Here is a 112,828-nt window from a genome sequence, read left to right as displayed (position 1 = left end):
AGCGACGAAAGGTCAAAATCAATCTCGCGCTCGACCCTCGCCCCAGAGGGGATGACGCCAGAGGTCGGAACCCCGCGCACGACAGACGCGGCTTCACCCTCGACAGCGGCACCACCGGCCAGAACGGTGCCTTGGGCGACCGCATAGATCTGACCGTCCGCTGCATTCAAGGGCGTCATGATCAGGGTGCCTCCTAAAAGACTGTTGGAATCCCCGATGGCTGAAACCGTCACGTCAATCTGGCCACCGACCCTGGCAAATGGCGGCAAGCTGGCGGTTACCAACACGGCGGCCACGTTCTTGGGTCGAAAATCCTCACCGTTCACGTTCACCCCCAAACGTTCGAGGATATTGGACATGATTTCCTCGGTAAATGGGGAATTGCGCAGCCCATCCCCGGTTCCGTTCAGGCCAACCACAAGGCCATAGCCGACAAGGTCATTTCCCCGAACACCATCAAAGTCCACGAGGTCTTTCAACCGGATCGCGCCAGCCGAGGCCAGACCAGGCAGCAGCATCAAAATGAAAACCAGAACTCTCATCTCAGGAAGTTCACCAGTGACAGGTTCGCGTTGCGAACGGTTACGGAATACAGGCTTTCCAATTGAAACTGGACTGTCTGTAGTTGCGCCGCGGTTTGATAAGGGTCCGCGGCAATCAGTTCGTTTCGACTGAATTCAAGGCTTGTCATTGCTGCGCTGTTGCGTGTCGCCGCCTGATCAATTCGGGCTTCTGCAGCACCGACCAGAGCGCGCAGGTTTACTGTTTCATTTTGCGTGTTGGCCAGATCGACACCCAACTGCTTGAACAGCGCGGTTCGTTGATCGCGGGGTAGGTTCAATGCGTTATCCGAGACCAGAGCAGCGACAGCGATGTCCCTGATCGCGGCCTTCAGCGCCGGGTCGGTCGCAGTTACCGGTACGTTGACGCTTTCATTCTCAGAAATTTGCATCGGAGAAAGCGTTGCAGCCGAACCTTGGTAAATAACCGCATCAAAACCCGTGGGGTCATTGAACCAGTCTTCCGCCGCCTGCCGAATATCTGTTGCCGTGACCAACCCGGTCAACTCGGCCTCAAGCGCTGTCAGAAGGGTATCTGCGGCCGGCAAGGGTGAGACATCCGTTGCTGTGCCTGAAAACAGACTGCGCCCCCCGGCACGGGTGTTCAGTGCTGACATGATCGTGTCCAGCTCATTCCTTGCCTGAACCGAGGCGTTTTCGTGGGTAACCGCTTGATTGGACGTGCCAAAAGACAAAAGTGCGGCGGTTATCTCTCCGACGGAATCGTCAATCGTCGTCAGGCTTAGCTGCATGGCATCGGTGAACAAGCTGGCCTCGGCAGTTGAGACTTTGAACGCCTCAAGCCGTGACAGACTGCGATCGAGATCAAGCAAATGAGAATAGTCCCCGTCCAGACGGCCACTGACGTCCTGCACTTTGCCCGTGGACATTTCGTAGGACAGAGTTTCGATCTGGGTTTTGATTTCGGTTGCGCGGCTTTTCAGAGTGAGGCCCCGCGCCAAATCACCTATAGATGTCAAAGTCATGATCACAACCTCAGCAAAGTTTCCATCAACTCATCCACGACCGAGATAAGCCGTGCGTTCGCTGAATAGATCTGTTCAATCTGGATCAGACGCTGAAGCTCCTGATCCGTGTCCACGCCTTGTTCTGCTTCGATCTTGGTCATCTCAAGCTGGGCGCTATTGGCGAAAGCCAGACGTTGACTGGCCGTGTGCGCATTCGCACCGGTTCTGGATAGAAGCGCTTCGGTCAGGTCGGATGCGCGCATGTCCCCGGTCCCGAAAGGGGACGCGGCTACCGGTCGCGCTTGCGAAAGAGCGGCCCCGAACGCCTGCAATTGCGTGGCGTTTCCGGGGTCTCCGGGGGTTATCGCCCCTAGGCCTGCGCGCAATTTCCAGCTTTGACCGCCGTTGTCAGGATCCACAACAGCATTCAGGTTAACCCGCGAGGCCAGACCGGCGGGTGCAGTTGGATCAAAACGATTGCCTTCATCAGTGAACAACCCCGGATCGGTGGCCAGCGCCGTAGGGTCCAGACCCGGTGTTTCAAACCGCTCGATCAGATCGCGCGCGACCGTGTCCAGATTACCCTGGGCCTCAACAGCAAGCTCATCGCGGATTTCGAACTCAGCAGCGAGAGCACCCCCTTTGATCTGCGCGTTGTCACCGCTGGTGCGAACCGGGTTTCCGTTCATCTGCAGGCCCGACAACAAGCCGTTTGCCACAGTCATATGGGGCTTGGTCTCGCCAGTTGTTGTGAACGTAAACTCGGCTGCTGTACCTTCAAGCAAGATCAACCCTCCATCCGAGTAGATGGACACCTGATCATTGGCTCGAGGCACAACATTAACTGGAATAACCTCGTTGACTTGATCGATCAGAACCTGCCTTTGGTCCAGCAAGGCCCCAATCTCACCACCGGCGTATTTGACGGCGGGAATCTTGGCATTCAATGCCTCAATGTCGGTCAACGTCTGGTTCAGCCTGTCGACAAATCGACCAATTGACCGATCCGCGTCCGACCGCAGATCACGCAGCCCTTCCGAGGCAGCATTCAGACTGTTTGCGAGATCGCGACCCGTGCGGGCAACCTGATCCAGACGCTCTGACGAGTCGGGCAGACTGGACGCGGTAATCAAGGCGCCGTCGAAATCGGCCAGTCGGGCTGCAAGGGATGTGGCGTCATCCGGGGTGCCGACAAGTCCCTCCAACCTGCTGTGAAAACCTGAAACGGTCGATTGACGTGCCAGATCGGCATCTGCGGTGCGGCGGTTGGCTGTCAGCACAGGATCCTGGTTTCGAACCACGCCGACGGTTCTAACGCCATGGCCAGAAATCGTGTTCGTCGTCAGTTCCAGACTTCTGCGTGCATAGCCGGGCGTTAGCGCGTTGGCGATGTTCTCGGACACTACCGAGGCGCCGCGGCTGGCGGCCGTAAGACCGCCAATGGCATTGTTCAGGGCCGTCGACATGTTCATGGCACGGGTCCTTTCGCTGGGTTAACGCCGAAATCAGCGTTTGATATTGGTGGTTTCCTGCAGCATCTCATCGACCGTCTGGATGACTTTCGCGCTTGAAGAGTAAGCCCGCTGCGTTTGGATCATCGAGGTCAGTTCGGTCGCGACATCGGTGGTGGATTCCTCGCGCGCGAAAGAAACCAGATCACCCGTCGGACCTTCACCCGCATTCCACAAAAAGAACGTGCCGCTTTCGCGCGACGGTGCATAGGTTTGGCTGTCCAATGCCGTCAAGCCGTTGGGATTTGGAACATCTGCCAACGGAATCTGGAACATACGGCGGCTGACGCCAGTGTCATAAAACGCGTAGACATAGCCGTTCTCGTCGACCTGAACACTGGTCATCGTTCCCACAGCTGACCCATCCCGAGTGATCGAAACCGGCGCAAATGTATCCGACAACTGTGTGATACCATCTGCGTCGCCGATCTGGCCGATATTAACCTCCATCGGGCCGCCCGCCACGTTCACCACAACGCTGCCGGTGGCAGGGTCATAAGCACCGCCAGAAACTGCCGTGACGCTGGCAAGGGTGCCGCCTGCTGTCCGGCTGTCGGTAAAGGTCAAAGTATATTCCCCGATCACCGCGCCGCCCGAAGCCGAATCGCGCATGATCATGGTCCATTCATTGCTGGACCCTGTTGCGGGAACGGTGGGCACCAGTTCGATATCGATGCTTTCCGATTTGCCCAGATTGTCAAAATATTCGACGGACAGAGGTTGGCTGTCCCCAGATGCCCCTGCATCTGTTGCGGTAGCAGGCAAGTTCATACGCAGGTTCATCTGCGTGGTTGGCGCACCGGACAATTGATTGACACTAAGTTGAATGGGCTCCAGCGCGGCGGGCGTGTCACGTGGTACTGCCGGGATGGACCCGTCAGGATTTGCCCGCCAGCCTAGCAAAACCAAACCGGATTCGGTGACCAGATACCCCTCTTCATTGGTGCGAAACGAACCGGTTGTGGTCAACAACATCTCGTTCGAACCACCCGCGATCTGGGAACTGGGACGCACCGGTAGCATCCCACGCCCGCGTACTGCCAGATCGGTCGAGTTGTTCGTCGTTACCAGCGAGCCGCGCTGGTCGATCAGTCGCTGGCTGGTGGTGCGCACACCGCCCGCCGAATAGCTGCCGCCTTGGCCAGACGTGACCATGGAATGAAAATCAGTTTCAACCCGCTTGTACCCAAATGTGGACGAGTTGGCGATGTTGTCGGAAATCGTTGCCAACCGATTTGCATTGGCCTTCAATGCAGCCACGCCAGCATTCAATGAAGATGAAATAGTCATGGGCACGCCCTTCTGTTGCGTCAATCCTTGATGCAACAGCTAACGCGCTGGGCCTTAACAGCGCGCTAACAGGTAAAATGCGTCCTATCCTTTTCCTATCAGGAATTGCGCAGGAAGATGATCTCGATCCTGTTATTGCGCGCCGCCATCGGGTTCTCATCATGTATTTCGCGATCTGCGTGACCGGTGACCCGATCCAGTCGAACTGGTTGAACTCCCTTATCCTGAAGCATCTGACGCACTTTCTGCGCCCGAGATGTCGATACTGTCCAAACCGGATTACTGGCCACCACGACCGGAGACGAACCAACGTGACCCTCAACCGCGATATCGTTGGTCACAAGGTCCGAAGAACGGGCAACCAATAGCGCCAGAGCACGCATGATAGCAGTCGGTGTGTCGCTGCCCGATTCGAAAAGAGGTTGATCCTCAGTGTCGAACAGTTCGACCACCAACCCTTCATCGGTCACTCGCGTGACAATGTGTTTCAGCACCTTGTCCGAGACCATGCTCTCTCCGGTTCGTCCCATAAGGCGCGCTTCAAGGGTCGAGAACTCCTCGGTGCTTTGCTTGCCCCCTTCATTGGCGACGCCGATCGACCCCCGTGCCTGACGGGCGGCGGTGGGGCTGCGCTGACTGGCACCCGAACCATCCATGACCATGGTCAATTCCGAAAACATGTTGTTGCCGCCAAAGGCTCCGTCGCCTCCGCCCGAAACCGGATTCACCGGAATCGTTGGCGAGAAATAATCCGCCAGCCCTTTGCGTTGTTTTTCCGTCGTTGCATTTAGCAGCCACATCAACATGAAGAACGCCATCATGGCCGTGACAAAGTCGGCATATGCCACTTTCCACGCGCCACCGTGGTGGCCATCGCCGCCTGACACACGTTTCTTCTTGATGATGATTGGCGCCGCATTGGATTGCGCACCCATCTCCACCACCTTTTCTATCACCCGACTACAGGGGTAGCCGGGCAGGTCTTAAAGTGGGCTTAACACTTAAAACTGTTCGGATTTCACTGTCGCGCCAGCGTGGACCCGGCCCGTCGCAGGATCAGTTGCAGGTGGTTGAAGCTGTTCTTGATTCCATCCGGTTCGGGTTTGGCAAAGAAAGCATCCAGTTCCTCATGTACCCGCACGGCCTGATCCAGCAGCGGGTCCGCGCCCTCGGAATACAGCCCCGCCTTGATCATCACCTCGGATTGCTCATAGCTGCCGACCAGTTTGCGGGCCTCGGCGATCATTCTGTTTTCATCTTGGGTCGCCGCACCCGGCAAGCTGCGCGAGACCGAGCGGCTGAGATCAATGGCCGGGAAGCGCCCGCGCTCGGCAATTTCGCGACTCAGGACAATGTGGCCGTCCAGAACGCCGCGCAGGATGTCGGCCACGGGCTCGTCCATGTCCGATCCTGCTACGAGAACGCTGAACACGGCGGTGATATCGCCCTGATCCGCTGTGCCCGGTCCGGCCCGTTCACACAGACCGGCGATCAGAGGCGTGACGGACGGAGGGAAACCGCGCAGCGACGGGGATTCGCCCATGGCGACAGCGATTTCGCGGTGCGCCTCGGCAAAACGCGTCACCGAGTCGGCAAGGAACAGGACGTTCAGCCCCTGATCACGCAGATATTCGGCCACCGACATCGCCGACCAGGCACAACGCCTGCGCGCCAGAGCCGACTGATCTGAGGTCGCCGCCACCACAACCGACCGCTTCATCCCCTCGGCCCCCAGCGCATGTTCGACGAATTCATTCACCTCGCGCCCACGTTCACCAACCAGTGCAACCACCACCGCATCCGCCTGCATCGACTTGGCCAGCGTGGCCAGCAGCGTCGATTTGCCCACGCCCGAGCCCGCGAACAACCCGATGCGCTGCCCCTGCACAACTGGCAACATGGTGTTGAGCATGGCCAGCCCCGTCTCCATCCGCGCGCCCAGCGGTTTGCGGGCCACGGCGGGGGGCGGGGCCTGCATGATGTCGCGTTCCTGCGTACCAGAGAGCAGAGGTTTGCCGTCCAGCGGTTTCCCAAACGGATCGACCACCCGCCCCAGCCAATGCATCCCCGGCGCAAAATCAGGCGTCTGTTCTAGAATCACCTGGTCTCCCAGACAAACGCCATCAGGTGCCGCCGTGGGCATCATATGAATCAAATCCGATTCGACATGCAGCACCTCTCCGGCCAGGTCAGGGCCGCTACGCCGCCGCAAGGTCAGATGATCCCCGATGCGGGCCTGCCCCTCCAACCCCTCTATTTCTATGACGCCGTGGCCCACACTGGACACGCGCCCCATATGGCGCACGACAGAAAGACGGTCGAATTCACATTTCAGCAAGCTTGGGTCGAGATCAGGCATCGTGGGTTCTCCAACGGGTTTCTGAAAACGGTTTCTAAAGGAATCGGGGTTAAGCCTTGATTGAAATTGATCGAGGGAGAAGCCCCGATGTTCTATGACCTGAACGTCTTTAAGACAGCGCACGCAATGGCAACCCATGCAGGGCAACGGCAGGCGGTTATTGCGCGCAACATGGCCAATGCGGATACGCCGGGCTACCAGCCTCGCGATCTTGAGGCCTTTCAAAAAGCATTTGAAATGACCGGGCGCGAGGCTGCGATGACCGCAACGCGCGCCGGGCATTTGAACGGTAACAACGCGTCGCAGCCCTGGGCCGAATATGACGTCGCGCCCTCGGGCGATCCCAATGGCAACGGTGTCTCTGTCGAGGAAGAGATGTTCAAGGCGGTCGAGGTCAAGCGCCAGCATGACCGCGCGCTGACCATCTATAAATCTTCGATGAATATCCTGCGCACCAGCCTTGGCCGGTCATAAGGAGGCAGTGAGATGAGCGATTTTTCCCATTCCCTTGCCGCCTCGACCAGCGCCCTGCGCGCGCAATCGGCGCGTCTGCGACATGTGTCCGAGAACATCTCGAACGCCGATACGCCCGGCTATCGCCGCAAGACTGTACCGTTCGAAACCGTGCAGAAAGACGGGCGTGAGGTGGTGCAGGCCGGGCGGGTCAAGCTGGACCGCCGCGACGGGTCACGTGTTTACGACCCCGGTCATCCGATGGCGGATGAGACCGGCCATTATCGCGGATCAAATGTCGATCTGATGATCGAGATCGCCGACGCCCGCGAGGCGCAGCGCAGTTACGAAGCCAATCTCAAGATGTTCGACCAGACACGTCAGATGTCGTCGAGCCTGATGGAACTCCTCAGAAAATAAAGGACACCAGAATGGATATCCGAGCCCTCAATGCCGCCCAGAACTATGCCGGCGCACGCCCCGCAACGCAGGCCGATCCCGATCACGCCGGAATGGCCCAAGGGTTGCGCAGCACGTTTCAGGATTTTGCCGCGACGCTGAAACAGTCCGAGGCCATCTCGCAGACCGCGATGACCGGTCAGGCAGACCCACACGCGCTGGTGCAGGCGCTGGCGCAGACCGAACTGGCGGTCGAGACCGCCGTGGTCGTGCGCAATAAAGTGGTCGAGGCCTATCAGGAAATCCTGCGGATGCCGGTCTGACGCGATGCTCAACGAAGGTCTGTTCTATGACATCGTGCGTCAGGCGCTGTGGGTCGCGGTGATCACCTCGGTCCCGATCCTGGCGGTGGCGCTGGTTTCGGGCCTGATCGTGGGCCTGTTTCAGGCGCTGACCTCGGTGCAGGAAATGACGCTGACCTTCGTGCCCAAGCTGATCGCCATCGTCATCGTGTTCTGGATTTCCATGGGCTTCATGACCCAGACGCTGGTGACGTTTTTCACCACAACCCTTGTCCCGCTGATCGCCGGAGGTCGCTGATGGATACCGCCTATACCACCTTGTCCCGCCAGTCGGGGCTGATGAATGAAATGCGCCTGGTGGCGAACAACATCGCCAATGCCAACACCACCGGATACCGCGCGCAGGGGTTGGTGTTTTCCGAATTCGTGCGCGACATACCCGGCAATCCGTCCCTGTCGATGGCGCGGGCCGAGGTGCGCAATACGTCTCTGCAACAAGGGGTTCTGACTGAGACCGGGGGCGATTTTGATTTCGCCATCGAAGGCGATGGGTTCTTCATGGTCGAAACTCCGGACGGCAATCGCTTGACCCGCGCCGGGGCCTTCTCGCCCAGCGCCGAGGGAGATTTGGTCACGATGGATGGCCACCGTGTGCTGGATAGTAATGGCGCGCCGGTTTTTGTACCCCCCGACGCGGCCTCGATCGACGTGGGCAGTGACGGCACCCTCAGTATTGAGGGGCAATTGCTGGGGCAGCTTGGTGTCTACCGGGTCGATGACCCAAAGACCCTTGTGCGCGAAGGCAGCACACAGTTCCGTAGCGACGGCGACGTAGTGCCAGTCGAAGAGCCGGTGATCGTTCATCGCTTTCTCGAAGGGTCCAACGTCAAAGCGATCGAACAAGTGACACGGCTGGTCGAAATCCAGCGCGCCTATGAGCTGGGCCAGAGCTTTCTTGAAACCGAAGACGAACGGGTGCGGGGCGCGCTCAAAGCGCTGATGCGCTGACATTAGAACGGAGGATCTGACATGCGAGCATTGAAAATCGCAGCGACGGGCATGACCGCGCAGCAGATGCGGGTCGAGACGATCTCGAACAACCTCGCGAATATGAACACCACGGGCTACAACGCGCGGCGGGCTGAATTTGCCGATCTGCACTATCAGCAGATGGCGCGCGCCGGGTCTGTGAACGCTAATGACGGCACAGTTCTGCCTACGGGCATTCAACTTGGCCTTGGCGTGCGGCCTGCTGCCGTCACCATACAATTGGCGCAGGGTGCTTTGTCCGCCACCGGTAGCGATCTTGATGTGGCTGTGGAAGGGCGCGGCTATCTAGAAGTCACGTTGCCCAATGGCCAATCGGCATTTACCCGCGATGGCAGTTTGAAGCGATCAGCCGAGGGGCTGATCGTCACCTCGGACGGGTTCGCTGTTGCTCCCGAAATCACCATTCCAGACGATGCTAGATCAATCTCGATTAACGCATCGGGCGAGGTCTATGCCTATTTCGACGACGCGCCCGAAGGTCAGCTGTTGGGTGAATTCACATTGGCCAGCTTTTCGAACGCCAAAGGTCTGGAAGCGATCGGCAGCAATCTGTTCAAAGAGACCGAGGCTTCGGGCGCGCCCGTAGTCGGCACTCCGGGTGAGGACGGGTTAGGCACGTTGCGGCAAGGTTACCTTGAGGACAGTTCGGTCGACGCCGTGCGTGAGGTCACCGAACTGATCGAGGCCCAGCGGGGTTATGAAATGAACGCCAAAGTCATCTCTGCTGTAGATCAGATGATGGGCGCGACGACACAGGTGCGCTGATGCGGACATTTCTTTTGATCCTTGCCCTGGCAGGGCCCTCTGCGGCGCTTGCCGATATAGTCGTACCAACCCGCACAATTCGCGCGAAAGAGATCATCGCGCCCACCGACCTTGTCACCAAGGAACAGGACGTTCCCGGCGCGGTTGCGACCCCGGATATTCTGGTGGGACAGGAAGCGAGGGTGGCGCTTTATCCCGGTCGCCCCATTCGCGCGGGTGACTTCGGCCCACCCGCACTCGTGGACCGCAATGACCTGGTGGTTCTAGTTTTTGAACGCCAGCCTCTGTCAATCACTGCCGAAGGACGCGCGCTGGGGCGTGGGGCTGTTGGCGACCGGATCCGAGTGATGAATCTGTCGTCCCGAACCACCGTGACCGGTTTCATCCGGCGCGACGGTCAAATCGAGGTAAAATGATGTCAGGACTTGCCAAAACACTTCTTTTGGGCGCGCTCGCTCTGTCGGCCTGTGGCCGCGTGGATCATCTGGGCAAACCGCCCAGTTTTACTCCGAAGGAGGATTCTCCGGAACATGTCGCGATGCTCTGGCCGGGTTTGCCACTGCATACTCAACCGCAGCGGCCTGTTGACCAATCATCGCTTTGGACCGGGGGGCAGAAATCGCTTTTGGGGGATCAGCGCGCCATCAAAAAAGGCGATATCTTAACTGTTGTCATCGAACTTGACGAAAAAGCCGAAATTTCGAACGACACGAACCGGTCCCGGTCCGGGTCTGAAAACCTTGAGATACCGGGTCTGTTTGGCCTGCCGCAGCGGGCGCTGGAACAACTGCCCGAAGGGGCGTCTCTGGATGAAGCGGTTTCAATCGACTCGGCGTCGTCCAGTCGTGGGAAGGGCTCGGTTAAGCGCAAGGAAAAGCTGACATTGCGAGTCGCCGCGACTGTTATCGATGCGCTTCCCAATGGTGTGCTGGCCATTTCCGGTTCACAAGAATTGCGAGTGAATTTCGAACTGCGAGAGCTGCTGGTCACAGGCTATGTGCGCCCGCAGGATATCTCGCGACAGAATGAAATTACCTATGATAAAATCGCCTCGGCGCGCGTGTCTTATGGGGGCCGTGGCCAGATTACCGATGTCCAGCAGCCCCGCTACGGGCAGCAGGTCCTTGATACACTTTTGCCGTTCTGAGGTCGCGCTTTGATTAAGAAACTTCTTCCCGTTATTTTTCTGTTGGTTGGTCTCGGTGGCGGTATCGGCGCAGGCGTCGTTCTGTCACCGTCGGACGAGGTAAAGCCAAGCGACGCGAAAAAAGCGGACAAAGCCGACAAGACTGAAGCAAAAGAAAAAAAGAAAGACGCCAAGTCCAAATCGGCTGACAAGAAAGACAAGTCAGGCGGGATGGAGTATCTGAAGCTTACCAAACAATTTGTAATTCCGGTTGTCGAGGCCGAACGGATCTCGGGCATGGTTACGATGTCACTGAGCCTTGAAGCGGATGGCGGGATTTCCGATAGTTTTTATGCGATTGAGCCCAAGCTGAGGGATCGTTTCCTGCAGGTCTTGTTCGATCACGCCAACATGGGTGGATTTGATGGCAACTTCACCACCTCTGATAATCTTGATGTATTGCGCAAGGCTTTGCTTGAGGTGGCGCAGAAGGATCTTGGGAAAAGCGTTCAGAACGTTCTGATAACGAGCGTCAATCGACAAGACATCTGAAACCGGACTAGTATGTCTGCTTCTTGCCGAGCGCCAAACGGCGTTCGGTTTTTTGCATCTCGGAAAGTCTTTCTACGGCTTGTTGCCGCCCGAATGCCAACCGCAAGGCATCCATCGAGGCAAGCTTTTGCGCCGTGACGCGAGCAAGTTCCATGTTCAGTTGGCGCCGCGTCCGGGACTCCCATCCACTCCACAAGACGTCAGTACCGGTCACTTGGTATCCTTTGGTTTGTCCCGCGTCGACGCGCGATTTCTGGACCTGACCGTCCAGCCGTGACAGCTGTTGCTTGATCCGCGCTTCCTCTTCGAGGACAGGTTTCAGGTTTTGGTATTCCTTCTGAAAAGCGGCCTCGGTCGCCGCGCTGATATCCGCATATTTCGTTGATTTCATCTGATCTGTTCCTTCGCGCGTTTGCGCATCGTTTCGGCAAAGCGAATGGCAGCGGCGACCGGGCGGTAGAAATCTTCCGGGATTTCCTGGCCGATCTCGACGGTGGCGTGCAATGCCCTTGCGGTTGGTGGATCAGAATGGATGGGGACGCCTGCCGTCCCGGCAGCCGACCGGATCGAGGCCGCAACCTCATCCACACCTTTGGCCACACAAACGGGGGCAGATCCTGATTTGCGGGACCACTTCAACGCTACGGCAAAGTGGGTTGGGTTCACGATCACCACATCTGCCTTCGGAACGTCAGCCATCATCTGGTTTGTGGCAATGTCCTGAGCTCTCTGCCGCCGTTGTTGTTTAACATGGGGATCGCCTTCGGCATCTTTGGTTTCGTCCTGGATTTCCTTGCGCGACATGCGGTTCTTCCGGATGTGCTCGGCATATTGCCAGAAATAGTCCACTGCTCCGATCACGAGGGCGATCACTACGACGATGAAAAGGAATCGAAGCAGCAGGTTCATCATTAACAGTAAGGATGATTGCACCGGAGCAGCGCTTGCCGACAGGATATCGTCCAGGTTTGCACGCAAAAACAAGGCAAGGCAGGTTCCATAAATTGTCAGTTTTACAAAGCTCTTGGCGAATTCGAACAGGCCTCCACGCCCGAACTTGTTCTTTGCGTTGGACAGCACCGAAACGCGCGACAGTTTGGGTTTAAGTTTGGTCGGTGCGAAGATCAGCGCGCGCTGGGCGATCAGGCTGAGTAAAACGGCCGCAGCAGGTAACGCAAACAGAACGGAAACTGCGGCGAGGGTGGTCTTGAGCATCCCACCGACAGGGTTGACGGAAGGGCCTTGGACCAACAGACCTGAAAGGTCGTCTGCTTGATCAATCAGAACGACAAAGACGGTCCCAAGCTGTTGCACACCGTATTGGCCCGCAGCCAACATTGCCAAAAGAAATCCGGAATATGCGGCAACGACGGACAGGTCATTGGATTTTGCAACCTCGCCTTTTTCGCGTGCCTTCTGCAGCTTTTGCGGGGTTGGCTCAAAGGACTTGTCGCTTTCGTCGTCACCAGCGCTCATCTGGTGGCCCCCACCGGGTTGGCAATGAATGCGAACAGGGCGTCCGACCACACAGACAGGATCAAGGGTGTTCCGGCAAAAAGAAGAAACAGGCCCGCAAATGTGATCGCAGGCGCACCGACGAAAGCGACCATGAGTTGGGGCATGGCGCGGTTGATGACGCCAAGCGCGAGGTTATAGATCAGTGAGGCAATCACAAATGGCATTGCCAGGCTAAAGGCCAGCGCAAAACTCTGGGCGATGTTGCGAACGCCCCAGTGCGAGAGATCCGATGCCGCAGGCGCGGTGCCCATTGGAAACAGCATGTAGCTGTGGATCAGAAACTCGGCTACACGGATATGCAGGCCAAGCAATACCGCAAGGGTCAACCCGGCAAGCGTCAGCATGTATCCCATGGCTGGAACAGGATCGGCTGCGGCTCCTCCAAGAATTTGGGAAAGGGAAGTGGCCTGCGCTGCAATAGATCCCGCAGTTTGCAGGGCCAGCACGAAAAGACGCAGCCCCAACCCCAGAACCATCCCGACCAGAATTTCCGTTCCGATAAGTCGGACAAGAGGCAACAAGCCTGTTCCACCTTCAGGGGACGGCGCGGCTGGACTGACCACCAGTGTAAAAGCAACCGCGATGGCAAGTTTTACGCGGGTTGGGATGCTTCGCTCTCCAAATGCCGGCAGCAAAGAGACCAGTGCCGATACCCTAAGAAACACGGCAAAAAGGTGCCAAAACCCGTCCCCCAACTGGGGCAATAGCTCGGGCGGGAGGGCGATCACGCGGGAACCGTTCCAACAAGGGCCGGTCGCGCTTCCAGACCGATTTCTTCAAAAGAAAGGACCGGGTTGGATATGCCGCGGGCGTGCATGATCGTGCGCAATAGCCTGCGTCGCCGGGTCGAGGTCACAACCGCGGGGAACAGCCCGTGATCGGCGGATTGCGCGACGCTGTCCACGACACCATCGGCCAGTTTGTTGAACAGGTTTGGCGGCAAAGCTACGTCCAGACCGGCATTGGGTGCGTCGATCTGGTAGGTGACGAATGTGTCCTCCCATTCTGGCGCCAGCTGAATCAGGGGGATCGATCCATCCTCGCGCTTCATTTCGGCGACCAGTTGAAAGCCCAGCCGTTGCCGAACCAGTTCGCAGATACCTTCGGGCTGTGTCGTGGTCAGGCGCGCCTCGGCCACACTTTCCAAAATCAGGGCCATGTTGCGGATCGAGACCCGCTCGTCCAGCAACAGCCGCAACACCGCGTGCAGCGTGTCGATGGGCACTTTATCCGGTATCAACTCATCCAATAGTTTGCGGTTGGCCTCGGCCCGAACAGGATCACTTAGCTTGGTCATTTCAGACAGCAGGCGGCGCAGGGATTTCAGCGTCAGCAGGCGCGAGAAATTCTGTTTGATGATCTCAAGCAAATGAGTCGCCAGAATCTCGGGTGGAGAGACGATGGTGGCACCACTCATTGCAGCGGCTTCTTGATCTTTGGGCAAGATCCAGCGGGCGGGTGCACCATAAACCGGCTCGGTCACGTCATTGCCGTCGGGCAACAGGTCATGTCCGTCTTGTACCAGTGCCAAAACCAGATCGGGGTTCAGAACCCCGCGTGCCTGTTCGACGCCTTGAACCTTCACCACATAGGTCCCCATGGGCAGATCCGCCCGGTCAGTCAGGCGAATGTCCGGAAGGATCAGCCCGAAGGTCGAGGCGACATAGGTCCTCATATTGGCGATCCGTGCATCAAGACCGGTACCGGGGTTCAGAACCATGCTGACAAGGTCGGGCGCGAATTCCAGATGCACATCGTCCAGGTCGAGAATGTCCCCAATGGCCTGTGAAACGGGTGCGTCTGTATCCGGTGTCGGAGCCATCGCCGCATCGTCAGCTGCTTTTTGCTTTCGGTAGACGTTGTACGCGGTGTACCCCAAAACCCCGGCACCGATGATGAAGGGCAGGAACGGCAACCCCGGCACCAGCGCAAACAGAACCATCAGAACTGCAACGGTGCCAAGCGCCGCCGGGTGGCGGCCAAGCTGCGAGAACAACGCGCTGTCGGTTGCGCCCTGCGTTCCGCCGCGCGCCAGCAGCAGCGCGGACGCGATCGAGATGATCACGGCCGGAATCTGCGTAACCAGACCATCGCCTACGGTGAGAATCGCATAGGTTTCAAACGCCGAAGAAACCGGCATCCCATGGACGATCACCCCCATGATCAGTCCCATCACAAGGTTCAACAACGTGATCAGCAGACCCGCAACCGCGTCTCCTTTGACGAATTTCGATGCACCATCAAGGGAGCCGAAAAAGGTAGTCTCTTGCTGTTCCCGTTCGCGCCGTTCTTTGGCCTGTTGATGGTCGATGGCACCGGCGGACATGTCGCTGTCGATGGCCAGTTGCTTGCCTGGCATCCCATCCAGCGCAAAGCGCGCGCCGACTTCGGCCATGCGGGCGGCGCCCTTGGTGATGACCATGAAATTCACGATCAGCAGCACGCCGAATACCACGAGACCCAGAAAGATGCTGCCGCCCATGACGAAGTTGGCAAACCCCTCAATCACGTCGCCCGCGGCGTTGGGGCCGGTATGGCCCTGACCGATGATCAGCTTGGTCGAGGACACGTTCAGCGATAGCCGCAACATAAGTGAGGCCAGCAGGATCGTCGGGAAGGATGAGAAATCCAGCGGCCGCTCGACAAACAGGGTCAGCGTAAAAATCAAAATGGCCAACGCGAATGAGGCCGCCAACCCAACGTCCAGTACCCAGGCTGGCATCGGCAGGATCATCATTACGATGACCGTCATCAGAGCCACTGCCAGCATAACGGTCGGGGAAAACAGGGAACGGGCGTCGATCTTGGGCACGCGAGGCTCCTAGTTGAAGGAAATGAAGGCAGAGGCAGATCCGGTCGACGGCATCAGCGACCCAAGCGCGCCAGCGGGCGCTTGATCGGCCCGCAGCGGGATCAGCGGAGACGCCGATCCGGTAAACGGATCGCGTGACGCGATGGCGCGTGTTTCGCTGTGGTCCAACTGCGCCAAGACACGCTGGAACCTATCAGAATAGGTCTGTGCCAAATGGGGTGTGCGCGAGTGGTATGCCCCCGCGGCCGCGGTCCACGAGCCGAGCTCAGCATAAAGATCTTTTAGGAACCGTGCGGCGTAAGTGGCGTTTTCATCGGGGTCAAACATTGCGTCGATGGACCGGAATGCCTTGCCATGCCAGCGGTAGTTGATCTGGAAGCATCCGATGTCAAAGCTGCGTTTTCCTGCCTTGAAGATATTGAAGACATAAGACTTTGCCTCAAACTCGGATTTGAACCAAAAGCCCTTTCCTTCGACATTGATGGCCCACGGCCAAGGCGAAAGCTGCCCGTCAATGGCGCGGCCGGTTTCAACGCGTGTTATGGCGTGCAACACCTCAAGCGGGACGCCTTCGGACGTAGCCGCGCGCTGGGCGGCCCGATCGCATATGTCTGCAGTGCGGAGGTTGGGCATGGCGAGCGCCTGTTGGCCCACGCAAAGCGCAAGCGCCAAAAGTCCTGGTATTGTTCGATGGGGCATTCTGCCGGTCCGGGATTCTGATCAATCCGGGTCAGGTTAGCTGCGGCAGGGTTTACAGAGGGTTAGCGCCCAATCATTTCCGGTCGATCCTGCGGCCAAAAACAACGCTGGTATTGGTGCGCAGAACACCGGGGATCTTAGCCAATTCGTCAACCAGAATATCCAGGTCCTCGATTCTGGGGGCTTCGGCGGACAGAAGCAGGTCAAACTCGCCATTGATTGACAGACACCGCTTGACCTCGGGGTAAGCCTCAAGCCGTTTGATGATGCGGGTCGTCTCTTTCTGTTGGACTTCCAGCATCACCACGACCTGAACACGCGGGGCGTCTTCGGCCTTGTTGAGCACAACGGAATAACCTGCGATGACTCCGCTTTCCTCCATCCGCCTGATCCGCTCATGCACGGTTGTGCGAGCCAACCCAAGTTTGGCTGCGATCTTGGTGGTTGATTCCCGCGCGTTGTGTTGCAGGGCAGCGATGATACGACGGTCCAGTTGATCCATAACGCCAAGGTGTAAGGCAGAGTGGGGCACAGCCTCAAGGCTTGGGCGCATCTTTACCTGCGGTCCCCTCGGGTGATTTTTCAGGCCACAGCACACTGACAATGACAAGACCAGCAAACGCAGCAATGGTCATCCAAGTCAGTGTCACTGCCGTGCCTTTCATTGTCATCAGCCAACCGGCCAATGGATAAAGCATCAGCCAGCATAGATGTGACAGTGTAAACTGCGCGGCAAAAACGGCCGGGCGGTCTTCTGGTTTCGCGGATCGGGACAGTAAGCGCCCGGACGGTGTCAGGGTGGACGAATACCCAAACCCAACGCAGGCCCAGATTAGGGCGAGTGCAGGGAGTGTCATCGGGAAATAGGCAAACAGATAAGCAGCCATGGCCATGAAAATTGTGCCTGTGGTGGCCCCGAACAGCATAACCGAGCGGTCCCGAAACCTGTTCAGCAAAGAGGGCAGAGTGATGGCTGCCAGCATTGATCCCCCTCCGAATCCGGCCAAGGCCAGTGCGACTGCGCTTTCCGGTAACCCCATATCGGTGCGCACGATGACGACTGTGTTCACGATGACCATCGCGCTGAGGGCGGCAGCGGTCCACGTCAGGGCCAGCAGCGCCCGCAGACGCGGAGTGTTCAGGTAGATACGAATGCCACGGGTTGTGCGGTCGTAGATCCCGCGGGGCTGTGTCGGCATGGGCGAAGGTACGGCGACCGAAACGACCAGCAGAGAAGAAGCGACAAAGCCCAAGGCGGTGCCCCAGAACAGGTTGTCGAAGCTGACGATAGTCAGCAAAGCTGCAGCCAAGGATGGGCTCAGGACACTTTCCGTATCATAGGCCAGCCGGGACAGCGAAAGGGCCTTGGTATAATCCTGTTCGTCGGTCAACACGTCGGGGATGGTGGCCTGAAAGGCCGGAGTGAAACCGGCAGACGCCGATTGCAGGATGAAGATCAGCACATAGACCTGCCAGACTTCGGTTACGAAGGGCAGGAACACCGCGACGGCTGCGCGCACGATATCCAGCACAACAAGCATTTTGCGCCGATCGACGCGCTCGGCAAAGGCCGCAGCCAGTGGTGCTACGGTGACATAGGCTACCATTTTGATTGTCAAAACAGTTCCAAGCACCAATGCTGCAGCGTCTTGTGCGAGGTCATAGGCCAGCAAACCCAAGGCAATTGTTGCCAACCCGGTTCCGGTCAAGGCCGCGACCTGTGCGGCCAGCAAGTGGCGGTAGGTTCGGTTGCGCAGCACGCTCAGCATTTGCGATACCTCGGGGTTTCCTAAGCGCGATATCAACGACACGGGGGTGGCCGCCATTTTCCAGCACTGGAACGCGAGGTCAAGAAACCCGCGCATATAGGCCGCGTTCCACGGATGGCGTTGAGTTTACGGAGCAAACCGCCTATCTCGGAGGCGAAATCGCACAAAAGGACAAGCTCGTTGGCCAACCATCTCTATAAAAACGACCTGCCGGACGGGTTGGACCTTGGCCCTGTCGTGGCCATCGACTGCGAAACCATGGGTCTGAACCCACATCGGGATCGCCTGTGCGTGATCCAGATGTCGGGTGGCGACGGAAACAGCCACATCGTGCAAGTGGAAAAGGGTCAGACCAAAGCCCCGAACCTGTGTGCGATGCTTGAAAATCCCAATGTGTTGAAACTGTTCCACTTTGGCCGTTTTGACATCGCGGCGATGTACCATGCCTTTGGTGCCCTGGCCGCGCCTGTCTATTGCACCAAGATCGCCAGTCGTCTGGTGCGCACCTATACCGACCGTCACGGATTGAAAAACCTGTGTCAGGAGCTGATCGGCGTCGACATCTCGAAACAGCAACAGATGAGCGATTGGGGCGCGGAGACCCTTACCGACGCACAGTTGGAATATGCTGCCTCGGATGTTTTGTACCTGCACCGCCTGCGCGAGGCGCTGGACGGGCGGCTGGCCCGCGAAGGCCGAACGGAAATGGCTCAGGCCTGTTTTGACTTCTTGCCGATGCGTGCGAAGCTTGACCTCGCCGGTTGGCCCGAAACGGATATTTTTGCGCACTCATGACCGATACCGAAGCTTTCCTGAGAACCGCCCGACAGGTTGTCACCGACGAGGCCCGCGCGCTTGACGTGCTGGCCGATAGCCTGAACGAAGATTTCGCCGAGGCCGTGCAGCTGATCCTGCAGGCGACAGGCCGTATCATCATCAGTGGCATCGGCAAATCCGGGCATATCGGCCATAAGATTGCGGCGACATTGGCGAGCACCGGAACACCCGCCTATTTTGTTCACCCGGCCGAGGCGAGTCATGGCGATCTGGGAATGGTGTCCAAAGGGGACGTTGTTCTTGCGATCTCGAATTCGGGCGAAGCGCCTGAACTGGCAAACCTTCTGGCTTTCACGCGCCGCTTTGGCATTCCGCTGATCGGCTTGTCCAGCAAACCCGAAAGCACGCTGATGAAACAAGCGGACGTGCATTTGCTGATCCCGTCGATGGGCGAGGCGTGCGGGTTTGGAATGGTGCCTTCCATCTCGACCACGCTGACGCTGGCGATGGGGGATGCGCTGGCGATTGCGCTGATGAAGTATCGAGATTTCAAGCCCGAGGACTTTCGCGCATTTCATCCCGGCGGCAAACTGGGTGCACGGCTTAGCACGGTGCGAGATTTGATGCACACGGGCAGTGCTTTACCGTTGTTGGCGTCAGACGTCGCGATGAGCGACGCGCTGATCGAAATTAGCCAAAAAGGCTTTGGCGTCGCTGGCGTGACAACGGCGGACGGGCAACTTGCCGGGATCATCACCGACGGGGACCTTCGTCGCCACATGGACGGTTTGCTGACCAAAACCGCAGCTCAGGTGATGACGGAAGACCCGACCACCATTGGCCCCGATGCGTTGGCCGAAGAGGCAGTGGCCATCATGAATGATCGTAAGATTACGTCCTTGTTCGTTGTCGAACCAGATGCGGACGGACAGGCGCTGGGCCTGCTGCATATCCACGACTGCCTGCGCGTTGGATTGGGTTAAGAGGGCGCGACCGTGGACAGCCATTCACGCATGGTGCAATTCCTCAAGGTGCTGCTGCCGTTGGTGGCCATCGTTATGCTGTCCACCGTGTTCCTGTTGTCCCGCAGCATCGAAACTGACGTCAAAGTTCCCTTCACTCAACGCGACATAGAAGAACGTCTGGCGGATCAGATCGTGACCCGGCCCAATTATCGCGGAACTACGCGCAAGGGTGAAGAAGTTCAGATCGAAGCAATCCAGGCCACACAAGGTACTGAAAACTCGGTCCCTACAGCATCCGAGTTCCGTGGGCGACTGGGGCTGTCTAACGGGGGTATCATCACTCTGGATTCGAACTCGGGCATGATCCGTCCTGACAAGAACACTGCGACCTTCATCGGGGATGTGGTGATCACGACCACTGACGGAATCGAAGTGACCACGAATTTGCTGAACACCGCGCTGGACGAAATTCGTGGTGATACGCCGGGTCAGGTCAATGGGACCGGGGTTATCGGAAATTTTTCAGCAGGTCGCATGACCTTTGGGACCGAAAAAAAGGACGGCCCGGTCCATATTATTTTTACAGACGGCGTGAAACTGATATACGAGCCAAAAAGAGCAGAAAGATAGCCTGTGTTCGAGTTTCGATTTGCCATTGCTGGTATTGCACTACTGAGTAGCGTGCTTTCTGTGTCCGCACAGCAGACGCAGGTGGCGTTTGGCGTGCAAAAAGCTGACCCCAGCCTGCCAGTCGAAGTCACGTCTGAATCGTTGAACGTGAATCAGGAAGATGGCTCGGCCGAGTTCATTGGCAATGTAATTGTCATTCAGGGTGAAATGCGCCTGACGGCCGAGCGCGTGCTTGTCATCTACAACGCGGATCGGTCTGGCATTGAGCGTATGGAAGCGACCGAGGATGTGGTTCTGGTCAGCCCGCCAGATGCAGCTGAAGGGGATTGGGCCGAATATACCATCGATTCGGGTGTGATCGTCATGCGCGGCAACGTTCTGCTTACGCAGGGGCCAAGTACGATCAGCGGGGATCAGATGAACGCCAACCTGACGACAGGGACGGCGACCATGACGGGCAACGTTAAAACCATTCTGCAGCAGGGTGCCAACTGATGGCTGGACCGAACCTGAAACTGGCTCAGGGCAGTTCGGGGCTCAGGATCGAAAAACTGCGGAAGTCTTATCGGAAAAAGACCGTCATCCGAGACGTGTCAATGACGTTGGATCGATCCGAAGTAGTTGCGTTGCTGGGGCCAAACGGGTCTGGCAAGACCACCACTTTCTATTCTGTTGCAGGGTTGGTTTTTCCCGAAGCTGGTCGCGTAACCATCGATGGACAGGTGGTGACGACCCTGCCAATGTATCGCCGGGCGCGGCTTGGGATCGGATATCTGCCGCAAGAGATGTCGATTTTTCGCGGGATGAGCGTTGAAGACAATATCTCGGCTGTTCTGGATATCACGGTGGGTCACGCCCATCGCCGCAAAGAACGCCTCGAAGAGCTGCTGTCCGATTTCTCGATCGAGCATCTGCGCCGTGCGCCCGCGTTGGCCTTGTCAGGTGGCGAACGCCGACGGGTCGAGATTGCGCGTTGTCTGGCTGCCGATCCAAAGTACCTGTTGCTCGACGAACCTTTTGCCGGGGTCGACCCGATCAGTGTGGGTGACATCCGTCATCTGGTCGCAGATTTGAAGAAGCGCGGGATTGGGGTTCTGATCACAGATCACAACGTGCGTGAAACGCTCGAGATCGTGGACCGCGCCTATATTTTGCATGATGGTCAGGTGCTTATGTCCGGAACACCGGACGAAGTCGTTGAAAACGAAAACGTGCGGCGCGTCTATCTGGGTGAAAACTTCCGTATTTCATAGGTTTGCGCGGTATTGCGCCGAATGCATGGCGGAAATCTCGTATATACACGCCTGTTTTGATTGACTCTTCCGTCGTCTCTTGCCTCAATTGGGTCATGGCATTTTTTCGGTTCCAGTCTGGATCACGATGCCCCTTCTTGGAAGGGATCAAGTTCCGGCTACCGCGGGACATGCCGATATCCCCCACCCGATAAAAAGAAGCGCGCTGTGATACGCAGCGTCAGAATGGGTGTGAATTGTGAAGGAGATCACATGCGTTACCAAATCAGCGGAAAACAGATCGACATCGGTGAAGCACTTCAGACCCATGTGCAGACCGAACTTGGCGAGGTTGTGGGCAAATACGCCCAGCGACCGACCGACGCCAATGTCGTCTTTTCCCGTTCTGCGCATGAATATGTGTGCGAGACCACCGTACATCTTTCGACCGGTCTGACGGCGCAGGCCAAAGCCCATGCAACCGAGATTTACGCGGCATTCGAGGGGTGCTGTGACAAGATGGAAACACAATTGCGCCGCTATAAACGCCGCCTCAAGGATCACCACAAGGATCGGGTCGAGCCGGTTGAACTCTTCGGAGCTTCCTCTTATATCCTCGCCTCTGACGAATCTGAGTCGGCGGATGAGCCTGAAACTCTGCAGCCGATGATCGTGGCTGAGATGGAAACCAAGATCCCATCGCTGAGTGTTGGTGAAGCCGTTATGCAGATGGAATTGGCTGGTGCTCCGGTGCTGGTGTTCCGGAATGAGAACAAGGATGGATTGAATGTCGTGTATCGTCGCGAAGACGGTAACATTGGCTGGATCGATCCATAACAGGCAAGACTAGAAAGGCGTGCCCCTGCATTGGCGGGGGCTTGCCATTGGAGCAAAATCATGGAGCTTTCGAGCATTCTGAAGCCCGAAGCAGTACGTGTATTGTCAGCCGCTTCCAGCAAGAAGCGGCTGTTTCAGGAAATTGGCGATGTTGCTGCGGCAACCCTGGGCCTGGACGTGCAAACTGTCGTTGATGGTCTGCTCGAACGTGAAAGCCTTGGGCCCACGGGTGTGGGCCATGGCGTTGCGCTTCCCCATGCGCGTCTGACTGAAATTGAACAGGTCGCCGGCGCGTTTGTCATGCTGGAAAAGCCCATCGATTTTGGCTCGGTTGATCGTCAGCCAGTCGATATCGCCTTCGCGCTTTTTGCACCGGAAGAAGCGGGTGTAGACCATCTGAAAGCGCTCGCGCTGGTGTCTCGTACCCTGCGTGACACGGCGGTTTGTGCCAAGCTGCGGGCCAACCCTGACCCGGTCAAGCTCTATGCGATCCTGACCGAGGCGCAATCGATGCAAGCGGCCTGATCCTGCGCTTGAAGCGTACTAACGAAAAAGCCCCCGATGATCGGGGGCTTTGTTTTTCCAGGCTACGGTGTTGGTCAGCCGCCGGTTCCCATTTCCAACGTCCACCAGATTTTTCCACCCGATTCTTGATGCCAAGCAAATCCCATCTGCGTGGCTTGAGGGTCCAGTATCACTGATCGTGGACCGGGTTCCTGCATCCAGGCGGCCAATGTTTCGGTTTCGGTTTCGAAGGTTTCCGAAATAGCTTCGCCCAGGAATGTGCCGAAATACCCAACGCGCGCGGCCCGATCTATTGGGGATGATCCATCGGACCCAAAATGCCATGGCCGGTTTTGGCGTGCCATATCCTTGGAATGTGTGGCAGCCGCAGCATTGAGCTGTGAATTCAGTTGCACAGGCTGCAGACCCGAAGCTTGCCGCAGTGCGTTAACCGAATCAAGCATGCGGAACTGCAGCTTTTCGGGATTGCCGCGAATCTTGTAAACGGTGGGCAGCGGACGGCCATCCGCACCAATCGTCGTGGTTGAGCTTGGGGTGCAAGCCGCCACAGCAGCAAAACATAAGAACAGAAGTGTAATAATACGCGTCATGGTCGACCTGATTTTTGTGTCGTCTTACGCAATAGCGCGACCAACGGGCTTGGGCAAACCTGCAATGGCTGATTCCCGCGTGATTTTGCCGGTTTGATTTGCGATTGACGTATTCAGGCAATAAAATGAGTCAAATTCCTTTTCTGGTTTAGCAAAGGACCGTCACAAATGGTCAAGAAACTCATTCCTTCCTCGCGCCGCGGATTTCTGGTCGGAGCGTCCGCCTTTTTGTCTACTCCGGCGATTGCTCAGTACATTCCGGGCGATCCTCTGCGTCCGGCGCCCGAACCCGAGCCGCAGGTGCGGCGAAACATTTCGGGGTTCCGTGCTTTGGAGTGGCAGCCCTATTTTGACAACACGCGCAATGGCGCAATCCTGGTCGATACCGTTTCACGGGCGCTGCATTATTGGTCAGACGACCAAAGCGTGTATAAGCTTTACCCATCATCGGTTCCGCTGACCGAAGAACTCACGCGTCGCGGTCGCACAAGCGTCATTCGCAAGGTCGAAGGACCCAGCTGGGCACCGACGCCTTCGATGAAGAAGCGAAACCCCGAATGGCCGGACTATATCCCGCCGGGGCCAGATAACCCGTTGGGAACGCACGCTTTGTATCTAAGCTGGAAGTACTACCGAATCCACGGAACCCACGATACGCGCAAAATAGGGCGTCGGTCCTCCAACGGATGCATCGGTCTTTTCAACGAAGATATCGCCGAACTGTTTTCGATGGCGAAGGTTGGCACTCAAGTGTTGCTAATTTGACGACAAATCCGCGCATGAAGTCGCTTGCGAAGCAACTTCCATTTGCATTCCAGTTGGATAGCTGGTTAGAAAAAAACACGAGGTAAGTCTTGGGTGTGCGGTTTCGCTATCTGAAACCGTGCTTATTCTGGAGGTTAATATGAAGAAACTCGTTCTCGCCGCTGCACTGACTGCTGCTGCTTCGACCGCTTATGCTGGCAACCTGGAAGAGCCGGTTGTTGAAGCACCTGTTGTTGTCGAAGAAACTCAGGGTTCGTCGCAGGGCATCATCCTGCCGCTGATCCTGCTGGTTGTTGTTGCAGCAGCTGTTGCAGCAGGCTAATTCGATACGAATTATCCAAAAAAAAGGCGGTGGAGCAATCCACCGCCTTTTTTTTGTCTGTTAACTGGTCCTGACAGAGCTGGTCAGTCCAGCCAGCCTTTCAAATTGTCCTCGATTACTTTTCCCAAAGCAGCAATGTGCGAATCGTCGTCGTTGAGGCAGGGAATATAGGTAAAGCTCTCGCCGCCGGCCTCTTCAAAGCTTTCCTTGATCTCTTCGTTGATCTCTTCCAGCGTCTCGATGCAATCGGCCGAAAACGCAGGCGCAATCACCGCGATATTCTTTTTCCCCTGACGCGCCAGTTCAGCCACGTGCTCGACCGTGTAGGGTTTCAGCCATTCCTCAGGTCCGAATCGGGACTGGAAGGTTGAGACAAGCTGATCATCCGCCCAACCCAGCCGTTCTTTCAGCAGGCGAGAGGTTTTTGCACATTGGCAGTGATAGGGATCGCCCTGCTGCAGATAGCGGTCCGGCATTCCGTGATAGGAGCAGACCAGAATGTCGGGCTTGGTCTCCATCGCGGCGTAGGCCTGTTCCACCGACCCGGCCAAAGCGTCGATATAGGCGGGCTCATCAAAATAAGCCGGAACCGTGCGGCTGGCGGGTTGCCAGGCTTCCTCCATCAGGGCGCGGAAGAATTGGTCATTGGCGGTCGCGGTCGTGGCGCCTGCATATTGCGGGTAGAGCGGGAAGAACAGAATGCGGTCACAGCCCGCGGCCACCATCTCGCGCACTTTGGATTTGGTCGAGGGGTTGCCGTAGCGCATACAGAAATCGACCATCACCTGATCGCCATAGCGCGCCTGCATCGCATCGCGCATCTTGGCGGTTTGATCCTTGGTGATCGTCATCAGCGGACTTTCGCCCTTGTCGTGGTTCCAGATCGACTTGTACGCTTCGCCCGAGCTGAAGGGCCGTTTGGTCAGGATTATCCCCTGCAGGATCGGCTGCCATTTCCATTTCGGATAGTCGATGACGCGCTGATCCGACAGGAACTCGTTCAGGTAACGGCGCATGGGCCAATAGGTATAGTCGTCCGGCGTGCCCAGATTGGCCAGCAGAATGCCGACGCGGCCCATTTTCACCTTCGGGTGGTCGGCAGGGGCATGGGCGGGGCGAGTGGCGTCAAACATGAGGGGCTTCCTGAATTTCTTTGTACCGGGCTGAGATAAACGGATTTGTCCGGTCGTCAATCGGTCAGTTTGCCCTCTTTTGTTCCCAGCGCTTCGGCAAGGCGGGTTTGGGCCGATCCCGGGCGCAGGGGCTTTTGCTGACTGTCATCAGGGGACCAGCCGGTCAGGCAAATCAATTCATAGGTGGCGTTCAGTCGCCCTTCGGGCGTTGCAAAGTGATCGGCGTATATCTTCTGGGCGCGGTCAAAGACCTGCCGCCGAGTGGGGCGTTTGATGCGGTCGGTCAGGCTGTTGGTCTCACCCATGGCACGCAAGTCTTGCATCAGGTGCCGCAGGTCGCGGTATTCCGCCGTCAGCCGCGCCGTATCTGCCACCGGCAAGGCTAGCCCGGCCCGTTGCAGCAAGCCGCCCAGATCACGCAGTTCGCCCATCGGTGCGATGCGTGGGCTGAGCCCGCCAGAGATTTCGATCTCGGCCTGACCCAATGCTGCGCGCAGTTCGTGCAGGGTTTCTCCGCCCAGACAGACCACTAGCAACAGACCGTCAGGCTGCAGGGCCCGGTGGCATTGAATGAGTTGGCCGACAGGGTCGTTGGCCCAGTGCAGCGCCAACGCGTGGATCACCAGATCATGCGCGCCAGGGGTCAGGTTCAGCACCTCATCATCCGCCACGATCTGCGCTTTTGGCATCACATCCCGCCAGATATGGGCGAAGGGCGTCACCACAGCCGGAGCCATAAAGGTTTTGTTAACCATGCTGAGTCGATCCTGAACCTCGTCCACGGCGGCGCGGTGCAAGAACAGCGCCTCGTCCCGCGCGCGGGCGCGATGCAGGGTCAGGGCCTTGCGGTCGAACAGAGAGGGTGCGTTGGAAGCAGGCAGTTTCATAGGGCGCAAGTATCGCATCTGGCCGCGGATTCAAACCGCTCTTCAGATGATCTATCCGCCTCGTTGCATGGGGTGTGGAGAGCTGACCGAGTCCGATTTCGGCCTCTGCGGCCCCTGCTGGCGCGACACGCCGTTTATCGGCGGGGTCGTGTGCGAAAGCTGCGGAATGCCTCTGCCCGGTGAGGCGGATGGCCACCGGATTGAATGCGACGACTGTATGAAAACGCCCCGGCCATGGCAGGATGGACGCTCGGCGCTGTTGTATGATGGTAAGGCACGGGGGCTGATCCTTGCTTTGAAACATGGCGACCGGCCGGAATTGGCACGTCCGGCGGCGCGGTGGATGGCGCAGGCGGGTCGAGATTTGTTCCGCGATGATATGTTGCTGGCCCCGGTACCTCTGCATTGGTCCCGATTGTTGAAACGGCGCTATAACCAGTCGGCCCTGCTGGCGCAGCAACTGGGGCGGCACACGGGGGTTGAGGTCTGCCCCGACCTACTGATCCGACGCATCAAAACCCCGGTTCTGGATGGAAAAACCGCCGCGCAGCGGGCCGAGACGCTGGAAAACGCTATTGCGCCGCATCCCAGACGCTTAAACCGGATGCACGGGCGGGATGTGCTGTTGGTGGATGACGTGATGACCTCGGGCGCGACGCTGGCGGCTTGCGCGCGTGTCTGCCTTGCCTCTGGTGCAAATCATATTTTCGTGTTGACCCTAGCGCGCGTTGCCAAGGATACCTAATTCGCGCAGGATTACGCGAAACCCGAAGGGACGACTTATGAAACCGGTTGAGATTTACACATCGCCTCTGTGCGGCTTCTGCCATGCCGCCAAACGCCTGCTGAAACAGAAAGGCGTCGAGTTCAAAGAGGTCGACGTTCTGATGCACCCCAAGCGCAAGCCCGAGATGATCAAACGTGCGGGCGGCAAACGCACCGTGCCGCAAATCTTCATCGGCACCCAGCACGTAGGCGGCTGCGATGACCTGTACGAGCTGGACCGTCAGGGCAAGCTGGACCGTCTTCTGGCGGCATGAAGACTGCGCTGCTGCAGATAACCTCGTCGGATGATCCGTCTGATAATCTGAAAATGGTGCGTGCCCTGATGGCTAAGGCGGCCGCGCAGGGCGCGCAGTTCATTCTGACGCCCGAGGTGACGAATTGCGTGTCCAATTCCACCACGCGCCAGCGCGAGGTTCTGCAGCACGAGGAAGATGACCAGACGCTGGCGGGCCTGCGCGATCAGGCCGCCGAGCTGGGCGTTTGGCTGCTGATCGGTTCGCTTGGGATCAAGACGCATGACGCCGATGGGCGTTTTGCCAACCGATCCTACATGATCGACCCGCAGGGGCAGATTGTGGCGCGCTATGACAAGATCCATATGTTCGACGTGCAGGTTTCCGAATCCGAGACCTTCCGCGAATCGAAAAACTACCGTCCCGGCGACCGGGCGGTGATTGCTGACACCGATTTCGGCAAGGTCGGCTTGACCATCTGCTATGACATCCGCTTTCCGCATCTGTTTGCCGCCTTGGCGCAGGGCGGGGCGCGGATTCTGAGCGTTCCGGCGGCGTTTTCGCCGGTTACGGGCAAGGCGCATTGGGAATCGCTGCTGCGCGCACGGGCGATTGAAAATGGCGCTTGGGTACTGGCCCCGGCGCAAACCGGCGAACACCCAAAAACGCGCGGAAAAACGCGCTACACCCACGGTCACAGCATGGTTGTGGCCCCGTGGGGAGAGGTCATCATCGACGCAGGCACCGATCCGGGCATTCACATTTTCGATTTGGATGATAGTTCTGTGACAGAGGCGCGCCGCCGCGTGCCCTCATTGACGCACCTGCGGGCTTTTGACGGCCCCTGATCCAGAGCCGGACCCAATGACGGACGACACCAATGCCCTTGCGGTCACGCTGTTCAGCGAGATCCTGACCGCCGACCAATTGTTGCGCAACCGGCTGAGCCGGGTGCTGCCCAAGGGCATGGAAATCTCGCATTTCTCGGTGCTGAACCATCTGGTGTTTGTCGGCGATGAGCGCACACCGGCGCAACTGGCCAGTACCTTCCACGTGACGCGGGGGGCGATGACCAACACTTTGGCCAAGCTGGAATGGGCTGGCTACATCCACATCCGCCCCGACTGGGACGACGCCCGCCGCAAAATGGTCGCCATCAGCCCCGCCGGTCGCCGCGCCCGCGATCAGGCGATTTCCTCGATTGCCCCGCTGATCAACCGCGTGGTCGGAGAGCTAGGGCTGGAACGCGTCCGCAGCACGCTGCCCGTGCTACGGGATTTGCGGTTGCAGTTGGAGGGGGAGTAGGGGCAGAAACTTCAGATTGGAGTAGCTAAGCTACTTGTCTGCCACTCAGCAATTTCATTGAAGACAAATAGAAAGCGAGCAAGTGAAAAACTTCATAATAGTCGCTCTAAGTTGCGTCGTTGCTGCATTGGTTTTCGGCTTTGAGCCTGTGCAACGAGCGATAAACGAGGCTACAAACCGGGGTAGCTTGAAGGGAGTTGAAACATGTATGTCCTATTCGGAAAGCGAACTGCTTTCCTCGGAGGCTATAAAAGCAACTTGTGTAAGTGCATTTCAGAAGCGCCTTTTTCGGGGTGAATACGCGACAGGGCTGGCAGGGCCGAACATAACAAAAGGAACGGTCGCTTGGGGCGGAGTGTTAGAGAACAAAACGCCTGATCACGTTACGACGTGGGTTCAGATTTCCGTTAGTATATTTGACGGCGAGGGCGTGGAAAAAGAGCATTCAGCAGAAACTTCAATTTGGATAGACCCGTTAGGGGAGGCTGAATTTGAAGTAGAACTGCCTGACCTTGAACCCGCTCAATTTGAGAGCATCGAATTTTGTGAACGTGACAATTCCGAGCCATCTGAGTGCATGGCTTGGGGTGTGATTGATGTGATGGGGCTTTCGATTTGAGATGGTATAGTGATGGGTTGAAAACCCATCTTACCCCGCCTTCACACTCGCCGTCACATAATTAACGCTCAAATCCCGGTCCGAGATCGACCAGCTCCACAGGATCGGATTGAACACAAACCCCTTGCGGTCCACCGGCTCCAGCCCGGCTTGGCGCAGCAGGTCGAACAGCTCGTCCGGAGTGATGAACTTGTTCCACTCATGCGTGCCGCGCGGCAGCCAGCGCATCACGACCTCGGCCCCGAAGATGGCCATCGCATAGGATTTCGGGTTGCGGTTGATGGTTGAACACACCTGCAACCCGCCGGGTTTCAGCAATTGCTGTGTGGCGGTGAGATAGCCCAGCGGGTCGGCCACATGCTCGACCACCTCCATATTCAGGACCACGTCGAATTGCTCGCCCGCGGCGGCCATGTCCTCGGCGGTGGTGTGGCGATAGTCGATGTCCAGACCCGATTGCTCGGCATGGATGCGGGCGACGGGCAGGTTGCCTTCGGCGGCATCTGCGCCAACCACTGTGGCCCCCAATCGCGCCATCGGTTCGCTCAGCAGTCCGCCGCCACAGCCGATGTCCAGCAAGCGCAGGCCCTCGAAAGGTTTCGTAGCCGTCAGATCGCGGTCAAATTCACCGGCAATCTGCTGTGTGATATAGTCCAGACGGCACGGATTGAGCATGTGCAGAGGTTTGAATTTCCCATGGGGATCCCACCATTCTGCGGCCATCGCCTCGAATTTTGCGATCTCGGACGGGTCCACCGTGTTCGGATGCGCTTGCATTCCTATCTCCGTGTGCTCTTTTACGTTTAAAGACTATATAGGGCCCTAATGGATAAGTACCCGGACCAAAAGCGCGCAGTTCAATATCTGTACCCGCCGATCGACCCGTTCGATCAGCGGATGGTCGATGTGGGCGATGGGCACCGTATTTATATGGAGCAATGCGGCAATCCTGACGGGCTGCCGGTTGTGATCCTGCATGGAGGCCCCGGTGGCGGGTGCAGCCCGGCGATGCGGCGCTATTTTGATCCGCGTGTGTTCCGGGTGATTCTGTTCGATCAGCGCGGATGCGGGCGATCGCGGCCGCATGCCTCGGTGGTGGATAATACGACGTGGGATCTGGTGGATGACATCGAGCGTCTGCGGACGTTGCTGGATATTGACGACTGGACGGTGTTTGGCGGCAGCTGGGGGGCGACCCTGGCGCTGGTCTATGCGCAGGCACATCCGGACCGGGTGAACCGGCTGGTGCTGCGCGGCGTGTTTCTGGCCACGCAGGCCGAACTGGATTGGTTCTATGGCGGCGGTGCGGGCAAGTTCTGGCCCGAGCAATGGGCGAAATTCACCGCTCTGCTAACCGAGGATGAGCTGTCGGATACCATAGGTGCTTATCACAAACGTCTGTTCTCGGGCGATCGGGCGACAGAAATCCTGTATGCGCGGGCGTGGTCCAGCTGGGAAAACGCGCTGGCGTCGATCCATTCGCACGGGTCCACGGGCGAAAGCCCCGGAGAATACGCGCGCGCCTTTGCGCGGCTTGAGAATCACTATTTCATCCATGGCGCATTCCTTGAGAAAGACGGGCAGATTCTGGATCAGATGGACCGGATCGCCCATATCCCCGGCCATATCGTGCAGGGGCGCTATGACATGATCTGCCCGCCGCAGGCCGCGTGGTCCCTTGCCGAACGCTGGCCAAATGCCGAGTTGAAGATGGTGCGCCAGGCAGGCCATGCCCTGTCCGAGCCCGGCATCAGCGCCGAGCTGGTGCGGATCATGGACCGTGTAGCGGAGGGCATCGCATGACCCGGATGGACCGTCGTGCCTTATTTGCCTCGGGTGCTGCGGCGGCTTTGCTGGCGGCCACGGGGGCCTCGCTGGCGGATACACCCAAGACGGGCGGAACGCTGCGTCTGGCCGTGCCGCGCGATGACAGTCTGGAACAGGTGGCGCGTGGCGCTGTCTTTGACACCCTGACCGAGATCGCGCCCGATGGCACCCTGCGCGGTGAATTGGCGACCGGGTGGCACACGGATGCGGATGCGCGGGTCTGGAGCTTTGATCTGCGCGATGATGTGACCTTTCATGACGGCGCGGTGCTGGACGTGGCGGATGTGGTGTCGGTGCTGCAACAGGTCGGACGGGCCGAGGCTCTGACGGCGCATGCGGTGCGGTTGGAACTGGCCGAGGCCAATCCCGGCCTGCCTTTCCTGCTGGCCGATACGCGGTTCGTCATTGCACGCGATGGGCAGGGCGTGACGCCCTTGCACACCGCCAATGGCACCGGATGCTACCGGGTGGAACGGGCCGAGGATGATCGGCATTTTCTAGGCCGCAAGGTGGCGGGCCATTACAAGGACGGGCAGGCCGGATGGGCCGACGCGCTTGAGATCATCGTGATCCCTGACGCCAAAGTTCGGGCCGAGGCGTTGCGTGACGGATATGTGGACGTGGCGGCGCTGCCCGACAGCGATGGCCTGAAGGATCAGCGCGGTCTGCGCTATCACCCCAGTCAGGACGACATGGCGCTGGCGGTGGCCGGACAGGTGGGTATGCCACGCCAGATCGGCGGGCGTGCGCTGGACGACGGACGCATCGCTGAACGGTGGTGGCTGGCCTGACCTGATCACGTTTTACGCCGGGGGTTGCAGACTCGGCAACTCCTGCGTATATGCAGTTGCAACAGCGGCGCGTTGGACTTCTGGTCCAAGGCTCCACCGGAAAATACGACGGGCCGCGCGCCCGTTTTTTTGTGCCCGATTGAAGGGTAGAGACCAGATGACAAACGACCTGATAGCCAAAGCAGCCATCGACCGGCGACTGGCCGAGATCATCACCCCCGTGATCGAGGATCTGGGGTATGAACTTGTGCGTATACGCCTGATGAGCGGCAAACAGACCACGCTGCAGATCATGGCCGACAAGCCCGATGGCGGCATCGAAGTGGATGATTGCGCCGAAATCTCGAACGCCGTCAGTGCCACGCTGGATGTCGAGGATCCGATTTTGGACGCCTATACGCTTGAGGTGTCGAGCCCCGGTATTGACCGCCCGCTGACCCGTCTCAAGGACTTTGAGATGTTCGAAGGCTATGAGGCCAAGATCGAAACCTCTGAGCTGATCGACGGCCGCCGCCGGTTCAAGGGTGAGTTGGCTGGGATTGAAGGGGATGAGGTTCTGATCAACATCCCCGAAGGGTCCGAAACCATCACCATCGGTCTGCAATTCGACTGGCTGAGCGATGCCAAGCTGGTCCTGACCGATGATCTGATCAAGGAAATGCTGCGCCAGCGCAAAGACGCTGGATCCTTAAACGAAAACGCATTCGACGAGATTGAGACCGAAGGGTCCGAAGAGGAGACGAACTGATGGCAATCACCTCAGCCAACCAGCTGGAGCTGCTGCAGACCGCCGAGGCCGTGGCCCGCGAAAAGATGATCGACCCCGGTCTGGTTGTCGAAGCGATGGAAGAATCGCTCGCCCGTGCCGCCAAGAGCCGCTACGGCGCCGAGATGGACATCCGTGTCAGCATCGACCGCAAGACAGGTAAGGCGACCTTTACCCGCGTCCGCACCGTTGTTGAGGATGAAGAGCTGGAAAACTATCAGGCCGAGTTCACTGTCGAACAAGCCAAGCAATATATGGAAAACCCCGAGGTCGGTGACGTCTTCGTCGAAGAAGTTCCCCCGGTCGAAATGGGCCGGATCGCGGCGCAATCGGCCAAGCAGGTGATCTTGCAGAAGGTCCGCGAAGCCGAGCGTGATCGTCAGTACGAAGAATTCAAGGATCGCGCAGGCACCATTATCAACGGTGCGGTCAAGCGCGAGGAATTCGGCAATGTCATCGTCGATCTGGGCGGTGCCGAGGCTGTTCTGCGCCGCAACGACAAGATCGGTCGCGAAAGCTATCGCCCCAACGACCGCGTGCGCGCCTACATCAAAGAGGTTCGCCGCGAGGTTCGTGGTCACCAGATCTTCCTGTCGCGCACCGCGCCGGAATTCATGGCCGAGCTGTTCAAGATGGAAGTGCCGGAAATCTATGACGGCATCATCGAGGTTAAGGCCGTGGCCCGTGACCCCGGCTCGCGCGCCAAGATCGCCGTGATTTCGTATGACGGCTCGATCGACCCTGTGGGTGCCTGCGTTGGTATGCGCGGCAGCCGCGTGCAGGCGGTTGTGAACGAGTTACAGGGCGAAAAGATCGACATCATCCCCTGGAACGAAGATCAGCCGACCTTCCTTGTGAACGCGCTGCAACCTGCCGAGGTCTCCAAGGTGGTTCTGGACGAAGAAGCCGGCAAGATCGAAGTGGTTGTGCCTGAGGAGCAGCTCTCGCTGGCAATCGGCCGCCGCGGTCAGAACGTGCGCCTGGCCAGCCAGCTGACCAATCTGGACATCGACATCATGACCGAGGCCGAAGAATCGGCGCGTCGTCAGAAAGAATTCGAAGCCCGCACCCAGCTGTTCATGGAGACGCTGGATCTGGACGAATTCTTCGCGCAATTGCTGGTTTCCGAAGGTTTCACCAACCTTGAAGAGGTCGCCTATGTCGAGCTGGACGAACTGCTGGTCATCGACGGCGTTGACGAAGGCACCGCGCAGGAATTGCAGACCCGGGCCCGTGAATTCCTGGAGGCACAGGCCAAGGCGGCTCTGGACGCAGCCCGTGCGCTGGGCGTCGAGGACAGCCTTATTGAATTCGAAGGCCTCACACCCCAGATGGTAGAGGCGCTGGCCAAGGATGACGTGAAGACTCTGGAAGACTTCGCCACCTGCGCCGACTGGGAACTGGCCGGTGGCTGGACCACGGTCGACGGCGAGCGCATCAAGGATGATGGTGTTCTGGAACCTTTCGGCGTGACGCTGGAAGAGGCACAGGACTTGGTCATGACGGCACGCATCATGCTGGGCTGGGTTGATCCCGCCGAGTTGGAGCAGGCGGACGAGGATGCCGAAGTCGAAGAGGAGGCCGAGGCCTGATCTCAGGGCCTCGGGGTGGCGTGAATGGGTCGCGGTGGCGTCCATAAGGATCGGTCGGACGGACCCGAACGCAAGTGCATCGCCACGGGTGAGGTTCAGCCCAAATACGGGCTGATCCGCTTTGTGATGGGGCCGGACGGTCAGGTCTTTCCCGATGTTGCGGCGAAATTGCCGGGGCGCGGGGTCTATGTGGCGGCGGATCGTGCCGCGCTGGACAAGGCCGTTGGCAAAAAGCTGTTCTCGCGCGGGTTCAAGACGCAGGCGACTGCGCAAACGGACCTGGCGGATGAGGTTGAAAAGCAAGTCGCGCGGCGGGTGATCGAGTTGATCAGCCTGGCGCGCAAGTCCGGTGACGCGGTCGCCGGGTATGAAAAGGTCAAGACGTGGCTGGACCGGGAAGAGGCTCAGGTACTGATTCAGGCCAGCGATGGATCGGGGCGCGGCAAGTCGAAACTCAGCACGCCGCACTTCGGAAAATACATCGGATGGCTGACTGCGGATGAATTAGGGGCGGCATTTGGGCGCCAAACCGTGATTCATGCGGCGCTGGCCTCTGGCGGACTCGCCAAACGTGTTGTAGAGGAAGCGCAGCGCCTGCGTGGCTTGCGCGAAACGGATGACGGCGGCAAGGGCCGCGCGGAAGGGTAAGAAGCTTTATGAGCGATAGTGACGGCAAAAAGACATTGGGTCTTCGTGGCGGGGCACGCCCCGGAAATGTGAAACAGAGTTTCAGCCACGGACGCACCAAGAATGTCGTGGTGGAAACCAAACGCAAGCGCGTGGTGGTCCCCAAGCCGGGTGCCGGAAAGCCGGGTGGCGGAGCAACGCCCTCGGGTGATCCGTCGCGCCGTCCTGCCGGGATTTCTGACGCGGAAATGGCACGCCGGATGAAGGCGCTGCAGGCCGCAAAGGCGCGCGAGGCCGAAGAGGCCGCCGCCCGTGAGGCCGCTGAAAAGGCGCGTGAAGAAGAACGCGCCCGTCGCCGTGCCGAGCAGGAAGCCAAGGAACGCGAACAGCGCGAGGCCGAAGAGAAAGCCCGCGCCAAGGCCGAAGAGGAAGAGCGCAAGCGTAAAGAGGCGGAAGAAGCCGCCAAACGCGCTGCCGCTGCCCCCGCGCCCGAAGAACCCAAAGCAGCCCGCACTCCGGCCAGCAAACCGGCACCCGCCGCGACCCCGCGCAAGCAGGACCGCGAGCGTGATCAGCGTGGCCGTGGTAAGGGTCGTGACGACAACCGCCGCTCGGGCAAGCTGACACTAGGTCAGGCCACCGGCGGCGAAGGCAATCGCCAACGTTCGATGGCCGCGATGAAGCGCAAGCAAGAGCGCGCGCGCCAGAAAGCCATGGGTGGTTCGGTTGAGCGCGAAAAGGTGATCCGCGACGTTCAGCTGCCCGAGGCGATCATGGTCTCGGAACTGGCCAACCGTATGGCCGAGCGTGTGGCGGACGTTGTCAAATCGCTGATGCAGATGGGCATGATGGTCACGCAGAACCAGACCATCGACGCCGACACCGCCGAACTGATCATCGAAGAATTTGGCCACAAGGTCACCCGTGTTTCGGACTCGGACGTGGAAGATGTCATCAAAGAGGTCGAAGACAGCGATGATGATCTGCAACCGCGCCCGCCGGTCATCACCATCATGGGTCACGTTGACCATGGTAAAACCTCGCTGCTGGATGCGATCCGCGACGCGCGCGTTGTGGCCGGTGAGGCCGGGGGCATCACCCAGCATATCGGCGCCTATCAGGTGAAAACCGAAGGCGGCACCACGCTGACCTTCCTGGACACTCCGGGCCACGCGGCGTTTACGTCGATGCGTTCGCGCGGGGCTCAGGTCACGGATATCGTGGTTCTGGTTGTTGCCGCCGATGATGCCGTGATGCCGCAGACGATTGAGGCGATCAACCACGCCAAAGCGGCCGAGGTGCCGATGATCGTGGCGATCAACAAGGTCGACAAGCCGGATGCGAACCCGGACAAGGTCCGCACCGATCTGCTGCAGCATGAAGTGATTGTCGAGAAAATGTCGGGTGAGGTTCAGGACGTTGAAGTCTCGGCCATCACCGGTCAGGGTCTGGACGAGCTGCTGGAAGCCATCGCGCTGCAATCCGAGATTTTGGAACTGAAAGCCAACCCCGACCGCGCCGCCCAAGGCGCCGTGATCGAGGCGCAGCTGGACGTGGGCCGTGGCCCCGTCGCCACCGTTCTTGTTCAGACCGGCACGCTGCGTCAGGGCGATATCTTCGTTGTGGGTGAGCAATATGGTAAGGTCCGTGCGCTGATCAACGACAAGGGTGACCGCGTGAAGGAAGCTGGCCCCTCGGTTCCGGTCGAGGTTCTGGGTCTGAACGGCACACCCGAAGCAGGCGACGTTCTGAACGTGACCGAGACCGAAGCACAGGCGCGTGAGATCGCGGAATACCGCGAACAGGCCGCCAAGGACAAACGCGCCGCCGCTGGCGCCGCAACGACCCTTGAGCAGCTGATGCAGAAGGCCAAGGAAGACGAGAACGTCAACGAACTGCCAATTCTGATGAAAGCAGACGTTCAGGGCTCGGCCGAAGCCATCGTTCAGGCGATGGAGAAAATCGGCAACGATGAGGTGCGCGTGCGCGTGCTGCATTCTGGCGTTGGTGCGATTACCGAGACTGATGTCGGCCTTGCCGAAGCATCCGGTGCACCTATCCTAGGCTTCAACGTCCGTGCGAACGCCTCGGCGCGGAACACCGCGAACCAGAAGGGTGTGGAAATCCGCTACTACTCGGTGATCTATGACCTCGTGGATGACGTGAAAGCGGCAGCCTCGGGCCTGCTGAGCGCCGAAATCCGCGAGAAGTTCATCGGGTATGCCGAGATCCGCGAAGTCTTCAAAGTCACTGGCGTCGGCAAGGTTGCGGGCTGTCTGGTCACCGAAGGTGTCGCCCGTCGTTCCGCAGGTGTCCGCCTGCTGCGCGACAACGTGGTGATCCACGAAGGCACGCTGAAGACACTGAAGCGCTTCAAAGACGAAGTGGCCGAGGTGCAGTCGGGTCAGGAATGCGGTATGGCGTTCGAAAACTACGACGACATCCGCGCAGGCGATGTGATCGAAATCTTCGAGCGCGAAGAGGTCACGCGGACTCTGGATTGATCCGCTACGGTAAAGAAATCAGAAAACAGCGGTCCTTTGGGGCCGCTGTTTTTCTTTTGGGTGTTACAGCGAAGAAATTCGGGGCTTTCTGGGTACATTTAATGCATTCAAGCAAAGCATCCTTGCTCTCGTTCCAATCAACACTCACCTGAATTCGACAGGGCGAGGCATAGTTGGCCTAAAAATATAGACACTGGATGCTTGGGTCTGATTTGTTACGCGTAAAGACCGAGAGACCGTGCAACTGCTATCGGCCGTGAAGAGATCGGTTGACGTCTTTGGTTTGATATAACTCGGAGATTCAATTGATGCGTTTTCTTGCGGTATTCCTCTTCTTCATCGCGCTGTCCGTTGGGCCGTCTGCTGCGCACGAACGGTTTGCTTTGGTGATCGGCAATGCCGGCTACACAAGTGTCCCCGCTCTCGATAATCCTGTGAATGACGCGCGCCTGATGAGCGATGAGTTGCGGGGCGCAGGATTTGAGGTCACAACGCTGACGGATGTGAGCCTTGATCAGATGACGGATGAAGTTGATACGTTTGCCAGCAAGGTACGTGCGGCGGGCTCCGAGGCGCTGGCCGTGTTTTACTTTGCGGGGCACGGCGTACGCAGTGATGGTTTCAACTACCTTCTTCCGCTGGATGTGAACATTCAGTCCGAGGCCGACATTGCAGGCCAAGCTGTTCCGGCAGAATGGGTTCTGGACCGCATTCACACGCCACAGGCGGTTAGCGTTATGATTTTGGATGCCTGTCGCGACAATCCATTTGGGGGCCAAGTGGACGTGAATCTGGATGTTGGGGATGGGCTTGCACGTATGACCGCGCGCACCAACAATCTGATCGCGTATGCGACAGGGCCCGGCGAAGTTGCCTTGGACGGGACCGGAACAAACAGCCCTTACACAGCCGCGATTGCGCGTGCCATCAGAACCTCGGGCTGGCCTTTGGAACAGATGTTCGAACAGGTGCGCACGGATGTGATCAGTGAAACGGATGGCATCCAGACCCCTTGGGCGCGGTCGTCTTTGAATATAACGATCGGTATGAAAGACCCGACAGCGTCGCAATAGGGAAAACAGCCGTGATCAGCACGTCAGGGCAAGGCAGATAGATACCGAATTTGTCCCAAACCTCGACCATATCCCTAACGCGGTGCTGCCAAGAACGTTGCCGGATGCATGATGATGTCAAAATGCTGCACCCCGTTTTGCAGATCGAAACTCACCGAATGCCCGGCCTTTCGAAGCAACTCGGCATAGTCTCGGCTTTGACGGATGAATTCGGGTGTGTCGCGCTCACCCACGGTCACGCGATAGCGGGGGCCGGGGGCCGGGAGGTGCCGGATGGGCGACAGGTCGTGCACCTCAACTGGTGTCAGTTGTAAGGGTTCGTTCACAGGCGTTAGACTGATCGGTTCCAGATCATAGACGCCGCTGATCAGGATCACGTCGCGCACCCGCAGCCCCGCGCGGGCCAGCGCATCGGCTGAGGTGGCCATGACCATACTCGCCAGTTGCGCCCCTGCACTGTGGCCGGACAGGGTGACACGTGACGGATCAAACCCTAAGTCATGCGCGTTGGCGGCCAACCAAAGCAGGGCGTTACGGCATTCCTCGATCATGTCACCGATCCGCGCATCAGGGGCCAGCGTGTAATTGAGAGACGCAAAAGAGTACTCGGCTTCAACCAACGCCGGGGCCATCATTGCCGATTCGCGCTGACTGAGGGCTTGCCAGTATCCTCCGTGGATGAACACATGCAGTGGTGCACCTGCGCCTTTCGCGGGAAAAAAATCCAGAACCTGCGCGGTACCGTCCCCGTATGAAACGTTGCCGATCACATCCATCTGCGCCCGGTACTGCGCACTGAGCGCGGCGTAACTGTTCAGATAGGGCGTCAAGTCGCCGCCGATCATCGACCGGGGAGAATATTCCTGATCCAATTCGGCCTGGGTGAAACCTCGGTACAGCATCGGCTACTCCTGATCCGCATACATCAATTCGGTGCGCACATCGCAGAGATCATGGAAAAACCTCAAATCCAAGGCTTTGCGCAGGAAGGACACGCCGCTGGACCCGCCAGTGCCGGGTTGGTTTCCAATTACACGCTCGACCGCGGTGACATGGTCAAAGCGCCAGCGCTGGAACAGGGATTCTACATCCATTAGTTTTTCGGCCAGCGCGTACAGATCCCAGTGCTTATCCGTGTTGCGGAACACTTGCACCCACAGTTTCACAACACGCGGATCACCTGAATAGGGCTGCGCATAGTCGCGGTTCAGCAGGTCATCGGGAACATCAAATCCCTGCCGCGCCATCATGTGCAACACCTCGTCATAGAGCGAGGGTTTGTTGAGTGCGGCGTGCAACACCTCCGTCACTTCTGGGTCGTGGGCATGAACCTTGAGTGTGGCAGCATCTTTGTTGCCCAGAATGAACTCGATCTGGCGGTAGCCATAGCTTTGGAACCCGGACGAACTGCCAAGGGCCTGTCGGAATGTCATGTAGTCGGCCGGGGTCATGGTCAGCAGTGTTTCCCATGAGGCGATAAGCTGCCGCTGGATTGCCTTCACCCGGTCAAGGTTTTTCATCGCCGGGCCAAAGTCGTCCTGTTGCAGAAAGTGGCGCACCTCAACCAGTTGGTGGTGCATCAGCTTCAGCCACAACTCGCTGACCTGATGGATGATGATGAAAAGCATCTCATCGGGTTGGGCCGGGTCTTGAAAGGTTTTCTGCAGGTTCAACAGCGTCTTGAGCTGAAGGAAGTCGCCATAGCTTTTGCGGTGGGTCTGGGTGAAATCGGTCACAAGGGATGGTTCGATTCCACGTTCCAGATATCTGTCAGTCTTGTCGCTCATGACGCCCCCTTGATGCGGTATTTCGCACCTGTCTAAGGCGTCATTTTGCAACTATCCAGCGCGTCAGGTCCAGTCCAGCACCACCTTGCCCGATTGGCCGGATTTCATCGCGGCAAAACCGTCGGCAAAGTCGTCGACTTTCATTTGGTGCGTAATCACCCGGCTGACATCCAGACCGTTCTGCAGCATGGCGATCATCTTGTACCAGGTCTCGAACATCTCACGGCCATAGACGCCCTTGATAGTGATGGCCTTGAATACGATCCGCGACCAGTCAACAGGCGATTTGCCCGGCGGAATCCCCAGCAGAGCGATCTTGCCGCCCATCACCAGCGCTTCGACCATCTGGTCCAGCGCGGCTTGCGAGCCCGACATTTCCAGCCCCACATCAAACCCCTGCGTCATGCCAAGATCCGCGATGACATCTTGCAGATCTTCCTTCGAGACATCGACGCTGCGCACGGTTGGCACCACATGTTCGGCCAGTTTCAGGCGGTCGGGATTGATATCGGTGATCACCACATGGCGCGCACCGGCATGGCGGGCCACGGCTGCCGCCATTATGCCGATGGGGCCAGCGCCGGTGATCAGAACATCCTCACCCAGCAAATCAAAGCTGAGCGCGGTGTGAACGGCATTGCCCAGCGGATCAAGAATGGCCCCAATCTCATCCGGGACATCCTCGGGCAGAGGGACCACGTTAAATGCTGGGAGCTTCAGGTATTGCGCGAACGCGCCCTGTTCATTCACCCCGATCCCGCGCGTGCCGGGGTCCAAATGGAACTTGCCCGCGCGGCTTTGGCGACTGTCGTTGGTGATCAGATGCCCCTCGCCCGAGCATCTTTGACCGACCTCCAGCCCGGTTACATTCCGCCCCAATTCCACGATCTCACCGGCGAATTCATGGCCAGTGATCATCGGAACCGGCACCGTGGCCGAGGCCCATTCATCCCAGTTCCAGATGTGAATGTCGGTGCCGCAGATGCCGGTCTTGTTGATGCGGATCAGAACTTCATCCGGGCCGATCTCGGGCACCGGGGCCTGCACCATCCACAGGCCCTCTTCAGGTTTGGATTTCTCAAGCGCTTTCATGGTGTTGGGTCGCATCTGATCACTCCCACAAATCGGTCGACAGGTATTTGAGCCCGCTGTCACACATCACAATCGCAACGCAGCCGCCCTTTTCCGGGCCGCGCAGCAGTTGAATCGCGCCCGCAAGGTTTGCGCCCGCCGAGTAGCCCGCGAATATGCCTTCGGTTCGGGCCAGTAACCGCGCGCCGTCTCGTGCTGCGTCGCCTGATACGGACAGATGCCCAGCCAAGGAGGTTCCGTTCAGGTGAACCAGATCATCCATCGCGTATCCGCCGCCTTGGATCGGGTGATCAGGGTTGGTGATGGCTTCGCCAGCGATGGCCCGCGCGCCTTCGGGTTCCACGGCGTAGCAGCGCACGCCATGGGGCGTCAGATAGGCGGCGGCCCCGGCCAGAGTACCGCCAGAGCCCGCAAAATCGCAAAAGGCCGTGACGGTGCCGCCGGATTGCTCCCAGATTTCGGGTCCAGTGCCGGTTGCGTGGGATTTGGGATTGCCGGAATGGCCGAATTGATCGGCCCGGAAGGCGTTGCGCTCGGCCGTGATGCGTTGCGCGGCCTCGTCCACCAGCGCCAGATCCGCGCCCGAAACCTCGCCGGGTTTACTTCCCTCGGCTTGCGGTACGATCACGACTTCGGCCCCCAAGGCGCGCATCATCCGCGCGCGCTCGACCGAGTTTCCGGCGCTCATCACCGCTACAAAATGATGCCCCAGAATGCCGCAGACAATCGCCAACCCGGTGCCCATATTGCCCGAGGTCAGCTCAACGACCGTCTGCCCCGGTGAAAGGGTGCCATCCGCGCGGGCCAGTTCGATGATCGACCTCGCGGCGCGGTCCTTTTTCGAGAACCCCGGCAACAGATAATCCAGCTTGGCCAGAATGCGGCCCTCTAGACCTAGGTGCTGACAAACCCGCGACAGGTCAACAAGCGGGGTATTCCCAATCGCGTCGATTACTGAGGGCAGGATCACGAAATCACTCCCAGTTCCTTGCCGACCTTGCCAAAGGCGGCCAAGGCGCGGTCCAACTCGTCGCGGGTCAGCGCTGCGTTCATTTGTGTCCTGATCCGCGCCTGTCCGCGCGGGACGACCGGGAAGAAAAAGCCCGAGACATAGACGCCCTCGTCGAACAGCCTGTTGGCCATGTCCTGCGCCAGTGTCGCCTCGCCCAGCATCACCGGGATGATCGGGTGTTCACCGGGCAGCAGGTCAAAACCCAGTTTTTCCAGACCGGCCCGCCAGTAATTGGCGTTTTCGAACAACCGGGCGCGCAGGTCCGCACCTTCTTCGACAAGGTGAATGGCCTCAAGCCCGGCAGCGACAATCGATGGCGGCAGCGAGTTCGAGAACAGATAGGGCCGCGCCCGCTGCCGCAGCAGGTCGATCACTGGTTGGCGAGCAGCGATATAACCGCCGATTGCCCCCCCAAGTGCCTTGCCCAGAGTGCCCGTCAGAATATCCACCTCGACACCGAAATGATCCGGCGTACCCGCCCCGTTTGGCCCCATGAACCCGGTCGAGTGGCAGTCATCCACCATGACAATGGCGTCGTACTCCTTGGCCAGCCGTGTGATTTCGGGCAGGTTCGCCAGATAGCCGTCCATGGAAAACACGCCGTCTGTCGCGATCATGACATGGCGCGCGCCTTCATTGCGGGCGTGTTTCAGCGTCTCTTCCAGCTCTTTCATGTCATTGTTGGCATAGCGATAGCGTTTCGCCTTGCACAGCCGCACGCCATCAATGATCGAGGCATGGTTCAAGCTGTCCGAGACAATCGCGTCCTCGGGGCCCAACAGCGGTTCGAACAGCCCGCCATTGGCGTCAAAACAGGCAGCAAACAGGATTGCGTCATCCTTGTTCAGGAAATGCGCCAGCTTCTGCTCCAGCTCACGGTGGATATCCTGCGTGCCACAGATGAACCGAACCGAGGCCATGCCAAAGCCTTTGGGTTCCATCGCGCCTTTGGCCGCGGCAATCAGGGCCGGGTGATCGGCCAGACCCAGATAGTTGTTGGCGCACAGGTTGATGACCTGCTTGTCGGCCACAGTGATCTCGCCGCCCTGAGGCGAGGTGATCATGCGTTCGCGTTTATACAGACCCTCGGATTCGATCTGCGAAAGCGTGTCCGTGATGTGTGATAGGAATGCATTTGCCATCTGGGCCTCCATAGCTCCCTGATGTCTAGCATAACGGATATGCCTCCGAAATAGAAGAATTGCAGTATTACGGAAAATTTTCTTACATTACGGATTGAGCGGAGCTTTAAGTGATAACGTTTTGCTGAACTCAATGTGATCCACTTTTTTCCACGCGGCGTATTCATTTGCATATCAACTGGGAGGGAAACGATATGATTAAGATTTCAACAGCCGCAGCGCTGGCTCTGATGTTCGGTGCAACAGCAGCTTTCGCGGGGCCTGGCAAAGGCAATACCGGTGGTGGTAACAGTGGGCTTGCTCAGTCGATGGCCGGGGCTGTTTCAGGTGGCGCGGCCACGCTCGGTCGAGACTTTGGAAGCAAAGGCAAAGGAACCGCTTCGGCGGTGAGCGGCGGCGGAAATGGCGGCTGGGGCAATGTTGGAAGCAGCCTCAGCAGCATTACCGGTACAGACGGTCAGGTTTCCAACCGTGGAGGAACCCGCGGCGCAAACGACCTACCCGACGGGGAATAACTTTTAAATTCGGACCGGCCGCCTTTTCAGGCGGCCGGTCGGTCCTATAGACCTGTTTTTACAATTAGAAAAACGCGTGCCGTTCCATTATGGGCAATGATCGAGTGCGCAACATCCGCTGCATAACGCCCTGTGTCGCCTTGATGCAGAACCTCAGTTGCAGTGCCGGATTCAATCTCGACCGATCCCATCAAAACAGTCAAATGTTCACGAGAGCCTTTTGCATGCGGTTGGCTGATCAGTTTTCCGTCTGGCTCGAACCAGATATCGTACACTTCGTGCCCACCGGCATCTTCTGGCGGGGAAAGGATTCCGATCCGACAGCCATACCCCATATTGTCGATATTGGGCACATCGGACTGTTTCAGTACTTCGATTGTTTCACCCTGAACCTCTTCATCCAGAAGCCCTGCAAAGTCTACGTTCAGCGCACGTGTCAGGTTCCACAATGTCGCAATGGTGGGGCTGCTTTCGCCGCGTTCGATCTGGCTGACCATGGATCGGGAAACGCCGCTCAGATTAGCCACGGCTTCCAGAGACAGGCCCTTGGCGCGGCGCGCCTCTTTCAGGCGGGCGGGCAGGCGTGTCAGGATATCGTCTGTGTTTTCCGTCATGGCGGAATCTGATGCGCTTTTCGCGATGGGTTGTCAATTCTGCTTGTGACGGGACGTCCCATGGGACAGCCTGACGGCACAGATGCATAGTGCCGCCAAATCCAATTGGGAGAAGAGACATGAAAGATATCGTCATTCTGGATGGGGCCCGCACGGCTGTTGGGACATTTGGCGGGGCGCTGGCCTCGACTGCACCGATTGACCTGGCGACCGTTGTGACCGAAGCCGCGATGGAGAAGTCGGGTGTTGAGGGCGGCCAGATCGGCAATGTCGTGTTCGGCCATGTGATCAACACCGAGCCGCGCGACATGTACCTGTCGCGTGCGGCTGCGAAACAGGCGGGTATCCCAGTTGAAACCCCCGCGATGAACGTGAACCGTCTGTGTGGTTCGGGCGCGCAGGCGATTGTGTCGGCGGTGCAGTCGCTGATGCTGGGCGATGCGGAATTTGCCGTGGCCGGTGGGGCCGAGAGCATGTCGCGCAGCCCTTATATCGTGCCACAGGCGCGCTGGGGCGCGAAGATGGGCGATGTGACATCGTTGGACATGATGCTGGGCGCGCTGAACTGCCCGTTCGGCACCGGTCACATGGGTGTGACGGCCGAGAATGTCGCCGATGAGCATCAGGTCACGCGTGAGCAGATGGATGCGTTCGCCCTGACCAGCCAGACCCGCGCAGCTGCGGCCATTGAGGCCGGATATTTTGACAGTCAGATCACGCCGGTTCAGGTCAAGGTCAGGCGTGACATGGTGGACTTTATGGTCGATGAGCACCCCAAGGCGACCTCGATCGAAGCACTGGCCGGTCTGCGCCCGGCGTTCAAGAAAGATGGTCGGGTGACAGCAGGCAATGCGTCAGGCATCAATGACGGGGCGGCGGCGATGGTTCTGGCCACGGCTGACGCGGCCGAGAAGGCCGGGTTGAAGCCGAAAGCGCGTATTCTGGGCTATGGTCATGCGGGCGTGCGCCCCGAGGTGATGGGCATTGGTCCGGTGCCTGCGGTGCAGAACCTGCTGGCCCGCACCGGCCTGTCGGTTGAAGATTTCGACGTGATTGAAAGCAACGAGGCCTTTGCGTCGCAAGCTTTGGCAGTCAATCAGGAGCTTGGGCTGGACGCGGCGAAGGTGAACCCGAATGGGGGCGCGATTGCGCTGGGCCACCCGGTGGGGGCGACCGGGGCGATCATCACGCTGAAAGCGCTGTACGAGCTGGAGCGGATTGGGGGATCCAAGGCGTTGATCACCATGTGCATTGGCGGTGGTCAGGGGATCGCGATTGCCTTTGAGCGTCTCTGAGTTGAGACGTTGATGGGGGGCCGTCTGCCCCCCATCGCGCCTTTGGGCGCGATTCCCCCCGAGGATATTTTTGGACAGATGAAGAGGCGGACCCGCGTTAGCTGAGTGCCGTTACGATCAGGACAAGCGCCGCACCTGCTGCGGCGCCGATGGAGGCGGGAATTGCGGCGGACCAGATGCGGGACGCTTTGGCGTCTTCTTTCTGGGTTTGTGCGATCAGCGCGTTTTCGACCAAAGCGGGCAGGCGCGGGCCGAACCGGGCCAGAACCATCGCCGTTTTTCCGAAATCGCGCAGCGCCGCACGGGGGCCGATGGATTTCTTGATGTAATCCTCGACCACGGGGCGGGCGACTTCCCAGATGTTCATATGCGGGTCCAGCGACCGCGCGACGCCCTCGACCACAACCATAGTGCGTTGCAGCAGGATCAGCTCAGTCCGGGTTTCCATGCCGAAGCGTTCGGTAACTTCGAACAGATAGTTCAACAGTCGGCCCATCGAGATATGGGTGGCGTCCATGCCGAAGATCGGCTCGCCGACCGCGCGCAGGGCGCGGGCGAATTCGTCGACGTCCCGGTCGGCGGGGACATAGCCGGCCTCGAAATGGACTTCGGCCACGCGTTTATAGTCGCGGCGGATGAAGCCAAAAAGGATCTCGGCATAGACCCGGCGGGTGTATTCGTCGATATGGCCCATGATGCCGTAATCATAGGCGATGATATCGCCATTGGCGGCGACCTTGAGGTTGCCCTGATGCATATCGGCGTGGAAATAGCCGTCGCGCAGGGCGTGCAGCAGGAACAGGCGCAGCACGCGTTCGGCCAGATCGCGGCGGTTGTGGCCTGCGGCATCCAGCGCGTCGTTATCCCCGAGCGGGATACCATCGGCCCAGCTGAGCGTCATCACCCGGCGCGCAGATAGGGACCAGACCACCGGCGGCAGCCAAAATCCTGAGTCATCCTTGGTGTTGGCGGCGTATTCCGAAGCGGCGGCGCTTTCCAGCCGCAGGTCCAACTCGCCCCGCACGACGCCGTCGAAGTGCTCGATCACCTCCATCGGGCGCAGGCGGCGTGCGCCCGGGGCGCAGAGCTGCACGATGCGGGCGGCGAAATAGAAGGCGTCCACATCCTTGCGGAAGGCACGCTCGATTCCGGGGCGCAGGACTTTGACGGCCACGTCCTCACCGGTGCTGGTCAGCTTGGCCTTGTGGACCTGCGCGATTGAGGCGGCGGCAATCGGGTCGCTGAATTCGTCGAAAATCTCGGATACGGGTTGGCCCAGTTCTTTTTCGACCTCGGCCATGGCTTCGGCCTTGGAAAAAGGCGGCAGCTTGTCTTGCAGAACCCGCAGCTGTTCTGCAAGCTCGTTACCGACCACGTCGGGGCGGGTCGAAAGCACCTGACCGAATTTGATATAGGCCGGACCCAGCGCCGTCAGGGCGCGGGTGGCGGGCGGCATGTCGGGATCGCCCTTGTAGCCCAACCATTGAAACGGCTTGCCTAGGGCATGTGCTACAAACCGCAGCGCGCGCGGAGCCTCAAACGCGTCCAGAACCACGTTCATGGCGCCCGTGCGCTCTAGCGTGGCACCTGTGCGGATCAGGCGAATGATGTTGTGAGGACCGCGCATTCAGATTTTCCAGCCGGAATGCAGCGCGGCGATACCCATGCTGAGGTTGCGGTATTTGGCGTTTTCGAACCCGGCGGTACGGACCATGTTCAGGAACGTCTCCTGATCGGGGAATTTGCGGATCGATTCCACCAGATACTGATAGCTGTCGTAATCATTGGCGATCAGTTTGCCCATGCGCGGGATGACGTTGAAACTGTAAAGGTCATAGAGCTTTTGCAGCCCGTCATTCGGCAATTGGCTGAACTCCAGCACCATCAAGCGGCCGCCGGGCTTCAGCACGCGGTAGGCTTCGTTCAACGCCTCTTGTGGGCGGGTCACATTCCGGATGCCGAACGAGATCGTGTAGACGTCGAACGTATTGTCCTCGAAGGGCAGGGACATGGCGTCACCCACCACCCAGTTCAGGCTGTCCGACATCTGGTCAGCCTCGGCGCGCTGACGGCCTTCGACCAGCATCGGCTCGGTCAGGTCGAGCACGGTGGCGTGGCCGTGACCCGCGCGTTTGAGAAAGCGGAACGAGATGTCTCCGGTGCCGCCTGCCACATCCAGCAGCCGCTGACCGGGGCGGGGGGCCAGCCAATCCATCATCGCGTCTTTCCAGACCCGGTGGATGCCCATCGACATGACATCGTTCATCACGTCATATTTCGAGGCGACCGAATTGAACACGCCCTGCACGCGGCCCGCTTTTTCCGCCTCGGGCACGGTTTCGAACCCAAAATGTGTGGTTTTGTCGTTGGAGTCGGACATGTAAGACGCCTTTGTCTGTGTTGCTCATCCTTATAGGCCGCGCGGCGGGGAAGACAATCGCGCGAAAAGGTAGCAGGTGCACGGAACCGTCCGGCGTGCCACATATTTTCCTTAGTCGCGGTGTAAGATGCAGATAGTTTTAGAAGAAGTTAGATTCAAATGTCGAATTATTCGAGTTTAGTAGCCGTATCAGGCGTGGTCCTGTCATTTGCCTTTATTATCTGGCGCGTTCGTGCCGTTTTTCAAACTTTCATGCGATTCCATCGGGCGAAAGGGTTCGGTGACAAGATGGATGCCGCAGCACGTCATTTCCCCAAGGATATATTGGAAGAATCAATGCTGCGCGCCGGCAGCGAAAGACCTGCACAACATTCTCTGACCCGTATGACATTTCGCACGACGCCGGGCGTTATCGTTGTTACGATTTTGGTGTTGGCCGTTTTGTTCTTTATCGGGTTCATCAGGCCCGAGCTGGCTCCGAACGAGATCTTCATCCCCGTCAAGGATGCTGAAACTGCGGTGCTGATCAAGCTGGGACTTGTTGGGTTGGTGATCTACACATTGATCTATCATCTGGCCAATTCGACTTCGATCGATGGGGCCGAGCTGACGACCATGAGTCCGCTGTTTCAGCGTCGGACCTATGATCTGAATAAGCTCTGCCAGATCAGATTGAGGCGCAATGGGAACTACGTGCTGCGTTTTTCAGATGGGAAGACAGCGCGTATTCTGAAATATGTTACCGGACATGATGAAATGGTGCAGGCGCTGGAACAAGCGCTGGCAGCAAATCAGGAGAGCACATGCCGGAACTTCCCGAAGTCGAAACGGTCCGCCGTGGGCTGAGCCCCGCGATGGAAGGCGTGGTGATCGAACGGGCGGACGTGAACCGCCCGGACCTGCGCTGGCCTTTTCCGGATCGAATGGCCGAACGTTTGACAGGCCAGCGCGTGGACAGGTTGCGGCGGCGTTCAAAGTACATTCTGGCTGATCTTGGCAGTGGCGAAACCCTGTTGATCCATCTTGGGATGTCCGGGCGTATGACAGTTTCCGGAGACCCGCTTGGACAATTTGTTCACGAGCATCCCATGCCGGAAAAGCACGATCATGTTGTATTTCACATGGCCAATGGCGCACGAGTGACATTTAATGACCCGCGCCGGTTCGGTGCGATGGATCTGCTGCCCACTGCAACGGCCGAGGACCACAAGTTGCTGTCGGTTCTGGGGCCGGAACCCTTGGGCAACGACTTCCACGAACAGCACTTGGTTGATGCGTTCAAAGGCAAGAACACGCCGGTCAAATCAGCGCTTCTGGATCAGGGAATCGTTGCCGGATTAGGGAATATCTACGTGTGCGAGGCGCTTTATCGCGCCGGTGTGTCGCCACGTCGCAAAGCCGGGCAGATTTCGGCGCACCGAATTGCGGCCCTTGTTCCGATCATCCGGCAGGTTCTGCAAGACGCCATCCGGGCCGGGGGGTCATCCTTGCGCGATTTCCGCCAAGCCGATGGAGAACTTGGATATTTTCAGCACAGCTTTGACGTTTATGGCCGCGAAGGCGAACCCTGCCGCACCGAAGGTTGCGGTGCCGCCATAAAAAGAATCACTCAGTCCGGTCGCTCATCCTTCTATTGCGCGCAATGCCAAAGATAACTTGATCCAGCTTTTGCGCGTGATAATGAATCGTATCTGAACGGAACAACCGGAAGCTTACACCTCATGGCTTTTGAGACGATCATCGTCGAAATTGAAGACCACGTCGCGCTTGTGAAACTCAACAGGCCGGACGCAATGAATGCGCTGAACAGCCAGTTGATTGCTGAATTGTGCGAAGCGCTGGAAGACGCCGACAAGAATGACAAGGTGCGCTGCATCGTCATTACGGGCTCGGACAAGGCTTTTGCTGCTGGCGCGGACATCAAGGAAATGTCCGAGATGAGTTTTGTGGACGTCTACACCACGAACCTTTTCGCGGATATCAACGACCGGGTCAGTGACATCCGCAAGCCTGTAATCGCGGCTGTTGCGGGCTATGCGCTGGGTGGCGGTTGCGAATTGGCGATGATCTGCGATTTCATCATCGCGGCAGATACCGCAAAGTTCGGGCAGCCGGAAATCAATCTTGGCGTTATTGCGGGCCTTGGCGGAAGCCAGCGCCTGACGCGCTTTGTCGGCAAGTCCAAGTCGATGGATATGAACCTAACCGGCCGCTTCATGGACGCAGAAGAGGCAGAGCGTGCCGGGCTTGTCAGCCGCGTCGTACCTGCCAAAAAGCTGTTGGAAGAGGCAATGGCCGCAGCCCAAAAGATCGCCGAGAAATCGCAGCTGAGCGCGATTGCCGCGAAAGAGGCGGTGAACCGCAGCTACGAAGTGTCGCTAAGCGAAGGGTTGTTGTTCGAACGCCGTGTCTTTCACTCGATGTTCGCCACAGAAGACCAGAAAGAGGGTATGGCAGCCTTTCTGGAAAAGCGCGCGGCGCAGTTCCGCGACAAATAAGCAATCAAGGTGGGGAAAGGCGGGCGTATGCCCGCCTGTTTCAAACCTGCTGTGCCCGGCCAAGAATCTGCTTGGCAAACCCCTGCAACTTGGATAGTACACGCCGCTATACATGCGCGTGCGGCCCGCTTGGCCCGACTCACACTCGTGATTTCTGATCCGGTGCGGATAATTCCGTGGCGCGCAACCCTAGATAACCGTACCGAACAAAGGTCAGAGACACATGGCTAACTCGCCCCAGGCAAAGAAACGCGCACGTCAGAACGAAAAGCGTTTTGCAATCAACAAAGCACGTCGTTCGCGCATCCGCACTTATCTGCGCAAAGTCGAAGAAGCGATCGCATCCGGCGACAAAGACGCTGCAACCGCAGCTCTGCGCGCTGCCCAGCCCGAACTGATGCGCGGCGTCACCAAAGGCGTTTTCCACAAAAACACCGCATCGCGTAAAATGTCGCGTCTGTCGGCGCGCGTCAAAGCGCTGGGCTGAGTCGCGCTTTGATACTTGGTGACCCTAGGTCACGTAAGAAAGACTGAACTATTTAAGGGGCGTCGCGTAGTGCGGCGCCCTTTCTGCTGTTGCCAGAATACCGCGTCCTCACGAAACCGAGAGATTCTTTCGTGCTCAGACCCGAGTCAATATCAGAGTTTCGTTGAAGCGACTGCCGACCTCTTGTTACCACTAACTCAGCGATTCACTCGCTTGGGGGGACAGGCTGTTTCCTTGGTCAGACTGACGGGCATCAGGATGATCAGGAGGCGAATGTTGGTAACTCGGGGACAACCGATTTGCTGATCTGCTGTGGGACCTGGCACGACCAGGAGTCCAGCCCTGTCGAAAATTGAGATTGCGTTGCGCAACCTGAAAAAGGGGTGCCCTGCTGTGGGGCATCTGATTCTCGGGTTATGCACGCCGTCAAGGACGAAAGCGCCGAATCTATTTGATTCGGTGGGTGGGATCCCTTTGTCCGAGTGAACGCGCATACCGGGGGACCGGACATAGAAATAAGGCCGACAGGCCAATAAAGAATGGGATGCGTGAGGCGCTGAATGACACAAGAGAAATGGGGACTACTGCAAAACAAACTGCTCAAGGCGATCGGAAAGAACAATTACACCACATGGATTGAACCTCTGCAGTTCCAAGAGGTCCAGGACGGTGTCGCTGTGTTCTCGGTGCCGACCAATTTCATGGGCAATTATGTGAGCCAGAATTTTGCAGATCTCATCCTGTATGAGATGAACACTGCGGGAGAAACCGTCCAGCGACTGGCCTTTCGGGTTGCCGCCAATTCGACCGCACGGCCCGCGAATGTTGCTGAAACTAATTCGGTAGAGATCGCACAAACATTGGAACCTCGAATGTCCATGGGATCAAGCGAGGCACTGGAATCACTGCAAGCGGCGCCTTTGGATGCCCGATTCACCTTTGACAGCTTCGTGGTCGGCAAACCCAACGAGTTGGCGCATGCAGCGGCGCGCCGTGTGTCCGAAGGTGGTCCGGTGACGTTCAACCCTCTGGTCCTCTATGGCGGTGTCGGTCTGGGTAAGACGCACCTGATGCACGCCATCGCATGGGAGTTGAAAACCAAACGCCCCGAGTTGAATGTTCTGTACCTGTCGGCGGAACAGTTCATGTACCGGTTCGTACAGGCGCTGCGTGAACGTCGAATGATGGATTTCAAACACCTGTTCCGTTCGGTCGATGTGCTGATGGTCGATGACGTACAGTTCATCGCGGGCAAGGATTCCACGCAGGAAGAGTTCTTTCACACCTTCAATGCGTTGGTGGATCAGAACAAACAGATCATTATCTCTGCCGACCGCGCTCCGGGTGAGATCAAGGATCTGGAAGACCGCGTGAAGTCGCGTCTGCAATGTGGTCTGGTCGTTGACCTGCACCCCACCGACTATGAGCTGCGTCTGGGCATTCTGCAGAACAAGGTTCAGCATTACAGCACCACCTATCCCGATCTGCAGATCGCTGATGGCGTGCTAGAGTTTCTGGCCCACCGTATCTCGACCAATGTGCGGGTGTTGGAAGGCGCGCTAACTCGTCTGTTTGCCTTTGCCTCGCTCGTAGGGCGTGAGATCGACATGGAGCTGACGCAGGATTGCCTGGCCGACGTACTGCGCGCGTCCGAGCGCAAGATCACCGTCGAGGAAATTCAGCGTAAGGTTTCGGATTACTACAATATCCGTCTGAGCGATATTATTGGCCCCAAGCGCCTGCGGTCCTATGCCCGCCCGCGTCAGGTCGCGATGTATCTGTGTAAACAGCTGACCAGCCGGTCCCTGCCTGAGATTGGTCGTCGCTTTGGCGGGCGTGACCACACCACCGTTATGCATGGTGTGAAGCGCATCGAAGAGCTGAAAACCACCGACGGCCAGATCGCCGAAGACGTGGAAATGCTGCGCCGGTCGCTCGAAGCGTAGGTTGCATCTGCATGAACACCAAAACGCCCCGGTTCCTCACGCCCGGGGCGTTTTCTTGTGCGAAAATCTCCACGGTCGGCCATGAACTGTGCCCACGTGGCCACGCGGCCCTTGACGCCTTGGGCAATCCGACTCAGAAATCCATAAAAAATCCTTGTGCCTCAGGGTGGAACCGCTAACGTGCCAGTCCCGCCCATTTCGGCACGCAAGTCAGAGGAATTGAGGGTATGAAGATCAGCATCGAACGCGGCACCCTTCTCAAGGCCGTTTCTCAGGCCCAATCCGTTGTGGAACGGCGCAACACCATTCCTATCCTTGCCAACGTGCTGATCGAGGCCGAAGGCGATCAGGCCATGTTCCGCGCCACCGATCTGGATATCGAGGTGGTCGATAAGGCCCCCGCACAGGTCGAACGGGCCGGTGCGACCACCGTGGCCGCTACCACTTTGCATGAAATCGTGCGCAAGCTGCCCGATGGGGCTTTGGTGACGCTGACTGCCGACAGCGCCGCAGGACGTCTGACGGTCGAGGCCGGGCGGTCGAACTTCTCGCTGGCGACGCTGCCGAAAGAGGATTTTCCGGTGATGGCGTCCTCGGAATATCAATCGAACTTTACCGCCTCGGCGGCGCTTCTGCGGCGGCTGTTCGACAAGTCGAAATTCGCGATCTCGACCGAAGAGACGCGCTATTATCTCAACGGCGTCTATATGCATGTGGCCGATGGGTCCGAGGGCGGCAAGGTGCTGCGCTGCGTGGCCACTGATGGGCACCGTCTGGCGCGCATCGACGCGGACCTGCCCGATGGGGCGGCGGATATGCCCGGCGTGATCGTGCCGCGCAAGACCGTGGGCGAGCTGCGCAAGCTGCTGGACGATGACGAGATGGACATCGCCGTGTCGGTCAGCGAGACCAAAGTGCGCTTTGCCACGCCCGATATCACGCTTACCTCCAAGGTGATCGACGGCACGTTCCCCGACTACACCCGCGTTATTCCGCAGGGCAACACCCGTCAGTTGGAAGTGGATGCCGCTGAATTCGCACAGGCCGTGGACCGGGTGGCAACTGTTTCGTCCGAACGCTCGCGCGCGGTGAAGTTGCAGTTGGATGCGGATAAACTGGTTCTGTCGGTCAATGCGCCCGATAGCGGAGCGGCTGAGGAAGAACTGGCCGTGGCTTATGGCGATGAGCGGCTGGAGATCGGGTTCAACGCGAAATACCTGCTGGAGATCGCATCTCAGGTCGACCGTGAGAATGCGGTGTTCCTGTTCAACTCGGCCGGTGATCCGACCCTGATGCGCGAGGGCAATGATCAAAGCGCGGTATATGTGGTTATGCCGATGCGCGTCTGATCGCGCTGGCGCGCGATGCCTCCGGCGGAGGTATTTTTGAACAGAAGAAGGGAGGGGTCATGGGATTGGCCCTGACCGAGCTTACGGTCTCGCATTTTCGGTCTCATAAGCTGGCGCATTTGTCTCTGGATGGGCGGCCAGTTGCGATTCACGGACCGAACGGGGCTGGGAAGACCAATATTCTGGAAGCGGTGTCGCTGTTTTCGCCCGGTCGCGGTATGCGGCGGGCGAGTGCCGCTGAGATGACGCGACGACCCGAGGCGCTGGGGTGGAAGCTGTCAGGTCTGCTAAACGCGCAGGGGCAGAACTACGAGATCGAGACATGGTCCGAAGGCGGCGCCGCGCGGCAGGTTCGGATTGATGGTAAGGCGGCCAGTCAGATTGATCTGGGCAAGCTGGCGCGGGTGGTCTGGTTGATCCCGTCGATGGACCGGCTGTGGATCGAAGGGGCCGAGGGGCGGCGGCGGTTTCTGGACCGTATCGCGCTGAGTTTTGATCCCTCTCATGCCGAGGCCTCGCTGACCTATGAAAAATCCATGCGCGAACGCAACCGCCTGCTGAAAGAGCAGGTGCGCGATGCCCATTGGTATGCCGCGTTGGAAGGGCAGATGGCCGAGACCGGGCATCGCATCCATGCAGCGCGTCTGGCGGCTTTGGAGCATTTGCGTGCGGCGCAGGAGCAGGCCGAAACCGCGTTTCCATCCGCTGATCTGGAACTGGTACAGTCCGAAGGCGCGATGCCCGACACAGTCGAGGACCTGCGCGAGGCGTTGAATGAAAGCCGGTTTCGCGATCTGGCGGCGGGCCGGACCTTGGTGGGACCGCATCGGTCTGACCTGTACGGCGTGTTCGCGGCCAAGGGTGTTCCGGCCAAGGATTGCTCGACCGGAGAGCAAAAGGCCCTGCTGGTCTCGCTGATCCTGTCGAATGCGCGAGCGTTGGCGGGGATGGTGGGCGCTCCGCCGATCGTGCTGCTGGATGAGGTGGCCGCCCATCTGGATGCCGGGCGGCGGGCCGCGCTCTATGATGAGATCTGCGCGCTGGGCGCTCAGGCCTGGATGACGGGCACCGGGCCTGAGCTGTTTTCCGAATTAGGGGACCGGGCCCAGACGCTGGTCGTTACCGACAGCGGTGAGGGCTCGGTCGTCGCTTAGGCGGGCTCGCCGACTTTGCGTTCCCACAAGAAGCCGCGCATCACCTCGTCAACGGGCGTGTGTGCCATGTGGTTGACGTAGTTCGACATGGTTTTCTGAGCCAGACCCAGCACCACATCCAGAACCGCGCGATGTGAGTAGCCGGCGTCAAAGAAGGCTTGCAGCTGTTCCTCAGTCGGGTTGCCACGGCTTTCCATCACTTGCAGGGTGAAGGTGCGCAGCGCCTCCAGCTTGGCCGAGGGCAGCGGGGTTTCATTGCGCAGCGCCTCGGTGATCTCGTCCGAGACCTTCATCATCTTGGCGATGCCGGTGTGGGCGGGCACGCAGTAGTGGCACTCGTTTTCAACGTTGATGGTCTGCCAGACGACGGTCTTTTCGTCATTGTCGAAATCCGTCTGCATGAACAGGCCGTGCAGAACCTGGTAGCCTTCCAGATGCTGCGGGCTTTCGGCCATCACCTTGTGCAGGCCGGGCAGGCGACCAAAAGCGGCTTGTGACTTTTCCAGCAGCGGTTTGGACCCTTCGGGGGCGGATTCGAGGTCATGAGAGGGGAAGTTTGCCATGTCAAAGCTCCTGTTTCTGGCGACGTGAATCACATTTAGGCTTTCTTGAGCGATCACTCAAGTATATATTTGAGCGGACGCTCAAGAATTGGTGACTGCAATGCCCCGCAAACCTTCATATGACCGCGATGCTCTGATTGCGCAGGCTCGGGATTTGTTCTGGCAACAAGGCTGGGCGGGAACCTCGTTGAAGGATCTCGAACACGCGCTGAATCTGAAGCCCGGCAGTTTCTATGCGGCATTTGGCTCCAAGGACGCGCTTTATGCGCTGACATTGGAGCGATACGCGCAGGACGGCGTGGCGCGTCTGATGGCGATGGCGGATGAAATGGGTCCGCTGCGTGCGCTGAAGGCGCAACCCCATGTGGTGATCGACGAGCGCGAGATGCCCGCGCGGGCCTGTATGCTGGCCAAAACCTATGCCGAACTGCAGTCCAAAGGGCATGATCTGGCCGATAAGGCCGGGTGTCACATGGCCGAGATGAAGGACTGTTTCGCCACCCTCTTTCGGCGCGCGCAACAGGCCGGAGAGATCGGGCCAGACCATGACCCTGACCGTCTTGCCGCGCGCTATCAGTCGGACATTCTGGGCCTGCGTTTGTCGGCCGAACGCAGGGACGTGAATGCGGTTGAAATTGCCGAGGACATAGCTGCAGATCTGGATCGGCTTTGATCAGCTGAAAACAACCCGTGACAGCACAAAATGTTGGGGGATGGCGTGACATTCCCCACCAGAAAACGTATAAGTTACCAAAATAATATAGGTACTAACCGCATGTCCGAAGACGCACAGGCACCACAGGAATATGGCGCTGATTCTATTAAGGTTCTCAAAGGCTTAGAGGCTGTTCGCAAGCGCCCTGGTATGTATATCGGGGATACGGACGATGGCTCAGGTCTGCACCACATGGTGTATGAGGTCGTGGACAACGGAATTGATGAGGCGCTGGCCGGTCACGCCGACCATGTGACCGTGAAAATCCACGCCGATTCCAGTGTCTCGGTCAGCGATAACGGGCGCGGAATCCCCGTCGATATCCACCCTGAAGAGGGCGTCTCGGCGGCCGAAGTCATCATGACCCAGTTGCACGCGGGCGGAAAGTTCGACAGCAACTCGTACAAGGTGTCCGGCGGTTTGCATGGCGTGGGTGTCTCAGTCGTGAACGCGCTGTCCGACTGGCTGGAGCTACGCGTCTGGCGTAATGGTAAGGAACACGTTGCGCGCTTTGAGGGCGGCGAGACGGCGGAACACCTGAAGGTGGTTCAGGAATGCGGTGAACGGACCGGGACCGAAGTGCGGTTTCTGGCCTCGACCGACACCTTCTCGAACCTGGAGTATTCGTTCGATACACTGGAGAAGCGCCTGCGCGAGTTGGCCTTCCTGAACTCGGGCGTGCGGATCATCCTGATCGACGAACGCCCTGCCGAGCGGTTGGAAACCGAGCTGTTCTATGAGGGTGGCGTCAAGGAGTTCGTCAAATATCTCGATCGCTCCAAGTCACCCGCGATGCCCGAGCCGATCTATATCAGGGGCGAGCGCGACGATATCGGGGTCGAGATCGCGATGTGGTGGAATGACAGCTACCACGAGACGGTTCTGCCCTTTACCAACAACATTCCTCAGCGGGATGGCGGGACACACGTGGCGGGCTTCCGGGGTGCTTTGACCCGGACCATCAACAACTATGCGCAATCCAGCGGGATTGCGAAGAAGGAAAAGGTCAGCTTCACCGGCGATGACGCACGCGAAGGTCTGACCTGCGTGTTGTCGGTCAAAGTGCCCGACCCGAAATTCTCGTCCCAGACCAAGGACAAGCTGGTCAGCTCCGAAGTGCGCCCGGCGGTCGAAGGTCTGATGAACGAAAAACTGGCCGAATGGTTCGAGGAAAACCCGAACGAGGCCAAAGGGATTGTCGGCAAGATCATCGAGGCCGCGCTGGCCCGTGAGGCGGCGCGCAAAGCCCGCGAACTGACCCGCCGGAAAACGGCGATGGATGTGAACTATCTGGCCGGGAAGCTGAAAGACTGTTCCGAGAAAGACCCGTCCAAGACCGAAGTGTTCTTGGTCGAGGGGGACTCGGCCGGTGGTTCCGCCCAGACAGGTCGGGATCGACTGACGCAGGCGGTTCTGCCCCTGCGCGGGAAAATCCTGAACGTCGAACGCGCGCGGTTTGACCGGATGCTGTCGAGCCAGGAAATCGGCAATCTGGTGATGGCGCTGGGTACCGGTATTGGCCGCGATGAGTTCAACATCGAAAAGCTGCGCTACCACAAGATCGTCATCATGACCGATGCGGATGTGGACGGCGCGCATATCCGAACGCTGCTGCTGACCTTCTTCTACCGGCAGATGCCGGAGCTGATTGAGGGCGGATACCTCTATATCGCGCAGCCACCGCTCTACAAGGTTTCGCGTGGTAAATCAGAAGTTTACCTGAAGGATCAAGCTGCGCTGGATGACTATCTGATCAATCAAGGGGTCGAAGGTGCAGTTCTGAAACTGGGCTCAGGTGAGGAAATCATCGGGCAGGACCTGACCCGCGTTGTTGACGAAGCGCGCCAGTTGAAGCGCGTTCTGGACGCCTTCCCAACGCATTACCCGCGCCACATTCTGGAACAGGCCGCTGTTGCGGGAGCCTTTGTGCCGGGTGCGGTCGATGCCGACCTGCAGGGCGTGGCCGACAAGGTTGCTGCCCGTCTGGACCTGATCGCGCTGGAATACGAGCGCGGCTGGCAGGGCCGGATCACACAGGATCACGGCATTCGTCTGGCCCGCATCCTGCGCGGTGTGGAAGAGGTCCGCACTCTGGACGGCCCAATGCTACGCTCGGGCGAGGCCCGCAAAACCGGCAGCTTTACCCAAAGTCTGCAAGAGGTCTACAACACCCCCGCCACGCTGGTTCGCCGCGACCGGATGCAAGCCATCCAGGGCCCGCTGGACCTGCTGCGCGCCATTCTGGAAGAGGGCGAAAAGGGCCTGTCTCTGCAGCGCTACAAAGGTCTGGGTGAGATGAACCCGGATCAGTTGTGGGAAACCACGCTGGACCCGGATGCGCGTACCCTGTTGCAGGTGCGTGTGGATGACATGGTCGAAGCGGATGATCTGTTCACCAAACTGATGGGCGATGTGGTCGAACCGCGCCGCGAATTCATCCAGCAAAACGCCCTGAGCGTTGAAAATCTGGATTTCTAAAGCAGTGTAGGATCGCCCATAATCGTTCGCGACGCCCATAATCGTTCGCAGTAGGATTTGTGAGTCAGTATCGTCCGAATAGCCTTGGGCGATCAATTTTCGTCTTGCCATGAGCTGCGCGTAGGAGGGCATACTTTCATCGCAACGCTACTCGATTTGACCTGAGTAGGCTGTTCAGGCGCGACAGATTGAGCATGAGATTCAATTTTCGGTTGCGCCGTAGATCCGTTTGAATATTCATGGCACTGATATCTAAGTGATAGTTAGAACTGGAACGGCCTTGAGAAGGATTAACCCAACGGGAGAGCAGCCCGACAGCGGCATCCCAGTATTAGACGTTATTTTCATTCATGGATTGGGCGGGCACGTAACCGAAACTTGGCAGGCGAACGAAGATTCATTTTGGCCGCAATGGCTTGCTGATAGCTTCAAGCAGTGTAGAGTTTTTCTCGCGTCGTATGATTCAACTAAACTCGCCCGAATTTTGTCTGGGGATGGCGCGTCTATCCAAGACATTGCCCAGATTTTAGCTGACCAGTTGATCAGCCGTGAAACACAAGCAAAGAACACACTATTTGTTTGCCATAGTTTAGGCGGCTTAATCGCTAAGCAAATAATTCGGAAGTGTGAAGATTCAGTAGATTCAGACTTCAACGATCTTGGGCGATCGGTTCGAGGAATGGTTTTCTTAGGAACGCCGCATCAAGGGGCGCAATTTGCTACAGTAATTGATTCAATATTGCGGGACTTCACCAGTAAACAGACGAAGCAACTTGCATATTCTTCAGAGGCACTGCTCGAGTTAAACGAGTTTTTCCGAAATTGCGCGAACAAAAGAGACATTCTTGTTAAGTCTTTTTATGAAACTGAAAAGACTTGGGGTATTCATGTAGTTGACAAGGTTACCGGCAATCCAGGAGTCCTTGGTAGTGAGCCGATTGCTGTTCAGTGCGACCACAAAAATATCTGCAAGCCAAAGGATAGGGATGCACCTGTCTTTACATCAGTATGCGCTACAGTTCGCAAACTATTGAGTAAGATTTGCCCTACTTCGCAAGCAGGAAACGGCTCTTCGGGACTTGAGGCAGACACAATCGCGAATGGAACTTGGGACCTCAAAGACAGCGAGAGCAAAATAGGATTTTCTCCTGAAGTTCAGGCTGATTTCGAGTATTTCACCAAGCTGGCCGACTCCGATCGGCGCGATCTGAAGCAGAAGCTTGATGATGCAGGCAGGGGCTATTTGTTTCGCGACGCGCGAAGAAAGAAGGAGCGTTTTGCAAAAGAGTTGCGAAGTCGTATCGCTCAACCGTCTGCGGTCACTCGCTTTACCAAGCTGCTATCGGATGTCGAGGCTCGCTACAATCGGCACGTCGCACGAGTAATTGCAGAATCTGGTTGCGCCAAGGATATTGATCAAGAGATTCAGGAACAGGTCATTGAGCCTTGCCTGAAGGGGCATTCATCTCCAGAGCATGAAATTACAGCGGGGCATGTCGACGGAGCGCTATACTATCTTGCTGGCAACTGTCATTTGGCTTGGGACAATGACTGATTTTCGAGTTTGGCATCCTTCAAGAGACCCTTATCACTGCATATTTCGAATGGTGCGGATCCTTCTTGCGAAGTCCGAAGCTATTCAGGTTGAGAAGCTTCGCATTTTGGACATGTTCCTACTCTATCCATCTCTAATGCACCGTCTTTCCTTGCCGTCCGAAACAAAAAAGAAATTTAGAAGCCTAAAAATACCTACGCCATCCAAAGAATTTGTCAGACTGCCAGGCACCGCATCGGTTTGGCAAGAGTTGCAAATCTACCAATCCACCGCCCTAAAGCAACTTGCAGGAAGAGGGCTTTTGAGAAGAGACTCCCTCAGAGACCACTATGCTCAGCTGATTTTAGATCAATTGCCGGCGCAGATATTAAAAAGAGCCAAGGAGGATAACCAGTCGGATACAAAACTGGTTTCTTTTTTGGTGAACGATTTAGCGGACCTACCAGTCAGTGGGCCATCTGGGCTCGTTAAACGAGCAGGTATCCCAGCAAGGGGACCAATTCAATGATTTCGCGTCTTAAACTTGATCGAATGGTAGTTACCCGTGGCGCCTCGATCATATTTGATGAGAGCTTTCACGAAGGGGTGAATATCATCCATGGTTCAAATGGAAGCGGTAAGTCCACTCTTGCGGACTTTATTTTCTTTGGGCTTGGAGGTGAGCTGAAAGATTGGAAGCCATACGCTTCACGAGCTGATCTTGTATTTCTACAGATCACGACCGCATCTGGCGTCCTTACCCTTCGTCGCGAAGTTTCCAGTAAGGGTAGTCGACCAATGGACATATTCTTCGGCAAGATGTCCAATGCCCTCGAGACACCATCGGATGCATGGCAAAGTTTGCCCTATAAAAGACCGGAGCACGGCTTTAGCTTTAGCCAAGTATTGTTTCGAGCCATTGGATTGCCGGAAGCGGTAAGTGATGGTTCCAGCAATATAACTATGCACCAAGTTTTGCGACTGCTCTATGTTGACCAGTTGACTCCTATTCAGCGGATTTTCAGGTCTGAGAATTTTGATACTTGGCAAACTCGGCAAGCTGTAGGTGATCTTTTAGCAGGTGTTGGAGGATATGATCTCTTTGAAAAACAACTGGCACTGAGAGAAGCCTCGAAGCAATACGATGCCTTAACTGCCCAATATCGTAGTTTGGTAGCCGTGGCCTCAGGATATGGTGAGAACATTCTAATGGAGCACATCGAGAGTGCTCAAGAGAAAGCAAAATCCGAGCGGAATGATCTCCTGAAAACGATTGACAGTTTGCTCGCCGCCGACCCGAGCGACGATGAAGTTTCAACGATTCAAAGGAACAGGCGCGAAGCTATCAAAAATTATAAGAAGACTCGAAAAAATGTCTTCGAACTCAACGAAGAAATTGATGTCCTGGAGTATGAGATCGACGACTCCGAGGAGTTTATTCAACATCTCCGTTTGTCACTGGATGACTTTGAGGCTGCCTCTGACACATTTTTTGCTCTTGGACACTTGGACTTCGAGTTTTGTCCTTCGTGCTTTGCTCCTGTTAAGCGAAAGGCTGAAGAGCATTGTCAGTTGTGTGACACTCCACGATCGCAAGATGAAGACGATTCAAGAACGCTCGCGGTAAAACTCGACCTGCAGATGCAGCTAAAAGAGTCGCTTTCGCTTCAGCAAGAACGGCGCATTGATTTGGATAAGTTGAAGGCCAACTTGCGGATTGAAAAACAATCACTTCGCAAGTTGACCGCCACGGTAGAATTTTTTCAGTCAGGACACTCCTCCGGGCGAGAATCGGAAATTGCCGAAGTAAGCAGGAAGATTGGGTTTATTGACAGTGAGTTGGAGGCGCTCCAAAAGCGCTTCGAAATTGCAAAAAAGGTAAAGGACGCAGCCGACGCTAAAGAAGACATGAATAATCGTCTTACGAGACTTAAAGATGAAATTGCAAGAATTGAACAAGCACAGAAGAAAAGAAAATCAATAGCTTATACGGCTATTTCTGATAGCGCGAAGGGCCTCTTAGAAAAAGACCTGAAGGAACATAGCGATTTCGGTGAAATTAAATACGTGAACTTTGATTTTTCAGGCGATTGGGTTGCAATCAACAACGAAAAAAACCGTGCGGGAAGCGCAAGCGGAATGGTCGTTTTGAAGAACAGCTTTTCAGCTGCAATGTTCAAAGCATCTCTGTCTGATAGCGGGTTTAACCTTCCTCGATGGATGCTTTTTGATAATATTGAGGACAAGGGAATGGTCCAAGAGAGATCCTGGAACTTTCAACGCTTGCTTGTTTCAACTTCGCAAAACTCGAAAACCCCGCATCAGATAATATTCACAACTTCAAAGATCGCTCCAGATCTCGACCGGCCAGATCTTGTAGTTGGCAAAAAATACACTCGCGCAGACCGATCACTGAAATAGAAACAGATGTTCTCGTATCCGACGCCGCGTCTGGGGGCAGTCCCGTGCTTTCTGCAGTCAAGCTGTCCACAAGGCGGTAAATGACCGAAGGAGACGGCATCAGTGATTCGACTATTGGGGTTATTTGCACGAAACCTGGCCTAATGGCGCTGTTTGGCGTCAAAATTCAATGCTTCTTATCGCGTATCCTGCTGTGCGTTCGTTTCAAAAAAATCCTTAGAAAGCAGTGATCGCAAAAATCAGAACGGAAAATTTTGACCCAGAATTTTCCGTTTCGCCTTCGTTAACTCACTGTAAAATATTCTTTTCTTGATCTCCCATCGTTGCTTGTGCATTTGGCGTGGCATGAAGATCGATCCTGACGCACTCACTCCCGCTCGCCGGATTCACAAACGCGGCAAGAACCAAAAGGCGAACTTCCTGTCTGGACACAAGCTGGAAGGCATTGTTCAGACGGAAAGCCGGTTTGAATCAGCAGCGACGTATTTGGCCATGATTGATCCGCGCGTGCAGAAGATCCGCCCGCAACCGCTGACCTTCGATCTGGACACCGGGAAGATCTATGCGACGAAGGAGGATCTGACGCTCGAATATGCAGGCTCCGGCACAACGCCACGCGCGTTTACTCCGGATCTCAAGTTGATCCTCAACTGTGGCGGTCACGTGTTCGTCGAGACAAAAAGCGCTTTTTTCATTGCGGACAATCCTGAATACCTCAAGTTGCCCGCTCAACTGGCTAAATTTGGTCACCAGTTGCTTTTGATGACTGAACAGATCCTCACAGATACGCTCTCGCTAAACGCCAAACACATGAGACCGTATGCCGGGGAAAAATTGGCAAATGCACCTGCGTCTGCGATTGCCAACCTTGGAGAGGGTCCATTCACTTTCGCCGACGCAATGCGTGCCACTGGTCTCAGTCAAAGCGACATCATTCGATCTATCCTGACCGGTATCCTTGCTTTCGACATCCAGAACCAAGACCTCGGCCCCAAAACACCCCTGGTGGCCGCAGGTGGAAGCACTGCGCATCTGGAGATCCTTGCGCTATGACAGAGATGATCGAAAAATATGACGGGCGCCAGATTGGTATCGATGGGGTTCAGCATGAAGTCATCGGTCGAGTTGTCGGGCGGTCTGCAGTGCAGCTCAAATCGCCTGAGGGCGTGGTTCACGAGATATCCGACAAAGATTTCCGGCTTCAAATATCGCGTGGCAATGTTGCGCCTGATGAACAGGCATCAGTTTCTGGTCGATACATAAGTAGCGAAGAGCGATTGAACGCACAGTTTCGATCTGAAGTCATCAAAATGGCCGAGAGATTGAGGCAAGATGGCTTCAATTGGGAAGAGCGGATCATATTGATGCGTAAGCACTTTCTTGCGGATTTGCGTTTCGCAAAGCATGCAGAAAGGTTTCCTGGCGTCCGGGCAATTCAGAAATGGATAAAGGCACATCGTGAGCAAGGTGACGTTGGCCTCGAAGATGGCCGTTACCGATCCGGGAATAGAACTACTCGCAATGATGCGCTTTTCGAAGAAATTGTCCTCGATATTCTGGAAGAGCAGTATCTGAAAACGGACCGCAAAACGGCGAAGGCAGTCTGGAGAGATGCCCGGGCTGTTTATCTTGAGCGCTGCGCCAATTATGACATCGAACCTCAACCGCATGGCCAAAAGGTTGTTGATCGGATCATCCGCAGCCTGCCGCACGCCGATGTTGTGAAAACACGCGTCGGCGGTCACGAGGCCAAAATGCGGCTCTTGCAAGCGGGTCACTTTGCGCGAGTAGAAAGGCCATTCGAACGTGTGGAGATGGACAGCACTCAAGTCGACCTGTTTGTTGTTGTCGACGACAAAGGAACAGTGAGCCGACCATGGGTTTGTACGCTGAGACCGTGCGACGACAGTTTTTTGATTTGGCCGCAAGTTTGAGTGTCGAGCTGGAAACAGCATCGAGGACGCTACCGCACAATGAAAACGGAAATTGATGGAGCGGCATCCAAGGGCAGGTTTGTCCGCGTCTTATCGGTTCATGCCGCGTGCAGCGAACGTCGATCCTTATCAGACCGGCCCTTGGCGCAGATCGCGGCGAAGGTGCCAGGAAAGCCCAAAATGCACTATGCTGCGCGACGCGCGAAGGTCGGCTGTGTTGCATCCCTTTGCCAGATCGCGGCGGATTTGAACGCGCGGGGCGGCAAATGGCACGCGATCACCGTGCGGAATATAAAAATAGCAAAAACAGTGCTGAAGCGGTTGCAGCTTAGAAAGATGCTTTACCAGGTAATCCACCATGTCCGACAGGTCTGTTTTGCATATGCAAGCTGTTTTTCTAGTTCCATCATGACGATATGAGAATCCACGACATTTATGCCTTTGTTTCCCATTGGTGCGCCAGCTTCTGAAACCAGGGCTTCGTAGAGCGCAGGGTTGTCGGCTTTGAGAACTAAACCAGTGTCCTCGCGCCACGCGAACCAAAAAACATCTTGGGGGTCGGTTTCTTCGGCAAGTCCATGAACAGTCGTTTCCGTGGCGAAGAATGGCCATGCGTCCCCTGGTAGTAAGGGTCTCCCATTGTCAAATTTGGGAACAATGTCGGGCCGCAAGTATGGTTTGCTAAGATCAATCAGTGCCTGTTTCCCGATGTTTATCCCGCTTGGAAGTTGGACACAGTGTGTGGGAACGCCCCAGAGGAACCCTGATGCAAAAACCAAAGCGCATGCCCCTATTGTTAGAAGTTGGCGAAAGCTATCCATAGGCACTTCGCACAGGGTCCAGGTAGATTTGTCCTCTCAAGGTGCCTGACCAATCGTCAGTTATTGAATATGGCTCACCGGTTTGAATCCCGAGTCGTTGAGGTCCACGTGGTGGAAGGCCGGTGCGCCCCCGAAGGTAGTTTTCTAGCGGCCTGTGTATGTTCTCAAAAATGGTCTCTCCTAGGTCGATTACCTCAATACCTATGTCAGCCGGATCAGCGAATTCATACCTTAAGTAGAAATCAAAGGAACCTTCTACGGTCAGTACACCGTGCCGTTCCTTTACGTTACCCGAAAACGTGCCGCCGATCACCGTATCCCCAATGCTAAAAACAACGCCAGTCATGTCATAGGGACGACAAAAGGTTTCACTAAACGTACCGTTCCGCTTGCTTCGTGCGCGACGTGCAATCTGGTACTTCAGCCGGGTTTCTACCTCTGCCATGTATTGACTGATGATAGCGGAAAGGTGGCCGGTCTCGCGTACAGTGACGCCTCGACCATTGCCACGGTAATAGTGGTTCACAAAATCTCTACTGCTCCAAGCGGCACCACTACCTGAGACACCCTGCAAGGCAATTTCCATAAACTCGGAGGCCTCGGGGAGATATGGTTCCGCCGTGCAACGGCAACCGTAGTCTTCCCTAGGGTGTCCGCCTTCTGGTGGATTGTCCCATGAAAAAATCTGGCCTTCGCGTTCGGCATGTGCTGACCGAACCTTACCATCGCGACGCGTTCGCCAGATGTAGTGGGTGGCAGGCTTGGCGTTCTTCGTCTCAAAACGGATTGACGTGCCCTTGCGCAGATATTGCACAAAGGTTTCTCGATATTCTTGGGGTTCAATCAGGGTCACATCGCACACTAGGCCTTTTGTTCAGCACACAATTGTGCCGTTCAGCATTTTAGAAATGGTTAACCATGAGTGCGCTTATCAGCCTGAATAAATGCGCTAGTCGCCACCATAGCTCTAGAGCTCCTTTGATAGTCAATGGCTGGTACGAACCTGCTTTTGTGGGCTAGTGTTGTTTATTCGATGAAGCAGACCTTTGAGGTGAACAATTGAAAGGCAGAAAAGTCCCGCAAGGCGGAAGTCACCACGCTTGGATGTGAAGCTCCGGTTTTGAGCTCAATCCATACTTTGAAGACTTACGAGAACGACTCAAATGAAATTGTATTTAACCAAACGACGAACTTGCTGGGGTCTCGTTAGGCAAACCTGCCGTTAGTAGTGTTCCAACGGAAATTCTGTGCGGAACCCGGATTTGCGTTAAGGTTGCGTACACATCGTTGCTTCCTCATTTTGAGACGAAGTGTTCCAAATCAAGATTGAAAGAGAATTGAATGAAACGCCTGTTTCCATCTCTGCCGGAGAACGCGACACTCGGAAGTGTCTATCAAGCCTTTCCAGACAAACTTTCTCCACTCTGCGCGTACGAAAGCCTTGTGATGAGGGGCGAGAGCGATCTCTCGGTTGCTGAACGTGAATTGATTGCAGCCTATGTCTCTGGCTTGAATGCTTGTGCGTATTGCCATGGGGCGCACATCGTTTTCGCCAAAGCCTACGGCATTCAGGTCGAGACAATCGAGGCACTTATGGCAGACCGCGATACGGCACCGGTCGAGGATCATCTCAAACCGTTACTGGCTTACATTGAAAAGCTCACCGTCTCTCCATCTCGAATGACGGAAGCCGACGCAAAAGCGGTCTACGCGGCAGGCTGGTCAGAGAGCGCGCTGTTCGATGCTATCCAGGTCTGTGGTGTCTTCAATCTCGTGAACCGCTTCATAGAAGGAACGGGTGTTCAAAGCCCTGGCACCGACCCAAGAGAAGCGGACGAGGCTACTTTGTCCCGATACCGCAGTGACAGCTTCTATACCGATTTCGGAAGAGAGAACGGTCTCGACATCCCTTGAATTGATGTTGTTCTTTCGTTCGAACGACGACAAAAAGCTGGTCCGATAAAACGCCAGCTGCGTCCTTCGATCTCGAGGTTAAATCATTCGTCGGATCAAGTCGGCGCATTCATTTATTGTTGGTGGATCCGTGCTCAAGACTCAACGATCCGTCCTGCTTTTCGTAGATAACCCATTTTCTGATAAGGTTATTGGAAACTTGTGGGCTTTGTAAGGGGGGGGAGAGTTGCTTAAATTTGACGCTGAAACAACGAGATTACTCGAAATCGCCTATCAGGGAGCTGAATTGACGCGGCGAAGACAGGCTTCATTTGATGCGCTGCGCCCGGCTCCTGGTGAGACTATTTTGGATGTCGGTTGTGGCAATGGGATGTTAACAGCGGAGTTGGCTCGCGCAGTTGGCTCGGATGGCTGTGTCATCGGGATCGACCCAAGCGAGGATATGACAGCGGCAGCTAAAGAACGATGCAGCGACTACGCAAACGTGGAGTTTCGTGCTGGTGCCGCAAATCGCTTGCCCATTGAGGATGAGAATGCTGACAAGGCCGTCTCGGTACAGGTCTTTGAGTACATCGAAGACGTAGACGGTGCGTTGGCTGACACGCTGCGGTGCGTCAAACCCGGCGGGCGCCTTGTCATCAGCGATCTGCATTTTGGCAGCTTGATTTGGTTCAGCGAAGAGCCCGACAGAATGCAAAAGTTGCTGACATCCTGGAACCAGCACTTTGTGAGTGGTTCCCTCCCGGAAAGACTGCCTGCACTGATAAAAGCGCGTGGCGACCATGTGGAAGATGTCTTGTCGTTCACAATGACGGATCACCAGCTAAAGCCCGATGGCCTCGCAATCATGATGATGCACCTTATCAAGCAATACGCTGTCGCAAATGACCATGTTGATCCCGCTGTTGCGCAATCGTGGTTTGACGAACAGTTCAGCCTTGCAAAAGTTGGACGCTTCTTCTTTTCGATGACCCAATTTATCGTCGTGGTGCGCAAAAAGGGTTGATCGTTCTACAACGCGCCACTTGACCTCGGTCGCGCTCGTTACCCCGCACCACCTCTTCGCTTACACTATGTCGGCGTCCATTGGTTACCATGCTTGGTCTCCGCTTCGGAAAATCTGACTTTGTCATAGCCAGACCGTCGCCTCACAAAAGCGATTAGGAATAGGGCAAATAGCAGAACTATGGATTCAATGCATCAGGATGGATAGTCTTCGGTACGGGGAGAACGGGAGTGGAACGACGCCTTGCCACTATCTTGAGTATTGACGTCGTGGGCTACTCGCGGCTGATGGAACGCGGCGAGTCAGCGACCTTGGCAGCACTAAAGTCGCACCGGTTGGAACTCATTGACCCCTTTGCAGCGAGTTTTGGTGGCAAGATGATCAAGTTGATGGGTGATGGTGCACTGCTGGAGTTTGAGAGCGCCGTATTGGGTGGTTTTGGAGATGGCACGAGCCACGTTGCGGGATGGTTCATGGATGGAGCGCGTCACCTTGCGCTGTGGTTCTTTCGGACAGCATCGGCTTTTAAGCGCGCAGGCGTCGCAGTCGGGTTTGCGGGCGCGGTAGCGAAGTATGCCGTCCTTATCCGGCCTGGGCTTCCTCGGCTTTGTGAAAGCCCGGCGAACCTCGGCTTCGACTTGCTGGCGTTTTCCGCCATGCGGTGCATACACCAGCAGCACCTGTTGACGATCCAGGCGTCGAAGACCTGCGTCCGGCAGCTGTTTCCACACCACTCACAACTGCGATTGGCTTCAGTGATCGCGACCAAAATGTCCGAATCCTGGTAGCCGTCGGTGTTCTCGCGGCTGTAGTAGATACGCAGCTCGTCAAATTTTTGCTTGATCTGATGAACCTCGGGTGCAGGCTTTTTTGCTCAATCGCGCGCTTCTTGACGCGCTCAAGCGCTTCTTCGACGATCCGGATCCAGCCCTGGCACTCCTTTCCGAGTTCGCTGACGACGCCGTTATGGATGTCATCCCAATCAATCACGGACATATCTGCCTCCCGTTTCTCGACGGTATGCGCAAATACTGCGCAGAGTTATGGGCAATCTTCCAAGATTTTCTTCAATGAAATCAATGTTGGGAATGCAGCGTTATGAGCGCACCTCATAAGTTTGCGAAGTTTGCCAATAGTTTATCATCTTCATGTCTGCCATCGTCCTCGCGACAAAGCTTTTGTTTGGCTAAACTGCGCAATACGTCAAAGTTCACCGACTACTCGGCCAGGGAAATTTCGTGGTTGCTCTAAGCCATGTAAAACAAGACGAGGGCGATTGGGCCGTCTTTGACTTGTTCCGGCTGAAGGGTGGAAAGATCGTCGAACATTGGGATGTGCAAGAACAGATCGGCCCGACAGAGACCTGGAACAACTCTGGCAATTTCTAGAGGAGTAGAGCGCCATAGCTTATCTGGCGGAGGCCGATGATGATTTCTTTTTCAGGCAAAGGAGCGTTGATGCCGGGTCAACATTCCAGAAATCGAATGGTTGTCTTTGACTGAACCAGCGCGATAGTCTGATTGCATCTAAGGATTGGCGGAACATGTGTGGAGCTTTGTATGAAAAAGTGGGCGCTGGCAGGTATGGCATTGATCTCCACTGGCGCGGCGTGGGCCGCCGGTATGGAACGGTGGGGTGAATCCGGCGACTGGACAATCCTGATTGATGCCGAAAGGGGCAATGGCTGTCTTGCGTGGAAGCCCTTTGAAAATGACATGACCGTTGAAATCGGCGCAGCACCTAATCAGGCCGGCGGCTTTTTTGCCGCTTTTAATCCGGCCTGGGTGCAAATCGAAGAAGGTGCGACCGGGATCGTACAGTTCGATTTTGGTGATGCGAGATTCGAAGGCGAAGCGGTGGGTGTCTACAAGAATGGCGTGCCCGGTGGTTACGCTTTTTTCGACAACCCGGCATTTGTAACCGAGTTTGGAAAGCGCCAAAGCGTCACGATTATTGGCGAAAGCGGGGCCGAGGTTGAACTAGATCTCAGCGGGTCTGCCAAAGCCATTGAGGCCGTTCTGGCGTGTCAGGCCGAACAGCCGGAACCGCTGAAGAATTAGGCATTATTGCAATTGATTGATGTCCGGCACGCACGGTTGCCTGTCGACAGGCATAGCGTCAGCGCCCCCGGGAGCCTCGTTTCTAGACCCACCCACATCCAGCTTGAACTTTGGCGACGAAAGTTGGCCCGTCACATCAAAGGGCCAGGCGCTTCGAGATAGGGGTTTGCCGACACGTCGCGGCTCAGCTCTTAATGCGATGCTGTCGTTCAGCCAGTCCACTTGTCCCCTGGCCACCAATTGAACCGATCCCGTTTCAATGACGATAGAGTTTGAACTGACGCGCCCGGCTTGGATATCAACCGGGGCAACCACGCAAGTGATGTCGGTGTAGCCTTGTCTGAACTCCTCTGAAAACAGCCAGGGGAAAATGCCCAGCCCCGCCAGTTCCAATAGGCTGGTGCTGATATAGCCCTGCGACATCGACAAAGACGCGTTGCCGCGCATCGAGTTGATGAAGGCTTTGCCAGAGGTGGTGCTGCCAGAAACGTTGAACTCTCCGCTCAAACGGCCATAGGCATCAATACCAATTTCCAATTCATCAAGGATCTTACCGAATTCCCATCCCGAGGTTGATCCCGACAATGAAAGCCAATCGGGTGAATCAACCAGGTCCATGACCGCCCGAAGGCTGAAGTTTCCGCCACCGTAAGCCATCTGAAGGGGGCCGAAATCTACGGTTCCTTCTTTTGCTGACAATTGGCTTGAAACAGACGTTACACCTTGCTGGCCTACAATCTCTTTGAATTCGATCTGTACCTCGACGTCAGCTTCTCGTAGCACGCGCTGCACATCCAGAAGATCGGCAGGTTTCCCTTTTTCCTTTGGCAATACCAAGGGCTGCACGTCTGTCTCCTTCGGTAAAACTAAAGGTTGCACTTCGGCTTCAGGTTCTTTTGAGGTCTCCCCTACCAGGCTTTTCAGTTGGTTCAGCACGGCAGTCAGGTTCTTCAGGTCGTTGAGATCGAGCTTTTCGCTCGTGATGTTGCCCCGAACAACAGAAGTGCCCTCGGGGAAATTTGCGTTCAAAGCCGCAAGGAGATGCGAAGACCCGGCTTCGAACTGGATTGCGGCATCAAAGTCCTCGCCCTGTTTGGAGGTTTCAGCATCGATAGTTAGTGCCCCGAGCTCGACAGGTTGTAGATTCACTGCGGTCAGAAACTCGACGCTGTCGTCGACATCCAATTCCACATCAAAATCGAGACCGGCCAGCCCTTTTAGCTCGTTGACGGATAGTGCAAGATCAAGCGCCCATAGATCGGTGTCGTAAGTGGTCGCGTTAAACCTGTTGAGAGAAACCGGCCCGCCCGCATTGGATACGTTGAAGTCGGCTTTGATGCCGCCAAACTGGTCAACGTAGTCTTCATCGAGGTTGGGCAAAATCAACTTGGCGGGCCCGTTTAGCTCACCATCGAAAGTTACGTCCTTAAGCTGAAGCAGATCGAGAATTTCCCCTTCGGCTGTCAGGACAGGCTCTTCCATTGGCCCGGCTTGCAGCGCAATGCCCAGCATGGCGAGCCGTCCGTCTGGCATGCGGCGAATAGTTTCGATTGAGGCTGGGCCGATTACGTCCAGCCCCTGGTCAAATGCATTGGTTTGGAACAGCAATTCCTCAAATTCGAAGGAAGCCAAGGATCCGACCATATGCATTTCAAAGCCAGTGAATTTCAGCTCTTGGATACGTTTTGCTGCTGGCGGCGGCTGTCCTTCGGGATGAAGCCGCGCGTTGAAGAGCAGATCAACGCCCTGAGCGGTGTAGATGTCATCTATTGAACCTTCAGCTTCGAGTTTCTGCCCATCCTCCAGACTTATGATGGTTGTAAACGCCTCGATCTTCAGAGCGTCCTGAGACACGAGTTCTGCCTGCAGCTGACCATTGCCTTCCAGAACGCGTTCCAGCCCGATGACGTCCAGAAAATCACCGAATTCACCTGTGTCCATCTCCAAGACTGCGCGATAGCCGCCTCCTTCATCTGCCGAGAAGGGCTCGCCATCGTAGCTTACGGTCATTTCGCCAAAACTGGCGCGCGTCGTAAACGGTGCGGCGTGTGGGTAGTCGCCTTCGATTTCGAAAACCTGACCGTTGACGGAGCCGGAACCAGAGACCTTTGTTCTTTGTCCATTATCTACTTGTTCGAGCGTGAGGGCCTGAAGGTCAAACACAAATGAGAAGCCCGAGACCTTGTCGTCGATGTTTAACCCGATTGACCTGAAGCTGACGTTCTTGTCGCTCAGGAAGTTCAGAATTCCACTGCTTTCCGTGTCGGTCTTATCGGTACCATCAGCGCTCGCGACGTCTTTTTGATCATCCGCTGATACAGTTTCCTCTGAAGTTGGTTTGGGTGTTGGCCTGTCTTTTCGCCAGCTTGTAGTGCCGTTTTCGGCTGTAAGAATATTTGCTTGGAGGCCTTCCACGACGAGATTGTCAAAATGCAGACGCCCGTTGGTCAAGGCAATAGTATCCAGCTCCAGTTCTAACAGGTCCAATTCTACAAGAGGTGACTCCGGCATTGTCAGGCTCGGGATGACCACACCACCGACGTAAATGAAACTCGTACGGCCAAGTGCGACGCTTACATCATCATTGACAAGAAGTGGCCGACCAATTTGTTCCGAAAGAACTCTTTCCACAAGGTCGCGTCGCATGTCCGAGAACATCGGAGCAGCAAGCAACAACCAAACAAATGCGACCGTTGTGAAAGCGAGAAGTGCGACAAGCCCAATTATTCTAATAAGCCAAACCCTCATGCGCTCCCCTATCGTCGCTTTCGCCGTTCAATCTTTCACGAGCAGCAATTTAGCCCACCAGCTTGAACGCTCGTTCTGAAACATATTCTGATCAATTGGTTCGTGTCACTAATCGTCTCTGATAACCCCGCCAGTCGCCTTGATCCTTCCCATCAATACACGTTCCCTATTTGTCGAAGACTCTTCGGAAGTCTGGATTGGTCCAAAAGTTTGAACGTTATCGACCTCTAAAGTGAACGCAGCCTTCATGAGGACTGTACCATCAACAACCAACATTTCCTTCTGCGTCGGCTCGATCCTGATTTGACCAGTTACAACGATGGGTTCGTAGAACGTCGATGGCGTCCATGAATCGCTTAGGTGCAAACGCACCATCTGGTTTGGTGGCGGAGGCGGTACGTGGCTGCACATTCCACGTTCCGGCACGATATATGCCATTTGGGAACCATCATCGTCGCGGGGCGCAGGGATAACAAATCCGCCCAATGAAACGGTCATGCCATCGATGTAGATGTTGGCGACCGTGCCCGCCTTCTCACGTCTTTCCATCACAACCCAGCGTTGGGAAATCAGCCACCGCGCGAACCGATGCCACTAACTCTTCCGGCAATCCTTGAACGGTGTGCAACAGATCAACCGAAGATGACACGCCACCGCCTGCCATCACCTTGTTCTGCACCGCGCCCATGGGCAGCGCTTCGCGCGTTGAGCAAACTCTACATTAGAACGAGGGACGATTAGGGTGGCAGATCACCAGGGGCGCAGCTTTGCTACGGCTGACTTGTCATGCCATCCGCAGCGAACGGCATTGAACGAGTATCCAAGCGAACTGGCTCCCTTTCCCGCCCAATATTTTACCATGGCTACATTCGCTTGAATGTTTAGGACTTAGCCGTCAGCCTTTTGGCTCCCAACCAGCGTCTTTCATTGCCCGCCCGAGTTCCTCGCCGTGTTTGGGATCAGCGAACAGTCTTTGAAAAAGCAAATCAACGCGACTTTCGGGCCATTCGCGCGAAAGCTTTTTTGACAGGGTCTGCGCTTCGGCGACGTTGCCCAGCATCTGATGTGCCGCCATCAAGTAAGCGACCGAGACGGGCCCAACCGGACCTCCTTTTTCGGCCACGTGTTCGAAGGTGGATACTGTGCCTTTGTAATCCTTGAGGTGGAACTTTGCAGACCCCATCGCATTTTGAAACACGTATCCCCTCTCTAGATCGATTTTCGAGAGCGCCTCTTTGCTGATGGAAACAACATGCTCAAATGAGCCCGAATAGAGAAGGATCAGCGAGACGAATTCCAGCACGTGCACATCATTCGGGGCCAAGCGGCGCGCTCTCTCCGCAAATTCATTGGCTTCTGGCCAATTGCCTTTGGCGAATTCAACCCACGCCTTGGCAGCTTGGCTCCAACCTGTTTCAGGTGCCTGCTCGAGCGCCATTAGGGCCTGACTGTCTGCGTAGGCAAGCATGTCGCGGGTCAGGTCCGGATCCGGTGTAACCACTGCCATTGTCGCGGCGACCTGGGCAGCTCCGGCATATCCGCCGAAATAACTGGGGTCGTTCTTGATTGCACCTTCGAACATGATCAAAGCTGCGTTCAGCCTTGCGGGCTCCAAGGCAGGAAAAATCAGATCCCGACCTGAATTGGCGAGGTTTACAGCTTCAAGCCGCATTGGGGATGCATCGAAAATGGCGCTGCGCTCATCTGGGCTAAGGCCATCCACCATTGATTGACCCGGTGCGTCCCTTTTGGGCGATGTCAGCATAAGTACCGTTGCGAACCCGACTAGAACGACAATCCCTGCTGCTCCAATGCGCCATGCACGGGCCTTGATATGCGGCGCCACTGGACTGTCAGACATGCCCGCGCTGGGTGCCCTTACTGTTATCTGAGGCGCGTAGCCCCCCTTGGGTAAGTCGAACAGTGTGTCCTCATTCCGACCAGCGTCGGCGTAGTACTCTGACAGCTTGCGCCTCAGGCGACCGGCGTCCACGCGTACAACGTTTTCACGGCGCGCCATCTCGGACATCGTTCCCCCATACACGTCCATAGCAATGGTCTTCGCCCGGATATCATCGGCTCTGCCCCTCAGAGACTCTTCGACCACATAGATCAGGAAGTCCTGTAGTCGCTGCGAACCCGCAAAGGTGGAAGATTTGACAAGTCGCTGCAGCGCCGCCCGCACATCTTTGGCGTCCGGCGTCCGGTCCTTATTCACAGTCGGTGATGTATTTCCAGATATCTTCATGATTACAGCAGGTTAGGCCTATGATTAAACCGTATTATGCCCCGATAAACCTTTTGTGAGAAGAAAATTCCGCGAACAGTTTGGGAACCATGTCGATCCAACAAACGAGCGTCAGAATTGAAAGGCTGTTCTCTTGACACAGAATTTCCCGACCACCGATCCGCCATTGCGGATCTTCGGCGCGTGGATGCGGTGTTCGATGAGATCTGCCGTGACTACCAGCTTTTGTGTGCGGAGCATCTGTCAGTGAATTCTGAACCTGGAAGTCGGTCATATCAGATTACTTGCGATATCCGCGAAACCCTAAGCGGTCTTCGGGGTGAAATCGTTCAGGCGCTTCGGCGCGCAGGAAAGATGTAATTCAAAAATGGGGAAGGGATACCGATGAAATCACTGTTGCAATATGCTTCGGTCATGGTGCTGATGGCTGGCGCCAGTTTGGCTCAGGACACGCCGCCCATCATTCATGATGGAGAGTTTCAGTTTCTTCGCGCGCAGTTCGGCGAAGAATGGGACGCTCAGGATGCGGAAATCGAAGCAAAACTTGCCGAGATCCGCGAAGCCAAAGGCGGGCAGCCCCCCAATTTTCTGTATATCTTGATTGACGATGTAAGCTTTGGTCAGATGGGCAACCGGACGATGAACTACGTTACCGGTTTCGATACGCCCAACATCAACGACTTTGCCACGGAAGGTATGTCGTTGATGAGAATGTATACCGAGCCATCCTGCACTCCGACACGAACGGCCATGTTGACCGGTCGTCATCCCGTGCGCGCGGGCGTGGAAGAGGTCAAAGTCGCGCTGGTCGGCGAGGGGCTTGCGGCTGAAGAAGTTACCATCGCTGAAATTCTGAAAGAAAAAGGATACAACACGTCGCATGTCGGGAAGTGGCATCAGGGCGACATCGAGGAAGCTTATCCGCATAATCAGGGTTTTGACTGGGCGGCATTTCCGTTGCATCAGCAGGTCCAGCTTAGCCTGATGACACGGGATGCAATGGTGGCCAACAATATGCTTGGTTTTCATCCGTCGGGGCAGTCCAACCAGTTCCAGTTGGATCAGCGTTTCAAGCCATACGGCCTTGTAACTGGGGTTGAAGGCCAGGCCGGTGGGATTGCTCGGGAAGTCGACATGGCGCCCGGCGAGGAATGGACACAGGCGAAATATGAAGAAATGAACCTGCGCTACCAGCGTCAGGCATTGGAGCAATTAGAGCAGTTGGCCGCGCAGGATTCTCCGTTCTTTATGCAATACTGGCCGCTTTACCCGCTGAATTTTGCTTATCCTGATCAAGCCGTTTCAAGAAATGGTGGGTTCCATGCTGACAAGTTGCAGGTTCTGGATGGCTGGATCGGCGAAGTTTTGGACAAACTGGATGAAACGGGTGAGGCGGACAACACCGTTGTCATGATCATGGCTGACAATGGCTTGATGTATCATTACGAGGGTACTTCGGGACTGAACCAGTTGATCTATCGCGGGGGCAAGACCCAACACCTCGAAGGTGGTGTGCGCACGGATGCGTTCATCCGGTGGCCCGGTGCAATTAAGCCGGGCAGCGCGGCGGGCGACATCGTGCATGTCTCGGATCTGTTCACAACCTTCGCGCGCATTGCAGGTGCGACTGACCAAATTCCGCGCGACCGTGTGATTGACGGGATCGACCAGACCGCGCTGTTGCTTGAAGGCGAAGGCAATTCCCGCCGCGACTATGTTTATGTTTACGAAGGGCCGGTATTGCGCTCGGTGGTCAAGCAAGAGTTCAAGATGCATCTGGCTGCCCCCGGTCAACCCGGCGCTGCAGCGCCTGTTTTCAACGTTTACCGCGATCCACGGGAAGAGCATCCGCTTGTCGGGTATTCGTTGTGGTCGGGGGCGTCTTTCCAGGACATGGTAAAGCGTCATCAGAAAACCATTGCCGAACATCCGCATCTGCCGCTTGGAAAAGGTATCCCCTATGAAGGGATCGAGAACCTGCGTCCCGAGAGCGAATTGACCCGAGAGATTTTCGCCAGCTGGCAGTGACTAACGCAGGGCGGTGGCACACTGGCCGCCGCCGGCTCGATCGCCCACAACCGTGTGGTTTAGATGATTGCTCGCCGCTTGGAGGCAGGATCTCGGCCAGAATAGACCGCAAGGCACTCAGCTTCTGGAAAGCGGGCACTTGGTCGGTTGGTTATCATCCTCAGGGTGGCAAAACTCACGGCCCCGGTGTTGCCGTTTGCGAAGCGGCAATGATCGGGCGCGCTTCTGATTGCCCGACAATCTGGGCACCAGAGTCGAACAGCGGTTTGAAAGTTAAAAGCGGCTAAATTCCAAGGAAACTTCCATGCAACATCTGCAATTACTCGTTGCCGTGGCGCTTGCGACGGCGCTAGGCGCAACACCTGCGCCTGCTCGCGCTCAATCTTTGCCCCCACTGGGGCAGGATGAGCGGGGGTGGCGACACGCGGCTTCGGTCTTCCTGTTTGCCCCCCTGCGTACCACCGGGACATCCACTGTCGCGGGGCAATCAGTAGAGCTTGATCTGGATATCGGAGACGTGCTGGACGTGCTCGAGTTCGCGGCTTCAGGCCGGTATGAGGCATGGAATGGGAACATTGGGATCATAGTTGACGCCAACTACGTCGGCATAGAGCAGGATACCACATTGCCCAGCCCTTTGGGCGCACGTCTTGATGTCGATGTACGCCAAAAGTGGTTTGGTGTTCTTGGCGCGTTCCGGGTCATGAACGGCACATATGGTGACAGCAAGAAACGCTATGCAATCGACCTGCAGGGGGGGCTGCGATACAACTCTATTCGCCAGGAAATTGAGCTGACAAACCCAGGTCCGGGAAGCCCACCTGTGTTGGGCGGGGATCAGAATTGGATCGAACCAGTCATCGGCGCACGTGGCATGTGGCGGCTGAACCAAAAATGGACCGGAATTGCATCGGTTGAGCTTGGCGGCTTCGGTACAGGGGGTAACGACCTCCAAATTGGCGCGAATGTTGGATTCGACTATCAGCCGTGGGAAAACACGGCGCTTACTTTTGGATATCGGTATTTTGGCGTCGACTACAGTGACACGCTGAGTTCCGGAGAATTTGCCTATGACGTCGACCAGCATGGGCCATATTTTGGCATCAAGTATTTCATTCAATAAGCAAGTGCACGACCTTCGCGACTGCGGGGTTTCAGACATGCGTCCTGGAAACGGTAGAGGCGAAACGTTGTTGCCCATACCGAAAAAGGCCCCGGCGTTTCCACCGGGGCCTTCATCATGGGAAAGAGCGATGGATTATTCCGCGTCTTCTTTCTTTTCTTTCTTCTCGGGCACGATCTCTTCGCCGGTTTCCTGATCGACCACTTTCATCGACAGGCGAACCTTGCCGCGGTCGTCAAAGCCCAGCAGCTTGACCTTAACTTCCTGACCTTCTTTCAGAACATCCGAGGGATGGTTCAGGCGGCGGTTTTCGATCTGGGAAACGTGGACCAGACCGTCGCGCTTGCCAAAGAAGTTCACGAAGGCACCGAAATCAACGATCTTGACCACTTTACCGGTGTAGATCTGACCTTCTTCCGGCTCGGCCACGATCGAATAGATCATGTCATAGGCCTTCTGGATGGATTCACCATCCGGCGAGGCGATCTTGATCACGCCATCGTCGTTGATGTCGACCTTGGCACCCGAAACCTCGACGATCTCGCGGATGACCTTACCGCCCGAGCCGATCACTTCGCGGATCTTGTCGGTGGGGATGTTCATGGTCTCGATGCGCGGGGCGTGGACCGAGAATTCGTTGGTCTCGGACAGGGCTTTGCCCATCTCACCCAGAATGTGCATCCGGCCGTCCTTGGCTTGGGCCAGGGCTTTCTCCATGATCTCGGGCGTGATGCCTGCGACCTTGATGTCCATCTGCAGCGAGGTGATGCCGTTTTCGGTACCCGCAACTTTGAAGTCCATGTCGCCCAGGTGGTCTTCGTCACCCAGAATGTCCGACAGGATGGCATAGTTGCCGTCATCTTCCAGGATCAGGCCCATGGCGACACCAGCCACCGGTGCTTTCAGCGGAACGCCCGCATCCATCATCGACAGCGAACCGCCGCAGACCGACGCCATCGAGCTGGAGCCGTTGGATTCGGTGATCTCCGACACGATGCGGATCGTGTAGGGGAAGTCGGTCGCCGCAGGCAGAACCGCTTGCAGGGCGCGCCATGCCAGCTTGCCGTGGCCGATCTCACGACGGCCGGGGCCACCAACACGACCAACTTCACCAACCGAATAGGGGGGGAAGTTGTAGTGCAGCAGGAAGTTCGATTTGAAGTTGCCATGCAGCGCGTCGATGAACTGTTCGTCATCACCGGTGCCCAGCGTGGTCACGGCCAGCGCCTGTGTTTCACCACGGGTGAACAGGGCAGACCCGTGGGTCCGGGGCAGCATCGAGGTTTCGGCCACGATCGAACGGATATCAGTGGTCGAACGACCGTCGATCCGCTTGCCGCCTTTGACGACGTCGCCACGCAGGATGCCTGCTTCCAGCTTTTTCATCGCCGAGCCAAGGTTGGCGTCTTCCAGCTGTTCCTCGGTCAGGGTTTCTTTGATGGCTTCACGGGCGGCGGCAACAGCGGCGGTGCGCTCTTGCTTGTCGGTGATCGCGAAGGCCGCGCGCATCTGCTCTTCACCGGCTGCGGCAACAGCGGCATACAGGTCCGCATAGTCGGGCGCTGCGAATTCAAACGGCTCTTTCGCGGCGTCTTCGGCAAGGCTGATGATCAGGTCGATGACCGGCTGGATTTGCGCATGGGCAAAGTTAACCGCGCCCAGCATTTCAGCCTCAGATAGCTCATACGCTTCGGATTCGACCATCATCACGGCGTCCTTGGTACCGGCAACAACCAGATCCAGACGCTGTTCAGGGTTCAGGCGCAGGTCCTGCATGTCGTCCACGGTCGGGTTCAGGACATATTCGCCATCCACGAAACCAACGCGGGCGCCAGCGATCGGGCCCATGAACGGCGCGCCGGAAATGGTCAGGGCAGCCGACGCTGCGATCATCGCCACGATGTCGGGATCGTTGACCAGATCGTGGGACAGCACGGTGCACATCACCAGAACTTCGTTTTTAAAGCCGTCAACGAACAGCGGGCGGATCGGACGGTCGATCAGACGCGCGGTCAGCGTCTCTTTCTCGGTCGGGCGCGCCTCGCGCTTGAAGAAGCCACCCGGAACCTTACCGGCGGCATAGTATTTTTCCTGATAGTGGACGGTCAGCGGGAAAAAGTCCTGACCGGGCTTTTGTTGCTTGGCAAAGGTCACGTTGGCCATGACGCTGGTTTCGCCCAGCGTGGCAATCACGGTGCCGTCCGCCTGACGGGCAACCTTGCCGGTTTCCAGTGTCAGCGTCTCTTCGCCCCACTGCATAGATTTCTTAGTTACATCAAACATATGCGTATCCTAGAACGGAGCACTCCCGCCCCTGCGGGTCTCCGGTTTGCATGGCGGCCCCATTGCCGCCGACCCCATTTATCTTCCATTCGAGTGCCGGGGTCAGGGCACAACGTCTCAGATACCCGCGCGCATACATGAGAATGCGCGCGAAGGGAAGGGGAACCGCACATAGGTATTGGCCTGCTGCAACTAAGCTGAGCTCGATTAATACCGCTGACGGGATTTGCGCAGAGCGTGCAGCTCTGCCGATCTGTCCGCCCGACGGGAGCGTTGGGTATTTTTGTCGTCGAACTTCAATAGAGCCAGAGCTGTGATCGACCAGATCCAAGCGTTAAGCCAAAGCAATGCCGCAAGCGACGCGACCCCCTTCAGAATGAATTCTAGCTCAAACTCTGGCAGGGTTTGAGTGAAAATGAACGAAACAACGGACAAGATCAGGGGAAGCAGTGCGTATAGAAAGGATAACAGTTCAAAATAGAAAATCGGAAAGATAGACAAGAAGAAGACGCAGAACAGGGGTATGAAACTGCGTCCGAACCCATTGAAGAATCCGGGGCTAGACAAACCATGCCCGGCGGCCCGGGCCGCGTTTGCCAATGGAACGGCCATCAGCGCGTAGACCACTGATACTGTAATCGTAGAGACAACAACCTTGCCAAGCAGCGTGTAGATGCCAAAGGCGAAAAGTTCATCTTCGGTGAAAGACTGAAGTGCTGACAAGGACAAGGGCTCGCCAATTTTCCATAGGGAAAATCCGACCGCCGCGTAGCTTGTGATCACATTCATCACCGCAAGAACGGCGATGAAAAACAAACCATACAGGATTGCAAAAGCGATCAGGTTCTTGAAATCTGTACGGTGCCGATCGCCGGTCAAAGCCAGAGCGGCGCGAATGCCAATCATACTGATGAAAGCGGTTGTGATGCCTTCGCTGATATACTGGGAAAGCCCGAGGGTCACGATGCCAAGACCAAACCAGACTGGAACGCACAAAACGAACACTATCAACACCGGAAAGATCATGCGCAACGACAAGGGGACCGACAGCAGCAAAGACCTAAGGATCAGCGTCATGGGGTAAAACCTTTAAAAATCAAAAAACTATATTGGCAGGAATCTACCAGAGCGAGAGCGTTTCGCAAGGGCGCTCCGACATCTAGATATTCTATAATACGAATGCGTTTTGCGCAAAAGTGATTGCAGTGTAGGCTGTTAGCACTGAACCCGCGGTCGAAAAGACGGAACGACGCCAAGGGGGGTACAATTTTCTTGTCCGTCAGCCGACCGACTACCTTGGCGTTTGCACCTAGCGGACAGAGGGGCTTCGAATGGCTCAAACCAAGAAAATGCTGGATCCCGATCCAAGGATCTATGACTTTGAAACAGAATACGAATTGGGGCAGGACAACGTCCGCCCGTTCGGTCTGGATATCCACAATCCGGTCTTTTTGATCTCAAGCATCCTGATCTTTGCGTTCGTCCTGATCGCATTGGCCAACCAAGAGGCGGCAGCAGCGTTTTTTGGGTGGCTCAGGCCATGGCTCACCAGCACGTTTGACTGGTTTCTTGTCTTGTCGGTGGACGCCATAACCTTGTTCTGTCTGGTGTTGATCGTTCTGCCTGTGGGCAGCGTGCGCATTGGCGGCAAGGACGCCAAGCCAGACTATTCCTATGCCGGATGGATCGCGATGATGTTCGCGGCCGGTATTGGTATCGGTCTGCTGTTTTTTGGCGTGATGGAGCCGGTTTATTACAACTTCGCCGAGGGCGGCAACGCCGTACCGTTGGGCATTGATATCGCTGTGCCGGGCAATGAATACGCGGGTATCGTTGGTACAATCCACCATTGGGGGCTGGAAGGCTGGGCGGTTTATGCTGCTGTGGGCCTGAGCCTTGCGATCTTTGCCTATAATCTGGACCTGCCGTTGACCCTACGGTCGGCCTTCTACCCGATCCTCGGCGAACGCGTTTGGGGTTGGTGGGGTCACATCATCGATACTTTGGCGGTGTTTGCCACGCTGTTTGGCCTGACCACATCCCTGGGTCTGGGCGCGCAGCAGGTTGCAGCCGGATTGAATGAGGTGTTCGGCATCGAACCCAGCCCGACCGTCACTGTCCTGCTGATCATTGGTATCACGCTGATCGCTCTGGGCTCGGTCCTGATGGGCATGGATGCGGGTGTCAAACGGCTGAGTGAGATCAATATGATCATGGCCGTTGGCCTGTTCCTGTTTGTGATTGTTGTCACCGGTGTCGGGACCGCCATTGCGCGGTATTTCAACGTCATGGTAGATTACGTGACGCACCTACCGGCCTTGTCCAACCCGTTCGGGCGTGAAGATACCAGTTACTTCCACGGTTGGACGACCTTCTACTGGGCGTGGTGGATTGCGTGGTCTCCGTTCGTGGGCATGTTCATCGCCCGCATCTCCAAGGGTCGCACGGTGCGCGAGTTCATCCTGTGTGCGCTGCTGGCTCCTACTGCAGTCTGCGCGCTTTGGATGTCGACCTTTGGCGGAGCGGCCATCGACATGCTGAACGCAGGCGGCGCCGAAGGCGTCCGCGCCACGGTGATCGACAGCTATGCCCCCGAAGGCGCGCTGTTCGGCTTCCTGAAAGAGTTGCCGTTGTATTCGATCGTGGCCCCCATCGCACTGGTTCTGATCGTGGTGTTCTTTGTCACCTCGTCGGACTCGGGCTCGCTGGTGATCGACACGATCACGGCGGGTGGCAAGATGGATGCGCCAGTGATCCAGCGCGTGTTCTGGTGTACGCTTGAAGGTCTGGTGGCGATTGCTCTGTTGCTGGGCGGTGGACTGTCGGCGTTGCAAGGCGCAGCGGTCTCAACCGGTATTCCGTTCACACTGGTGGTTCTGATGATGTGCTACTGCCTGTGGCTGGCGCTGAAGTCGGAGAAGGCGAAGATGTAGGCATCAGGCCTTTCGCAAGTGAAGCGCCCGCCAAAAGGCGGGCGTTTTTTCTGGCGGGAACATGGGCTGACATGTGCCCATGGATTTTCGGTGCCTAAAAATGGGAGTGTGCAGGTGCTCAATTATGAAGCCTTACTTCGGTTATAGTTACCGGTGAGTGTGGAGCCCGGGATTCCCGCAGAAATTGACTGTTCAAAAGAGATTTTCGAAAAAATGACCTTGCACAATACCGTTCGATTGCTGGCAACAGCCGCTGCCCTGTGCATCCTGGCCTTCTTCGTATTTCAGCCGTTCAAAACCATGGCCTTTGAGCGAGTCGATTCCACGCTGACCGCTTGCGACAGCGCTCGCTATACAGACAAGCAGACCGAAACCTGCGCCGAAGCGCTGGCAGCGCACGACAAGGCGATTTCGAAATACCCAAATGATGATCGCATTGATCAAATATTGCGAGACCGGGCATGGCTCAAAGGGACTTTGGGTCAAAACGCGGAGTCCATGTCAGACATCAACACGGCGCTTGAGCTTAACCCAATCTCGGCCTGGGCCTGGTATTGGCGTGGGCGGCTGAACATGCTGACCGGGAATTTGGAGGCTGCGATTTCCGATTATCGACAGGCGTTAACCTTGGATCCGTACTACTGCGCACCAAGCCGAAGAATTAGCCAAATGACTTGGATGATTTGGAAGATTGGAGGACGTGACCCTTCGGCGCTGGACAAAATACTAGATGAACAGAGTCTCAACAAGGTTGACACCGCTTTTGCAAATCACTTGGCCAGTTATGAAGGTGGGCCGCAAGCGGGGGCACTAAATGCGCTGGACCTGTTGATACAATCAACCGATCGTCCTGAATACCTGATGCTGTTGCGCGCAAGACAGAACATGCAGATTGGGCAATATGAGGCAGCGTTGGAAGAGCTGTCGTATGTGACGCAGGATACGGAAGTCTACGAGAAAATCGGCGAAGAGATCAGAGCACAAATATCTGAATTAAGGGCCGCTGGAAATGAATGTGAAACTGACGTGTTCAGCAGGAACAATTCAAACTTCCTTTTTGTTTACCAAGATGGGTTGAGACTAAAAGTGGAGGATCAAATGGAGTTGGAGGATAGGACAGGTGCTCTGACTTCAGTGAACCGATTGATCGCTTACAGGCCGCACCGGCATATGACTTGGACCACGAAGGGCGAGATTCTCGAACAATTGGGTCGTATGGAAGAAGCAGAGGCGAGCTACTTGGAAGCCATCCGTTTGGCACGGCCAAAAAACAACGATGCAGCTTATGCAACTTCCCCTCCGTTCCTTGAAGCGCTGTTCCGATTGGCCGCCATTTACGAGCGAGAGGGCCGACAGATCGAAGCGCGGGACACATGGGATGAAGCGTTAGAGATAGCTGCCAGAAGTGTGATTTTGGACGTTCAGGTATTGACGAAGAATGCAGGTCACATTTCGGGGGATAGAACCGGTGTCTATGATGCTGAAACCATAGCAGCGGTCCATGCTTGCTTGAACGACGCCACCTGTACACGGGAGAGCGTCGCCGGCACACAAGCGCGCTAGTATATGGTCAGTTGGATTATTAGCTAAAATCCCCAGCCACCGGAAATGGCAATGTAAAGATAGAGTATTGTAGCACGTGTTCAAAAAAAACGCCCGCCAAGCTGGCGAGCGTCAAACCGGGCAACCGGTTTCAAATCTGGCACAAAAAGCGCTTAGCGGCGGATGCCCAGCTTTTTGATCAGGTCCTGATAACGGGCCTCTTCCTTGCCTTTCAGATAGTCCAGCAGCTTACGGCGCTGGGCGACCATTTTCAGCAGACCACGACGACCGTGGTTGTCTTTTTTGTGGGTCTTGAAGTGCTCGGTCAGGGTGGTGATGCGCGAGGTCAGGATGGCAACCTGGACTTCAGGCGAACCGGTGTCGCCCTCTTTGGTGCCGAATTCTTTCATGACGCGTGCTTTTTCAGCGGCAGTAATCGACATCGGGGTCTCCTTGTAAAAGGTTAAGGTTGATGGCGCAGGCCGGGATGTCGTCCAGCACAGGCCCATGGAGAAAACCGCACCGATTCCGATGCGGATGCGCGCGTATAGGCGGTATTGGGAGAAATGGCAAAGAGATTCTGTGACGCTCAGACCTGCGTCATTTGACCCAGTGCGTTCAGCTGCGCCAGATCTCCTTCGGCGATCAGCTGGATATCATCGGGGGTCAGCCCCTCGGCCTTTAGCATCTGCGCAACGGTCTGGCCATTGATCGTGACATTGGTCAGACTGTCATCCTCGGTATCCAGTTCGATCTGGATGTCGGGGTCTTCCTCACCCTCCCATGAGATCAGCAGCTTGTCCTCACCCGGTTGGAAATCCATGACAGTGACGGCGGCGTCATCTTCTTCGGGCGTGATCACGATGTCATCCTCGCCTTCGCCGCCGGTGACGATATCCCCGCTTTCGGCCAGAATCGTGTCATCCCCTGCGCCGCCATTGAGGAAATCAACCGCATCCTCATCCGCGCCATCCTGCCCGGTCAGCACGTCATCGCCATCGCCACCAAACAGAACGTCTTCGCCTTCGCCGCCGTCAAGATGATCGTCGCCATATCCCCCATGCAGCGCATCATCGCCCGCATCCCCGGTCAGAGTGTCATCGTCCTGCCCGCCGTAAAGCTCGTCCTCGCCGTCGCCGCCTGTCAGGGTGTCATCACCGAAATGACCAAACAGCATGTCGTCGCCCTGATCACCAGAGAGCTGGTCGTCGCCGTCCTCACCATGCAGCACGTCGTCATCAAGGCCGCCCGTGATAATGTCATCCCCTTTGCCGCCGTGCAGCACATCTTCGCCCGCGCCGCCGATGATGGTGTCGTCGCCTTCATACCCGTTGATCTGATTGTCGCCGTCCTGCCCAGTTAAAAGGTCGGTATCTTCGGACCCGGTGATGATCAGATTGCCGCCCTGCTCCGAAAGCACCGTTCCGGTCGAGGTTTCCGAGGTTTCAGGGGCGTCGATATTCTCATCCACGTCCAGCAGGTTGCCCTCGGACAGGTCGACGGGTTCGTCTTCCTGGATGTCGTCCTCTTCGACCTCTTCTTCGGGCTCAAACACATCGCTGATTGCATAGGCCGCACCGCCCATGGCGGCCAGACCAAGTAGTCCGATCAAGAACATGGCAACCCTCCGTGAACGCAGTTCTCCGAGGATGATTTATCCTATGTTCATAAGGCTTTGGTCAAAGGCAGGTTGGACTCGTGGTTAACTGTTTGTCACCACGGTTCGGGCTGCTGGGTATAGGCAATGTACAGAGGGTGCTTTGGATGCCCCGCCTTTGTCAGCCCCAGATGGAACAGCGGTTGGCCGGTGCCGCGCAGCAGCGCCTCGACCGCCGGGCCGCGATCCAGGTGCGTGCCATGGGTGCCCCATGCAGCGATGACCTGATCGGCCCATTCGACACCGTCCAGAATGGCGGCGTCATTCGCGGGGCCTACCGGATCGGCGGCGGCGCGCATCTTGCGGGGGTCAGTATCGCGCCAGGCAAAGATATTCGTCACCTGAAACGCACCGAACCCCAGCGCCCGCGCGCGCCGTTCGCAGCGTTCGACCGTGGGGTCGTTCTGCACCTCAGTCGCGGTCGAAGGGTTGAGCATCACAAACAGCGCCTTGCGCCCGCCCGCATCCCACACACGGGTCAGGCTATAGCGATAGTTCTCGCAATCGGAATAGACGGCGGTCGAGGGCGCATCGCCCTTGGTATGGGTTCGGGTGATCATGCCAAACCGCCTAGCACGGCGATCAGGTGACGAACACCCGGCTGGGATGCAATTCGCCGGATTTATAGACACCGACGGCCACGGCTTTGCCGTCTAGCGAGGCCCATGCCTCGTCGCCATATTCCACGTCCGAGGCCAGCACCATGCCCGGATTGCCGTTGCGCAGGCGGGTGGCGCCCTCGGGGGTGCATTTCAGTTCGGGCAGGTCGGCGAGGCCGGTTTCCAGCGGGTGCAGGTAGTCATCCAGAGCCTCGGTCTTGGCCATCTCGTCGATCTGGTCGATGCTTATCCCGTCTTCGACCTCGAACGGGCCGGACCAGATGCGACGCAGTTCCCTGACGTGGCCGTGGCATCCCAATGCCGCGCCTAGATCACGGGCGATCGAGCGGACGTAGCCGCCTTTGCCGCAGGTCATTTCCAGCACCACGTGATCGTCATCTGGGCGGTCCACAAGGATCAGCTCCTCAACCCACAAGGGGCGGGCGGACAGCTCCACATCCTCGCCATCGCGGGCCAGTTTATAGGCGCGCTGGCCGTCGATCTTCACGGCGGAGAACTTGGGCGGCACCTGCATGATGTCGCCCAGAAACGGCGTCAGTGCCTGTTTGATATCGTCATCCGAGGGGCGCGCATCGCTGGAGGCAATCACCTCGCCCTCGGCGTCATCGGTGTTGGTGGCCTGACCCAGACGCACGGTGAAGGTGTAGGCTTTCAAGGCGTCGGTGATGTAGGGGACGGTCTTGGTCGCCTCACCCAGCGCCACGGCCAGAACGCCGGTCGCCTCGGGGTCCAGCGTGCCCGCATGGCCCGCCTTTTTCGCATCCATCGCCCACCGCACCTTGTTGACCACCGCGGTCGAGGTCATGCCCGCAGGCTTGTCCACCACCAGCCAACCGGAAATGTCGCGGCCCTTGCGTTTGCGTCCCATATCACACCTTGATTCATGCTAAGGCGCGCGGGGTAGCGGATCACATGGGCGCTGTCAATTTGCAGGGGTGTCTTCGACCACACCCACGATCGGCCCCAGCGAGAACCCGATATCCGAACGCCCCCCGGCCCGGTCATACATGCGTGAGATATTGCCGTCGAAGAACAGCGCGTTGGGCGTTTTCAGCACGTCCCGAAACAGGCTGCCAAACTCGTGGAAAGTGACATAATCGTCCGAGATCGCAAACACCGCGCGGGTGCCATCGGCGCTGGTGCCCACCCCGTTGCGCACGAACAGAGAAGTCGAGTCGGGCAAAAACCGCGGGTGCAGCTCTCCGTCGATCACCAGCATGGGGCCGGATTGGGTGGCGAAACGGCACTCGGGCGCCTGATCGAGATAGTCCAGCGTCTCGAACACATCGGCGCGGCCGTCGCGGATGCAGAACACGCCATTGGGCAGCAGGCCGAAATTACCGGGGCCGGGGTTCGAAATAACGCGCATCTGTTCCTGCCCGTCTTCGACATAATGACCCACGGGCGAACGGTCGTCGTGATACATGCCCGCATTCATCGCAAAGGCCAGACGTTCATCGCCGGGGGCCAGCGCCTCATTCACCGAGGAGAAATGCCCCAGCAGATCGCCATTGTTGTCGTTCAGAAACAAGCGCAGGTCTTCATTGGCCGCGTCCACCTCGCACACAGTATATCGCTTGGCGTCGTGGGTGACCTTCTCACAGCTCACCGCGCCGGCCTGCGCGGCCCATAGGAGCGCGCCCAATGTGGCCAGTATGCGGATCACTCGTCCAGATCGCGGCGCACCGCGTCCTGTTCGAACATGCGTCGGGTGTCGTCCAGACGGTCAAACGTGTCATCCAGACGGAACCGCAGATCGGGCGAGAATTTCAGGTTCAGCTTTTTGCCGATCACGCGGCGCAGCTCACCCTTGTTGCGGGCCAGCAGGTCGATCACGTCCTCTTGCCCTTTGCCGCCCAAGGGCAGCACATAGGCGGTGGCGATCTTCAGATCGGGCGAGGTGCGCACCTCACCTACGGTGATCGACATGCGGTTCAGGTCGGGGTCGTGGACATCTCCGCGCGCCAGAACCTCGGACAGGGTGCGGCGGATCAGTTCGCCGACACGCAGCTGTCGTTGGGACGGGCCGGGGCCATCGTGGAATTTGTTCTTTGCCATGTCTTCGATCTAAGCCCAAATCCCACCTTTGCCAAGCGGGCGCGAACCGGGTAGGAGGCTTTGAGCCGACTAATGCGAAAGGATCAGCACAATGACCCATATTCCGGGGATCGTCATCACAGGGGCTTCGGGCCGTATGGGGCAGATGCTGATCAAGACCGTGACCGACAGTGATCAGGCGCGTCTGGTCGGTGTGGTCGAGCGCGCGGGCCATGACTGGATCGGCCAGGATGTTGGTACGGCCATGGGTGGTCCCGCGCTGGGCGTCACCGTTACGGATGACCCACTTGAGGCATTTGCGCAGGCGCAGGCGGTGATCGACTTCACCGCGCCTGAAGCGACGCTGGAATTCGCCGCACTGGCCGCGCAGGCGCGTTGCGTGCACGTTATCGGCACCACCGGTATGACGGGTGAGCAAATCGCGGCGCTGGAGCCCGCGTCTCGCCATGCGGTGATCGTGCGGGCGGGCAATATGAGTCTCGGCGTCAACCTGCTGGTACAGCTGACCAAAAAGGTCGCTGCCGCGCTGGACGAAGATTTCGATATCGAGGTCATCGAGGGCCACCATCACCACAAGGTCGACGCGCCCTCGGGCACGGCCCTGATGCTGGGCGAGGCCGCCGCCGAAGGACGCGGTGTCAATCTGGCAGACGTATCCGACCGCGCCCGCGACGGCATCACCGGCGCGCGTAAACGCGGCGACATCGGTTTCCACGCCATTCGCGGCGGAGACATCGTGGGCGAACACGACGTCCTGTTTGCCGCGCCGGGAGAGCGTATCGTCCTGCGCCATCTGGCCACCGACCGCGCCATCTTTGCCCGCGGCGCGCTGAAGGCAGCGCTGTGGGGGCAGGGCAAGGCTCCGGGTCAGTATGACATGGTGGATGTGCTGGGGTTGTAGGGGTTAGAAAAGCGATCGCAGGTAACTGTATGCGACGAAGACAGCGATCCAGAACAAGACCACTGTTACCCAAGACGCGAAGGCCAAAGCGAAATTCAAGGCCAGATTCCTGTTGGGTACAAGACGTATCGCGTTGGGTCGGTGCTGGTCCCAGCACTTCTCGGCCATGAAGTAATAACTTCCCGCCCCGTAGATGTTCAATATGATCTGCCTTCGCGTGGGAGGGCTACCGCGCGTTCTGATCCAGTATTCAACAAACTCATCTTTGAAGTTGAATACTGGGAGAACTGACGCGAGGAATATCATGGCTGCATAGAACGAAACGCTCACAACGACGAAAAAGCAGAGAATGTAAAACAGCACTGCAAACAAATCTGTCTCTAATCCAATTCCGAAAGGTTGCATTTTGCATCAGTGAAACGCCGCCAGTCCGGGCGACGGTCGCGGCTTTCAAAAGCCCCATTTGTCGTCAGTTCAATGCCATCCGCGATCCTCTCAATACAGCCATAGGGAGAGTATCGCAGATGTTGGGCGCAAAAGATAAGGAAATCTGAATAGAGGTGTCAGAGATCCCTGATTTTGTCTGCGCGCAACGGGCAAGACAGGTAGACGCCGAACTCTTTCCCGATATCGGCGCTGACGCGCGCATGAACGGCGCCCTGACGGTCAAGGAACCGCTGGCTGTCTTCGACCGGGAAAATCCCTTCGTGCCAGATACCGGGATGAATATAGAGCCCGCGTGAGCCGTCGCACCAGAAGGCCACGACCTTCTCGGGCGTCAGGTTGTCGCCGGGCAGAGCAGCAGGAACGATGAACGGCTTGTTGTCCAGCGGCCAGAACATCTGACCGCCATCCGGGTGATAGTTCATGTGCCACAGCAGGACCTGATCACGGGGCCCGGTTTGGCGTGCGGTTTGCGCTTGCTGCGGGTCGGCGGACCAGCCCAGAACATAGTGACCTTTAACCGCCTCGTTCTCGCCATAGAGCACGTCGCCTTGCCAGTCGCATTTGAACGTGCCTTCAACCCAGCCGCCTTCGTCACCGGTGCCCTCGTCGATGGGCCGCCAGCCTTGCTGCGGCCAGCGGGTGATCTCGATCTCGAACCCCTCGGGGTCATCAACCAGACAGCCATAGCCTTTGACGGATGCATCGGTGGCTCGGATCAGAGGCACCTCGTGCCATGGCAGGGACGGCTTGGTGCTGGCTTCAAAGATGTACTCAGGCGCGGTCATGCGGCCCCCATATGCTTGTCGACCATGCGCTGCACCATCGGGGCGAAATGAGCGAAATCGGGGGTTTCCATGCCCGCGCGTTTGCCAGCCTCGTCCAGATAGCGAACCTGAATGATCTCTTTCAGGTTCGGGTTGGCCTCGAACGCGGCTACCTCGTCGGGGTCCATCGGGCCGCCCTGCAATTCTAATGTGTGTACCGAGGCGGTGGACAGCCGGTCGAAATATTCGGGCTTGGTGGCACACAGATATCGTTTGGCCGCCACGTGATAGCGGCAGCAATCGGTGATGACCGAGGGGAAAAACTGCTCCAGCACCTCCGCGCCCGCGTCCTCGTGGTGGCGGTCTTCGGTGTCGTCGGGGTGATAGGTGCCGAACTCGGATGTGAAATGGCCGATGTCATGCAGTAGGGCACCGACGATGATTTCCTCGGGCATCCCGTTCTGTTCGGCGATGGTTGCGCCTTGCAGCATATGTTCGGCCATGGTGACGGGCTCGCCCAGATATTCCTCACCGCCACGCCGGTCGAAGATATCTCCGATGAACGCCACGATATTGTCGCGGGTCAGGGTCGAGAAATCGGGCTTCATTCCGCCGCCTCCGGTTGCGTCATCTCCATTGCCGCCAGTGTGGACAGCAAGCCATCCTTGTCGGCGTAACACCCCTGCAACCAACGCGACCCCGCACCGGAATAGCCCAGCCGCGCGTGCAGGACGCGGGTGTTGTCGACAATAAAGCTCTCACCCGGTTCCAGTTTGAAGGACACACCCATGGCCGGGTCGTCGATGATGTCACCCAGCTGACGATAGGCGGCGTAATAGGCCTCCATCCGGTCGAATGGGATATCCACGAAAGGGGCAGAGGAGCGGTTGTTGAACCGGATGCTGACCAATTCGCCATCCGGTGACAGTTCGATCATCGGGCGGCGCGACCGCAGGCAGACGCCGTCTTCGCCCTTGTATTCGAACCGCGCCGGATATCCGGCCAGCAGGGCAAAGCCGTCGGGGTTCTGATCGCGCAGTTTCTCAGCGGCGCGGAAGCCGTCCACCACGATGGAATCGCCGCCCGCAGCGCTGTTTTCCAGACAATACAGGATCTGCAGCGTCGGCACCGGATCGCGATAGGGGTTGTCGGTATGGGCCTGCAGCCCCAGCCCGGTATAGGCGAGGTTGGTCGGGTTCACCTCGGTCCGGACCTCGAAATAGGGGCCGTAATTGGTTTCGCGCACATAGCCGAACAGATCGGCCACCTGCAGCAGCGATTCCGGTTCGGTCGGGCCGCCGGTCAGTTTGGCAAAGCCGAACTTCGCCACGGCGGACAGCCAGTCGCGCTTGGCCTTGGGGTCAGCGTGGACTGCGTTCCAATCCGCGCTGGGCGGGGTCAGAGTGCTGTCCCATGTGGTGAGGCCGGGTGCGATACGGCCCCTCTTTTCAGTGTGGTCATGGTCATAGATGTGATCGGCCAGCCAATGGGCGGGGAAGGTCACTGTCTTGCCTTCGGGCTGGAAGGTCACGCTCAGATCGCCGTTCAGAACTTCGGCCGCGCTGACCGAGACATTGGCGGGAATGTCCCCGATGGTGATCAGGCGCTGACCATTGCCCGGCGCGCGGGTGTCGGGGTCCAGCGCATTGTCGCGCAGCCAGATGGCGTGAAAGCGCGCTTGTGTGCCATCGGCAAATTCAACAGTCACGATCTGGGTGGTGTGAGTGGCGGAGCGCAGCATGGGGTCTCTCCTGTTCGGCGCGGGCTACGGTTGAGGAGATACGCCTCTCGTGGCATTAACACAATTAAACCTTATTGCGACTTAGGGTTGGGAAATCTTATGGCTCGGAAAAAGATCGGATTGCCTCCGCTGGACTGGTTGCGCGTGTTCGAGGCCGCCGGTCGGCTGGGCGGGTTCTCTGCCGCGGCCAAAGAGTTCGGGCTGACGCAAGCGGCGGTCAGTCAGCGGATCGCAAATCTGGAATCGTGGCTGGGCCGAACCCTGTTTGTGCGTGAGGCGCGCGGCGTGTCGCTGACCGTCGAAGGCGAAAGCTATTTGCCGCTGGTGCAGGACAGTTTGCAGGCGCTGGAGCGCAATACCGAGGATTTGTTCGGCAAAGCCCCGCGTGAGCTGCGCGTGGCGGGGCTGTCCTCCGGTATCCACGCGCTTGTGGTGCCGGCGATCCCCCGGTTTCAGCAGCTGCGCCCCAAGGTGCGGGTGATGACGGATTCCGTTGCGCGACGTTCATCGCTGGATGAAGAACGCACATGGCTGCAGATCCGTTACGGGCGCGGCGCGTGGCCGGGGCGTGAGGCGGAGCGGATCGCGCCCGAGGTTCTGGTGCCCATGGCCGCCCCCGGTGTCGACTGGGGTGCCCCCCTGATCGACCTGCGGGGGGAGCGGCCCGCCTGGCGCGACTGGGCGCGCAAGACCGGTCAGGACGATCTGCCGCCCTCGGTGATCAGCTTCGATTCGATGGAACACGCGCTGTCAGCGGCGCGGCAGGGGCTGGGGGTGGCGCTGGGGTCCGAACCTCTGGCGCAGGCCGATCTGCAGGCTGGGCGCTTGCGGCGTCTGGACCTGCCCGCGCTGAACACGAAAGACGGCTATTGGCTGACATGGCCCGAGGACCGGGCGAAATCCAAAAAACAACGCGCGCTGATCGGTGATTTTCTGCAGGCGCTGCGGGGTTAAGTGATCAGAAGTCGATTGCGATGCCCTTCTTTTCCCAATCACCATAGCGGGCGGGGTCGGGGCCGTCGCGGCCACCCAGTTCCCTGGGTTGTTCTTTCGCCTCGGCTGCGGCCTTGCGGCGACGGTCCTCAGCCTCGGCCAATGCGCGTTGGGCGGCGGGCGGCAGGTCTTTGCGGTCGTCGCTCATGAGATCGGGTTCCTTTCCGTGCTAGGGCTTGATATACGCCCCCGTCCGCGTTTGGCAATGCGGGCGAGGGTCACATCAAAGGCGGTTCCATGTCCGACAACGCAACGGCAGCGCGGCGCAGCGCGATCTATCTGCTGGATCAGATATTGGGCGAAGGGCGTCTGTTGTCCGAATGTCTGGCCGCTGGCGCATTGGACCGGCTGGACCGCGAAGACCGCGCCCGCGCACAGCGCCTGACGCTGGAAACCCTGCGCGGGTTGGAACGCGCCGACCGTCTGCTGGACAACCATTTGAACCGGACCCCTGCGTTGACCGTACATAACGCCCTGCGTCTTGGCGCGGTGGAACTGTGCCAGGGCGAGGCCGCGCATGGGGTAGTCAATTCCATGGTCGAGATCGTCGGCCGGTCGCGCAAACATGGCCGCCTCAAGGGTCTGGTGAATGCGGTGCTGCGCAAGGTGGCCGCTGAAGGGCCCGAGGCATGGCCCAAGATGCGCGTCCCTCGGCTGCCCGAATGGCTGCGCGACCCGCTGACCATGGCTTGGGGTGCGGATGCGATCACGGGTATTGAACAAGCCCATTTCGCAGGCGCGCCGCTGGATATTACCGTCAAACCCGGCGCCGATGGTCCCGGTGAGGCGCTGCCCACTGGCTCGCGCCGGGTACAGGATGGGGGGCAGGTCTCGACCTTGCCGGGGTTCGACAATGGCGATTGGTGGGTACAGGATGCTGCCGCAGCTATCCCCGTTCAGGTGCTTGCACCGAAGGCCGGAGAGAACATACTGGACCTCTGCGCGGCCCCTGGTGGGAAAACCATGCAGATTGCCGCGGCCGGAGCGAACGTGACAGCGCTTGATGTGTCGGATTCTCGGTTAGAACGTGTGCGCGAGAATCTCCAACGAACGGGGCTGAAAGCCAAGGTCATCGCGGGTGACGCGCTAGAGCATCAGGGCCAATACGACGCGATCCTGCTGGACGCGCCCTGTTCGGCAACCGGTACCATCCGTCGGCACCCGGACCTGCCCTTTGCCAAGGATGGCTCGGAATTTGGCGGGTTGATCGAATTGCAGGCACAGATGCTGGCCCATGCGTGGGGCCTGCTTAAACCCGGCGGGCGGCTGGTTTACTGTACCTGTTCCCTGCTGCCAGACGAGGGTGAGGTTCAGATCGAAGAAGCGTTGGGTCTTTTCCCGGACATGAAGGTCGACCGCGAGGCGCTGGAGATTGCTGGCATTGACAAGGATTGGATCACCGAAGAAGGCGGCCTGCGCCTTCGGCCTGACTATTGGGCGGATCGGGGTGGTATGGATGGTTTCTATATCGCGTGCCTGAACAAATCTTCCTGATGCGACGCTTTTCGATGACATGACGCGCGACGCGGTTTATCGTTGCGCTTAGGCGCCAGCAGAGCGCACAGGGCAGAGTAGCGGGCGGCATGTCAAACAAGGATACCATGGCAAACCGGTGGACGCGGTTTCAAAACCGCCTCTACGCGCGGCTCAGTCAGCGGCGCAAACCCGTCAGTGGTTTTGTGGGCGAGCCCGAACCCCGGACGATTGGCGCGTTTGCCCGGGGTCGACAGCTGGTCGCCGGAAACCTTCTGTTTGCAGGTTTTCTGGTCGAGGCGCAGGATACCGAGCTATGGGATGTCACCGCCCCAAGTACCGGTTTCGACAATGAACGGCACGGGTTTGCATGGCTCGATGATCTGGCGGCCGTTGGCGACATGCGCGCGCGAGAGAGGGCGCAGCGCTGGGTCTGGGGTTGGATTGCGGCGCATGGGCGCGGTCACGGTCCCGGCTGGGCGCCTGATCTGACCGGGCGTCGTGTGATGCGCTGGGTCAACCACTCTGCCTTTCTGTTACGTGGTACGGATGAAAAGCAGCGCCAGCAGTTTTTTCGAGCTTTGTCGCAGCAGACTTGGTTTCTGTCCAAGCGCTGGAAAGCCGCCACGCCGGGATTGCCGCGGTTCGAAGCTTTGGCGGGTTTGGTTCAGGCCGGTCTGGCGCTGGAGGGTCTTGAACATATGGCAGACCCGGCCCTGCGCGCTTTGGCGCGGGAATGTGACAGTCAGATTGATCCCAAGGGTGGTTTACTGACCCGCAATCCAGAAGAATTGCTTGAGGTTTTCACGTTGCTGGCCTGGACATCCGCAGCACTCAGCGAGCTGGGCAGGGGGACGCCCGGCGCACAGGCGGGTGCGATCAAGCGGATGGCCCCCACACTGCGCTGCCTGCGGCACTCGGACGGGGGGCTGGCGCGGTTTCACGGGGGCGGGCGCGGGCTGGAAGGGCGTCTGGATCAGGCGCTGGCGCAAAGTGGCGTGCGGCCACATCACGCCACTGGCCTGTCGATGGGCTACGCGCGTCTTTATGCAGCGCGAACCAGTGTAATCGTGGATGCCAGCGCACCGCCCAAGGGTCCAGCGTCGTATAACGCGCATGCCTCAACTTTGGCTTTCGAACTGACCTCGGGCCGACGCCCCCTGATCGTGAATTGCGGATCAGGGGAAACCTTTGGTGCGGAATGGCGTCGGGCAGGACGGGCAACCCCGTCGCATTCAACCCTTTGTTTGGATGGTTTCTCTAGCGCTCGTCTGACCGACCCTGACCACCGAGGAGCCGAAGCCCTGGTCGATGCGCCAACTGATGTTCCGAACGAATTCGAAGAATCCTTTGAAGGTGCGAAGTTCATGGCCGGGCATGATGGCTATTCGAAAGTGTTCGGCCTGACCCACGCCCGTACGTTCGAACTGCGCTTTGACGGGCGCGAACTGGTTTGCGAGGATATTCTGCTGACGTCGGATGACCGGGCAAAACGGCAATTCGACAAAGCGATGAACGCCTCGAGCCTGCAGGGCATCGGATTCGATATCAGATTCCATCTGCATCCTGACGTTGATGCGGCGCTGGATTTGGGCGGCGCGGCGGTGTCGATGGCGCTCAAAAGCGGTGAGATCTGGGTGTTTCGCCATGACGGGGTGGCAAAACTGACCGTCGAACCAAGCGTTTATCTTGAAAAAGGGCGTCTAAAGCCGCGCGCGACAAAACAGATCGTTCTATCTGGCCGCGCAATGGAGTATGCGACGCGCATTCGGTGGACGTTGAGCAAGGCACAGGATACAGCCTATGCCGTGCGCGATGTGCACCGGGACGAGCCCGATTTCGACTGACGCCAAAAGGACCTTTGGACCCATGACCGACCTTCACCCCGTGCGCCGCGCGCTGCTTTCCGTATCCGATAAGACCGGATTGATCGATCTGGGCAAGGCGCTGGCCGAGCGCGGGGTCGAGTTGTTGTCAACCGGCGGCACCGCCAAGGCGCTACGCGAGGCGGGGCTGGACGTGAAAGACGTCAGCGAGATCACAGGTTTTCCCGAAATGATGGACGGCCGCGTCAAGACCCTGCACCCGATGGTGCATGGCGGGCTGCTGGCGCTGCGTGACAACGACACCCATGTGGCCGCGATGACCGAGCACGGGATTGGCGCGATCGACCTGCTGGTGGTGAACCTCTACCCGTTCGAGGCGACCGTGGCGAAGGGGGCTGGATATGACGAATGTGTCGAGAACATCGACATTGGCGGCCCTGCGATGATCCGAGCGGCAGCAAAGAACCATGCCTTTGTGAATGTGGTCGTGGATGTCGAGGATTACACCAAACTGCTGGGCGACATGGATCAGCACAATGGGTCGACCTGTCCGAAATTCCGCCGCAAACTGGCGCAAAAAGCCTATGCCCGCACCGCCGCTTATGACACGGCTGTGTCGAACTGGCTGGCCGACGCGCTGGAGCTTGAGGCCCCCAAACGCCGCGCCTTTGCGGGTGAGCTGAAACAGACCCTGCGCTATGGCGAGAACAGCCACCAAAAGGCGGCTTTCTACACCGACGGAACCAACCGGCCCGGCGTTGCCACGGCGGTGCAGCATCAGGGCAAGGAACTGAGCTACAACAACATCAACGACACCGACGCAGCCTTTGAACTGGTGGCTGAATTCGACCCGGCGCAAGGTGCCGCCTGTGCCATCATCAAACACGCTAACCCCTGCGGTGTGGCGACAGGTGCCACGCTGATCGACGCATATAAGGCGGCGTTCGACTGCGACCGCACCTCGGCTTTTGGTGGGATCGTGGCGCTGAACCAGCCGTTGGATGCGGAAACCGCGCAGGAGATCACCGGCATCTTCACCGAGGTCGTGATTGCTCCGGGTGCGTCGGATGAGGCCAAGGCGATTTTCGCCGCCAAGAAGAACCTGCGCCTGCTGACGACTGAAGAGCTGCCGGATGTGACGGCAGGCGGAAAGACTGTCCGTCAGGTGGCTGGTGGCCTGCTTGTGCAGGACAAGGACAATGGCTTTGTCGGTATGGATGACCTGAAAGTGGTCACCAAAAAAGCGCCAACTGATGAACAAATGCGCGATCTTCTGTTTGCGTGGAAAGTGGCGAAACACGTCAAGTCCAACGCCATCGTCTACGTCAAGGACGGCGCGACAGTGGGTGTGGGTGCTGGCCAGATGAGCCGGGTGGACTCGGCGCTGATTGCCGCCAAGAAAGCCGAGCGTATGGCCGATGTGTTGGGTCTGCCGCAGCCGTTGACCATCGGCTCGGCCGTAGCATCGGATGCGTTCTTCCCCTTCCCCGACGGTTTGATGGAGGCCGCCGAGGCCGGCGCGACCTGCGTGATCCAGCCCGGCGGCTCGATGCGCGATGACGAAGTGATCGCGGCGGCGGATGAGGCGGGCCTTGCTATGGTCTTCACCGGCATGCGTCACTTCCGCCACTGATGCGCTATCGCTTGCTCCTTTTGGCTGCGCTTTCGGCGTTCGCGATCGACCAGATCAGCAAATATCTGGTCGTCCACGTCATGCGCGTGGCCGAGGGCGATATCGACGTTCTGCCGCCCTTGCTTGTGTTCAAATACGGCGAGAATCGGGGCATCAATTTCGGCCTGTTTCAGGGCAACAGCGACGCGGCGCGCTGGGTGCTGATCGGCGTGTCCGTTGCGATCTCCGTTGCTGTGTTGATCTGGCTGATGCGCTCTGCGCCATCAAAGCTGATGCTGTTCTGCGGCGGTTTGCTGATCGGCGGAGCATTGGGGAATGTTGTTGACCGTGTGCTTTATGGCTTTGTTCTCGATTTTCTGAACATGTCATGTTGCGGCATCAACAACCCATATGTTTTCAACCTTGCCGACGTGTTCATTTTTGCGGGGGCCATAGGGCTGGTGCTCTTTGACAGCAAAAAGCCCTCGTGACGCGCTCGTCGATATGCGTTAAAACGCCCGAAACAGGCTGGAGACTCTGATGCGGTTGCCGCGTTCCATATTTGCTGTGACATTGGCTTTTGCGATTGCGGGATGTTCCGATATCGGCCTGCGCCACCTTGAAGCGCCGGGGCCGGGGCCGGACGAGTTTTCCGTGCTGCCGGTGAAACCTCTGACGCAGCCCGAGGATTATCAGTTCCTGCCCGCTCCAACTCCGGGTGGTGGCAACCTGACCGACCCAACGCCAACAGCCGATGCGGTTGCGGCGCTTGGTGGCAATCCGGCAGCTCTGAATCCGAATACGGCGATTCCATCCACGGATGCCGCGTTGGTGACAGCCTCAAGCCGCTACGGCGTCCCGTCCAATACCCGTCAGGTGGTTGATACCGAGGATGCCGAGTTCCGCAGAAAGCAAGGCCGACTGACCCGTTTGCGTTTGTTCAAGATCGACCGCTATGAGCAGGTTTACCGGAAAGAGGCGCTGAACGCGGATCAACAGAACCAGGCGGCCCGTCGTGCAGGTATCGAAACGCCTTCGGCCCCTCCTTTGGATGAATAATCCTTAACTTTTCGTCATCGGCCTTGAACCTGCGCCGCGCCACCGTAGTTTCAACCACAGCAAACTATACGGAGGATGCCCCATGGTTCGGGCCTTGGCATTGTCGGCCGCCCTGATCGCCGCCACCCCGGTCTTCGCCGAGGATGGGCAGGAGGCGGTCACTACCTTCACGCTTGATAACGGCATGGATGTCGTGGTGGTTGAAGATCACCGCGCCCCTGTGGTGCAGCATATGGTCTGGTATCGAGCAGGGTCTGCGGATGAGCCGATCGGGTCGTCCGGGGTGGCGCATTTTCTGGAACATCTGCTGTTCAAAGGCACGGATACGCTTGCACCGGGTGAGTTCTCGGCCACGGTCGCAGCCAATGGCGGCAATGACAACGCTTTCACCTCGTACGACTATACAGCGTATTTCCAACGCGTAGCCTCGGACCGGCTAGAGCTTATGATGCGGATGGAATCCGACAGGATGCGCAATATTCGCCTGAGTGAGGAAGATATCCTTACCGAACGCGACGTGATCCTTGAAGAGCGTAATCAGCGCACAGAAAACAACCCGCGCGCCCTGTTCGGCGAGCAGATGAGCGCGGCGCAATACCTCAACCATCGCTATGGTGTGCCGATCATCGGCTGGCGGCATGAGATGGAGACACTGGACATGCAGGATGCGCTGTCCTTCTACCAGACCCACTACGCCCCCAATAACGCCATTCTGGTTGTTACAGGCGACGTTGATCCCGATGACGTAAGAACCTTGGCCGAGAAATACTACGGCGTCATTCCGGCCAACCCGGATCTGCCCGAACGCATCAGGTCGCAAGAACCGCCTCAGACCGCAGCGCGGAGGCTGACCTATAAGGACCCGCGCGTCTCGCAACCCTATGTTCAGCGCAGTTATCTGGCGCAAGAGCGCGACGCGGGCGCGCAGGAAAAGGCTGCGGCGTTGTTCCTGCTGGCTGAGCTTTTGGGCGGGGGCAATACGTCATACCTGTCCGAAAAACTGCAGTTCGACCAGCAAAAGGCCGTCTTCAGCGGTGCGTTTTATCGCGGGATGTCGCTGGATAATACAACCTTTGATCTTCTGGTCGTCCCGGCGCAGGGCGTGTCTTTGCAAGAAGCCGAAGATGCGATGGATCGGGCTGTTGCGGATTTTATTGCCGAAGGTGTGAACGAGGAAGACCTGGATCGCATCAAGATGCAGTTGCGGGCATCGCAGACCTATGCGCGTGACAACGTGGACGGAATCGGCAACCGCTATGGCCGTGCTTTGACCACCGGTTTGACGGTCGAAGACGTGCAGGCCTGGCCCGATATTCTTCAGGCCGTTACCGGCGATGAGATCATCGCGGCTGCACGCGAAGTCTTTCAACTCGAAACATCTGTCACCGGGTGGCTGATGCGCGACGATGAGGTGACACAATGAAACGGATATTTGCCACTCTGATCGCTTTCATTACCGCTTTGCCCGCCTGGGCCGAGATCGAAATTCAGGAAGTCACGTCGCCCGGGGGTATTACCGCATGGTTGGTCGAGGATCATTCGATTCCCTTCACCGCGATCGAGTTGCGGTTCCGCGGCGGCACTTCACTGGATGATCCGGACAAACGCGGCGCAGTATACCTAATGGCGGGCCTGATCGAAGAAGGCGCGGGCGATATGGACTCGCGCACCTATGCCCGCGAGTTGGAGTCTCTGGCCGCCTCTTTCCGGTATAACGCAACTGACGATCAGGTATCGGTGTCGGCGCAGTTTCTGACCGAAAACCGCGACGAGGTGGTCGATCTGCTGCGCGTTACTTTGCATGAGCCGCGCTTTGATCAGGACGCTGTGGACCGCGTGCGGGCGCAGGTTCTGTCTGGGCTGCGCTCGGATCAAACCGATCCCAATGACATTGCCGGTCGCAACTTTGCCCGCATGGCCTATGGTGATCACCCCTATGGGTCCGAGGGCAAAGGGACCATCGACAGCGTCACCGCCCTGACGCGGGACGATATTGTATCGGCCTACGAAAACGTGTTCGCCAAGGACCGCATGTACGTTGGCGCCGTTGGCGACATCACGGCCGAGGAACTGGGCGTGCTGCTGGACAAGCTGCTGGCCGATCTGCCCGAAAGCGGCAAACCAATACCGGGCCGTGCTCAGGTGACTATTCCCGGTGGTGTAAGCGTGGTCGAATTCGACACTCCGCAATCGGTGGCATTGTTTGGCCACGAGGGGATCGACCGTGATGATCCCGACTTCTTTGCGGCCTTTGTACTGAACCACATCCTGGGCGGGGGTGGTTTCGAAAGCCGCCTGATGCATGAGGTGCGTGAAAAACGGGGCCTGACCTATGGTGTCAGCACCTATCTGGTGCCCAAGGATCTGGCCTCGGTTTATCTGGGATCCGTGTCTTCGGCCAATGATCGTATTGCCGAGGCCGTCAAAGTCATTCGTGACGAATGGGCCCGGGCGGCAGACGAAGGCGTGACGCAGACGGAATTGGATGATGCAAAGACCTATCTGACCGGTGCCTACCCGTTGCGCTTTGATGGAAACAGCCAGATCGCGTCGATCATGGTTGGGATGCAGATGGAAGACCTGCCGATCGACTATATCGCGACACGCAACGATCAGGTGAACGCCGTTACGCTGGAGGATGTGAACCGCGTTGCATCCGAGCTGTTGGATCCCGAAGGGTTGCATTTCACCATTGTCGGCAAACCCGAAGATCTGGACGGTTGATCCGTTTAGGCAGCGGCGGGTCTTTTCTGGGCCTGTAACGTATGCTTGTTGCTGCTTAGCAGCTTTTGCCGCGCATGTCTGAAATGCGCGGCCTTTAGCGCATCATCAATATGTCTGTTTCGTTTGAGCAAGCGTGTCAGCTTGATGTTGTCGAAGACCAGGCATCTGGTCGGTTCGGTTGCGATGACTGTGGCAGTTGCGGGAAGGCCAAGGCCGAAGGTCAGCTCTCCGAGTATTTCATCCGATCCGCAGCAGTTGATCACCTGACCGTCTTTCAGGATCGTGGTTCGACCGGTCAATACAAATCCCAGAAAATCGGTGGTCTTGCCTTCTTCGATCAGGATATCCCCGGTTGGGAACTCTTTCACGGTGGCCGTATTCAGCAATCTGCGGGCCTGATGGGGTTTTAACGATTCCAGATGTAATGCGATGAATTGGCGCTCGTCCTCCGAGAACCGCACCAAGTGCCGGGACAGGTAGCCTCGCAATAGACCAAGGACCGAGATCAGAATATATGCCATCTGAATGATCGAACCCGCCAGATTGAATTCTTCAGCCATACTGATCAGGACGCAACTGGCGGCGATAATGGTCAGGACGGGGTAAAGGATACCTGTTCCCCTGATGACACCCATCTGCAGCATGAAGTAGTTCAGAATGTACAGTCCGGCGCCGCAGACGCCAACCAACGTGACAAGCTGTAAAGAGGTTGAGAAATCAATCGGTAAACTCAGCATGAAAAAAGGCCCATTCTGGATCAGAATGGACCTTACGTTGGGTCAGGCAAGCGGCTTTGTCTGTGACCCCATTCACAAAATGTCTGCACATGAGCGGGCTTTCGCCTGCGTCCTATGTTGCCCTACTCGCCGTAGGGCACCCAGATGTTCTTGACCTCGGTCGCGGCCTGCAAAAAGCGGCGAGTGTGGTCGGTGCTCCAGTCGGTTGCCGCGCCGTTATTGACCCATGTACGTTTCAGGTTCCCGGCAGAGACAACCTCGATCTCTTTGGACAGGTCAGTGGATGAGAACGACCAGACCGCATCCACGTTCATGTGGGAGGCCAGCGGCTTCGCCAGTTCCGCGTGACTGCCGGTCAGAATGTTGACAACCCCTGCGGGCACGTCCGAGGTCTCAAGGATTTGATAGAAATCCGTCGCCGCCAGCGGATAGGGCTCGGAGGCCGCCAGCACGACCCGGTTGCCCATCGCAATCGCGGGGGCCAAGGCCGAGATCAGGCCCAGCAGAGGCGCCTCATCCGCGCAGAGCGCGCCGATCACGCCGACGGGTTCCTTCATCGCAAGGGCCACACCCCGGATCGGGACGCCATGGACCTGACCGTCATATTTATCGGCCCATGCGGCGGCGGTGAACAGGCGCTGGATCGAGGTTTCAACCTCGGCCGCGCCGGTTTTGCCGCCGGTCATGGCGTCGATCCGGGTGGCGAACTCATCCGCGCGGGCCGAGAGGTTTTCGCCGATGTAATAGAGGATCTGTGCCCGCAGATGGCCGGTGGCCTTGGACCAGCCTTTTGCGCCAGCCGCGGCTTCTACCGCGTTGCGCACGTCTTTGCGGTTGGCCAGCCCCACATGGCCCAGCAGGCCGGATTTGCCCCAGACGGGTTTCGAATAGCCGCCGTCGGGCCGCGCCTGCTTGCCGCCCACATACATTTTGGCGGTGCGGTCGATGGGATCGACCGGCGCGCCTTGGCCCGTTGCAGCCTCGACCTTTGCCAGCGGCTTGGTCTTGCCTTTGGGCTTGGTATAGGCGGCCAGCCCTTCCCAACCGCCCTCGCGGCCAAACCCGCTTTCGCGTACACCGCCGAACCCGGCGGCGGCGTCGAACAGGTTGGTGGCGTTCACCCAGACCACGCCCGCAACCAGCTTGGGTGCGATATCCAGCGCGAGGTTCACATTCTCGGTCCACACGGTTGCGGCCAGCCCATATCGGGTGTTGTTGGCCAGCTCGACCGCCTCAGCCGGGGTACGGAAGGTCGAGGAGACCAGAACCGGGCCAAAAATCTCCTCTTGCATCAGCGGATCGGAGGTTTCGAGCCCCGAGATCAGCGTGGGCGGGTAATAGCAGCCGTTTTCGGGCAACTCGCAGGTCGCCTGATAGACGTCACCCGCGGTGTTGCTGTCGACCATGCCTTTGATCGTCTGCAACTGGATCGGGTCCACAACCGCGCCCACGTCGATGCATTTGTCCAGCGGATCGCCGATGCGCAGGCCATCCATCCGCGCGCGCAGCTTGGCGTGGAAACGATCGGCGATGCCTTCTTGCACCAACAGGCGCGAGCCCGCGCAGCAGACCTGACCCTGATTGAACCAGATCGCATCGACCAGCCCTTCGATGGCGCTGTCGATATCGGCGTCATCGAACACGATATAAGCGGATTTACCGCCCAGCTCCAACGTCAGTTCCTTGCCGGATCCAGCGGTTGCCTCGCGGATGCGTCGCCCAACGGTGGTTGAGCCGGTGAAGGCGATCTTGTCCACGTCGGCGTTCACGATCATCTCACCCACCGCGCCGTCGCCGGTGACGATATTGACCACGCCCTTTGGCAGCCCGGCTTGCGTACAGATGTCGGCAAACAGCAAAGCGGTCAGCGAGGTATACTCGGCCGGTTTCAGAACCACCGTGTTCCCCATCGCTAGCGCGGGCGCGATTTTCCACGCTAGCATCAGCAGCGGGAAGTTCCACGGGATGATCTGGCCGCAAACGCCCAAGGCCTCAGCATCCGGTAACTCGCTCTCCATCAGCTGCGCCATACCCGCGTGATAGTAGAAGTGCCGCTGGGCCAGAGGGATGTCGATGTCGCGCGATTCCCGGATCGGCTTGCCGTTGTCGAGGCTTTCCAGCACCGCAAACAGCCGCGCGTGTTTCTGCAGCAGGCGCGCGATGGCATAGAGATACCGCGCACGACCTGCGCCGCCCAGTTTCTGCCACTTGGGTTGTGCTTTGCGGGCGGCGGCCACGGCGTTATCCACGTCGCCTTGTTTAGCTTGGGTCAGCTTGGCCAAAACCTCTCCGGTCGCCGGGTTGCGGCTGTCAAACCCTTTGCCGGGCTTGGTGAAGGCCCCGTCGATATAGTGGCCGAACTTGTCGCCCTGATCGACCAGCCAGGCCAGCGCCTCGGCTGCGCTTTCGGGGGCAGGGCCGTAGTCCATGGTGTCGAAAATCTCTTTGACTGTCATTGTTCTTTCCTTTTCCCGGGGCTTCGCCCGTTCGGCACTGAAATCGCTCTACCAGAGCGATTTCCGGGCGTGCCTCAACCCATAGAATGACGGTAGCCAGCCGAGTACGCCCCGGTGACATAATGTTCCAACTGCCGCTCAATATCGCCCAGCAGCGAGGACGCGCCAAAGCGGAACAGGTCCGGTTGCAGCCAGCGGTCGCCCAGCTCATCCTTTATCAGCGACAGATAGACCAGCGCGTCTTTGGCCTTGGATATTCCACCCGCAGGTTTGTAGCCGACGCGGTATCCTGTGCGGTCATAGTAATCGCGGATCGCTCGGATCATCACCAGCGACACGGGCAGGGTGGCGTTGACGCTTTCCTTGCCGGTTGAGGTCTTGATGAAATCCGCCCCCGCCATCATGCACACGACCGACGCACGCGCGACGTTGCGCAGGCTGCCCAGCTCTCCGGTCGCCAGAATGGCTTTGACATGGGCATCGCCACATGCGGCACGGAAGGCCTTCATCTCATCATACAAAGCCTGCCAGTCGCCCGACAGCACGTGACGGCGCGAGATCACGATGTCGATTTCCTCGGCTCCGGCCTTCACGCTTTCCTCGATCTCGGCCACGCGCAGATGGAAAGGCGACAAACCCGCCGGGAACCCGGTCGAGACAGCAGCCACCGGAATGCCCGTGCCTTTTAGCGCCGCGACGGCGGGTTCGATCATGTCGTGATAGACACAGACCGCACCGGTGGTAATCGGCGGCACGTCCATCGCCTGCAACAACGCGGGCGCAACAGGCTGGCGCGCCTTTGCGCACAAGCGGCGCACGCGGCCCACCGTGTCATCGCCCGACAAAGTGGTCAGGTCGATCATCGTGATCGCCTTCAGCAGCCATGCGGCCTGATAGTCTTTCTTTACCGAACGACGACCGGGCAGGGTGGCGGCACGGCGTTCAATGGCCGAGGTGTTGGCCTGAACGGCGCGCACCCAGTCCAAATCCAGATCCATGCCCGGATTGCGGGGTTCGGTCACTTGCGGCAGATGCGCGGTGCGCACGGGGCTCTGCGTTTCCATCATCGCGTCCTTTGGGAGATTTGCGCCAAAATCGCATGGGTTGCGTCTAAAGAAAAGGGCAAGCGGGTGCGTTCCAGCTATTTTTTTGACCAAATGGACAAATATGGTTGTCTTTCTTGCGAATAATTCGCAATAGCATTGACTAAGTTGCGAATGGTTCGCATATTAACGGTCATGGGGATATCAGATCGGGGTCTGACATGATTCGTCGTAACTTTCTTGCTGCGTTGGCTTTGGCTGTCGCTTTGCCAATTTCGGCCCATGCCGAAACGCCACTGAAAGTGGTGGCGACAACCGGTATGATTGCCGACGCCGTGCGCCAGGTTGGTGGCGATCAGGTCGAGGTCAAGGGGCTGATGGGCCCCGGCGTCGATCCGCACGCCTATCGCCAGACCCGCAGCGACATCGTCGCCATGACCCGCGCGGACCTGACCCTGTGGCACGGCCTGTATCTTGAGGCGCAGATGGAGGATTTCTTCCACGACCTGTCTCGCAAGCGCAACGTGATAGCCGTGGCCGAAGGGATCGACACGTCCAAGCTGCGCGCCCATGACGATTACGCCGACAAATTCGACCCGCATGTGTGGATGAGCCCGGCCCTGTGGCGCGACGTGGTGGTTCAGGTGCAAAATGCGCTGACCGACACCCGCCCCGAAGCGGCCGAGTTTTTCGCCGCCAATGCGCAGGCCCATCTGGCTGAGATTGCCCAGTTGGAAGCCTACGGGACACAGATGTTGGCCGCCGTTCCAAAGGACAACCGCATTCTGGTGACAGCCCACGACGCCTTTGGTTATTTCGGTGCGGAATACGGCTATGAGGTGCTGGGCATTCAGGGCATCTCGACCCAGTCCGAGGCCGGTCTGAACCGGATCGGCGAACTGGTCGATACGCTGGTTGATCAGCAATTGACGGCGGTGTTCGTGGAAAGCTCGGTCTCGGACCGGTCCATGCGCGCGTTGATCGAGGGTGCCGCGGCCAAGGGCCATCAAGTGGATGTGGGCGGTGAGCTCTATTCAGACGCCATGGGCGAACCCGGCACGTATGAGGGCACATATATCGGGATGCTGGATCACAATATTACCGTTATTGCCGGTGCGCTGGGGGCGGATGTGCCCGCGCGGGGTATGAACGGCAAATTGTCGGCGGGGTTTTGAGGAATGCTGGAGCTTGCAGCACATCAGGGCGTATCCGTTCAGGACAACGGGATTGAACGCAGTCCGCTGGCCATTCGCGGTCTGACTGTGTCCTATGGTCAGAAACCCGCTGTGTTCTCGGTGGATATGACGGTGCAGCCCGGTGCGATGACGGCCATTATCGGGCCAAACGGCGCGGGCAAGTCGACTTTGTTGAAGGCCGCGCTGGGGATCGTGTCGCCGCTGTCGGGTCAGGTAACGGTCAACGGTCAGCCGCTTGAATCTCAGCGTGCCCGCATCGCCTATGTCCCGCAGCGCGCCAGTGTGGATTGGGATTTCCCGACCCGCGTGATCGACGTCGTCCTGATGGGCCTGTCGCGTCAGTTGGGTCTGTTGGGTCGTGTTCGTGCCCGACACATGGCTTGTGCGATGGACTGCTTGAACCGTGTTGGTATGCGTGATTTCGCGGATCGTCAGATCGGCCAGCTTTCGGGAGGTCAGCAACAACGTGTCTTTCTTGCCCGCGCCTTGGCGCAGGGGGCTGATCTGTATCTGCTGGACGAACCCTTTGCCGGGGTCGATGCGGCCACCGAAAAAGCCATCATCGCGGTGCTGAAAGCGCTGAAAGAGGCCGGCAAGACCGTGGTTGTTGTGCATCACGATCTGGCCACCGTCACCGATTATTTTGATCATGTCTTCCTGATCAACACCAGCAAAGTAGCCGAGGGCCCGGTGGATCAGGCCTTCACCGCCGAGACCCTGCAAGCCGCCTATGGGGGCCGTCTGGCCACCGCTCAGATCGACCAGATTTCGCGCGCGCTGGGATAATCCATGCTTTGGGACGCTCTGACCCTTCAGCTGGGCTATAACGCCTCGCTGGTCGCCATCGGGGCTGCGCTGCTGGGCGTGTCGGCGGGGGTGACGGGCACGTTCCTGTTTCTGCGCAAACGCGCGCTGGTCAGCGACGCGATCAGCCATGCCACGCTGCCCGGTGTGTGTCTGGCCTTCATGGTGCTGGTCGCCTTTGGCGGAGACGGACGCAACCTGCTGGGCTTGCTGGCGGGGTCGGCCCTGTCGGCCTGGGTGGGCCTGCTGTGCATGAACTGGCTGACCCGCCACACGCGACTGGCCGAGGATGCCGCGATCGGTGCGGTTCTGTCGGTGTTCTTTGGCTTTGGCATCGTACTGCTGACCGTCATCCAGACCATGGGCGTGGGTCGACAGGCGGGGCTGGAAGGGTTCCTGCTGGGCTCGACCGCCGGGATGCTTTGGGCAGATGCGCTGATCATCGCGCTGGGCGGGGCGGCCACGCTGGTGCTGGTAATGATCCTGCGCCGGCCCATGACCATGGTGGCCTTTGACCCCGAATATGCCGCCGCCCGGGGGCTGCCGGTGCATCGCATCGACCTTGCGATGATGGGGCTGGTGATGGCCGTCACCGTGGTCGGCCTGAAAATCGTCGGTCTGATCCTGATCGTGGCATTGTTGATCATCCCTGCCGTCACGGCACGGTTCTGGACCGATCGGTCCGACCGCGTGGTCCTGCTGGCCGGGATTGTCGGAGGGGTCTCGGGCTATGTGGGCGCGGCGCTGTCGGCCTCGGCCCCGAACCTGCCGACAGGTCCGATCATCGTGCTGGTCAGCTTTGCGCTTTTTGCACTGTCGCTGTTGCTGGCCCCGGTGCGCGGCGTTCTGGCCGCCGTGCTGCGCCATCTGCGGTTCCAGCGCCGGGTGCATATCCGTCAGGGCCTGCTGGCGCTGGCGCAGGGGCAAAAGATCTATGAACCCCTGACCCTGCGCCTGTTGAAACGCGCCGGTCTGGCCCGCGCCGATGGCGTCGCGACCGAGGCCGGAAAGGCACGCGCCGCCAAGGCTCTGCGGGATGAGAAACGCTGGGAAATTGTCCGCGCCGATCAGGCGCACGAGGCAACAGCGGCGCTGTACGACGGGTTGCGTGATATCGAGACTGTCCTGACACGAGACCAGATCGCTGAGATTGACCGCCAGATTGGCGGCCCGCAGGGGGTGATGGCATGAGCGGTGAAGAGTTTGTCCCCCTGTCCCTGACACCCTTGCTGATCGGCACATTCGCGGCGATTGCCTGCGCGTTGCCGGGCAACTTTCTGGTGTTGCGCAAACAGGCGCTGATTGGCGATGCGATCAGCCATGTGGTGCTGCCGGGGATCGTCGTGGCCTTCATCCTGACCGGAGCAATATCCACATGGCCCATGATGCTGGGTGCGGCGGCAGCCGCAGTCGTCGCCGTTGTGATGATCGAAGCGATCCGGAGGCTGGGCCAGATCGAACCCGGTGCCGCGATGGGTGTGGTCTTTACCACCATGTTCGCCGCCGGGGTGTTGTTGCTGGAACAGACCGATACTTCGACCGTGCACTTGGACGTGGAACATGCCCTCTATGGCAATCTGGAAAGCTTGATCTGGCTGGATGCGGTAGGGTGGTCTTCATTGCTGGATCTGACCGCGCTGGCCGGGCTTCCACCCGAACTGCCGCGCATTGCCGCGACTTTGCTGGGTGTGACGCTGTTTATCTGGCTGTTCTGGCGACCATTGAAGATCTCCACCTTCGACGAAGGGTTCGCCCGCACCATCGGTATCCGCACCGGTCCGCTGGGCTTTGCGCTGGTGATTGTGGCCGCCATCGCGGCGGTGGCGGCGTTTGACGCGGTGGGGTCGATCATCGTGATTGCCATGTTCATCTGTCCCCCCGCCGCCGCACGGATGATGACCAACCGGTTAGAGAGTCAGATCGCTTGGTCCGTTGCCTTTGCAGTGGTTTCGGCCGTTGCGGGCTATGTTCTTGCAGGCTATGGGCCGCTTTGGCTGGGTATGGCCGATGCCGTCAGCGCGGCCGGTATGATTGCTGCAGTCGCTGGTTTGATCCTGGCCGCAGCTGCGATATGGGGGCCGTGCCGGACCCGCGCCGGAGCGCCGGGACAACAGCCCGGTATCGGCTGAACTCCGCCCAGATTTACGCCGTGGTCACAGTTAGCAAGCCTCAATGT

114 protein-coding genes and 1 pseudogene (1 of these 115 running past the window's edge) are annotated in these 112,828 nt (G+C 57.8%); 69 read left to right on the top strand and 46 right to left on the bottom strand.

Features of this window, described 5'->3' with window-relative positions; genetic code table 11:
- From J7380_RS09870 to J7380_RS09845, 6 genes are all read right to left on the bottom strand, one after another.
- Positions 1-542, bottom strand: the 5' end (the start) of a protein-coding gene (locus J7380_RS09870; RefSeq protein ID WP_170755354.1) for a flagellar basal body P-ring protein FlgI. The gene continues 553 nt to the left of window position 1, outside the view; the window shows 542 of its 1,095 coding nt (coding positions 1-542); its start codon is at positions 540-542; the stop codon falls past the left edge of the window.
- A complete protein-coding gene (locus tag J7380_RS09865) occupies positions 539-1,546 on the bottom strand; it encodes a flagellin (RefSeq protein WP_209195569.1) in 1,008 nt (335 codons plus the stop codon). The genes J7380_RS09870 and J7380_RS09865 overlap by 4 nt, the downstream gene beginning before the upstream one ends.
- Positions 1,547-1,548: 2 nt before the next feature.
- Positions 1,549-3,000: a flagellar hook-associated protein FlgK gene (gene flgK / locus J7380_RS09860; protein WP_209195568.1), complete on the bottom strand. Its 1,452-nt coding sequence runs from the start codon at positions 2,998-3,000 to the stop codon at positions 1,549-1,551.
- Between the two features lie 33 nt (positions 3,001-3,033).
- Complete coding sequence (locus tag J7380_RS09855; protein WP_209195567.1) at positions 3,034-4,329, bottom strand: flagellar hook-basal body complex protein; 1,296 nt, start codon at positions 4,327-4,329, stop codon at positions 3,034-3,036.
- Positions 4,330-4,427: 98 nt separating this feature from the next.
- Positions 4,428-5,264: a flagellar motor protein MotB gene (locus tag J7380_RS09850; RefSeq protein WP_209195566.1), complete on the bottom strand. Its 837-nt coding sequence runs from the start codon at positions 5,262-5,264 to the stop codon at positions 4,428-4,430.
- Between the two features lie 83 nt (positions 5,265-5,347).
- Positions 5,348-6,688 carry a FliI/YscN family ATPase gene (locus J7380_RS09845; RefSeq protein ID WP_209195565.1) on the bottom strand — a complete coding sequence of 447 codons (1,341 nt, stop codon included), beginning with the start codon at positions 6,686-6,688 and terminating at the stop codon, positions 5,348-5,350.
- 87 nt (positions 6,689-6,775) lie between these two features.
- Between J7380_RS09845 and J7380_RS09840 the strand changes: the two genes are divergently transcribed.
- The 9 genes from J7380_RS09840 to J7380_RS09800 are packed head-to-tail and all read left to right on the top strand — an operon-like array spanning position 6,776 to position 11,335.
- Positions 6,776-7,162 carry a FlgB family protein gene (locus J7380_RS09840; RefSeq protein ID WP_209195662.1) on the top strand — a complete coding sequence of 129 codons (387 nt, stop codon included), beginning with the start codon at positions 6,776-6,778 and terminating at the stop codon, positions 7,160-7,162.
- Positions 7,163-7,174: 12 nt separating this feature from the next.
- Positions 7,175-7,561, top strand: a complete 387-nt coding sequence (gene flgC, locus J7380_RS09835; protein ID WP_209195564.1) for a flagellar basal body rod protein FlgC — start codon at positions 7,175-7,177, stop codon at positions 7,559-7,561.
- 11 nt (positions 7,562-7,572) lie between these two features.
- Entirely contained in the window at positions 7,573-7,863 is a 291-nt protein-coding gene (fliE, locus tag J7380_RS09830; protein WP_180887912.1) for a flagellar hook-basal body complex protein FliE, read from the top strand.
- A 4-nt stretch (positions 7,864-7,867) separates the two neighbouring features.
- The gene (locus tag J7380_RS09825) at positions 7,868-8,140 is read left to right on the top strand and encodes a flagellar biosynthetic protein FliQ (RefSeq protein ID WP_209195563.1); all 273 of its coding nucleotides are present in this window, start codon (positions 7,868-7,870) and stop codon (positions 8,138-8,140) included.
- Positions 8,140-8,850 (top strand): flagellar hook-basal body complex protein, encoded by a 711-nt coding sequence (locus tag J7380_RS09820; RefSeq protein ID WP_209195562.1) that lies wholly within the window; start codon positions 8,140-8,142, stop codon positions 8,848-8,850. Before J7380_RS09825 ends, J7380_RS09820 begins: the two co-directional genes overlap by 1 nt.
- 21 nt (positions 8,851-8,871) lie before the next feature.
- Positions 8,872-9,657, top strand: a complete 786-nt coding sequence (flgG, locus tag J7380_RS09815) for a flagellar basal-body rod protein FlgG (protein WP_209195561.1) — start codon at positions 8,872-8,874, stop codon at positions 9,655-9,657.
- Positions 9,657-10,073 (top strand): flagellar basal body P-ring formation chaperone FlgA, encoded by a 417-nt coding sequence (flgA, locus tag J7380_RS09810; protein WP_209195560.1) that lies wholly within the window; start codon positions 9,657-9,659, stop codon positions 10,071-10,073. Before flgG ends, flgA begins: the two co-directional genes overlap by 1 nt.
- The gene (gene flgH / locus J7380_RS09805) at positions 10,073-10,804 is read left to right on the top strand and encodes a flagellar basal body L-ring protein FlgH (RefSeq protein WP_209195661.1); all 732 of its coding nucleotides are present in this window, start codon (positions 10,073-10,075) and stop codon (positions 10,802-10,804) included. Before flgA ends, flgH begins: the two co-directional genes overlap by 1 nt.
- A 9-nt stretch (positions 10,805-10,813) precedes the next feature.
- Entirely contained in the window at positions 10,814-11,335 is a 522-nt protein-coding gene (locus J7380_RS09800; protein WP_209195559.1) for a flagellar basal body-associated FliL family protein, read from the top strand.
- 7 nt (positions 11,336-11,342) lie between these two features.
- Here the strand turns inward: J7380_RS09800 and J7380_RS09795 are convergent, their stop codons facing one another.
- The 7 genes from J7380_RS09795 to J7380_RS09765 form a co-directional block, all read right to left on the bottom strand.
- Positions 11,343-11,726, bottom strand: coding sequence for a hypothetical protein (locus tag J7380_RS09795; RefSeq protein WP_209195558.1), 384 nt, complete (start codon positions 11,724-11,726; stop codon positions 11,343-11,345).
- Positions 11,723-12,811, bottom strand: coding sequence for a flagellar type III secretion system protein FlhB (locus J7380_RS09790; protein WP_209195557.1), 1,089 nt, complete (start codon positions 12,809-12,811; stop codon positions 11,723-11,725). Before J7380_RS09790 ends, J7380_RS09795 begins: the two co-directional genes overlap by 4 nt.
- Positions 12,808-13,581: a flagellar biosynthetic protein FliR gene (locus tag J7380_RS09785; protein ID WP_209195556.1), complete on the bottom strand. Its 774-nt coding sequence runs from the start codon at positions 13,579-13,581 to the stop codon at positions 12,808-12,810. The genes J7380_RS09790 and J7380_RS09785 overlap by 4 nt, the downstream gene beginning before the upstream one ends.
- A complete protein-coding gene (gene flhA, locus J7380_RS09780) occupies positions 13,578-15,665 on the bottom strand; it encodes a flagellar biosynthesis protein FlhA (protein WP_209195555.1) in 2,088 nt (695 codons plus the stop codon). The genes J7380_RS09785 and flhA overlap by 4 nt, the downstream gene beginning before the upstream one ends.
- A gap of 9 nt (positions 15,666-15,674) precedes the next feature.
- Positions 15,675-16,298, bottom strand: coding sequence for a lytic transglycosylase domain-containing protein (locus J7380_RS09775; RefSeq protein ID WP_209195554.1), 624 nt, complete (start codon positions 16,296-16,298; stop codon positions 15,675-15,677).
- A 139-nt stretch (positions 16,299-16,437) separates the two neighbouring features.
- Entirely contained in the window at positions 16,438-16,917 is a 480-nt protein-coding gene (locus J7380_RS09770; RefSeq protein WP_247742471.1) for an Lrp/AsnC family transcriptional regulator, read from the bottom strand.
- A complete protein-coding gene (locus J7380_RS09765; protein ID WP_209195659.1) occupies positions 16,901-18,133 on the bottom strand; it encodes an MFS transporter in 1,233 nt (410 codons plus the stop codon). Before J7380_RS09765 ends, J7380_RS09770 begins: the two co-directional genes overlap by 17 nt.
- Before the next feature lie 180 nt (positions 18,134-18,313).
- On the opposite strand from J7380_RS09765, the gene J7380_RS09760 reads away from it, so the two are divergent.
- The 7 genes from J7380_RS09760 to J7380_RS09730 all read left to right on the top strand — a co-directional run bounded on the left by J7380_RS09760 (position 18,314) and on the right by J7380_RS09730 (position 23,099).
- A complete protein-coding gene (locus tag J7380_RS09760; protein ID WP_209195553.1) occupies positions 18,314-18,928 on the top strand; it encodes a ribonuclease D in 615 nt (204 codons plus the stop codon).
- Positions 18,925-19,893 carry a KpsF/GutQ family sugar-phosphate isomerase gene (locus tag J7380_RS09755; RefSeq protein WP_209195552.1) on the top strand — a complete coding sequence of 323 codons (969 nt, stop codon included), beginning with the start codon at positions 18,925-18,927 and terminating at the stop codon, positions 19,891-19,893. The genes J7380_RS09760 and J7380_RS09755 overlap by 4 nt, the downstream gene beginning before the upstream one ends.
- A gap of 12 nt (positions 19,894-19,905) precedes the next feature.
- A complete protein-coding gene (lptC, locus tag J7380_RS09750; RefSeq protein ID WP_170353775.1) occupies positions 19,906-20,505 on the top strand; it encodes an LPS export ABC transporter periplasmic protein LptC in 600 nt (199 codons plus the stop codon).
- A gap of 24 nt (positions 20,506-20,529) precedes the next feature.
- The gene (locus J7380_RS09745) at positions 20,530-21,000 is read left to right on the top strand and encodes an LptA/OstA family protein (protein ID WP_348539091.1); all 471 of its coding nucleotides are present in this window, start codon (positions 20,530-20,532) and stop codon (positions 20,998-21,000) included.
- Positions 21,000-21,758: an LPS export ABC transporter ATP-binding protein gene (gene lptB / locus J7380_RS09740; RefSeq protein ID WP_170755376.1), complete on the top strand. Its 759-nt coding sequence runs from the start codon at positions 21,000-21,002 to the stop codon at positions 21,756-21,758. The genes J7380_RS09745 and lptB overlap by 1 nt, the downstream gene beginning before the upstream one ends.
- A 252-nt stretch (positions 21,759-22,010) precedes the next feature.
- A complete protein-coding gene (raiA, locus tag J7380_RS09735; protein ID WP_209195551.1) occupies positions 22,011-22,574 on the top strand; it encodes a ribosome-associated translation inhibitor RaiA in 564 nt (187 codons plus the stop codon).
- Between the two features lie 60 nt (positions 22,575-22,634).
- Positions 22,635-23,099: a PTS sugar transporter subunit IIA gene (locus J7380_RS09730; RefSeq protein WP_209195550.1), complete on the top strand. Its 465-nt coding sequence runs from the start codon at positions 22,635-22,637 to the stop codon at positions 23,097-23,099.
- A gap of 74 nt (positions 23,100-23,173) precedes the next feature.
- On the opposite strand, the gene J7380_RS09725 is transcribed toward J7380_RS09730, so the two are convergent.
- Positions 23,174-23,689 (bottom strand): CAP domain-containing protein, encoded by a 516-nt coding sequence (locus J7380_RS09725; protein WP_209195549.1) that lies wholly within the window; start codon positions 23,687-23,689, stop codon positions 23,174-23,176.
- 168 nt (positions 23,690-23,857) lie between these two features.
- On the opposite strand from J7380_RS09725, the gene J7380_RS09720 reads away from it, so the two are divergent.
- Positions 23,858-24,454, top strand: coding sequence for a L,D-transpeptidase (locus tag J7380_RS09720; protein ID WP_209195548.1), 597 nt, complete (start codon positions 23,858-23,860; stop codon positions 24,452-24,454).
- Between the two features lie 139 nt (positions 24,455-24,593).
- Positions 24,594-24,776, top strand: coding sequence for a hypothetical protein (locus J7380_RS09715; RefSeq protein WP_005979327.1), 183 nt, complete (start codon positions 24,594-24,596; stop codon positions 24,774-24,776).
- Positions 24,777-24,859: 83 nt separating this feature from the next.
- Here the strand turns inward: J7380_RS09715 and hemH are convergent, their stop codons facing one another.
- The gene (gene hemH / locus J7380_RS09710; RefSeq protein ID WP_209195547.1) at positions 24,860-25,909 is read right to left on the bottom strand and encodes a ferrochelatase; all 1,050 of its coding nucleotides are present in this window, start codon (positions 25,907-25,909) and stop codon (positions 24,860-24,862) included.
- Between the two features lie 56 nt (positions 25,910-25,965).
- The gene (locus J7380_RS09705) at positions 25,966-26,796 is read right to left on the bottom strand and encodes a methyltransferase domain-containing protein (protein ID WP_209195546.1); all 831 of its coding nucleotides are present in this window, start codon (positions 26,794-26,796) and stop codon (positions 25,966-25,968) included.
- Positions 26,797-26,842: 46 nt separating this feature from the next.
- On the opposite strand from J7380_RS09705, the gene J7380_RS09700 reads away from it, so the two are divergent.
- The 5 genes from J7380_RS09700 (at position 26,843) to J7380_RS09680 (ending at position 29,739) form a co-directional block, all read left to right on the top strand.
- On the top strand, positions 26,843-27,541 hold the full coding sequence (locus J7380_RS09700) for a ComF family protein (protein ID WP_209195545.1): 699 nt from the start codon (positions 26,843-26,845) through the stop codon (positions 27,539-27,541).
- A 37-nt stretch (positions 27,542-27,578) separates the two neighbouring features.
- Entirely contained in the window at positions 27,579-27,836 is a 258-nt protein-coding gene (gene grxC / locus J7380_RS09695) for a glutaredoxin 3 (RefSeq protein WP_170353766.1), read from the top strand.
- Positions 27,833-28,663, top strand: a complete 831-nt coding sequence (locus tag J7380_RS09690; RefSeq protein ID WP_209195544.1) for a carbon-nitrogen hydrolase family protein — start codon at positions 27,833-27,835, stop codon at positions 28,661-28,663. Before grxC ends, J7380_RS09690 begins: the two co-directional genes overlap by 4 nt.
- Positions 28,664-28,679: 16 nt before the next feature.
- Positions 28,680-29,120 carry a MarR family transcriptional regulator gene (locus J7380_RS09685; RefSeq protein ID WP_170353764.1) on the top strand — a complete coding sequence of 147 codons (441 nt, stop codon included), beginning with the start codon at positions 28,680-28,682 and terminating at the stop codon, positions 29,118-29,120.
- A 208-nt stretch (positions 29,121-29,328) separates the two neighbouring features.
- A complete protein-coding gene (locus J7380_RS09680) occupies positions 29,329-29,739 on the top strand; it encodes a hypothetical protein (protein ID WP_247742470.1) in 411 nt (136 codons plus the stop codon).
- A gap of 30 nt (positions 29,740-29,769) precedes the next feature.
- On the opposite strand, the gene ubiG is transcribed toward J7380_RS09680, so the two are convergent.
- Positions 29,770-30,516: a bifunctional 2-polyprenyl-6-hydroxyphenol methylase/3-demethylubiquinol 3-O-methyltransferase UbiG gene (ubiG, locus tag J7380_RS09675; protein WP_209195542.1), complete on the bottom strand. Its 747-nt coding sequence runs from the start codon at positions 30,514-30,516 to the stop codon at positions 29,770-29,772.
- Positions 30,517-30,564: 48 nt separating this feature from the next.
- On the opposite strand from ubiG, the gene pip reads away from it, so the two are divergent.
- The 7 genes from pip to J7380_RS09640 all read left to right on the top strand — a co-directional run bounded on the left by pip (position 30,565) and on the right by J7380_RS09640 (position 38,919).
- Entirely contained in the window at positions 30,565-31,542 is a 978-nt protein-coding gene (gene pip / locus J7380_RS09670; RefSeq protein ID WP_209195541.1) for a prolyl aminopeptidase, read from the top strand.
- A complete protein-coding gene (locus J7380_RS09665; protein WP_209195540.1) occupies positions 31,539-32,357 on the top strand; it encodes an ABC transporter substrate-binding protein in 819 nt (272 codons plus the stop codon). Before pip ends, J7380_RS09665 begins: the two co-directional genes overlap by 4 nt.
- Before the next feature lie 157 nt (positions 32,358-32,514).
- Positions 32,515-33,105: a ribosome maturation factor RimP gene (gene rimP, locus J7380_RS09660; RefSeq protein WP_209195539.1), complete on the top strand. Its 591-nt coding sequence runs from the start codon at positions 32,515-32,517 to the stop codon at positions 33,103-33,105.
- Entirely contained in the window at positions 33,105-34,715 is a 1,611-nt protein-coding gene (nusA, locus tag J7380_RS09655; RefSeq protein WP_209195538.1) for a transcription termination factor NusA, read from the top strand. The genes rimP and nusA overlap by 1 nt, the downstream gene beginning before the upstream one ends.
- A 24-nt stretch (positions 34,716-34,739) precedes the next feature.
- Positions 34,740-35,363, top strand: a complete 624-nt coding sequence (locus tag J7380_RS09650) for an RNA-binding protein (protein ID WP_209195537.1) — start codon at positions 34,740-34,742, stop codon at positions 35,361-35,363.
- 8 nt (positions 35,364-35,371) lie between these two features.
- Positions 35,372-37,846, top strand: coding sequence for a translation initiation factor IF-2 (infB, locus tag J7380_RS09645; RefSeq protein WP_209195536.1), 2,475 nt, complete (start codon positions 35,372-35,374; stop codon positions 37,844-37,846).
- Positions 37,847-38,154: 308 nt separating this feature from the next.
- Complete coding sequence (locus tag J7380_RS09640; RefSeq protein WP_209195535.1) at positions 38,155-38,919, top strand: caspase family protein; 765 nt, start codon at positions 38,155-38,157, stop codon at positions 38,917-38,919.
- 74 nt (positions 38,920-38,993) lie between these two features.
- Here J7380_RS09640 and J7380_RS09635 read toward each other — a convergent pair whose 3' ends face one another.
- From J7380_RS09635 to J7380_RS09615, 5 genes are all read right to left on the bottom strand, one after another.
- A complete protein-coding gene (locus tag J7380_RS09635; protein WP_209195534.1) occupies positions 38,994-39,821 on the bottom strand; it encodes an alpha/beta hydrolase in 828 nt (275 codons plus the stop codon).
- 3 nt (positions 39,822-39,824) lie between these two features.
- A complete protein-coding gene (locus tag J7380_RS09630) occupies positions 39,825-40,706 on the bottom strand; it encodes a tryptophan 2,3-dioxygenase family protein (RefSeq protein ID WP_209195533.1) in 882 nt (293 codons plus the stop codon).
- Between the two features lie 63 nt (positions 40,707-40,769).
- Positions 40,770-41,798 (bottom strand): L-threonine 3-dehydrogenase, encoded by a 1,029-nt coding sequence (tdh, locus tag J7380_RS09625; RefSeq protein ID WP_209195657.1) that lies wholly within the window; start codon positions 41,796-41,798, stop codon positions 40,770-40,772.
- Between the two features lie 19 nt (positions 41,799-41,817).
- Positions 41,818-42,768, bottom strand: a complete 951-nt coding sequence (locus tag J7380_RS09620; RefSeq protein ID WP_209195532.1) for a cysteine synthase family protein — start codon at positions 42,766-42,768, stop codon at positions 41,818-41,820.
- Positions 42,765-43,952, bottom strand: a complete 1,188-nt coding sequence (locus tag J7380_RS09615; protein WP_209195531.1) for a glycine C-acetyltransferase — start codon at positions 43,950-43,952, stop codon at positions 42,765-42,767. The genes J7380_RS09620 and J7380_RS09615 overlap by 4 nt, the downstream gene beginning before the upstream one ends.
- 194 nt (positions 43,953-44,146) lie before the next feature.
- Here J7380_RS09615 and J7380_RS09610 point away from each other — a divergent pair, with 194 nt between their 5' ends.
- Positions 44,147-44,467 (top strand): hypothetical protein, encoded by a 321-nt coding sequence (locus tag J7380_RS09610; RefSeq protein ID WP_209195530.1) that lies wholly within the window; start codon positions 44,147-44,149, stop codon positions 44,465-44,467.
- 44 nt (positions 44,468-44,511) lie between these two features.
- Here the strand turns inward: J7380_RS09610 and J7380_RS09605 are convergent, their stop codons facing one another.
- On the bottom strand, positions 44,512-45,081 hold the full coding sequence (locus J7380_RS09605) for a helix-turn-helix transcriptional regulator (RefSeq protein WP_209195529.1): 570 nt from the start codon (positions 45,079-45,081) through the stop codon (positions 44,512-44,514).
- Positions 45,082-45,200: 119 nt separating this feature from the next.
- Between J7380_RS09605 and J7380_RS09600 the strand changes: the two genes are divergently transcribed.
- Positions 45,201-46,376: an acetyl-CoA C-acyltransferase family protein gene (locus J7380_RS09600; protein ID WP_209195528.1), complete on the top strand. Its 1,176-nt coding sequence runs from the start codon at positions 45,201-45,203 to the stop codon at positions 46,374-46,376.
- Positions 46,377-46,473: 97 nt separating this feature from the next.
- On the opposite strand, the gene ubiB is transcribed toward J7380_RS09600, so the two are convergent.
- Both ubiB and ubiE read right to left on the bottom strand, forming a co-directional pair.
- Positions 46,474-48,003 carry a 2-polyprenylphenol 6-hydroxylase gene (gene ubiB / locus J7380_RS09595; protein WP_209195527.1) on the bottom strand — a complete coding sequence of 510 codons (1,530 nt, stop codon included), beginning with the start codon at positions 48,001-48,003 and terminating at the stop codon, positions 46,474-46,476.
- Positions 48,004-48,756, bottom strand: coding sequence for a bifunctional demethylmenaquinone methyltransferase/2-methoxy-6-polyprenyl-1,4-benzoquinol methylase UbiE (ubiE, locus tag J7380_RS09590; RefSeq protein WP_209195526.1), 753 nt, complete (start codon positions 48,754-48,756; stop codon positions 48,004-48,006).
- A gap of 336 nt (positions 48,757-49,092) precedes the next feature.
- Here ubiE and J7380_RS09585 point away from each other — a divergent pair, with 336 nt between their 5' ends.
- From J7380_RS09585 to recF, 7 genes are all read left to right on the top strand, one after another.
- Positions 49,093-49,602, top strand: a complete 510-nt coding sequence (locus tag J7380_RS09585) for a hypothetical protein (protein ID WP_209195525.1) — start codon at positions 49,093-49,095, stop codon at positions 49,600-49,602.
- Complete coding sequence (mutM, locus tag J7380_RS09580; protein WP_209195524.1) at positions 49,560-50,411, top strand: bifunctional DNA-formamidopyrimidine glycosylase/DNA-(apurinic or apyrimidinic site) lyase; 852 nt, start codon at positions 49,560-49,562, stop codon at positions 50,409-50,411. Before J7380_RS09585 ends, mutM begins: the two co-directional genes overlap by 43 nt.
- Positions 50,412-50,477: 66 nt before the next feature.
- Positions 50,478-51,254 carry an enoyl-CoA hydratase gene (locus J7380_RS09575; protein WP_170353745.1) on the top strand — a complete coding sequence of 259 codons (777 nt, stop codon included), beginning with the start codon at positions 50,478-50,480 and terminating at the stop codon, positions 51,252-51,254.
- 223 nt (positions 51,255-51,477) lie between these two features.
- Positions 51,478-51,741, top strand: a complete 264-nt coding sequence (gene rpsT, locus J7380_RS09570) for a 30S ribosomal protein S20 (RefSeq protein ID WP_170351928.1) — start codon at positions 51,478-51,480, stop codon at positions 51,739-51,741.
- 560 nt (positions 51,742-52,301) lie between these two features.
- Positions 52,302-53,687, top strand: coding sequence for a chromosomal replication initiator protein DnaA (gene dnaA, locus J7380_RS09565; RefSeq protein ID WP_209195523.1), 1,386 nt, complete (start codon positions 52,302-52,304; stop codon positions 53,685-53,687).
- A gap of 227 nt (positions 53,688-53,914) precedes the next feature.
- Positions 53,915-55,036: a DNA polymerase III subunit beta gene (gene dnaN / locus J7380_RS09560; RefSeq protein ID WP_170353742.1), complete on the top strand. Its 1,122-nt coding sequence runs from the start codon at positions 53,915-53,917 to the stop codon at positions 55,034-55,036.
- A 59-nt stretch (positions 55,037-55,095) separates the two neighbouring features.
- Positions 55,096-56,190 (top strand): DNA replication/repair protein RecF, encoded by a 1,095-nt coding sequence (gene recF / locus J7380_RS09555; protein WP_209195522.1) that lies wholly within the window; start codon positions 55,096-55,098, stop codon positions 56,188-56,190.
- On the opposite strand, the gene J7380_RS09550 is transcribed toward recF, so the two are convergent.
- Positions 56,187-56,753, bottom strand: coding sequence for a carboxymuconolactone decarboxylase family protein (locus tag J7380_RS09550; protein WP_209195521.1), 567 nt, complete (start codon positions 56,751-56,753; stop codon positions 56,187-56,189). The two genes, recF and J7380_RS09550, sit on opposite strands and share 4 nt — an antisense overlap.
- 100 nt (positions 56,754-56,853) lie before the next feature.
- Here J7380_RS09550 and J7380_RS09545 point away from each other — a divergent pair, with 100 nt between their 5' ends.
- The 8 genes from J7380_RS09545 to J7380_RS09510 all read left to right on the top strand — a co-directional run bounded on the left by J7380_RS09545 (position 56,854) and on the right by J7380_RS09510 (position 66,255).
- Positions 56,854-57,426: a TetR/AcrR family transcriptional regulator gene (locus J7380_RS09545; RefSeq protein WP_209195520.1), complete on the top strand. Its 573-nt coding sequence runs from the start codon at positions 56,854-56,856 to the stop codon at positions 57,424-57,426.
- Between the two features lie 102 nt (positions 57,427-57,528).
- Complete coding sequence (gene gyrB / locus J7380_RS09540) at positions 57,529-59,946, top strand: DNA topoisomerase (ATP-hydrolyzing) subunit B (protein WP_209195519.1); 2,418 nt, start codon at positions 57,529-57,531, stop codon at positions 59,944-59,946.
- A 280-nt stretch (positions 59,947-60,226) separates the two neighbouring features.
- Entirely contained in the window at positions 60,227-61,501 is a 1,275-nt protein-coding gene (locus J7380_RS09535; RefSeq protein ID WP_209195518.1) for an ABC-three component system protein, read from the top strand.
- Complete coding sequence (locus J7380_RS09530; protein WP_348539090.1) at positions 61,422-62,009, top strand: ABC-three component system middle component 5; 588 nt, start codon at positions 61,422-61,424, stop codon at positions 62,007-62,009. Before J7380_RS09535 ends, J7380_RS09530 begins: the two co-directional genes overlap by 80 nt.
- The gene (locus J7380_RS09525) at positions 62,006-63,901 is read left to right on the top strand and encodes an AAA family ATPase (RefSeq protein ID WP_209195516.1); all 1,896 of its coding nucleotides are present in this window, start codon (positions 62,006-62,008) and stop codon (positions 63,899-63,901) included. Before J7380_RS09530 ends, J7380_RS09525 begins: the two co-directional genes overlap by 4 nt.
- Before the next feature lie 345 nt (positions 63,902-64,246).
- A complete protein-coding gene (locus tag J7380_RS09520; RefSeq protein WP_209195515.1) occupies positions 64,247-64,954 on the top strand; it encodes a hypothetical protein in 708 nt (235 codons plus the stop codon).
- Positions 64,951-65,835 (top strand): hypothetical protein, encoded by an 885-nt coding sequence (locus tag J7380_RS09515; protein WP_209195514.1) that lies wholly within the window; start codon positions 64,951-64,953, stop codon positions 65,833-65,835. Before J7380_RS09520 ends, J7380_RS09515 begins: the two co-directional genes overlap by 4 nt.
- Before the next feature lie 39 nt (positions 65,836-65,874).
- Positions 65,875-66,255: a hypothetical protein gene (locus tag J7380_RS09510; protein ID WP_209195513.1), complete on the top strand. Its 381-nt coding sequence runs from the start codon at positions 65,875-65,877 to the stop codon at positions 66,253-66,255.
- 393 nt (positions 66,256-66,648) lie between these two features.
- On the opposite strand, the gene J7380_RS09505 is transcribed toward J7380_RS09510, so the two are convergent.
- On the bottom strand, positions 66,649-67,509 hold the full coding sequence (locus tag J7380_RS09505) for a phage minor head protein (RefSeq protein WP_209195512.1): 861 nt from the start codon (positions 67,507-67,509) through the stop codon (positions 66,649-66,651).
- A 488-nt stretch (positions 67,510-67,997) separates the two neighbouring features.
- On the opposite strand from J7380_RS09505, the gene J7380_RS09500 reads away from it, so the two are divergent.
- Together J7380_RS09500 and J7380_RS09495 are read left to right on the top strand one after the other, a co-directional pair.
- On the top strand, positions 67,998-68,570 hold the full coding sequence (locus J7380_RS09500; protein WP_209195511.1) for a peroxidase-related enzyme: 573 nt from the start codon (positions 67,998-68,000) through the stop codon (positions 68,568-68,570).
- A 226-nt stretch (positions 68,571-68,796) separates the two neighbouring features.
- Positions 68,797-69,576 (top strand): methyltransferase domain-containing protein, encoded by a 780-nt coding sequence (locus J7380_RS09495; RefSeq protein ID WP_209195510.1) that lies wholly within the window; start codon positions 68,797-68,799, stop codon positions 69,574-69,576.
- Positions 69,577-70,019: 443 nt separating this feature from the next.
- On the opposite strand, the pseudogene J7380_RS20350 reads toward J7380_RS09495, so the two are convergent.
- Positions 70,020-70,163: pseudogene (locus tag J7380_RS20350) on the bottom strand (IS5/IS1182 family transposase); the annotation flags it as partial.
- Positions 70,164-70,434: 271 nt separating this feature from the next.
- Between J7380_RS20350 and J7380_RS09485 the strand changes: the two are divergent.
- The 3 genes from J7380_RS09485 (at position 70,435) to J7380_RS09475 (ending at position 71,636) form a co-directional block, all read left to right on the top strand.
- Entirely contained in the window at positions 70,435-70,650 is a 216-nt protein-coding gene (locus J7380_RS09485; protein ID WP_209195508.1) for a hypothetical protein, read from the top strand.
- Between the two features lie 164 nt (positions 70,651-70,814).
- Positions 70,815-70,964, top strand: a complete 150-nt coding sequence (locus tag J7380_RS09480; RefSeq protein WP_209195507.1) for a hypothetical protein — start codon at positions 70,815-70,817, stop codon at positions 70,962-70,964.
- 171 nt (positions 70,965-71,135) lie between these two features.
- Positions 71,136-71,636 (top strand): hypothetical protein, encoded by a 501-nt coding sequence (locus tag J7380_RS09475; RefSeq protein WP_209195506.1) that lies wholly within the window; start codon positions 71,136-71,138, stop codon positions 71,634-71,636.
- A 3-nt stretch (positions 71,637-71,639) separates the two neighbouring features.
- Here J7380_RS09475 and J7380_RS09470 read toward each other — a convergent pair whose 3' ends face one another.
- From J7380_RS09470 to J7380_RS09460, 3 genes are all read right to left on the bottom strand, one after another.
- On the bottom strand, positions 71,640-74,384 hold the full coding sequence (locus tag J7380_RS09470; protein WP_209195505.1) for an AsmA family protein: 2,745 nt from the start codon (positions 74,382-74,384) through the stop codon (positions 71,640-71,642).
- A 108-nt stretch (positions 74,385-74,492) separates the two neighbouring features.
- Positions 74,493-74,933 carry a DUF3299 domain-containing protein gene (locus tag J7380_RS09465; protein ID WP_209195504.1) on the bottom strand — a complete coding sequence of 147 codons (441 nt, stop codon included), beginning with the start codon at positions 74,931-74,933 and terminating at the stop codon, positions 74,493-74,495.
- Positions 74,934-75,279: 346 nt separating this feature from the next.
- The gene (locus tag J7380_RS09460) at positions 75,280-76,632 is read right to left on the bottom strand and encodes an adenylate cyclase (protein ID WP_209195503.1); all 1,353 of its coding nucleotides are present in this window, start codon (positions 76,630-76,632) and stop codon (positions 75,280-75,282) included.
- 384 nt (positions 76,633-77,016) lie between these two features.
- Between J7380_RS09460 and J7380_RS09455 the strand changes: the two genes are divergently transcribed.
- Both J7380_RS09455 and J7380_RS09450 read left to right on the top strand, forming a co-directional pair.
- Positions 77,017-78,660, top strand: a complete 1,644-nt coding sequence (locus J7380_RS09455; RefSeq protein WP_209195502.1) for a sulfatase-like hydrolase/transferase — start codon at positions 77,017-77,019, stop codon at positions 78,658-78,660.
- A gap of 304 nt (positions 78,661-78,964) precedes the next feature.
- Entirely contained in the window at positions 78,965-79,783 is an 819-nt protein-coding gene (locus tag J7380_RS09450; protein ID WP_209195501.1) for a hypothetical protein, read from the top strand.
- Positions 79,784-79,918: 135 nt separating this feature from the next.
- Here the strand turns inward: J7380_RS09450 and pnp are convergent, their stop codons facing one another.
- Both pnp and J7380_RS09440 read right to left on the bottom strand, forming a co-directional pair.
- Positions 79,919-82,066, bottom strand: coding sequence for a polyribonucleotide nucleotidyltransferase (gene pnp, locus J7380_RS09445; protein WP_209195500.1), 2,148 nt, complete (start codon positions 82,064-82,066; stop codon positions 79,919-79,921).
- A gap of 207 nt (positions 82,067-82,273) precedes the next feature.
- Positions 82,274-83,143 (bottom strand): hypothetical protein, encoded by an 870-nt coding sequence (locus J7380_RS09440; protein ID WP_209195499.1) that lies wholly within the window; start codon positions 83,141-83,143, stop codon positions 82,274-82,276.
- Between the two features lie 254 nt (positions 83,144-83,397).
- On the opposite strand from J7380_RS09440, the gene J7380_RS09435 reads away from it, so the two are divergent.
- Positions 83,398-84,999, top strand: coding sequence for a BCCT family transporter (locus J7380_RS09435; protein ID WP_209195498.1), 1,602 nt, complete (start codon positions 83,398-83,400; stop codon positions 84,997-84,999).
- Positions 85,000-85,212: 213 nt separating this feature from the next.
- Positions 85,213-86,562 (top strand): tetratricopeptide repeat protein, encoded by a 1,350-nt coding sequence (locus tag J7380_RS09430; RefSeq protein WP_209195497.1) that lies wholly within the window; start codon positions 85,213-85,215, stop codon positions 86,560-86,562.
- A gap of 152 nt (positions 86,563-86,714) precedes the next feature.
- On the opposite strand, the gene rpsO is transcribed toward J7380_RS09430, so the two are convergent.
- The 6 genes from rpsO to rbfA all read right to left on the bottom strand — a co-directional run bounded on the left by rpsO (position 86,715) and on the right by rbfA (position 90,876).
- Positions 86,715-86,984: a 30S ribosomal protein S15 gene (rpsO, locus tag J7380_RS09425; RefSeq protein WP_170379357.1), complete on the bottom strand. Its 270-nt coding sequence runs from the start codon at positions 86,982-86,984 to the stop codon at positions 86,715-86,717.
- Positions 86,985-87,130: 146 nt separating this feature from the next.
- Positions 87,131-88,159 carry a calcium-binding protein gene (locus J7380_RS09420; protein ID WP_209195496.1) on the bottom strand — a complete coding sequence of 343 codons (1,029 nt, stop codon included), beginning with the start codon at positions 88,157-88,159 and terminating at the stop codon, positions 87,131-87,133.
- Positions 88,160-88,254: 95 nt separating this feature from the next.
- Entirely contained in the window at positions 88,255-88,758 is a 504-nt protein-coding gene (locus J7380_RS09415) for a DUF1643 domain-containing protein (protein ID WP_209195495.1), read from the bottom strand.
- Between the two features lie 22 nt (positions 88,759-88,780).
- Positions 88,781-89,686, bottom strand: a complete 906-nt coding sequence (truB, locus tag J7380_RS09410) for a tRNA pseudouridine(55) synthase TruB (protein WP_209195494.1) — start codon at positions 89,684-89,686, stop codon at positions 88,781-88,783.
- A gap of 54 nt (positions 89,687-89,740) precedes the next feature.
- The gene (locus J7380_RS09405; RefSeq protein WP_209195493.1) at positions 89,741-90,484 is read right to left on the bottom strand and encodes a phosphodiester glycosidase family protein; all 744 of its coding nucleotides are present in this window, start codon (positions 90,482-90,484) and stop codon (positions 89,741-89,743) included.
- Positions 90,481-90,876 (bottom strand): 30S ribosome-binding factor RbfA, encoded by a 396-nt coding sequence (gene rbfA, locus J7380_RS09400; protein WP_170401134.1) that lies wholly within the window; start codon positions 90,874-90,876, stop codon positions 90,481-90,483. Before rbfA ends, J7380_RS09405 begins: the two co-directional genes overlap by 4 nt.
- 91 nt (positions 90,877-90,967) lie before the next feature.
- Here rbfA and dapB point away from each other — a divergent pair, with 91 nt between their 5' ends.
- Positions 90,968-91,777, top strand: a complete 810-nt coding sequence (gene dapB, locus J7380_RS09395; protein WP_209195492.1) for a 4-hydroxy-tetrahydrodipicolinate reductase — start codon at positions 90,968-90,970, stop codon at positions 91,775-91,777.
- 563 nt (positions 91,778-92,340) lie between these two features.
- Here the strand turns inward: dapB and J7380_RS09390 are convergent.
- The 3 genes from J7380_RS09390 to J7380_RS09380 are packed head-to-tail and all read right to left on the bottom strand — an operon-like array spanning position 92,341 to position 94,729.
- Entirely contained in the window at positions 92,341-93,009 is a 669-nt protein-coding gene (locus tag J7380_RS09390; protein WP_209195491.1) for an ureidoglycolate lyase, read from the bottom strand.
- Positions 93,006-93,596 carry an HD domain-containing protein gene (locus J7380_RS09385; protein WP_209195490.1) on the bottom strand — a complete coding sequence of 197 codons (591 nt, stop codon included), beginning with the start codon at positions 93,594-93,596 and terminating at the stop codon, positions 93,006-93,008. Before J7380_RS09385 ends, J7380_RS09390 begins: the two co-directional genes overlap by 4 nt.
- Positions 93,593-94,729: a gamma-butyrobetaine dioxygenase gene (locus J7380_RS09380; protein ID WP_209195489.1), complete on the bottom strand. Its 1,137-nt coding sequence runs from the start codon at positions 94,727-94,729 to the stop codon at positions 93,593-93,595. The genes J7380_RS09385 and J7380_RS09380 overlap by 4 nt, the downstream gene beginning before the upstream one ends.
- 99 nt (positions 94,730-94,828) lie before the next feature.
- On the opposite strand from J7380_RS09380, the gene J7380_RS09375 reads away from it, so the two are divergent.
- Positions 94,829-95,683, top strand: a complete 855-nt coding sequence (locus tag J7380_RS09375; protein WP_209195488.1) for a LysR substrate-binding domain-containing protein — start codon at positions 94,829-94,831, stop codon at positions 95,681-95,683.
- A gap of 4 nt (positions 95,684-95,687) precedes the next feature.
- Here J7380_RS09375 and J7380_RS09370 read toward each other — a convergent pair whose 3' ends face one another.
- A complete protein-coding gene (locus tag J7380_RS09370) occupies positions 95,688-95,870 on the bottom strand; it encodes a DUF1674 domain-containing protein (RefSeq protein ID WP_209195487.1) in 183 nt (60 codons plus the stop codon).
- 89 nt (positions 95,871-95,959) lie between these two features.
- Between J7380_RS09370 and J7380_RS09365 the strand changes: the two genes are divergently transcribed.
- From J7380_RS09365 to J7380_RS09335, 7 genes are all read left to right on the top strand, one after another.
- Positions 95,960-97,216, top strand: a complete 1,257-nt coding sequence (locus tag J7380_RS09365; RefSeq protein ID WP_209195486.1) for a transcription antitermination factor NusB — start codon at positions 95,960-95,962, stop codon at positions 97,214-97,216.
- Between the two features lie 89 nt (positions 97,217-97,305).
- Entirely contained in the window at positions 97,306-99,042 is a 1,737-nt protein-coding gene (locus tag J7380_RS09360) for a heparinase II/III family protein (RefSeq protein ID WP_209195485.1), read from the top strand.
- Positions 99,043-99,064: 22 nt separating this feature from the next.
- A complete protein-coding gene (gene purH, locus J7380_RS09355) occupies positions 99,065-100,654 on the top strand; it encodes a bifunctional phosphoribosylaminoimidazolecarboxamide formyltransferase/IMP cyclohydrolase (protein ID WP_209195484.1) in 1,590 nt (529 codons plus the stop codon).
- The gene (gene lspA / locus J7380_RS09350) at positions 100,654-101,124 is read left to right on the top strand and encodes a signal peptidase II (RefSeq protein ID WP_209195483.1); all 471 of its coding nucleotides are present in this window, start codon (positions 100,654-100,656) and stop codon (positions 101,122-101,124) included. The genes purH and lspA overlap by 1 nt, the downstream gene beginning before the upstream one ends.
- Positions 101,125-101,173: 49 nt before the next feature.
- The gene (locus J7380_RS09345) at positions 101,174-101,692 is read left to right on the top strand and encodes a DUF3035 domain-containing protein (protein WP_209195482.1); all 519 of its coding nucleotides are present in this window, start codon (positions 101,174-101,176) and stop codon (positions 101,690-101,692) included.
- An 82-nt stretch (positions 101,693-101,774) separates the two neighbouring features.
- Positions 101,775-103,115 (top strand): pitrilysin family protein, encoded by a 1,341-nt coding sequence (locus tag J7380_RS09340; protein ID WP_209195481.1) that lies wholly within the window; start codon positions 101,775-101,777, stop codon positions 103,113-103,115.
- Complete coding sequence (locus tag J7380_RS09335) at positions 103,112-104,416, top strand: pitrilysin family protein (RefSeq protein WP_209195480.1); 1,305 nt, start codon at positions 103,112-103,114, stop codon at positions 104,414-104,416. Before J7380_RS09340 ends, J7380_RS09335 begins: the two co-directional genes overlap by 4 nt.
- A 5-nt stretch (positions 104,417-104,421) precedes the next feature.
- Here J7380_RS09335 and J7380_RS09330 read toward each other — a convergent pair whose 3' ends face one another.
- From J7380_RS09330 to deoC, 3 genes are all read right to left on the bottom strand, one after another.
- Positions 104,422-105,153: a cyclic nucleotide-binding domain-containing protein gene (locus J7380_RS09330; protein ID WP_209195479.1), complete on the bottom strand. Its 732-nt coding sequence runs from the start codon at positions 105,151-105,153 to the stop codon at positions 104,422-104,424.
- 122 nt (positions 105,154-105,275) lie between these two features.
- Positions 105,276-107,609: an aldehyde dehydrogenase family protein gene (locus J7380_RS09325; RefSeq protein WP_209195478.1), complete on the bottom strand. Its 2,334-nt coding sequence runs from the start codon at positions 107,607-107,609 to the stop codon at positions 105,276-105,278.
- Positions 107,610-107,683: 74 nt separating this feature from the next.
- On the bottom strand, positions 107,684-108,673 hold the full coding sequence (deoC, locus tag J7380_RS09320; RefSeq protein ID WP_209195477.1) for a deoxyribose-phosphate aldolase: 990 nt from the start codon (positions 108,671-108,673) through the stop codon (positions 107,684-107,686).
- A gap of 200 nt (positions 108,674-108,873) precedes the next feature.
- Here deoC and J7380_RS09315 point away from each other — a divergent pair, with 200 nt between their 5' ends.
- The 4 genes from J7380_RS09315 to J7380_RS09300 are packed head-to-tail and all read left to right on the top strand — an operon-like array spanning position 108,874 to position 112,781.
- Positions 108,874-109,827, top strand: coding sequence for a zinc ABC transporter substrate-binding protein (locus J7380_RS09315; protein ID WP_209195476.1), 954 nt, complete (start codon positions 108,874-108,876; stop codon positions 109,825-109,827).
- Positions 109,828-109,830: 3 nt separating this feature from the next.
- A complete protein-coding gene (locus J7380_RS09310) occupies positions 109,831-110,634 on the top strand; it encodes a metal ABC transporter ATP-binding protein (protein WP_209195475.1) in 804 nt (267 codons plus the stop codon).
- Between the two features lie 3 nt (positions 110,635-110,637).
- Positions 110,638-111,843 carry a metal ABC transporter permease gene (locus tag J7380_RS09305; RefSeq protein ID WP_209195474.1) on the top strand — a complete coding sequence of 402 codons (1,206 nt, stop codon included), beginning with the start codon at positions 110,638-110,640 and terminating at the stop codon, positions 111,841-111,843.
- Complete coding sequence (locus J7380_RS09300; RefSeq protein ID WP_209195473.1) at positions 111,840-112,781, top strand: metal ABC transporter permease; 942 nt, start codon at positions 111,840-111,842, stop codon at positions 112,779-112,781. Before J7380_RS09305 ends, J7380_RS09300 begins: the two co-directional genes overlap by 4 nt.
- Positions 112,782-112,828 lie beyond the last annotated feature (47 nt).

The sequence above is a fragment of the Ruegeria sp. R8_1 genome, from assembly GCF_017743815.1.
GTDB classification, from domain to species: domain Bacteria; phylum Pseudomonadota; class Alphaproteobacteria; order Rhodobacterales; family Rhodobacteraceae; genus Ruegeria; species Ruegeria lacuscaerulensis_A.
This window is presented reverse-complemented; position numbering and strand designations above follow the sequence as displayed.

What these genes read in the sequence shown, in the direction of transcription:
- J7380_RS09845 (WP_209195565.1), bottom strand. Translation starts at nt 6,688, where the DNA reads ATGCCTGATCTCGACCCAAGCTTGCTGAAATGTGAATTCGACCGTCTT.
- nusA (WP_209195538.1), top strand. Translation starts at nt 33,105, where the DNA reads ATGGCAATCACCTCAGCCAACCAGCTGGAGCTGCTGCAGACCGCCGAG.
- J7380_RS09510 (WP_209195513.1), top strand. Translation starts at nt 65,875, where the DNA reads ATGAAAACGGAAATTGATGGAGCGGCATCCAAGGGCAGGTTTGTCCGC.
- grxC (WP_170353766.1), top strand. Translation starts at nt 27,579, where the DNA reads ATGAAACCGGTTGAGATTTACACATCGCCTCTGTGCGGCTTCTGCCAT.
- J7380_RS09520 (WP_209195515.1), top strand. Translation starts at nt 64,247, where the DNA reads ATGAAGATCGATCCTGACGCACTCACTCCCGCTCGCCGGATTCACAAA.
- J7380_RS09635 (WP_209195534.1), bottom strand. Translation starts at nt 39,821, where the DNA reads ATGCTGTACCGAGGTTTCACCCAGGCCGAATTGGATCAGGAATATTCT.
- J7380_RS09825 (WP_209195563.1), top strand. Translation starts at nt 7,868, where the DNA reads ATGCTCAACGAAGGTCTGTTCTATGACATCGTGCGTCAGGCGCTGTGG.
- deoC (WP_209195477.1), bottom strand. Translation starts at nt 108,673, where the DNA reads ATGGAAACGCAGAGCCCCGTGCGCACCGCGCATCTGCCGCAAGTGACC.
- J7380_RS09755 (WP_209195552.1), top strand. Translation starts at nt 18,925, where the DNA reads ATGACCGATACCGAAGCTTTCCTGAGAACCGCCCGACAGGTTGTCACC.
- J7380_RS09855 (WP_209195567.1), bottom strand. Translation starts at nt 4,329, where the DNA reads ATGACTATTTCATCTTCATTGAATGCTGGCGTGGCTGCATTGAAGGCC.
- rpsT (WP_170351928.1), top strand. Translation starts at nt 51,478, where the DNA reads ATGGCTAACTCGCCCCAGGCAAAGAAACGCGCACGTCAGAACGAAAAG.
- J7380_RS09610 (WP_209195530.1), top strand. Translation starts at nt 44,147, where the DNA reads ATGATTAAGATTTCAACAGCCGCAGCGCTGGCTCTGATGTTCGGTGCA.
- ubiE (WP_209195526.1), bottom strand. Translation starts at nt 48,756, where the DNA reads ATGTCCGACTCCAACGACAAAACCACACATTTTGGGTTCGAAACCGTG.
- J7380_RS09440 (WP_209195499.1), bottom strand. Translation starts at nt 83,143, where the DNA reads ATGACGCTGATCCTTAGGTCTTTGCTGCTGTCGGTCCCCTTGTCGTTG.
- J7380_RS09715 (WP_005979327.1), top strand. Translation starts at nt 24,594, where the DNA reads ATGAAGAAACTCGTTCTCGCCGCTGCACTGACTGCTGCTGCTTCGACC.
- J7380_RS09850 (WP_209195566.1), bottom strand. Translation starts at nt 5,264, where the DNA reads ATGGGTGCGCAATCCAATGCGGCGCCAATCATCATCAAGAAGAAACGT.
- J7380_RS09820 (WP_209195562.1), top strand. Translation starts at nt 8,140, where the DNA reads ATGGATACCGCCTATACCACCTTGTCCCGCCAGTCGGGGCTGATGAAT.
- J7380_RS09790 (WP_209195557.1), bottom strand. Translation starts at nt 12,811, where the DNA reads ATGAGCGCTGGTGACGACGAAAGCGACAAGTCCTTTGAGCCAACCCCG.
- gyrB (WP_209195519.1), top strand. Translation starts at nt 57,529, where the DNA reads ATGTCCGAAGACGCACAGGCACCACAGGAATATGGCGCTGATTCTATT.
- mutM (WP_209195524.1), top strand. Translation starts at nt 49,560, where the DNA reads ATGCCGGAACTTCCCGAAGTCGAAACGGTCCGCCGTGGGCTGAGCCCC.
- J7380_RS09340 (WP_209195481.1), top strand. Translation starts at nt 101,775, where the DNA reads ATGGTTCGGGCCTTGGCATTGTCGGCCGCCCTGATCGCCGCCACCCCG.
- J7380_RS09465 (WP_209195504.1), bottom strand. Translation starts at nt 74,933, where the DNA reads ATGGAAAGACGTGAGAAGGCGGGCACGGTCGCCAACATCTACATCGAT.
- flgH (WP_209195661.1), top strand. Translation starts at nt 10,073, where the DNA reads ATGTCAGGACTTGCCAAAACACTTCTTTTGGGCGCGCTCGCTCTGTCG.
- raiA (WP_209195551.1), top strand. Translation starts at nt 22,011, where the DNA reads ATGCGTTACCAAATCAGCGGAAAACAGATCGACATCGGTGAAGCACTT.
- J7380_RS09420 (WP_209195496.1), bottom strand. Translation starts at nt 88,159, where the DNA reads ATGTTCTTGATCGGACTACTTGGTCTGGCCGCCATGGGCGGTGCGGCC.
- J7380_RS09720 (WP_209195548.1), top strand. Translation starts at nt 23,858, where the DNA reads ATGGTCAAGAAACTCATTCCTTCCTCGCGCCGCGGATTTCTGGTCGGA.
- lptB (WP_170755376.1), top strand. Translation starts at nt 21,000, where the DNA reads ATGGCTGGACCGAACCTGAAACTGGCTCAGGGCAGTTCGGGGCTCAGG.
- ubiB (WP_209195527.1), bottom strand. Translation starts at nt 48,003, where the DNA reads ATGCGCGGTCCTCACAACATCATTCGCCTGATCCGCACAGGTGCCACG.
- J7380_RS09515 (WP_209195514.1), top strand. Translation starts at nt 64,951, where the DNA reads ATGACAGAGATGATCGAAAAATATGACGGGCGCCAGATTGGTATCGAT.
- J7380_RS09525 (WP_209195516.1), top strand. Translation starts at nt 62,006, where the DNA reads ATGATTTCGCGTCTTAAACTTGATCGAATGGTAGTTACCCGTGGCGCC.
- J7380_RS09545 (WP_209195520.1), top strand. Translation starts at nt 56,854, where the DNA reads ATGCCCCGCAAACCTTCATATGACCGCGATGCTCTGATTGCGCAGGCT.
- J7380_RS09385 (WP_209195490.1), bottom strand. Translation starts at nt 93,596, where the DNA reads ATGAAGCCCGATTTCTCGACCCTGACCCGCGACAATATCGTGGCGTTC.
- J7380_RS09615 (WP_209195531.1), bottom strand. Translation starts at nt 43,952, where the DNA reads ATGGCAAATGCATTCCTATCACACATCACGGACACGCTTTCGCAGATC.
- J7380_RS09575 (WP_170353745.1), top strand. Translation starts at nt 50,478, where the DNA reads ATGGCTTTTGAGACGATCATCGTCGAAATTGAAGACCACGTCGCGCTT.
- flgC (WP_209195564.1), top strand. Translation starts at nt 7,175, where the DNA reads ATGAGCGATTTTTCCCATTCCCTTGCCGCCTCGACCAGCGCCCTGCGC.
- dapB (WP_209195492.1), top strand. Translation starts at nt 90,968, where the DNA reads ATGACCCATATTCCGGGGATCGTCATCACAGGGGCTTCGGGCCGTATG.
- J7380_RS09305 (WP_209195474.1), top strand. Translation starts at nt 110,638, where the DNA reads ATGCTTTGGGACGCTCTGACCCTTCAGCTGGGCTATAACGCCTCGCTG.
- hemH (WP_209195547.1), bottom strand. Translation starts at nt 25,909, where the DNA reads ATGTTTGACGCCACTCGCCCCGCCCATGCCCCTGCCGACCACCCGAAG.
- flgK (WP_209195568.1), bottom strand. Translation starts at nt 3,000, where the DNA reads ATGAACATGTCGACGGCCCTGAACAATGCCATTGGCGGTCTTACGGCC.
- dnaN (WP_170353742.1), top strand. Translation starts at nt 53,915, where the DNA reads ATGAAGATCAGCATCGAACGCGGCACCCTTCTCAAGGCCGTTTCTCAG.
- J7380_RS09770 (WP_247742471.1), bottom strand. Translation starts at nt 16,917, where the DNA reads ATGCGCCCAAGCCTTGAGGCTGTGCCCCACTCTGCCTTACACCTTGGC.
- pnp (WP_209195500.1), bottom strand. Translation starts at nt 82,066, where the DNA reads ATGTTTGATGTAACTAAGAAATCTATGCAGTGGGGCGAAGAGACGCTG.
- J7380_RS09865 (WP_209195569.1), bottom strand. Translation starts at nt 1,546, where the DNA reads ATGACTTTGACATCTATAGGTGATTTGGCGCGGGGCCTCACTCTGAAA.
- rimP (WP_209195539.1), top strand. Translation starts at nt 32,515, where the DNA reads ATGACAAACGACCTGATAGCCAAAGCAGCCATCGACCGGCGACTGGCC.
- J7380_RS09640 (WP_209195535.1), top strand. Translation starts at nt 38,155, where the DNA reads ATGCGTTTTCTTGCGGTATTCCTCTTCTTCATCGCGCTGTCCGTTGGG.
- J7380_RS09365 (WP_209195486.1), top strand. Translation starts at nt 95,960, where the DNA reads ATGTCCGACAACGCAACGGCAGCGCGGCGCAGCGCGATCTATCTGCTG.
- lspA (WP_209195483.1), top strand. Translation starts at nt 100,654, where the DNA reads ATGCGCTATCGCTTGCTCCTTTTGGCTGCGCTTTCGGCGTTCGCGATC.
- J7380_RS09315 (WP_209195476.1), top strand. Translation starts at nt 108,874, where the DNA reads ATGATTCGTCGTAACTTTCTTGCTGCGTTGGCTTTGGCTGTCGCTTTG.
- J7380_RS09530 (WP_348539090.1), top strand. Translation starts at nt 61,422, where the DNA reads ATGAAATTACAGCGGGGCATGTCGACGGAGCGCTATACTATCTTGCTG.
- J7380_RS09455 (WP_209195502.1), top strand. Translation starts at nt 77,017, where the DNA reads ATGAAATCACTGTTGCAATATGCTTCGGTCATGGTGCTGATGGCTGGC.
- J7380_RS09550 (WP_209195521.1), bottom strand. Translation starts at nt 56,753, where the DNA reads ATGGCAAACTTCCCCTCTCATGACCTCGAATCCGCCCCCGAAGGGTCC.
- fliE (WP_180887912.1), top strand. Translation starts at nt 7,573, where the DNA reads ATGGATATCCGAGCCCTCAATGCCGCCCAGAACTATGCCGGCGCACGC.
- J7380_RS09450 (WP_209195501.1), top strand. Translation starts at nt 78,965, where the DNA reads ATGCAACATCTGCAATTACTCGTTGCCGTGGCGCTTGCGACGGCGCTA.
- J7380_RS09345 (WP_209195482.1), top strand. Translation starts at nt 101,174, where the DNA reads ATGCGGTTGCCGCGTTCCATATTTGCTGTGACATTGGCTTTTGCGATT.
- J7380_RS09775 (WP_209195554.1), bottom strand. Translation starts at nt 16,298, where the DNA reads ATGCCCAACCTCCGCACTGCAGACATATGCGATCGGGCCGCCCAGCGC.
- J7380_RS09435 (WP_209195498.1), top strand. Translation starts at nt 83,398, where the DNA reads ATGGCTCAAACCAAGAAAATGCTGGATCCCGATCCAAGGATCTATGAC.
- J7380_RS09470 (WP_209195505.1), bottom strand. Translation starts at nt 74,384, where the DNA reads ATGAGGGTTTGGCTTATTAGAATAATTGGGCTTGTCGCACTTCTCGCT.
- J7380_RS09730 (WP_209195550.1), top strand. Translation starts at nt 22,635, where the DNA reads ATGGAGCTTTCGAGCATTCTGAAGCCCGAAGCAGTACGTGTATTGTCA.
- J7380_RS09300 (WP_209195473.1), top strand. Translation starts at nt 111,840, where the DNA reads ATGAGCGGTGAAGAGTTTGTCCCCCTGTCCCTGACACCCTTGCTGATC.
- pip (WP_209195541.1), top strand. Translation starts at nt 30,565, where the DNA reads ATGGATAAGTACCCGGACCAAAAGCGCGCAGTTCAATATCTGTACCCG.
- dnaA (WP_209195523.1), top strand. Translation starts at nt 52,302, where the DNA reads ATGACACAAGAGAAATGGGGACTACTGCAAAACAAACTGCTCAAGGCG.
- J7380_RS09690 (WP_209195544.1), top strand. Translation starts at nt 27,833, where the DNA reads ATGAAGACTGCGCTGCTGCAGATAACCTCGTCGGATGATCCGTCTGAT.
- J7380_RS09335 (WP_209195480.1), top strand. Translation starts at nt 103,112, where the DNA reads ATGAAACGGATATTTGCCACTCTGATCGCTTTCATTACCGCTTTGCCC.
- truB (WP_209195494.1), bottom strand. Translation starts at nt 89,686, where the DNA reads ATGGGACGCAAACGCAAGGGCCGCGACATTTCCGGTTGGCTGGTGGTG.
- J7380_RS09630 (WP_209195533.1), bottom strand. Translation starts at nt 40,706, where the DNA reads ATGAGCGACAAGACTGACAGATATCTGGAACGTGGAATCGAACCATCC.
- J7380_RS09475 (WP_209195506.1), top strand. Translation starts at nt 71,136, where the DNA reads ATGAAAAAGTGGGCGCTGGCAGGTATGGCATTGATCTCCACTGGCGCG.
- tdh (WP_209195657.1), bottom strand. Translation starts at nt 41,798, where the DNA reads ATGAAAGCGCTTGAGAAATCCAAACCTGAAGAGGGCCTGTGGATGGTG.
- J7380_RS09665 (WP_209195540.1), top strand. Translation starts at nt 31,539, where the DNA reads ATGACCCGGATGGACCGTCGTGCCTTATTTGCCTCGGGTGCTGCGGCG.
- J7380_RS09765 (WP_209195659.1), bottom strand. Translation starts at nt 18,133, where the DNA reads ATGCTGAGCGTGCTGCGCAACCGAACCTACCGCCACTTGCTGGCCGCA.
- J7380_RS09375 (WP_209195488.1), top strand. Translation starts at nt 94,829, where the DNA reads ATGGCTCGGAAAAAGATCGGATTGCCTCCGCTGGACTGGTTGCGCGTG.
- ubiG (WP_209195542.1), bottom strand. Translation starts at nt 30,516, where the DNA reads ATGCAAGCGCATCCGAACACGGTGGACCCGTCCGAGATCGCAAAATTC.
- J7380_RS09370 (WP_209195487.1), bottom strand. Translation starts at nt 95,870, where the DNA reads ATGAGCGACGACCGCAAAGACCTGCCGCCCGCCGCCCAACGCGCATTG.
- J7380_RS09415 (WP_209195495.1), bottom strand. Translation starts at nt 88,758, where the DNA reads ATGATCACCCGAACCCATACCAAGGGCGATGCGCCCTCGACCGCCGTC.
- J7380_RS09500 (WP_209195511.1), top strand. Translation starts at nt 67,998, where the DNA reads ATGAAACGCCTGTTTCCATCTCTGCCGGAGAACGCGACACTCGGAAGT.
- J7380_RS09330 (WP_209195479.1), bottom strand. Translation starts at nt 105,153, where the DNA reads ATGCTGAGTTTACCGATTGATTTCTCAACCTCTTTACAGCTTGTCACG.
- J7380_RS09795 (WP_209195558.1), bottom strand. Translation starts at nt 11,726, where the DNA reads ATGAAATCAACGAAATATGCGGATATCAGCGCGGCGACCGAGGCCGCT.
- J7380_RS09310 (WP_209195475.1), top strand. Translation starts at nt 109,831, where the DNA reads ATGCTGGAGCTTGCAGCACATCAGGGCGTATCCGTTCAGGACAACGGG.
- infB (WP_209195536.1), top strand. Translation starts at nt 35,372, where the DNA reads ATGAGCGATAGTGACGGCAAAAAGACATTGGGTCTTCGTGGCGGGGCA.
- J7380_RS09700 (WP_209195545.1), top strand. Translation starts at nt 26,843, where the DNA reads ATGATCTATCCGCCTCGTTGCATGGGGTGTGGAGAGCTGACCGAGTCC.
- J7380_RS09430 (WP_209195497.1), top strand. Translation starts at nt 85,213, where the DNA reads ATGACCTTGCACAATACCGTTCGATTGCTGGCAACAGCCGCTGCCCTG.
- J7380_RS09650 (WP_209195537.1), top strand. Translation starts at nt 34,740, where the DNA reads ATGGGTCGCGGTGGCGTCCATAAGGATCGGTCGGACGGACCCGAACGC.
- J7380_RS09585 (WP_209195525.1), top strand. Translation starts at nt 49,093, where the DNA reads ATGCTGCGCGCCGGCAGCGAAAGACCTGCACAACATTCTCTGACCCGT.
- flgG (WP_209195561.1), top strand. Translation starts at nt 8,872, where the DNA reads ATGCGAGCATTGAAAATCGCAGCGACGGGCATGACCGCGCAGCAGATG.
- J7380_RS09840 (WP_209195662.1), top strand. Translation starts at nt 6,776, where the DNA reads ATGTTCTATGACCTGAACGTCTTTAAGACAGCGCACGCAATGGCAACC.
- flgA (WP_209195560.1), top strand. Translation starts at nt 9,657, where the DNA reads ATGCGGACATTTCTTTTGATCCTTGCCCTGGCAGGGCCCTCTGCGGCG.
- J7380_RS09325 (WP_209195478.1), bottom strand. Translation starts at nt 107,609, where the DNA reads ATGACAGTCAAAGAGATTTTCGACACCATGGACTACGGCCCTGCCCCC.
- J7380_RS09685 (WP_170353764.1), top strand. Translation starts at nt 28,680, where the DNA reads ATGACGGACGACACCAATGCCCTTGCGGTCACGCTGTTCAGCGAGATC.
- J7380_RS09605 (WP_209195529.1), bottom strand. Translation starts at nt 45,081, where the DNA reads ATGACGGAAAACACAGACGATATCCTGACACGCCTGCCCGCCCGCCTG.
- J7380_RS09600 (WP_209195528.1), top strand. Translation starts at nt 45,201, where the DNA reads ATGAAAGATATCGTCATTCTGGATGGGGCCCGCACGGCTGTTGGGACA.
- J7380_RS09680 (WP_247742470.1), top strand. Translation starts at nt 29,329, where the DNA reads ATGTCCTATTCGGAAAGCGAACTGCTTTCCTCGGAGGCTATAAAAGCA.
- rpsO (WP_170379357.1), bottom strand. Translation starts at nt 86,984, where the DNA reads ATGTCGATTACTGCCGCTGAAAAAGCACGCGTCATGAAAGAATTCGGC.
- purH (WP_209195484.1), top strand. Translation starts at nt 99,065, where the DNA reads ATGACCGACCTTCACCCCGTGCGCCGCGCGCTGCTTTCCGTATCCGAT.
- rbfA (WP_170401134.1), bottom strand. Translation starts at nt 90,876, where the DNA reads ATGGCAAAGAACAAATTCCACGATGGCCCCGGCCCGTCCCAACGACAG.
- J7380_RS09360 (WP_209195485.1), top strand. Translation starts at nt 97,306, where the DNA reads ATGTCAAACAAGGATACCATGGCAAACCGGTGGACGCGGTTTCAAAAC.
- J7380_RS09390 (WP_209195491.1), bottom strand. Translation starts at nt 93,009, where the DNA reads ATGACCGCGCCTGAGTACATCTTTGAAGCCAGCACCAAGCCGTCCCTG.
- J7380_RS09705 (WP_209195546.1), bottom strand. Translation starts at nt 26,796, where the DNA reads ATGAAACTGCCTGCTTCCAACGCACCCTCTCTGTTCGACCGCAAGGCC.
- J7380_RS09460 (WP_209195503.1), bottom strand. Translation starts at nt 76,632, where the DNA reads ATGAAGATATCTGGAAATACATCACCGACTGTGAATAAGGACCGGACG.
- J7380_RS09380 (WP_209195489.1), bottom strand. Translation starts at nt 94,729, where the DNA reads ATGCTGCGCTCCGCCACTCACACCACCCAGATCGTGACTGTTGAATTT.
- J7380_RS09725 (WP_209195549.1), bottom strand. Translation starts at nt 23,689, where the DNA reads ATGACGCGTATTATTACACTTCTGTTCTTATGTTTTGCTGCTGTGGCG.
- recF (WP_209195522.1), top strand. Translation starts at nt 55,096, where the DNA reads ATGGGATTGGCCCTGACCGAGCTTACGGTCTCGCATTTTCGGTCTCAT.